The sequence below is a fragment of the Mucilaginibacter pineti genome (genome assembly GCF_900101875.1).
Classification (GTDB): domain Bacteria; phylum Bacteroidota; class Bacteroidia; order Sphingobacteriales; family Sphingobacteriaceae; genus Mucilaginibacter; species Mucilaginibacter pineti.
Genome location: NZ_FNAI01000006.1, coordinates 115,344 through 230,686, shown reverse-complemented (window position 1 = coordinate 230,686; position 115,343 = coordinate 115,344). Strand labels below are relative to the sequence as shown.

General features: G+C 42.1%; 98 protein-coding genes (1 of these 98 only partly in view). 74 read left to right on the top strand and 24 right to left on the bottom strand.

The window, feature by feature from the left end:
• Nucleotides 1-120 precede the first annotated feature (120 nt).
• Both BLS59_RS15095 and BLS59_RS15090 read left to right on the top strand, forming a co-directional pair.
• Nucleotides 121-378, top strand: a complete 258-nt coding sequence (locus BLS59_RS15095; RefSeq protein ID WP_143014134.1) for a hypothetical protein — start codon at nt 121-123, stop codon at nt 376-378.
• Between the two features lie 62 nt (nt 379-440).
• Nucleotides 441-860, top strand: a complete 420-nt coding sequence (locus tag BLS59_RS15090; RefSeq protein WP_143014133.1) for a hypothetical protein — start codon at nt 441-443, stop codon at nt 858-860.
• 101 nt (nt 861-961) lie between these two features.
• Here the strand turns inward: BLS59_RS15090 and BLS59_RS15085 are convergent, their stop codons facing one another.
• Complete coding sequence (locus BLS59_RS15085; RefSeq protein ID WP_091150115.1) at nt 962-1,819, bottom strand: transglutaminase family protein; 858 nt, start codon at nt 1,817-1,819, stop codon at nt 962-964.
• A 47-nt stretch (nt 1,820-1,866) separates the two neighbouring features.
• Here BLS59_RS15085 and BLS59_RS15080 point away from each other — a divergent pair, with 47 nt between their 5' ends.
• A complete protein-coding gene (locus tag BLS59_RS15080; RefSeq protein WP_091150114.1) occupies nt 1,867-2,460 on the top strand; it encodes a hypothetical protein in 594 nt (197 codons plus the stop codon).
• A 315-nt stretch (nt 2,461-2,775) separates the two neighbouring features.
• Here the strand turns inward: BLS59_RS15080 and BLS59_RS15075 are convergent, their stop codons facing one another.
• Complete coding sequence (locus BLS59_RS15075; protein WP_091150113.1) at nt 2,776-3,912, bottom strand: BamA/TamA family outer membrane protein; 1,137 nt, start codon at nt 3,910-3,912, stop codon at nt 2,776-2,778.
• Between the two features lie 271 nt (nt 3,913-4,183).
• Here BLS59_RS15075 and BLS59_RS15070 point away from each other — a divergent pair, with 271 nt between their 5' ends.
• The 23 genes from BLS59_RS15070 to BLS59_RS14960 all read left to right on the top strand — a co-directional run bounded on the left by BLS59_RS15070 (nt 4,184) and on the right by BLS59_RS14960 (nt 26,468).
• Nucleotides 4,184-5,164 (top strand): deoxyhypusine synthase family protein, encoded by a 981-nt coding sequence (locus BLS59_RS15070; RefSeq protein WP_091150112.1) that lies wholly within the window; start codon nt 4,184-4,186, stop codon nt 5,162-5,164.
• Between the two features lie 255 nt (nt 5,165-5,419).
• On the top strand, nt 5,420-6,703 hold the full coding sequence (locus tag BLS59_RS15065; protein WP_091150111.1) for a c-type cytochrome: 1,284 nt from the start codon (nt 5,420-5,422) through the stop codon (nt 6,701-6,703).
• Between the two features lie 37 nt (nt 6,704-6,740).
• Entirely contained in the window at nt 6,741-9,794 is a 3,054-nt protein-coding gene (locus BLS59_RS15060; RefSeq protein WP_091150110.1) for a TAT-variant-translocated molybdopterin oxidoreductase, read from the top strand.
• 27 nt (nt 9,795-9,821) lie between these two features.
• Nucleotides 9,822-11,294, top strand: a complete 1,473-nt coding sequence (gene nrfD / locus BLS59_RS15055; protein WP_091150109.1) for an NrfD/PsrC family molybdoenzyme membrane anchor subunit — start codon at nt 9,822-9,824, stop codon at nt 11,292-11,294.
• A gap of 8 nt (nt 11,295-11,302) precedes the next feature.
• Nucleotides 11,303-11,839: a DUF3341 domain-containing protein gene (locus tag BLS59_RS15050; protein WP_091150108.1), complete on the top strand. Its 537-nt coding sequence runs from the start codon at nt 11,303-11,305 to the stop codon at nt 11,837-11,839.
• Nucleotides 11,823-12,407: a c-type cytochrome gene (locus tag BLS59_RS15045; protein ID WP_091150107.1), complete on the top strand. Its 585-nt coding sequence runs from the start codon at nt 11,823-11,825 to the stop codon at nt 12,405-12,407. The genes BLS59_RS15050 and BLS59_RS15045 overlap by 17 nt, the downstream gene beginning before the upstream one ends.
• 12 nt (nt 12,408-12,419) lie before the next feature.
• The gene (locus tag BLS59_RS15040) at nt 12,420-13,676 is read left to right on the top strand and encodes a quinol:cytochrome C oxidoreductase (protein WP_091150106.1); all 1,257 of its coding nucleotides are present in this window, start codon (nt 12,420-12,422) and stop codon (nt 13,674-13,676) included.
• Between the two features lie 48 nt (nt 13,677-13,724).
• Nucleotides 13,725-14,909, top strand: coding sequence for a cytochrome c oxidase subunit II (locus tag BLS59_RS15035; protein WP_162842647.1), 1,185 nt, complete (start codon nt 13,725-13,727; stop codon nt 14,907-14,909).
• Nucleotides 14,910-14,926: 17 nt separating this feature from the next.
• On the top strand, nt 14,927-16,816 hold the full coding sequence (locus BLS59_RS15030; protein ID WP_205411274.1) for a cytochrome c oxidase subunit I: 1,890 nt from the start codon (nt 14,927-14,929) through the stop codon (nt 16,814-16,816).
• A gap of 148 nt (nt 16,817-16,964) precedes the next feature.
• The gene (locus BLS59_RS15025) at nt 16,965-18,026 is read left to right on the top strand and encodes a COX15/CtaA family protein (RefSeq protein WP_091150103.1); all 1,062 of its coding nucleotides are present in this window, start codon (nt 16,965-16,967) and stop codon (nt 18,024-18,026) included.
• Nucleotides 18,023-18,886 (top strand): heme o synthase, encoded by an 864-nt coding sequence (gene cyoE, locus BLS59_RS15020; RefSeq protein WP_091150102.1) that lies wholly within the window; start codon nt 18,023-18,025, stop codon nt 18,884-18,886. Before BLS59_RS15025 ends, cyoE begins: the two co-directional genes overlap by 4 nt.
• A gap of 5 nt (nt 18,887-18,891) precedes the next feature.
• On the top strand, nt 18,892-19,476 hold the full coding sequence (locus BLS59_RS15015) for a cytochrome c oxidase subunit 3 (protein WP_240315245.1): 585 nt from the start codon (nt 18,892-18,894) through the stop codon (nt 19,474-19,476).
• Nucleotides 19,477-19,497: 21 nt separating this feature from the next.
• The gene (locus BLS59_RS15010) at nt 19,498-20,223 is read left to right on the top strand and encodes a cytochrome c oxidase subunit 3 (protein WP_091150101.1); all 726 of its coding nucleotides are present in this window, start codon (nt 19,498-19,500) and stop codon (nt 20,221-20,223) included.
• A gap of 13 nt (nt 20,224-20,236) precedes the next feature.
• On the top strand, nt 20,237-20,581 hold the full coding sequence (locus BLS59_RS15005; RefSeq protein ID WP_091150100.1) for a cytochrome C oxidase subunit IV family protein: 345 nt from the start codon (nt 20,237-20,239) through the stop codon (nt 20,579-20,581).
• Nucleotides 20,581-21,279, top strand: a complete 699-nt coding sequence (locus BLS59_RS15000) for an SCO family protein (protein WP_091150099.1) — start codon at nt 20,581-20,583, stop codon at nt 21,277-21,279. Before BLS59_RS15005 ends, BLS59_RS15000 begins: the two co-directional genes overlap by 1 nt.
• 84 nt (nt 21,280-21,363) lie before the next feature.
• Nucleotides 21,364-21,939 carry a DUF420 domain-containing protein gene (locus BLS59_RS14995; protein ID WP_091150098.1) on the top strand — a complete coding sequence of 192 codons (576 nt, stop codon included), beginning with the start codon at nt 21,364-21,366 and terminating at the stop codon, nt 21,937-21,939.
• 48 nt (nt 21,940-21,987) lie between these two features.
• Nucleotides 21,988-22,758 (top strand): hypothetical protein, encoded by a 771-nt coding sequence (locus BLS59_RS14990; RefSeq protein WP_091150097.1) that lies wholly within the window; start codon nt 21,988-21,990, stop codon nt 22,756-22,758.
• A gap of 57 nt (nt 22,759-22,815) precedes the next feature.
• A complete protein-coding gene (locus BLS59_RS14985) occupies nt 22,816-23,094 on the top strand; it encodes a hypothetical protein (RefSeq protein ID WP_091150096.1) in 279 nt (92 codons plus the stop codon).
• A gap of 122 nt (nt 23,095-23,216) precedes the next feature.
• Nucleotides 23,217-23,621 (top strand): DUF983 domain-containing protein, encoded by a 405-nt coding sequence (locus BLS59_RS14980; RefSeq protein ID WP_091150095.1) that lies wholly within the window; start codon nt 23,217-23,219, stop codon nt 23,619-23,621.
• The gene (locus BLS59_RS14975) at nt 23,599-24,261 is read left to right on the top strand and encodes a DUF2461 domain-containing protein (protein WP_091150094.1); all 663 of its coding nucleotides are present in this window, start codon (nt 23,599-23,601) and stop codon (nt 24,259-24,261) included. The genes BLS59_RS14980 and BLS59_RS14975 overlap by 23 nt, the downstream gene beginning before the upstream one ends.
• 108 nt (nt 24,262-24,369) lie before the next feature.
• Nucleotides 24,370-25,197, top strand: coding sequence for an OmpA/MotB family protein (locus tag BLS59_RS14970; protein WP_091150093.1), 828 nt, complete (start codon nt 24,370-24,372; stop codon nt 25,195-25,197).
• Nucleotides 25,198-25,372: 175 nt separating this feature from the next.
• Nucleotides 25,373-25,852: an RNA polymerase sigma factor gene (locus BLS59_RS14965; RefSeq protein WP_091150225.1), complete on the top strand. Its 480-nt coding sequence runs from the start codon at nt 25,373-25,375 to the stop codon at nt 25,850-25,852.
• A gap of 1 nt (nt 25,853) precedes the next feature.
• Complete coding sequence (locus tag BLS59_RS14960) at nt 25,854-26,468, top strand: hypothetical protein (protein WP_091150092.1); 615 nt, start codon at nt 25,854-25,856, stop codon at nt 26,466-26,468.
• 5 nt (nt 26,469-26,473) lie between these two features.
• On the opposite strand, the gene BLS59_RS14955 is transcribed toward BLS59_RS14960, so the two are convergent.
• Together BLS59_RS14955 and BLS59_RS14950 are read right to left on the bottom strand one after the other, a co-directional pair.
• Nucleotides 26,474-26,776 (bottom strand): DUF4286 family protein, encoded by a 303-nt coding sequence (locus BLS59_RS14955; protein ID WP_091150091.1) that lies wholly within the window; start codon nt 26,774-26,776, stop codon nt 26,474-26,476.
• Nucleotides 26,777-26,934: 158 nt separating this feature from the next.
• On the bottom strand, nt 26,935-28,740 hold the full coding sequence (locus tag BLS59_RS14950; RefSeq protein ID WP_091150090.1) for a tetratricopeptide repeat protein: 1,806 nt from the start codon (nt 28,738-28,740) through the stop codon (nt 26,935-26,937).
• A gap of 223 nt (nt 28,741-28,963) precedes the next feature.
• Between BLS59_RS14950 and BLS59_RS14945 the strand changes: the two genes are divergently transcribed.
• The 4 genes from BLS59_RS14945 (at nt 28,964) to BLS59_RS14930 (ending at nt 33,691) form a co-directional block, all read left to right on the top strand.
• The gene (locus BLS59_RS14945; RefSeq protein WP_162842646.1) at nt 28,964-30,784 is read left to right on the top strand and encodes a S9 family peptidase; all 1,821 of its coding nucleotides are present in this window, start codon (nt 28,964-28,966) and stop codon (nt 30,782-30,784) included.
• A 6-nt stretch (nt 30,785-30,790) separates the two neighbouring features.
• The gene (locus BLS59_RS14940; RefSeq protein ID WP_091150088.1) at nt 30,791-32,434 is read left to right on the top strand and encodes a sensor histidine kinase; all 1,644 of its coding nucleotides are present in this window, start codon (nt 30,791-30,793) and stop codon (nt 32,432-32,434) included.
• Nucleotides 32,435-32,437: 3 nt separating this feature from the next.
• The gene (locus tag BLS59_RS14935) at nt 32,438-33,130 is read left to right on the top strand and encodes a response regulator transcription factor (protein WP_091150087.1); all 693 of its coding nucleotides are present in this window, start codon (nt 32,438-32,440) and stop codon (nt 33,128-33,130) included.
• A 273-nt stretch (nt 33,131-33,403) separates the two neighbouring features.
• Entirely contained in the window at nt 33,404-33,691 is a 288-nt protein-coding gene (locus tag BLS59_RS14930; protein WP_091150086.1) for a GIY-YIG nuclease family protein, read from the top strand.
• 4 nt (nt 33,692-33,695) lie between these two features.
• Here BLS59_RS14930 and BLS59_RS14925 read toward each other — a convergent pair whose 3' ends face one another.
• The 6 genes from BLS59_RS14925 to BLS59_RS14895 all read right to left on the bottom strand — a co-directional run bounded on the left by BLS59_RS14925 (nt 33,696) and on the right by BLS59_RS14895 (nt 40,720).
• Complete coding sequence (locus BLS59_RS14925; RefSeq protein WP_091150085.1) at nt 33,696-34,313, bottom strand: class I SAM-dependent methyltransferase; 618 nt, start codon at nt 34,311-34,313, stop codon at nt 33,696-33,698.
• Nucleotides 34,314-34,316: 3 nt separating this feature from the next.
• The gene (locus BLS59_RS14920; protein ID WP_162842645.1) at nt 34,317-35,204 is read right to left on the bottom strand and encodes a UbiA prenyltransferase family protein; all 888 of its coding nucleotides are present in this window, start codon (nt 35,202-35,204) and stop codon (nt 34,317-34,319) included.
• A 35-nt stretch (nt 35,205-35,239) separates the two neighbouring features.
• A complete protein-coding gene (locus tag BLS59_RS14915; protein WP_091150084.1) occupies nt 35,240-36,511 on the bottom strand; it encodes a metallophosphoesterase in 1,272 nt (423 codons plus the stop codon).
• Nucleotides 36,512-36,533: 22 nt separating this feature from the next.
• Nucleotides 36,534-38,036 (bottom strand): sigma 54-interacting transcriptional regulator, encoded by a 1,503-nt coding sequence (locus BLS59_RS14910; protein ID WP_091150083.1) that lies wholly within the window; start codon nt 38,034-38,036, stop codon nt 36,534-36,536.
• A gap of 62 nt (nt 38,037-38,098) precedes the next feature.
• Nucleotides 38,099-39,196, bottom strand: a complete 1,098-nt coding sequence (locus tag BLS59_RS14905) for a vWA domain-containing protein (protein ID WP_091150082.1) — start codon at nt 39,194-39,196, stop codon at nt 38,099-38,101.
• A 645-nt stretch (nt 39,197-39,841) separates the two neighbouring features.
• Nucleotides 39,842-40,720 carry a carbohydrate kinase family protein gene (locus tag BLS59_RS14895; protein ID WP_091150080.1) on the bottom strand — a complete coding sequence of 293 codons (879 nt, stop codon included), beginning with the start codon at nt 40,718-40,720 and terminating at the stop codon, nt 39,842-39,844.
• 158 nt (nt 40,721-40,878) lie between these two features.
• Between BLS59_RS14895 and BLS59_RS14890 the strand changes: the two genes are divergently transcribed.
• Together BLS59_RS14890 and BLS59_RS14885 are read left to right on the top strand one after the other, a co-directional pair.
• On the top strand, nt 40,879-41,298 hold the full coding sequence (locus tag BLS59_RS14890) for a YybH family protein (RefSeq protein ID WP_091150079.1): 420 nt from the start codon (nt 40,879-40,881) through the stop codon (nt 41,296-41,298).
• Nucleotides 41,299-41,391: 93 nt separating this feature from the next.
• Entirely contained in the window at nt 41,392-42,384 is a 993-nt protein-coding gene (locus tag BLS59_RS14885) for an AAA family ATPase (protein WP_091150078.1), read from the top strand.
• 112 nt (nt 42,385-42,496) lie between these two features.
• Here the strand turns inward: BLS59_RS14885 and BLS59_RS14880 are convergent, their stop codons facing one another.
• From BLS59_RS14880 to hemW, 3 genes are all read right to left on the bottom strand, one after another.
• A complete protein-coding gene (locus BLS59_RS14880; protein ID WP_091150077.1) occupies nt 42,497-43,378 on the bottom strand; it encodes a cupin-like domain-containing protein in 882 nt (293 codons plus the stop codon).
• Nucleotides 43,379-43,651: 273 nt separating this feature from the next.
• Entirely contained in the window at nt 43,652-44,200 is a 549-nt protein-coding gene (locus BLS59_RS14875; RefSeq protein WP_091150076.1) for a fasciclin domain-containing protein, read from the bottom strand.
• Nucleotides 44,201-44,432: 232 nt separating this feature from the next.
• Nucleotides 44,433-45,554 carry a radical SAM family heme chaperone HemW gene (gene hemW / locus BLS59_RS14870; RefSeq protein ID WP_091150075.1) on the bottom strand — a complete coding sequence of 374 codons (1,122 nt, stop codon included), beginning with the start codon at nt 45,552-45,554 and terminating at the stop codon, nt 44,433-44,435.
• Nucleotides 45,555-45,738: 184 nt separating this feature from the next.
• On the opposite strand from hemW, the gene BLS59_RS14865 reads away from it, so the two are divergent.
• The 16 genes from BLS59_RS14865 to BLS59_RS14790 all read left to right on the top strand — a co-directional run bounded on the left by BLS59_RS14865 (nt 45,739) and on the right by BLS59_RS14790 (nt 65,789).
• Nucleotides 45,739-47,103: a site-specific integrase gene (locus tag BLS59_RS14865; protein WP_091150074.1), complete on the top strand. Its 1,365-nt coding sequence runs from the start codon at nt 45,739-45,741 to the stop codon at nt 47,101-47,103.
• A 114-nt stretch (nt 47,104-47,217) separates the two neighbouring features.
• Nucleotides 47,218-48,168 carry a hypothetical protein gene (locus BLS59_RS14860; RefSeq protein ID WP_091150073.1) on the top strand — a complete coding sequence of 317 codons (951 nt, stop codon included), beginning with the start codon at nt 47,218-47,220 and terminating at the stop codon, nt 48,166-48,168.
• Nucleotides 48,169-48,294: 126 nt separating this feature from the next.
• Entirely contained in the window at nt 48,295-48,642 is a 348-nt protein-coding gene (locus BLS59_RS14855; RefSeq protein WP_091150072.1) for a helix-turn-helix transcriptional regulator, read from the top strand.
• 163 nt (nt 48,643-48,805) lie between these two features.
• Complete coding sequence (locus BLS59_RS14850) at nt 48,806-49,675, top strand: toprim domain-containing protein (RefSeq protein WP_091150071.1); 870 nt, start codon at nt 48,806-48,808, stop codon at nt 49,673-49,675.
• A 160-nt stretch (nt 49,676-49,835) separates the two neighbouring features.
• Nucleotides 49,836-50,216, top strand: a complete 381-nt coding sequence (locus BLS59_RS14845) for a plasmid mobilization protein (protein ID WP_091150070.1) — start codon at nt 49,836-49,838, stop codon at nt 50,214-50,216.
• Nucleotides 50,213-51,067 carry a relaxase/mobilization nuclease domain-containing protein gene (locus BLS59_RS14840; RefSeq protein ID WP_091150069.1) on the top strand — a complete coding sequence of 285 codons (855 nt, stop codon included), beginning with the start codon at nt 50,213-50,215 and terminating at the stop codon, nt 51,065-51,067. Before BLS59_RS14845 ends, BLS59_RS14840 begins: the two co-directional genes overlap by 4 nt.
• A complete protein-coding gene (locus BLS59_RS14835) occupies nt 51,064-51,609 on the top strand; it encodes a hypothetical protein (protein WP_091150068.1) in 546 nt (181 codons plus the stop codon). The genes BLS59_RS14840 and BLS59_RS14835 overlap by 4 nt, the downstream gene beginning before the upstream one ends.
• A gap of 75 nt (nt 51,610-51,684) precedes the next feature.
• Nucleotides 51,685-52,089: a hypothetical protein gene (locus BLS59_RS14830; protein ID WP_091150067.1), complete on the top strand. Its 405-nt coding sequence runs from the start codon at nt 51,685-51,687 to the stop codon at nt 52,087-52,089.
• 50 nt (nt 52,090-52,139) lie between these two features.
• Complete coding sequence (locus BLS59_RS14825) at nt 52,140-53,147, top strand: zeta toxin family protein (RefSeq protein ID WP_091150066.1); 1,008 nt, start codon at nt 52,140-52,142, stop codon at nt 53,145-53,147.
• Nucleotides 53,148-53,664: 517 nt separating this feature from the next.
• Complete coding sequence (locus tag BLS59_RS14820) at nt 53,665-54,231, top strand: RNA polymerase sigma factor (protein ID WP_091150065.1); 567 nt, start codon at nt 53,665-53,667, stop codon at nt 54,229-54,231.
• A 120-nt stretch (nt 54,232-54,351) separates the two neighbouring features.
• Nucleotides 54,352-55,524, top strand: coding sequence for a FecR family protein (locus BLS59_RS14815; protein WP_091150064.1), 1,173 nt, complete (start codon nt 54,352-54,354; stop codon nt 55,522-55,524).
• A 295-nt stretch (nt 55,525-55,819) separates the two neighbouring features.
• Entirely contained in the window at nt 55,820-59,230 is a 3,411-nt protein-coding gene (locus tag BLS59_RS14810) for a SusC/RagA family TonB-linked outer membrane protein (protein ID WP_162842642.1), read from the top strand.
• Between the two features lie 25 nt (nt 59,231-59,255).
• On the top strand, nt 59,256-60,767 hold the full coding sequence (locus BLS59_RS14805) for a RagB/SusD family nutrient uptake outer membrane protein (protein WP_240315244.1): 1,512 nt from the start codon (nt 59,256-59,258) through the stop codon (nt 60,765-60,767).
• 114 nt (nt 60,768-60,881) lie between these two features.
• Nucleotides 60,882-62,423, top strand: a complete 1,542-nt coding sequence (locus BLS59_RS14800) for an FG-GAP repeat domain-containing protein (protein ID WP_091150062.1) — start codon at nt 60,882-60,884, stop codon at nt 62,421-62,423.
• Between the two features lie 63 nt (nt 62,424-62,486).
• Nucleotides 62,487-64,634 (top strand): alpha-N-acetylglucosaminidase, encoded by a 2,148-nt coding sequence (locus BLS59_RS14795; RefSeq protein ID WP_091150061.1) that lies wholly within the window; start codon nt 62,487-62,489, stop codon nt 64,632-64,634.
• Between the two features lie 342 nt (nt 64,635-64,976).
• Nucleotides 64,977-65,789: a 3-keto-disaccharide hydrolase gene (locus BLS59_RS14790; RefSeq protein ID WP_091150060.1), complete on the top strand. Its 813-nt coding sequence runs from the start codon at nt 64,977-64,979 to the stop codon at nt 65,787-65,789.
• A gap of 30 nt (nt 65,790-65,819) precedes the next feature.
• Here BLS59_RS14790 and BLS59_RS14785 read toward each other — a convergent pair whose 3' ends face one another.
• Entirely contained in the window at nt 65,820-68,048 is a 2,229-nt protein-coding gene (locus BLS59_RS14785; RefSeq protein WP_091150059.1) for an ATP-binding protein, read from the bottom strand.
• A gap of 213 nt (nt 68,049-68,261) precedes the next feature.
• Between BLS59_RS14785 and BLS59_RS14780 the strand changes: the two genes are divergently transcribed.
• From BLS59_RS14780 to porN, 9 genes are all read left to right on the top strand, one after another.
• Nucleotides 68,262-68,840: a biliverdin-producing heme oxygenase gene (locus BLS59_RS14780; RefSeq protein ID WP_091150058.1), complete on the top strand. Its 579-nt coding sequence runs from the start codon at nt 68,262-68,264 to the stop codon at nt 68,838-68,840.
• A gap of 273 nt (nt 68,841-69,113) precedes the next feature.
• On the top strand, nt 69,114-71,795 hold the full coding sequence (locus BLS59_RS14775; RefSeq protein ID WP_091150057.1) for a ThuA domain-containing protein: 2,682 nt from the start codon (nt 69,114-69,116) through the stop codon (nt 71,793-71,795).
• A gap of 246 nt (nt 71,796-72,041) precedes the next feature.
• Complete coding sequence (locus BLS59_RS14770; protein WP_091150056.1) at nt 72,042-75,194, top strand: GH92 family glycosyl hydrolase; 3,153 nt, start codon at nt 72,042-72,044, stop codon at nt 75,192-75,194.
• 242 nt (nt 75,195-75,436) lie between these two features.
• On the top strand, nt 75,437-76,417 hold the full coding sequence (locus BLS59_RS14765) for a DUF4271 domain-containing protein (protein WP_091150055.1): 981 nt from the start codon (nt 75,437-75,439) through the stop codon (nt 76,415-76,417).
• A 12-nt stretch (nt 76,418-76,429) separates the two neighbouring features.
• Nucleotides 76,430-77,194 (top strand): uroporphyrinogen-III synthase, encoded by a 765-nt coding sequence (locus BLS59_RS14760; RefSeq protein ID WP_091150054.1) that lies wholly within the window; start codon nt 76,430-76,432, stop codon nt 77,192-77,194.
• Nucleotides 77,195-77,447: 253 nt separating this feature from the next.
• Nucleotides 77,448-78,758, top strand: coding sequence for a T9SS ring complex lipoprotein PorK/GldK (gene porK / locus BLS59_RS14755; RefSeq protein ID WP_091150053.1), 1,311 nt, complete (start codon nt 77,448-77,450; stop codon nt 78,756-78,758).
• Nucleotides 78,759-78,806: 48 nt separating this feature from the next.
• A complete protein-coding gene (porL, locus tag BLS59_RS14750; protein ID WP_091150052.1) occupies nt 78,807-79,610 on the top strand; it encodes a type IX secretion system motor protein PorL/GldL in 804 nt (267 codons plus the stop codon).
• Between the two features lie 40 nt (nt 79,611-79,650).
• Nucleotides 79,651-81,165 (top strand): type IX secretion system motor protein PorM/GldM, encoded by a 1,515-nt coding sequence (gene porM / locus BLS59_RS14745; protein ID WP_091150051.1) that lies wholly within the window; start codon nt 79,651-79,653, stop codon nt 81,163-81,165.
• A 6-nt stretch (nt 81,166-81,171) separates the two neighbouring features.
• On the top strand, nt 81,172-82,146 hold the full coding sequence (gene porN / locus BLS59_RS14740) for a type IX secretion system ring subunit PorN/GldN (protein WP_091150050.1): 975 nt from the start codon (nt 81,172-81,174) through the stop codon (nt 82,144-82,146).
• Between the two features lie 457 nt (nt 82,147-82,603).
• Here porN and uvrC read toward each other — a convergent pair whose 3' ends face one another.
• The 3 genes from uvrC to porW form a co-directional block, all read right to left on the bottom strand.
• The gene (gene uvrC, locus BLS59_RS14735; RefSeq protein ID WP_091150049.1) at nt 82,604-84,421 is read right to left on the bottom strand and encodes an excinuclease ABC subunit UvrC; all 1,818 of its coding nucleotides are present in this window, start codon (nt 84,419-84,421) and stop codon (nt 82,604-82,606) included.
• Nucleotides 84,422-84,571: 150 nt separating this feature from the next.
• A complete protein-coding gene (locus tag BLS59_RS14730; protein ID WP_091150048.1) occupies nt 84,572-86,827 on the bottom strand; it encodes a transglycosylase domain-containing protein in 2,256 nt (751 codons plus the stop codon).
• A 2-nt stretch (nt 86,828-86,829) separates the two neighbouring features.
• The gene (gene porW, locus BLS59_RS14725; RefSeq protein WP_091150047.1) at nt 86,830-89,805 is read right to left on the bottom strand and encodes a type IX secretion system periplasmic lipoprotein PorW/SprE; all 2,976 of its coding nucleotides are present in this window, start codon (nt 89,803-89,805) and stop codon (nt 86,830-86,832) included.
• Between the two features lie 69 nt (nt 89,806-89,874).
• On the opposite strand from porW, the gene BLS59_RS14720 reads away from it, so the two are divergent.
• The 8 genes from BLS59_RS14720 (at nt 89,875) to atpG (ending at nt 95,779) form a co-directional block, all read left to right on the top strand.
• Nucleotides 89,875-90,105 (top strand): AtpZ/AtpI family protein, encoded by a 231-nt coding sequence (locus BLS59_RS14720; RefSeq protein ID WP_091150046.1) that lies wholly within the window; start codon nt 89,875-89,877, stop codon nt 90,103-90,105.
• 42 nt (nt 90,106-90,147) lie between these two features.
• Nucleotides 90,148-90,495, top strand: a complete 348-nt coding sequence (locus tag BLS59_RS14715; protein WP_205411273.1) for a hypothetical protein — start codon at nt 90,148-90,150, stop codon at nt 90,493-90,495.
• A 13-nt stretch (nt 90,496-90,508) separates the two neighbouring features.
• Nucleotides 90,509-91,669 carry a F0F1 ATP synthase subunit A gene (gene atpB, locus BLS59_RS14710; protein WP_091150044.1) on the top strand — a complete coding sequence of 387 codons (1,161 nt, stop codon included), beginning with the start codon at nt 90,509-90,511 and terminating at the stop codon, nt 91,667-91,669.
• Between the two features lie 41 nt (nt 91,670-91,710).
• Complete coding sequence (gene atpE / locus BLS59_RS14705) at nt 91,711-91,920, top strand: F0F1 ATP synthase subunit C (protein WP_091150043.1); 210 nt, start codon at nt 91,711-91,713, stop codon at nt 91,918-91,920.
• Nucleotides 91,921-92,002: 82 nt separating this feature from the next.
• A complete protein-coding gene (gene atpF / locus BLS59_RS14700; protein ID WP_091150219.1) occupies nt 92,003-92,512 on the top strand; it encodes a F0F1 ATP synthase subunit B in 510 nt (169 codons plus the stop codon).
• A gap of 88 nt (nt 92,513-92,600) precedes the next feature.
• Nucleotides 92,601-93,146, top strand: coding sequence for an ATP synthase F1 subunit delta (atpH, locus tag BLS59_RS14695; protein WP_091150042.1), 546 nt, complete (start codon nt 92,601-92,603; stop codon nt 93,144-93,146).
• 37 nt (nt 93,147-93,183) lie between these two features.
• Entirely contained in the window at nt 93,184-94,758 is a 1,575-nt protein-coding gene (gene atpA / locus BLS59_RS14690) for a F0F1 ATP synthase subunit alpha (protein ID WP_091150041.1), read from the top strand.
• A gap of 139 nt (nt 94,759-94,897) precedes the next feature.
• Nucleotides 94,898-95,779, top strand: a complete 882-nt coding sequence (atpG, locus tag BLS59_RS14685; RefSeq protein WP_091150040.1) for an ATP synthase F1 subunit gamma — start codon at nt 94,898-94,900, stop codon at nt 95,777-95,779.
• Nucleotides 95,780-95,975: 196 nt separating this feature from the next.
• On the opposite strand, the gene BLS59_RS14680 is transcribed toward atpG, so the two are convergent.
• Nucleotides 95,976-96,443 carry a DinB family protein gene (locus BLS59_RS14680; protein WP_091150039.1) on the bottom strand — a complete coding sequence of 156 codons (468 nt, stop codon included), beginning with the start codon at nt 96,441-96,443 and terminating at the stop codon, nt 95,976-95,978.
• 149 nt (nt 96,444-96,592) lie between these two features.
• Here BLS59_RS14680 and BLS59_RS14675 point away from each other — a divergent pair, with 149 nt between their 5' ends.
• Nucleotides 96,593-98,317 carry an ArnT family glycosyltransferase gene (locus tag BLS59_RS14675; protein WP_091150038.1) on the top strand — a complete coding sequence of 575 codons (1,725 nt, stop codon included), beginning with the start codon at nt 96,593-96,595 and terminating at the stop codon, nt 98,315-98,317.
• A gap of 10 nt (nt 98,318-98,327) precedes the next feature.
• Complete coding sequence (locus BLS59_RS14670) at nt 98,328-99,356, top strand: hypothetical protein (RefSeq protein ID WP_091150037.1); 1,029 nt, start codon at nt 98,328-98,330, stop codon at nt 99,354-99,356.
• Between the two features lie 164 nt (nt 99,357-99,520).
• Here BLS59_RS14670 and odhB read toward each other — a convergent pair whose 3' ends face one another.
• The 5 genes from odhB to BLS59_RS14645 all read right to left on the bottom strand — a co-directional run bounded on the left by odhB (nt 99,521) and on the right by BLS59_RS14645 (nt 106,844).
• A complete protein-coding gene (gene odhB, locus BLS59_RS14665; protein WP_091150036.1) occupies nt 99,521-101,125 on the bottom strand; it encodes a 2-oxoglutarate dehydrogenase complex dihydrolipoyllysine-residue succinyltransferase in 1,605 nt (534 codons plus the stop codon).
• Between the two features lie 165 nt (nt 101,126-101,290).
• Nucleotides 101,291-104,116: a 2-oxoglutarate dehydrogenase E1 component gene (locus BLS59_RS14660; protein ID WP_091150035.1), complete on the bottom strand. Its 2,826-nt coding sequence runs from the start codon at nt 104,114-104,116 to the stop codon at nt 101,291-101,293.
• Between the two features lie 366 nt (nt 104,117-104,482).
• On the bottom strand, nt 104,483-105,799 hold the full coding sequence (locus BLS59_RS14655) for a DASH family cryptochrome (protein ID WP_091150034.1): 1,317 nt from the start codon (nt 105,797-105,799) through the stop codon (nt 104,483-104,485).
• A 48-nt stretch (nt 105,800-105,847) separates the two neighbouring features.
• Nucleotides 105,848-105,976: a DUF2256 domain-containing protein gene (locus tag BLS59_RS14650; RefSeq protein ID WP_091150033.1), complete on the bottom strand. Its 129-nt coding sequence runs from the start codon at nt 105,974-105,976 to the stop codon at nt 105,848-105,850.
• Between the two features lie 76 nt (nt 105,977-106,052).
• A complete protein-coding gene (locus BLS59_RS14645) occupies nt 106,053-106,844 on the bottom strand; it encodes a 5'-nucleotidase, lipoprotein e(P4) family (RefSeq protein ID WP_091150032.1) in 792 nt (263 codons plus the stop codon).
• A 160-nt stretch (nt 106,845-107,004) separates the two neighbouring features.
• Between BLS59_RS14645 and BLS59_RS14640 the strand changes: the two genes are divergently transcribed.
• The 7 genes from BLS59_RS14640 to BLS59_RS14610 all read left to right on the top strand — a co-directional run bounded on the left by BLS59_RS14640 (nt 107,005) and on the right by BLS59_RS14610 (nt 115,178).
• Nucleotides 107,005-107,859: an alpha/beta hydrolase gene (locus tag BLS59_RS14640; protein WP_091150031.1), complete on the top strand. Its 855-nt coding sequence runs from the start codon at nt 107,005-107,007 to the stop codon at nt 107,857-107,859.
• Between the two features lie 269 nt (nt 107,860-108,128).
• Nucleotides 108,129-108,440 carry a hypothetical protein gene (locus BLS59_RS14635; RefSeq protein WP_091150030.1) on the top strand — a complete coding sequence of 104 codons (312 nt, stop codon included), beginning with the start codon at nt 108,129-108,131 and terminating at the stop codon, nt 108,438-108,440.
• A gap of 141 nt (nt 108,441-108,581) precedes the next feature.
• Nucleotides 108,582-108,956: a hypothetical protein gene (locus BLS59_RS14630; RefSeq protein WP_091150029.1), complete on the top strand. Its 375-nt coding sequence runs from the start codon at nt 108,582-108,584 to the stop codon at nt 108,954-108,956.
• 96 nt (nt 108,957-109,052) lie between these two features.
• The gene (locus tag BLS59_RS14625) at nt 109,053-109,445 is read left to right on the top strand and encodes a DoxX family membrane protein (protein WP_091150028.1); all 393 of its coding nucleotides are present in this window, start codon (nt 109,053-109,055) and stop codon (nt 109,443-109,445) included.
• Nucleotides 109,446-109,697: 252 nt separating this feature from the next.
• A complete protein-coding gene (galB, locus tag BLS59_RS14620) occupies nt 109,698-112,130 on the top strand; it encodes a beta-galactosidase GalB (protein ID WP_091150027.1) in 2,433 nt (810 codons plus the stop codon).
• A 132-nt stretch (nt 112,131-112,262) separates the two neighbouring features.
• A complete protein-coding gene (locus BLS59_RS14615; protein ID WP_091150026.1) occupies nt 112,263-114,707 on the top strand; it encodes a bifunctional YncE family protein/alkaline phosphatase family protein in 2,445 nt (814 codons plus the stop codon).
• A 30-nt stretch (nt 114,708-114,737) separates the two neighbouring features.
• Nucleotides 114,738-115,178 (top strand): sterol desaturase family protein, encoded by a 441-nt coding sequence (locus tag BLS59_RS14610; protein ID WP_091150025.1) that lies wholly within the window; start codon nt 114,738-114,740, stop codon nt 115,176-115,178.
• Between the two features lie 46 nt (nt 115,179-115,224).
• Here BLS59_RS14610 and BLS59_RS14605 read toward each other — a convergent pair whose 3' ends face one another.
• Nucleotides 115,225-115,343: the 3' end of a tetratricopeptide repeat protein gene (locus BLS59_RS14605; protein ID WP_091150024.1), read on the bottom strand. It continues 511 nt past the right edge of the window; 119 of the gene's 630 nt are visible here — the last part of the coding sequence; its start codon lies beyond the right edge, outside the window; the stop codon is at nt 115,225-115,227.

Genomic DNA, 115,343 nt, shown 5'->3' with positions numbered 1-115,343 from the left:
CAGCGGTGGTGGTAACGATAACGAATATATAGGTCCATATATAATGTTCGAGCCTAATGCAAACCAACGGTTGTTCCTACAAAATCAGTAACGAGTAGTTAATAATACTAACATATGAATATGAAGAGATATTGGTTTGAGTTTGAAGTAACTAATGTTCGCTACGACTTGGCTTTAGGTTGTGGAGTAACGGCGTACAATCATGCGGATGCATTACATCTGCTTGAAGATTTAGTCTTTAAAGAGAAAGCCATACCTATTCCCAAAAAAACAATCGAAGATGTCGATATATCAACTTTAGATGCAAGGCATGTGTTGCTAAATATGGGACCTCCCAACATGCGTGGCGTTTGGTATCCATTGGGTTATAGTTGGTAGATATTCCTAATCTAGCCCGTTGCTGGCGCACGCGTGCCGCGTGTGCTATGAGTAAAAATCACATGAAAATAAAACGCCATATTCAAAAAGAAACTCCAATTGAACTTGATGTCGTAGAAGAAAAAATTGAGAAATATTTAAAAAAGAATTTCTACAGAATTACTGAAAGAGGGCCCGGGTTTGTTATTTTTATTGAAGACGAATTAAGTAACCGGAAAAGATCGAGATCTGACTATCATACACGCATTGGAGAAGGTAAATTTGTATTTGACTACTCAGCCGATCAAGATACAATTGTAGAATTGATTTATCTTACAGACATTTCATACAATGTTTTTCTTGCAACGTTAGTTTGTGCATTCGGTATTTACGTTAATCATATAGTTATGCCCATTGTTATGTCACTTGCTTTAACACTGCCTGTTTTTTTTAAGATCATTTACTTAAATGGACATGTGTTTGAGGAAATTTTGGAATGTTAATTTTTATGGGAGTGTTATAGTTAAACGAAATTTGTTTCCCCCAGCTGGCGCACGCGTGCCGTGTGTGCTTTATTAGAATATAAAAAATCCGGCCAAAACACCTACTCCAGTATCCCCAGCAACTCATTCAACTCCGCCACCTTTTCCACAGAACCCAGGTTTTCGTAGGCGCTTATTAAATTGCGGATCACGCGTTTTATGATATCGGTATTGGAGCAGGGCTCATAAAACTGCTTGTCGTATTTAAGGTTAAGCTGTTTCAGGAACATATCTACATCGCGGCGGCCAAATATAAAACCCTTATTGAAGGTGTTGATATAAAATAGTATACCGCTTTCAAAATCGCTTTGCTGACTTTCATCTAAGTAGGCCAGTATAAAATGCCGGGGCAGGTTAACGCCATACACCGGGATATCCAGCTTTTGGGCAATGATAGAATATATAATGGCCAGCGAAATTTGATTGCCCTTCTTGGTTTCCAGCACCTGGCTCAAAAAACTGTTCTGCGGATCAAGGTGATTGGAGGTGTTGCCGCTGAAACCGTAAATGCTGTAGAAAACATGATTAATGAGCTTTACCTGCTCTTTTGGGCTGGCCTCGTTCATCATCTGGATCCATATATCGCGTTTTATGGCCTCTATCTGGTTAATAACCTTTTGCTCGTCAAGATCGGGGTATTGGTAGCGGTTAATAATGAGGATGCCTTGCAGCAAATCAAAAGCCCCGCTTTGGTGCCATAGTTTTAGGTCGTTTTTTAACGTACCGAACTGGATCTCATGTACCAAATCGGCAATGCGCTCCTGTTGTACGGCATCAAAAGCTTGCTCAAAGGCACTTTCCAGGTAAGCTATAACTTCGGTGCCGTATGATAACAGTTTATTGTGCACATGATCGTAGATCTCACTATCCGGATCGTCAAGTAGTTTTATTAAAGAGTTAATTTCGGTGGTATTTATCATATACTAATGCTAAAATACTAAACCTTTTTTATTTTATTTTTGTGCCAATGTCAAATTTTACCTTCGCGAAGGATTACTTACTGCACCGTTTAAAAGCAAACAACAGGCACGGCGTTCACTCTCCGTTTGTTTATAACCTCATTGATAATGTTATTTATGATTACGCTGACAAGGAAGTGTATCGTGAAATGGGTGAAGACTGGGAGCGAAGAGCGGGGAGCGCGGGGATAAAACTCAAAGTTGTCAGGCTATTGTACCGCTTAACAAAACACTTTGATCCTGCTACAATTATTCATCCTGGCAACGCTGACCCAATAATAAAATGCTGCTTACATAAAGCAGCGCCCAATGCCGGGTTATATACCCAGGAAAATCCTCCTGCAAAAGCCGATCTGATTTATATTGAAGCAGATGACTCAAAAGATAATGCGTTGAAACACTCTAACCAAAGCCTGCCCTCAGTTCATGAAGATACGGTGCTGATACTTGCCGGTATTTACAAAAGTGCAGGTATGAAACAGGCTTGGGCGCAAGCAAAAAACCACCCGCAGGTTACTTTAACCATTGATCTGTTTTGGATAGGGTTGGTATTCTTTAAATCGGGCCGGGCCGAAAAAGAGCATTTTAGGGTGAAGTATTAATGTCCGAATCGGAATTTTCAGAATTTGAGAAATTTCAGAATTAGCAGATATGCACTTGCGTTTGTTTGTAACCACAGGTGATGGAAAAAAATGTTGTCATTTCGATACGAGGTACGAGTGAGAAATCTTATACGATATGCATTTAGGTCCTGTATTTCCGTAGAAGATTTCCATCACTTGCGCTCGTTTGTAACGAGTGCTTAAAATGTTCTTGCGTCTGCGACGCTTCTTCGCGATGCAAGCACATAGACGATTTCAGAATTTTATTTTGCAAGCCTTGTATTCTGTAAATTCTTAAATCCGGAAAATTCTGATCTAAAACGCCTGTCCTAATCCTATATAAAAGCCACTTTGGCGAGATTCGCCGGGATTTTTTTGGCCTACGCCGTAGTCCATGCGTACGCTCAGGCCTTTTTCAACGTCGAAAAAGTAACGTAGGCCGCCGCCGTAGTTTGGCTTCAGTTCAGCAAAGCTAAAGCTGTTGTGAAAAACTTCGCCGGTACCAATAAATCCAGCAAGGCCGATGCGGTTGCTCAGGCGATAGCGTAGTTCTGTTTGTCCGGCCAGCATATTGCGGTCGCGATAGCGGCCGTTATAGTACCCCCGCATCATTTCATCGCTGCCCAGGGCCGGCAATAAAAAAAATGGCGACTGGCTACCAGTTAAACTTTGCTCCTGGATATCAATTCCCAGTACAAACTTCTGGCTTAGTTTAAAAAACTGCGCGTATTCTATATTAAAAAAGCCGCCTTTGTAATCGTTACTGCTGAATAATCCATGCGTAAATTCAAAATAAGTATTAACAATGATACCACTGGTGGTATAGGTATTATTGTCGCGGCTATCGTAACTAAGGCTTGGGCCTATATAGGCATTACTGCCGCCGCTGCGTGAGTAAACCTGCGGGTCGGTATAAAAAATGCCGTTAGGCTGACCACTACTAAAGCTATAATGAGAAGCGCCGGCAACAAGGCCGCCATACAGGTTTTCGGTTAGTTTTTTTTCTGCAGCTAAATTTATCTTAACTCGTTTTTGTCCAATGCGGTCAACATCGGCACTTCGTGTGTTATTGCCAATACCGTAAAAGTTAAACGGAAAGTTGATATAGCTGACGCCCGCTGTAAGGTGATATTTGTTCTGCGGCGTCCAGTAACTGGTGTTTAGGCTTACCCGGCTTTGCCCCTTGGTGGTAAAGGTAGCATAACCAAAAATGTTTGATACACGGGTGATTTTGCTTACGGTATCGGTATAAAAAGACAACAAGCCAGCCCCGCCGGCTTCAAGCCCGGTTTCGGGCGCCGAGCTTAATACGGGCAAAATAATAAAGCTGCTTTTTTTGCTGCTATCCCTGTCAAAATACATTTTACGGATAAACTTTGGTATGATGTGCGTTTGGGAAAAGGCAGTTTGCAGGCAAAATAGGAGTATTATAGTAGTAATAAATGTCTTCATAGGTGTTTGCGAATATAAAGAAGATGTGCAGATTATAGATGTGCAGATTTCAGATGATGAAGATAAATAGATGTGCAGATTTCAGATGATGAAAATGGATGGTGAATTTTAATAATTATCTTCATATCAATAATCAATCCACGTTCGTGCTTTCATTTGCACATCTGAAATTTGAAATGCACATCGAGCGTTTATCTGCACATCTGAAATCTATAATCTGCACATCACACTAAAAATATTACTTTTGTGGCTGAATTTTTATTGATACACTATGAGCATCACAAGAGGACCTATTTCGCAGTTTATTGAAAAGAACTATCTGCATTTTAACGCCGCGGCATTAATGGACGCAGCCAAAGGATATGAAACGCATCTTGACGAAGGCGGTAAAATGATGGTTACCTTAGCAGGTGCCATGAGTACAGCCGAGCTGGGTATTTCATTGGCAGAGATGATCCGTCAGGATAAGATCGCTATTATTTCCTGTACAGGAGCCAACCTTGAAGAAGATATTATGAATCTTGTAGCGCACTCGCACTACAAAAGGGTACCAAACTACCGTGATCTTAGTCCGCAGGAAGAGTGGGATCTGCTGGAAAATCACTATAACCGCGTTACCGATACCTGTATCCCCGAAGAAGAGGCCTTCCGTCGCCTGCAAAAGCACATCCACAAAATATGGAAAGATGCTGATGACAGCGGCGAGCGTTACTTTCCGCATGAATACATGTACAAGATATTACTAAGCGGCGAATTGGAGCAATACTATGAGATAGATCCTAAAAACTCATGGATGCTGGCCGCTGCCGAAAAAAACCTGCCTATTGTTGTACCCGGATGGGAAGACAGTACCATGGGCAACATATTTGCATCATACCTTATCAAAGGCGAGTTAAAAGCCTCTACCATGAAAAGTGGTATTGAGTATATGGCCTGGCTTGCCGACTGGTACACCAAAAACTCATCGGGCAAAGGAATTGGTTTCTTCCAGATAGGCGGTGGTATTGCCGGCGATTTCCCTATTTGCGTTGTTCCTATGCTTTACCAGGATATGGAAATGCATGATGTACCTTTCTGGAGCTACTTCTGCCAAATCTCCGATTCAACCACTTCTTACGGTTCATACTCGGGAGCAGTACCAAATGAGAAGATCACATGGGGTAAACTGGACATCCACACCCCCAAGTTTATAGTAGAAAGCGATGCTACCATTGTGGCTCCGCTTATATTTGCCTGGATATTAAAGCAATAATTTAAATTTTTATATTGGTTAGTATAACGCTAACCAATATAAAATTTGGTTTTTGGTTTAAAAAGCCGTCCTATAGCGTTTAAAAGGCTATTTGCGTTTATTTAGAACGATTATAAATTATAGGTTGGTGTCATTTATGTGTCAGCGATACTGTAATAAATTTTACTTTTGTGCCTGTAATATACAGATGGAGCATAACATCTTTACAGCGGAATCAAACATTAATATAAAAACTATTTAGCATAAATACACTTTATGAGAAGTTTCTCATTGATTTTTAAACAATTCTCAAGGTCGGTTTTACTGGTTGTTGGGTTTGCTTTTTGGGGTTTTTCTGCTGCTTACGCGCAAACAGACGCGGCAAAGGGCGAGGCCATTTTCAAATCCAAATGTACAGCCTGTCACAAAATTGACCAGCAATTAATTGGCCCGGCGCTTGGTACACAGCTTACCGAAGAAACTGATGATAAGTATCTGATAAAATGGATACAGAACAATCAGGCTTTAATAGCTGCTAAAAACCCTAAGGCGCTTGCTATTTACAACAAGTTTAACCAGGCTGGCATGACGGTGTTCGCCGAGCTTTCTGACGGCGATGTGGGTAACATTTTAACCTATGTACGTGGCGAATGGAAGACCATGCAAGATGAAAAAGCTAAGGCTCCAGCCGCTGGTACAGGCGCTGCCGCTGCTGATGCTGGCCCAAGCGAACTTGTTATCTGGGGTTTAATTGGCGTTATCGTTATCGCATTCATTGTGATACTGGTACTAAATAAGGTTGTTGGCAGTTTAGAGCGTTTGCTGTTAAGCGGTAAAGGCTTATTAATTGAAGAAGAAGCCGAAACAACTGAAAGTGCTGCGAAAGCCCAGGGAAAAGATCTGCTTAAAAAGATCCTGAAAAATAAAAAACTGGTATTCTTTATACTGTTCTGCGGTACGGTAGCAATGGGAAGCTGGGGTTGGGTTACTTTGTGGAACACTAACGTGCACACAGGTTATCAGCCGGTACAGCCAATCAAATACTCGCACCAGTTACACGCAGGTACCATGAAAATTGATTGTCAGTATTGCCACTCAGGCGCTTACAAATCAAAAAATGCGTCAATACCATCATTAAACGTTTGTATGAACTGCCATAAGGTTGTTAAAACCGAATCGCCGGAAATACACAAAATTTATGATGCTTTGGGTTACGATCCAAAGACACAAAAGTACGACAGTACACAGGCTAAACCTATCCAATGGATCCGCGTTCACAACCTGCCAGATCTGGCTTACTTTAACCACTCCCAGCACGTAAAGGTTGGCGGTATTAAATGTCAGACTTGCCATGGTCCGGTTGAAACCATGCAGGAAGTTAAACAATACTCTCCGCTTACCATGAAATGGTGTATCCAGTGCCACAAACGTACCGAAGTTAACGGTAAAGGAAACGCTTATTACGACAGCATACTTGCAGCTCATGACAAGCTGAAAAAAGGCGAAAAAGTTACTGCTGCAGTTTTAGGCGGTATCGAGTGCGGTAAGTGTCACTATTAATAAATAAGAATTTAGCATTACAGTTTATATAGCTTAAATGGACAGCAATAAAAAATACTGGAAAGGTTTAGAAGAACTAAACAGAACACCAGAATTTGTTGAGAAAAATAAAAACGAATTTGCAGAGCCTATTCCAATTGAGGAAGTGCTTAGCGGATCTGGTTTATCGGCTAAAACTCCCCGCCGCGACTTTTTAAAGGCGCTTGGCTTTGGTGTTGGTGCTGTTACGCTGGCTGCTTGTCAAAAGGTTCCTGTACATAAATCGATCCCTTACCTTATAAAGCCCGAGGAGGTAACCCCGGGTGTGGCCAACTACTATTCTTCAACTTATGAAGGACAGGCCATTTTGGTAAAAACCCGTGAAGGTCGCCCTATTAAGGTAGAAGGTAACCCCAACGATATTTTTGCAAAAGGTGGATTAAGCGCACAAGCCCAGGCTTCGGTTTTGGATTTGTATGATGTAAACCGTTTGAAAGATCCAAAAATTAATGGTACCGATGCCGGTTGGGACGCAGTTGATGCTTTTGTTATCAAAGAACTTGCCGCTGTTGCAGCTTCAGGTAAAGGCATCCGCTTAGTTACTTCAACTATCCACAGCCCATCTACCTTAGCGGTAATTGCAGATTTTACTGCCAAATACCCAACTACCAAACACATCAATTACGACGCAGTATCTTATACAGGTATTATCCAGGCTAATCAAAACAGTTTTGGTAAAGCCGTACTGCCTCACTATAATTTTGATAAGGCTGATATAATTGTAAGCTTCGGCGCCGATTTCCTTGGAACATGGATCTCTGGCGAAGAGTTTACCCGTCAGTACGTATCAAACCGTAACAACGAGTCGCTGGAAAAGAAAAAGATGTCACGTCACATCCAATTTGAAAGCGGCATGAGCTTAACCGGTACCAATGCCGATAACCGCTTCCCGATTAAACCATCTGAAGAAGGTTCGGCAATCATCAGCCTGTACAATGCAATTGCAGGTACAACTTTACCGGGTACAAAAAAAGCACTTAGCAAAACTACCGATACTGCCATCACTTTAGTTGCAAAGGAATTACTTGCAGCAAAAGGTAAAGCATTAGTAGTAGCCGGCTCAAACGACGTAGCTACACAGGTATTGGTAAATGCTATCAACTCCCTGCTGGGCAGCTACGGTACTACTATCGATTTGGATAACCCATCAAAACAATACGCCGGTAACGATGCTGCTTTTGTTGAGTTTGTAAGCGAATTGAACCGTGGTGATGTAGGCGCGGTGTTTTTCCTGAATGCTAACCCTGCTTACGATTACTTTAAAGCTGCCGACGTAACCGCCGGACTTAAAAAAGTGCGTTTATCAGTATCATTCTCAGATCATGCCGAAGAAACAGCTAACCTGGTAACAGTTATAGCTCCAAATCATCATTACTTAGAATCATGGGGCGATGCTAACGCGGTTGAAGGTTACTACACAGTTGTGCAGCCAACCATTAACCCGGTTTACAACACCCGCCAAGCCGAGCATAGCTTATTAGTATGGAGCGATAATGCCGTTAAGGATTATTACGCTTACGTACGTAACAACTGGGATAAAAACTTATTCCCTAAAGTTGGTTTATCAGGTCAAAAGGGCTGGGAATCTCTGTTACAAACAGGAATGATCAAAACTACCCCGGTTGCTGCTGGTACTTACAGCTTCACCCGCGACCTGAATGCCGTTGCTCAAACAATTTTAGATCACAGCAACAGCCTTTCTGGTGGTAAGTTTGAATTACAGGTTTACCAGTCACAAGCAATTGGCGATGGTAAGCGTGCCAACAACCCTTGGTTGCAGGAGTTGCCAGATCCGGTTTCTAAAGTAACATGGGATAACTTTGCAGCCCTTTCTATCAAGGATATAAAAGACCTTAAACTTAACGAAGGTGATGTAATTAAAGTAACTGCAAACGGTTACTCGGTTGAAGTACCTGTATTGGCACAGCCAGGACAAGCTACCGGAACCATTTCAATAGCTGTTGGTTACGGTCGTGTGAATGCTGGTCCGGTAGGTGATAACGTTGGTAAAAACGCTTTTCCTTTCTACAGCTTCCGCAACGGAACTTTCCAGACTACTGCAATTGCCGAGTTTAAAACAACCGGTGTTATATCGCCGCTTGCGCAAACACAAACGCACCACTCTTACGAGGGTCGTAGTGTAATTCGCGAAGCCAGCTTTACCGAATACAAAAAGAACCCTGCAGCCGGAAGCGGTAGCGAGGGCGAACATAAAGATTACGACAAAACTACCAGTTTATGGGATAGCCATGACCGCCCTGTTTATGACTGGGTAATGGCCATCGACTTAAATGCCTGTACCGGTTGCGGTGCCTGTGTGGTAGCTTGTAATGCAGAAAATAACATACCTGTTGTAGGTAAAGACGAAGTACGCCGCCGCCGCGAAATGCACTGGATCCGTATTGACCGTTACTACAGCTACAATGATAATGGTAACTCTGAAGAAGCGGTTACAAAAGAACTGGAAATAGACAAACTGGATAACTTCGATCGCGTATCGGTAGTACATCAGCCAATGCTTTGCCAGCACTGTGATCACGCACCTTGCGAAACTGTTTGTCCGGTACTGGCTACCGTTCACTCATCAGAAGGTTTAAACCAGATGGCTTACAACCGTTGCGTAGGTACACGTTATTGTGCAAACAACTGCCCTTACAAAGTACGTCGCTTTAACTGGTTCAACTACTGGAACGATTCACGTTTTGACAACTACCTTAACAACGAGCATACGCAACTGGTATTAAACCCGGATGTAGTTACACGTTTCCGTGGGGTAATGGAAAAATGTTCAATGTGTGTTCAGCGTATCCAGGCAGGTAAATTGAAAGCTAAGATCGAAAAACGTCCGTTAAAGGATGGTGAGGTTAAAATGGCTTGTCAGCAAACCTGTTCAGCAAACGCAATTGTTTTCGGTAACAGAAATGATCCTAACTCTGAAGTTTCAAAAGCATTGGCAAGTGAAAGAACTTACTACGTGTTGGAAGAACTGAACGTAAAACCAGGTATCGGTTACCAGGTTAAGGTTAGAAATTTATCAGAATTAGAAGCTTAAAATTTTTATATACAGAGATTAAAATATATGGCATCTCATAGTGAATCAATAATTAGGGAACCGTTAATTACGGGTAAAAACATCACATACGGTCAGATCACTGACGATGTATTGCGCCCTGTAGAGAATATGCCCGGTAAAGCCTGGTGGATAGGATTTAGCGTAGCTTCGTTAGGTGCCTTACTTTGGGTAGTATCTATCAGCTACACTTTTTGGTTCGGAATAGGAGCCTGGGGACTTAACAAAACAGTAGGCTGGGCATGGGATATCACCGGTTTCGTATGGTGGGTAGGTATTGGTCACGCCGGTACGCTTATCTCTGCAGTATTGCTGTTGTTCCGTCAAAACTGGCGTAACTCCATCAACCGCTCGGCCGAGGCGATGACCATCTTCGCGGTAATTTGCGCGGCCACTTATATCGGCGCACACATGGGCCGCCCGTGGATGGCTGTTTATTCATTGCCTTTACCAAACCAGTACGGCTCATTATGGGTTAACTTTAACTCACCGCTTATCTGGGACGTATTTGCAATATCAACTTACTTTTCGGTTTCATTGGTATTCTGGTACACAGGTTTATTGCCTGATATCGCTACCATCCGTGACCGTGCTACAGGCTTACGCCGCCGCATCTATTCCGTATTATCATTCGGATGGACGGGTTCGGTTAAAACCTGGCAGCGTTTTGAAACTGTATCATTAATATTAGCCGGTGTATCTACACCACTTGTATTATCGGTACACACCATTGTATCAATGGACTTTGCCACCTCCCTTGAACCGGGATGGCATACAACAATTTTCCCTCCGTACTTCGTTGCGGGAGCTATCTTCTCGGGTTTCGCGATGGTACAAACGCTATTGCTGGTAACACGTAAAGTATTAGGTCTGGAAAATTATATCACCATGTTCCACATCGAATCCATGAACAAAATTATCCTGGTAACAGGTTCTGTTGTGGGTGTGGCATACATTACAGAGTTCTTTATCGCTTACTACTCTGGCGGCGAATACGAGCAGTATACCTTCTTAAACAGGTTTATTGGTCCGTACTGGTGGGCAGCTTGTATGATGTATGGCTGTAACGTACTGATGACCCAAATGATGTGGTCTAAAAAAGTACGTACCAACATTCCAATTTCATGGGTACTTTCCATCATCGTAAACATAGGTATGTGGTTTGAGCGTTTCGTGATCATCGTAACTTCATTACACCGTGATTACATTCCATCAAGCTGGGCTATGTTTTATCCTACCTGGGTAGATGTTGGTGTATTTATCGGTTCAATTGGCTTGTTCTTTACCATGTTCCTGTTGTTCATAAGGGTATTACCATCTGTGGCAATGGCCGAGGTGAAACTGATCCTGAAAAGCGCAAGTGAGCAGGCTAAGAAGAAACTTATTGACGATGGTCATTTAGATCCGGCTCATGTAGATTTCTACAAAGATAACCTGATCAAATTTGATAGTGTTGAACATTCTGATTACGAAAAAGTATAAATAAGCAAATGAGTAGCACCAAATATATATTAGGCGTTTTTGATGATCCCGATGAACTGATGCACGGGATCGATAAACTTCAGAAAAATAGCGTTCCTATTTATGATGTTTATACGCCAATGCCGATACACGGTATCGATGCAAAACTTGGAATTAAAGATTCGCGCTTAGGCTATGCAGCATTCATGTTCGGCTGTGTGGGCGGTTCGCTTATCTTCGGTTTGGTTTATTATTTCCTGGTACATGACTGGCCTATGGATATTGGTGGTAAAAACTATTTTGCCATTCCCGATTTTATCCCGGTAACCTTTGAGTGGACGGTGCTTTTTGCCTCTTACGGTATGGCATTTACCTTCTTTTTCTCAACTCACCTTTTCCCGGGCCGTGCGCCAAGGGTTATGGATTTGAGAGCTACCAATGACAAGTTTGTAATTGCTATAGATGCTAAAGGAAACATACCACACGAGGATATTACCAATATATTAAAAGAAGCAGGAGCAAGTGAAGTTAAGCATAACGACAGAAAATATGTTAGCTATGAATAAATTTAGAATATTAGGAACAATAGTTATCGTTATCGCTGCTTCGATTGTAGTTACATCGTGCAAGGATAAAAGGAGTACCGGATGGGAGTACGCCCCTAATATGTATGAGCACATCGCATACGATCCGGATCAGAAGAACAATAACTTTAAAGATGGTAAAACCGCGCAGGTACCACCAGCCGGTACTATACCGGTAGGTTTTGTAAAGTTTGATTATCCTAACACAAAAGACGGTTACGAACTGGCAAGTGTTGAAGTTAAAACAGTACTTGCACAAACCCAGGCCAACTATAAAGACGGTAAGATCTTGTTTGAGCACTTTTGCTCTCCTTGTCATGGTCTGAGCGGGCAGGGCGATGGTTTGGTAGTTCAGCACGGATATCCGCCGCCGCCATCATATTCAAAAGGACAATCATCACGCGGTGGTGCCATGAAAGATTTAACTGACGGTAAAATATACCATACCATTACTTACGGTGTAAATGCTATGGGATCTTACGCTTCACAGTTGGCTCCTGAAGAACGCTGGAAAGTGATCATGTATGTTCACCATTTACAAACTTTATAAGAATTAGAATTGATGAATACTCATAATAGTTTAGACGGGCAATTTGAATTTACCGGAAAGGTAAAAACATATAGCTTAGCTGCAATAGCCGTTGGTGTTTTAGTTATTTTAATAGGTTTTTTTACAGGACAGGGCGAGCGCACATTTGCAAATTTATTGCTGATGAGCTATTACTTTGCTTGCGTTTGTACCGCAGGTGTATTTTTCTGCGCCCTGCAATATGTTGCTCAGGCGGGTTGGTCTGCTTCATTGCTGCGTATACCACAGGCTTTTGCCAAGGTATTACCGATAGCCGCCGTTATACTGATAGTTATTGTTTTCGCAGGTTTGCACTTTACACACCATACCGAAATTGAAGGCAAGCACGTTGTTGCACCTTATTTATATAAAATATGGGCACTTGATGGTGTTACCACAAAAGGCAATGCCAATTACGATGCTATTTTAGCAGGTAAATCGGGTTACTTAAACCTTGGCTTCTTTCTTGGCCGTATGGTTTTATTTTTAGGAGCTTATTCAATATTTGGCAGGTTATTGGTAAAATACTCAGAAACTGAGGATGAATTGGGCGGCTTATTTTACTACAAGAAAAGCTTTACTATTTCTGCCGCATTCCTGGTAGTATTTGGATTTACACAGCCTTTATTTGCTTTTGATACTATCATGTCATTAGAAGCGCACTTTTTCTCAACCATGTTTGGCTGGTATAACTTTGCCGCTATGTGGGTAAGTACGTTGGCTATCATAACATTAACAGCTATCTGGTTAAGAACCAAGGGTTACATGGAGTGGATCACACAAGATCACTTGCACAACTTAGGTCAGTTAATATTCGGTTTCTCTATATTCTGGACCTACGTATGGTTTGCACAGTTCTTACTGATCTACTACGCCAACATACCTGAGGAAACTGTTTACTTTTTCAGAAGATGGGAGCCTGAATTTAAACCTTGGTTTTGGTTAAATATCGTTATTAACTTTTTAGCGCCGTTGCTTATTATCATGGCCCGCGATTCAAAACGTAAAACCAACGTATTGGCAACAACATGCGTGATCTTAATATTTGGTCACTGGCTTGATTATTACATAATGATCATGCCTGGTACAGTAGGTGCCGAAGGTAGACGATTTGATTACATTGAAATTGGTGTATTCCTGGGTTTTGCAGGTTTATTTACCTTCCTGATGCTGACTGCTTTAAGTAAGTTTAAATCGCTTGTTCCTAAAAAACATCCGTTCTTACAGGAGAGCCTTCATCATCACATATAATATTTGTTAAATTTGCATCAAAATACAGAATACCAAACTGAAATTAAAATGGCATTCAGAAAGTTTATAAATTCTAAAACATTACTATCGTTTTTCGCGGCGTTCATGCTTTTGGGCACAAACGTGCTGATGGCGCAAACTCCGGCAGCAACAGGTGCCGGCGAACCCGAAGCGCCACAGGTTGACTGGGCTGGCGTATCATACTACGTGCTGATATTTTTCCTGATTTGTCTGGGTGTTGCCGTAATAGGTAAAATTTTAAAGATCTATGATCTTACCTTAAAAATTCAGGGTAAAAAAGGCTTAAAATGGAATACTGTTATGGGCGTTATATGCCTGGTATTCCTGATTGCAGGTATATATGGCGCATACTGGTCGTTTACTGTGCAAGGCAGCATGACCTTGCCAGAATCTGCGTCGGCTCACGGTGTTAATATTGATGAAATGTTCACCGTAACTACCGTGTTAACGATGATCGTTTTCTTTATCACCCAAATTTTACTGTTTACATTTTTATTCAGATACAGGCATTCAGACAAACGCCGTGCATACTTCTTACCGCACGACAATACCATCGAAAAGATCTGGACCATAGCACCAGCTATCGTGTTAACCATTTTAGTTGTATTCGGTTTCTTTACCTGGCAAAAAATAATGGATACCAGCGAAAAAGTTGGCGATATTAATATTGACATTACCGGCCATCAGTATAAATGGGAGCTACGTTACCCTGGTAAAGACGGTATTTTAGGCCCGAAGGATTTTAAATTGGTTACCGGTTTTAATAAATTGGGTGTTAACTTCAAAAAACGCAGCAGCTTTGATGATCTTGCAGTTGATACCATGTATTTGCCGGTACACAAAACAATAAGGTTAAACATACAGGCACAGGATGTGATCCACAGTGTTTATATGCCGCACTTCAGGGTTCAGCTAAACGCGGTACCGGGATTGCCTACCTTCTTTAAATTTACCCCAACAATTACAACCGCTGAAATGCGGAGAAAAACAGACGATCCTAAATTTGAATACTTAGTTTACTGTAACAAAGTATGCGGTGGCGGTCACTACAACATGCAAGCAGTTGTGCGTGTGGTTACCGAAGCCGAATATCAGGCATGGTTATCAAGACAAAAACCTTATTTAACAGACCAGTTAAAAAAGGAATTGCATTTCGCAGCTGCGGAATCGTCAAAGTCAGTATCTCAAAACAGGTTAGCGTTAAATAATTAATATAATATAAGAGCGATATGTCAACATTAGCAGTTCACGATCACGGAGTAGCACATCACGACGAACACGGTCACGAACACCATCATAATCAATCGTTCCTGTCTAAATACGTGTTTAGCATGGATCACAAGATGATTGCCAAGCAATTCCTGATAACAGGTATTACTATGGCAGTTATCGCGATGATATTATCAATACTATTCAGGATCCAGTTAGCTTATCCTGATAAAACATTCCCTTTATTGACTACATTGTTGGGTCACTTTGCACCTAACGGCCGTATAAGCACCGAGTTTTATCTTTCGCTGGTTACCATTCACGGTACCATCATGGTGTTCTTTGTGTTAACAGCCGGTTTGAGCGGTACTTTTGCCAACTTATTAATTCCATTGCAAATAGGTGCTCGTGATATGGCTTCGCCGTTCATGAACATGCTGTCGTATTGGTTTTTCTTTTTGGCCAGTGTTATCATGTTGTCATCGTTCCTGGTTCAAAAAGGTCCTGCAAGTGGTGGCTGGACAATTTATCCACCATTATCGGCCCTGCCAAAGGCTATGCCAGGCTCGGGTACCGGTATGACTTTGTGGTTAATAAGTATGGTATGTTTTGTGGCATCATCATTAATGGGTGGTATCAACTACGTAAGTACTGTGTTAAACATGCGTACAAAAGGTATGGATCTTTGGAAAATGCCTTTAACTATCTGGGCATTATTTCTTACTGCGGTATTAGGTGTATTAGCGTTCCCTGTATTAGTTGCAGGTGTTGTATTGCTGATATTCGACCGTAGTTTTGGTACAAGCTTTTATCTTTCTGATATCGTATTAAACGGTGTTCCTCAGCCTTATGAAGGTGGTAGCCCTATCCTGTTCCAGCATTTATTCTGGTTCTTGGGTCACCCGGAGGTTTACATCGTAATTATGCCGGCAATGGGTATCTCATCCGAAGTAATGTCTGTAAACTCACGCAAACCCATTTTTGGTTACCATGCGATGGTTTACTCATTAATAGGTATCACCGTATTATCGTTCATTGTATGGGGTCACCACATGTTTGTTACGGGTATGAATCCGTTCCTGGGCGGTGTGTTCATGATCACTACCTTGATCATCGCGGTACCATCGGCAGTAAAAACATTTAACTGGCTGGCAACGCTTTGGCGCGGTAACATCAGGTTTACGCCTGCAATGTTGTTCGCTATAGGTATGGTGTCATTCTTTATATCAGGAGGTTTAACCGGTATCTTCTTAGGTAATGCCGCGTTAGATATTAACCTGCATGATACTTACTTTGTGGTTGCCCACTTCCACTTGGTAATGGGTTCGGCAGCTATATTTGGTATGCTTGCCGGTGTATATCACTGGTTCCCTAAAATGTTTGGCAGAATGATGGATGAGAAATTAGGCTATCTGCACTTCTGGTTAACATTTATCGGTGCTTACCTGGTATTCTTCCCGATGCACTTTATGGGTCTGGATGGCGTACCTCGTCGTTACTATGCGTTCACCGAGTTTGCAAGCATGCAACGCTGGTTAACCGTAAATACATTTATTACCTGGGCAGCTATTATGGCAGCTTTGGCACAGGTTGCTTTCCTTTACAACTTTATCACATCGATATTTGCAGGTAAAAAAGCAACACAAAATCCCTGGGAGGCAAATACCCTGGAGTGGACTACACCTGTTGAGCACTTACACGGTAACTGGCCTGGCGAAATTCCAACTGTTTACCGTTGGCCATATGATTACAGCAAGCCAGGTGCCGAAGAGGATTATATACCACAAACTACTCCTTTCTCTCAAACCATGAGCTCAAATCTTCCGCATGATTTTGAAGATAACCCTGTTGGTTTAGAGGAGCAAAACAAATTTACAAGTACGCTGAAAGCAAACGAAGAAGTAAAATAATCTTAATACTGATCTGATCTTTTAGGGTACCTCCTTTAATTTGAAGATTTGAAAATGTGCTAATTTGAAGATGCTTTATTTTCAAATCTTCAAATTCTCAAATCTTCAAATTAAGACAAGGGTACCCTAAATTTTTAGAAATACTTAAATGAGTATATCTACATCAAAACATAGGTTTCAAAGCATCAACCTCATAACAATTGTTATTCTTTTTGTTTTGATACTTGCTGGCGGTGTTGTGCGAAGTACCGGTTCAGGAATGGGATGCCCCGACTGGCCTAAGTGTTTTGGAAGGTATGTTCCGCCGGTTAGCAGTGCCGATTTGCCCAGCGATTACAAGCAGAAATACGTAGAGAAACGACTGGCTAAAAATCAGCGCTTCGCAAAAACATTAGATGTATTTGGCTACAGCGATCTGGCTAAACGCATCCGCGAAGACCGGTCTATCCTTACCCCTGAAGAGTTTAACGCCGGCAAAACCTGGACAGAGTATATCAACCGTTTAATTGGCGCCATATCAGGAATATTCCTGTTGTTAATGGCAGTATACTCCTTCAGTTATTGGAACATAGATAAGCGCATCCCGGTATTAAGCGTCCTTAACTGGATCTTTGTAGGGTTTCAGGCATGGCTTGGTTCTATAGTGGTATCAACCAATTTGGTGGCGTGGATAGTTACAGTACACATGTTATTGGCGCTGGTTATTTTGGCCTTATGTATTTACACCTACCATTTGGCAAGAGTAGCTGGCAACAGCAAATTAAGTACAAGTCCGATTATATACGTTATTACGTTGATAGCCCTTGTATTGAGTACGGTGCAGATAACATTTGGTACCGAAGTACGGGAAAAGATAGATTCAGTAGCTAACCATTTTCAGGGAGGTTACCGTGATAGCTGGATAAAAAGCGCTGGCGATATCTTCGCACATCACCGGGATCTGGCAGTTTTGGTATTGGTGATTAACATAATGCTTTATGCGCTTATCCGTAAGCGCTTCAGCAGACATTCGGTGCAGCAGCAGTTAATGAGCTTTAACTTTTTAATGATCATGCTGCAAATTGTTACCGGTATATTATTATCATACTGGGCGCTGCCGCCATTTGCACAGGCAGCACATATAGTTTTGGCCAGTTTAGTATTTGGTGCACAATTTTATTTACTGCTGAATTTACATCAGTCGGTTAACGCAGGAGGAGTAAGAAATTGAAGTGGAGTGATTATTCAAAGTTGATAAAAACCAGGCTCACCTTTTTGGTGGTGTTTTCGGCATCTATATCATTTTTGATAGGCAGCCGGGCAAACGGTCATATCGACTGGTTAAACTGGGTAAAGCTGATCATAGGCGGCTTACTGGTAACATCCGCGGCAAATACATTCAACGAGATCATTGAAAAGGACCTGGATAAGCTCATGAAGCGCACCATGGATCGCCCATTGCCATCCGGGAAGATGAACACAGGGCAGGCCCTCGTGTTAGGTTTGGGAATGGGTATGGCAGGTACATATCTGTTGGGTAGCCTAAACATGTTAACTGGTTTATTATCGGTGTTTTCCATAGTGTTGTATGCTTTTGCTTATACACCTTTAAAACGTAAATCGCCAATTGCTGTATTTGTGGGCGCTATTCCTGGTGCATTACCACCACTTATTGGATATGTAGCCGCACAACAGCATGGAAGGATAGATGCTATAGCGCTCATCTTATTCGGTATTCAGTTTGTATGGCAGTTCCCTCATTTTTGGGCTATTGCCTGGGTGCTGGATGATGACTATAAACTGGCAGGTTTCAGACTGTTGCCAACTGGCGAACGTAATTTAGGAAGTGCGGTAATAACCTTTATATTTACATTGATATTGTTACCAGTGAGTTTATTGCCAACCATTTACGGTTACGGCGGTTACTATGTAGGGGCGGTATCATTGGTATGCAGTATAGTATTTTTATACCAGGCTTATAACCTGCTGCGCACCCAGCAAATTGAGGCGGCCCGCAAACTGATGTTTGGCTCGTTTATGTATTTGCCGGTAGTACAGTTAATGTTTTTGTTTGATTTTATAGCAAAGTGAAAGAAATGATGGCTCAGATGAGTAAAGACGATACCAGGCTTGACCTTGCTCCCAAGATATTTAACATGTGGATCTTCATATTCACATCGGGGATGTTTTTTGCAGCGTTTACAAGCGGTTTTATTGTGTACAGCGGCGGTAGGGGACATGGCCTTAATGTAATAATGCCAAGCGCTTTTTTATACAGTACAATCCTTATTGTATTTAGCAGCGGTACATTATTTTTAGCTTCAAAGGCAGCAAAGGGGTTACAGTTTGCAAAACAGCGTATGTTTTTGTGGCTCACATTTGCCTTAGGGATAGCATTTTTTGCTATGCAGATCTACGCGATGTATGTGTTGACCTACAAAATGAACATCTTCCTGACCGATCCAAATGCGTCAAGGTCGTTTGTTTACATTTTTGCCAGCATGCACTTGATACACATAATTGCAGGCTTATTACTATTATTAAATACTATAACAGCAACATACAGGAAAACGCCACAAGTGATTAATTTGTTTAAAATGCAAATGAGCTCTATTTTTTGGCATTTTCTCGGAATTATATGGATTTATCTGTATGTTTTTTTACTTTTGAACCAAAATTAACACACCCATTATTTAAGTACAATGAGTACAGCAGTATCACAAATTGATGAAGTAAAGACAACGCCGTGGTCTGGAGGGAGATCTCCCTTCAATGTTGAGTACGGAAAACTAATGATGTGGTTTTTTCTCCTTTCGGATGCATTTACCTTTTCATCATTATTGATTTCTTACGGCTCGCTACGTTTCGCCGCAAACGGCGTATGGCCTGCGGCAGATAAAGTATTCCAATCTGTACCCGGTTTACTTGAAAGCGGTGCGCCGTTAGTTTTCGTAGGGTTAATGACCTTTATCCTGATCATGAGCTCGGTAACAATGGTTTTAGCCGTAGAAGCGGGCCATCGTAACGATAAAAAACAGGTTACATATTGGATGATAGCTACCGTTATTGGTGGTTTGATGTTCCTTGGATGCCAGGCTTTAGAGTGGCACCACTTATATAGCGAAGGCTTTTGGTGGGGAAGTACACCGGCGGTTGATGAATTAGGAAAATTCTTTCGTGAAGGTGGTACAGAAGCTGTAAGGCACATGACCGCTCAGGAATTTGCTAACTTATTCTTTACCATAACAGGTTTCCACGGTTTCCACGTATTTACCGGCGTTATTATCAATATCATCATTACCATCAATGTACTGTTAGGCACTTACGAAAAACGCGGCAGCTACCTAATGGTTGAAAAAGTAGGCCTTTACTGGCACTTTGTTGATTTGGTTTGGGTATTTGTGTTCACATTCTTTTACTTAGTTTAAAAAAATTATATATATGTCAGCAGAATCACAAGAAGTTCACCACGAGGAAGGCGAGCACGAAACAATGACCAGGGGAAGAATCTGGAAAGTGTTTTTTATACTATTAGGTATTACCTGTGTTGAGTTTTTTATAGCACTTATTATTGTACCTAAGCATCCCGATCTGTTAGTTTATGCTAACCCTGTATATATCGTTTTAACATTGTTTAAAGCATTTTATATAGTAGCTTATTTCATGCACTTAAAGTTTGAGAAACTGGGTTTATCCTTGTCTATCATTGTCCCAATATTATTTATCATCGGTTTAATCCTGGTACTCACAAACGAAAGCCACCACTGGATTAGCCTGCGGAAGTAATGAAGGCTGCTATCTGGAAAAAAATTATAGTCCTGGTGCTCATATTAGCAGTACCAGGATTTTTATATTATTTACTAACCGTAAAAGGCAAAAACAGGTATAAACCACTGGCAGTTTACGGGCCGAAACAAGTGGCTAAAACAAGTCACCGTGTTCATGGTAAGGATATCCCCGATACCATTTATCACACCGTACAGCCATTTAAACTTACCGATCAGGACGGCAATACATTTACCGATGCCAACCTGAAAGGTAAAATATTTGTAGCCAGTTTTTTTTATACCCACTGTCCAACCGTTTGCAGTACCATCAACAATAACTTAAATTATTTGGTGGGCACCTACTGGAAAAACAAGATGGTTTATTTTACATCCATCACTGTTGATCCGGATAGGGATACGCAGGATGTGCTGAAAAAATACCTGGCCGGCTTTAAGCCCGATTCAAAACGCTGGCTCATGTTAACCGGCGATACTACATCTATATATGGCCTTGCCCGCAAAGGTTTTTTGGTTGATGCATTAAAGGCCGGTAATGACGATTTTATTTACAGCGATAAGCTGGTGTTAATAGATCAGGATAAACACATCAGGGGCTACTATTCGGGTGCCAACACCACCGATGTTAACCGCCTTAACGACGAGATAAAAGTACTAATAGCCGAAGAGCTGCGTAAAGTTGATAAAGCGTTATATTAATTTGAACGTTTGCCGATTTGAAGATTTGAAAAACACGAATCATCTTCAAATTCTCAAATTCTCAAATCCTCAAATTGAAAAATCATGAGCGATAAATTCATACTCCGCTTTGTGGCGGCCATAACCACATTTGTAATATTAGTGGTGATCCTGTTAAACAGGCACCTTATCCCCGGGCCGGCGGTGGCACCTTCGTTTACGCCTTATCTGCCTATGCTTAACGCGGTTTTAAACGCAACTTGTACCGTATTGCTTTTAACATCATTATACTTTATTAAGCAAGGTAATATTACGGTTCACAAACGTTTAAATATCCTGACATTCTGCCTGTCGTCGTTGTTCCTGGTATCCTATATTCTGTTTCATTACCTCATGCGTAACGATACCGTTTATGGCGATATTAATGGCGATGGCAAAGTATTAGGCCAGGAGCTTACCGATTATGGTACCTTACGTAAAGTTTACCTGACCATTTTAGTGCCGCACATTGTATTGGCAGCAGGTGTATTACCGTTAATATTACTGAGCTTTCATCGGGGTTTACAAATGCAGGTTCAAAAACACAAAAAGCTCGTACGCTGGACTTTCCCCATTTGGCTTTTTGTTACAGCAAGCGGTGTAGTGGTATATTTGATGATAAAGCCTTTTTATCATTTTTAATTAATAATCGATCTGTAGATTTTAGTTAACCTGTCAATTCTCATTGGTATGAAATTCAAGGTTCAAAATATTCAACGATTATTATCATTCCTGTTTTTTTTAACTGTCACTAGCAATTGTTTTTCGCAGTGTATCGACATATCAAAAATCGAGTTTGGAGGGGATTATGATTTTTATGAGTATATATTTGGTTGTCCTACCTACAGTTTTGCAGTTCATGGAGATACCTCAAAAAACTGGAATGTATTGAATAATGCAATTGATATTAAACAAGCACCCAAAAAAGCATTAACATATAGAAATTTAGTAGAGAAGAAAATCAAGCAATATTCAGGTTTAAGTTTCTTCACTGATCTTAAATTTATTGATGTTGAGGTCGTTTATCCGGAGAAATATAATTTGTTTAAAGGGAGAACTGACGTGACTCAAAGATATTGTAAAGCAAAATATTTTTATCATTATCAATTTCAACCAGATACGGTTGCGTCTTATCTTATCGGGATTGCAGTTAATGAAAAAGGAAAAATTATAAGTCCTTTTAAATTCCCTTCAAAAAAGGATTATAAACAGATAGATAAAAGCTTTACTTATTGTAAGCTACTGGATATAGCGAGAAACATTCAAAAAGATATAGATCCAATAGGTAAAATTTGTTTTGAATATAATGAGGTTGGAAAAAGGTTTTATTGGCTAATATCTCAGGACCTTGATTCAGAGAAAACACATGAGGGCCTCAATTATTTTAATCAGGTAATTATTGATGCTTCAGATTTTTCAAAAGTAAAGACGGTAAAAGGGGAGGCTCACATTATCTATTAATAAGTATGGGATTTGATATTACCCTTTTTTAATTAATAATTAGTTAAATTTGCAGCTATGAAACGTGGTTTTAAAGTTATCCTTTTCGTAATGGCCCTTGGGCTTATGGTTTGCAGCAAGCAGCCGGTAAAAGCGCAGTGCGCGCAATGTGCCGCTACGGTAGAAACCAATGCAAAAAACGGCGGTAACGCAGCAAGGGGTTTAAACAATGGCATCCTGTTTTTATTAGGTGCGCCGTATATTGCCGTTGCTGCAATAGGCTATATCTGGTACAAAAAGTATCGCCGTAAAAATGTTAACCTTAACATGCGCGAAGAAAAACTGCACCTGAATTAAATCCTGTGGTTCATTAGTTCATTAGTAAATTGGTTCATTAGTCTTGGCATATTGCCTTGCATAATTATCAATCGGTTACCAATGAACAATTGAACTAATAAACGATTGAACCAATCATCATCATGTCTGAAACGCCAAAGTCATGGGCTATGCTTCATTGTAAATGCCCGCGATGCCGCAGGGGAAATATGTTTCAGGGTGAAGCTTACAGCTTTTCAAATAAAATAAACCTTAACTGTCCGCATTGTAATTTACATTTTGAAATTGAGCCTGGCTATTTTTATGCGGCCATGTATGTAAGTTATGCCCTTAATGTTGGTGAAGCCCTTTTTCTTGCCTGGCTCACGCACCTGATCACCCAAAATTCCGATTCGCCGTGGTTGTATCTGAGTGTAATAATATTGGGGTGTTTTGTGTTGGCGCCCATAAATTTCAGATATTCGCGTGTGTTTTTATTGTATTGGCTATCGCCAAAAATCCATTACCAGGCTTATTTAGATACCGATGATATACCAGGAAAGTCTTGATTTTTTAAAGGATCTGGCACAAAACAATAACCGCGAATGGTTTTTGGCCAATAAGGAACGCTACGACAAGGCCCGCGAAAATGTTATTGATTTTGTAGGGCAGTTGCTTGCCATATTGCGTAAGGTTGATCCGGGAATTGAAGAAACACTCGACCCTAAAAAGTGTGTGATGCGCATCTACCGCGATATCCGTTTTAGGAAAGACAAAACGCCGTATAAAAATAACTTCGGTGTAAGCATCCCATCTTCGGGGTCAAAAAGTGGCGGGGTGGAATACTACCTGCAAATTCAGCCCGGCAATTCATTTATAGGCGGTGGGTACTGGATGCCCGAAGCCCCGCATTTAAAAAAGATCCGCCAGGAAATTGATTACAACGCTGCTGACCTCCGTAAAATAATTGATGAAAAAGATTTTATTAAGCTCTTTGGCGATTTTAAGCAGCAGGAGCAACTAAAGTCCGTTCCGCGGGAGTATGATGCCGAAAATGAGAACATTGATCTGTTAAAGCTTAAAAGCTTTGTGGGCTGGCACAAAATAACCGATAAAGAGATCACCGGCAAAAACGCCGTACAGCAAATAGCCGATGCCTGCAGTAAAATATACCCTTTAAACGTGTTTCTGAAAAACGCGCTTGCATAAACGCATAAATCCTTATAATTTAACCGCATGAACCGTCATGAGCTTGCCGCTCACAAAAGCAATAACAATTGCTCCTGATAGTTTTATCACCCTTAAACAATTACATTGATGAAAATTAAATATCTTTTAATAGCCGCTGCTGTTTGTCTTACGTTTTATTCCTGTAAAATCATGTCGCCAAAGGCCTACAAGGCCCTGGTTGCCCAGCGCGATTCGTTAAGCACCCGTACCGAAACGCTTGAAGCGCAGGTTTTTCAGTTACAGGCCGATACTATGCGCCTGCACCGCCAGCTGGCAGATTTAACCGGTACTTATACCGATTTGCAAAAGAGTAACAACAAGCTTAACAGCAACTATAACGAAACATCAAGCAAAGCCAAACAACTGGCTGCCGATCTGCAAAAACGCGAGGCTCGTCTGAAAGAAGTGGAAGATATTTTACGCAAGCGCGATGAGGCTACCAATGCCTTAAAAAATAAATTACAACAGGCACTGCTCGGTTTTCAGCAAAGCGGCTTAACGGTTGATATCCGCAACGGAAAAGTATATGTATCACTGGCCGATAAACTGCTGTTCCCATCGGGCAGTATCGTTATCGACGAAAAAGGTAAAGCTGCCCTTAAACAACTGGCAGAAGTACTTAACAAAGAACCTGATATTAATATGGCTGTTGAAGGCCATACCGATGATAAAAAGGTGATAAACCTTGGTCAGATAAAAGACAACTGGGATTTGAGCGTACTGCGTGCCACATCGGTAACACGCTACCTAACCGAAATTGAAAAGGTAGATCCGAAAAGGTTAACCGCGACAGGCAAAAGTGAGTTTCAACCGATTGATCCGGCCGCTACTACCGAAGCCCGCGCCAAAAACCGACGCATTGAAATTGTGCTCACGCCGAAACTTGATGAGTTGTATAATCTTATTAAGCAATAACAAAAAAGCTCCCGGTTTACCGGGAGCTTTTTTGTTTATAAAGATCGTGTTGTAGAGACACATATTTGTGTCTCCAATAATGTAATAAATATGTGTGTTTCCCTTTATTAAATTTATTTTCATTTCCCGCTAAGTTTTTCAAATACGGTGCGACTAATTGTATAAACAACATTTTTTGAAAGAGCAGTTTCTTATACTAATAGCAGATAACCAAGGCCTCATTTTTAAGGTTTGCAATATGTATTGCAACAATAAGGAGGATAAGGAAGATCTTTTTCAGGATATTGTTTTACAGCTTTGGCGCGCTTACCCCTCGTTTAAAGGCGAATCAAAAGTAACTACCTGGATGTACCGCATTGCCATTAACAATGCCATTACCCGGTTGCGAAAAGAAAGCCGGAAAGAAAAATTTTCTCCGCTGGACGAAGAGGCTTTCCATATTGCCGCCGATGATAATTATATGGATGAGCAGTTGGGGTTGATGTATGAGGCTATAAAAAAGCTATCGGAAGTTGAGCGGGCCATTACCATGCTTTACATGGAAGATTGCAGCTATAAAGAAATGGCCGAGATCCTGGGACTATCGGAATCAAACATTGGCTTTAAACTAAATAAGATAAAGAGCCGGTTAAAAACACTCGTAAACGCTGAATGATATGGAACTGGATGATTTTAAAAAGCACTGGAACAATATCCAGGATAAAGAGATTGAGGAACAAAAATATACAACCGAAAAATTAGATCACATTATTATGAACACAACAAACACATTAAGCGAACTGCTAAACAAAAGCATCTACTGGAATAAATTCGGAAAAGCCGTATGCTCCATGTTGATAGGCGCCCTGTTGTTTAACCTGCTTATATTTTATTTTCTCCCGGGCAAAAGCAACACTTTTTCAGAATCTCTTTTTTATGTTGCTATTTTAATAGCATATGCGCTGATCACTATGTGGGTGGGCAACAAGCAGCAACAAATATTTTCTATTTACAATGGCGAGAACCTGAAAGATAGCCTAACGAAAACCCTATCGGCTTATAAGCGATACTATATTATCTTCTACATTATTTATATCGTAGTTTTTCCAGCATATTTTTACGCTATGATAAAACTGTTTTTTACCTATTGGGCGCTTTCAACAAATACAATACTGATCATCTGCGCAGGCGGAACCGTTTTAGCTTTAATAGGCAGTCACCTTTACTACAGAGTTAAATTTGCCAAAAAGATAAAAAGCTTGGAAACAAATCTGAAGGAATTGGAGGGCTAATGGTCTTAATCTACCTCTTTCATCAGCGTATTAAACATCACAAACCGTTCGGCGTAACGTTCCTGGTGTATTGACTGGAAACTGTGCAGGTGGTTCATATAAAACTGTTGAAACTGTTCAATGGTATCGGCATTATACTGGATGCAATAGGTAACCCCTTCGTTTGGCGAATCAACCACTGTTAAAATGCGATAGGAACTAAAAAGACCTGTAGCCATTATAGCAGGGATATGTACATCCTTGATCCATTTAAGCCATTCTTCATGAATAGCTTCTTCAACTATTATAGTATCGTTATATACAATCATCGTGATGCAAAAATAGGTATTTAGTTTATTAAGTGAGTGGTTGATTAAGTGAATGGTGAGTAGTTGGGAGTGTTCGACCGAGTGAGAGAAACCTATAGACGTAAAGTGTTTTGCGCTAAGAACCATTCACCACTCACTCAATCAACCACTCACCAACCTCAAGAATCCGCCTTATCGCCTCTGAGCAGTCTAAAGCGCTTGCGAGATTCGTTTATCCAGAGGCTGCCGGGGTAATCTGTAATGATCTTCTGGTACCAGGTTTGGGCGGTGGCTTTATCATTTAACCGGTTTTCGTAAATATCGCCCAGCATAAATACCGCGTCATCTGCCCATAGTTCGGTAGGATGATCGTCAAAGATTTTTTTTAATAGCGGTACAGCGTCTGCGTAATTTTTTTGCTGAATAAGGATGCGTGATTTCGCCATTAGAATATCATCACTCAAACTATTATTGGGGAATTTTTTGTCGATACTATCCAGTGTTAACAGCGCTTTCTCCGGCTCCTCCGCAAAAATATGCAGATCGGCACGGGCGTATATTTTAAGCGCACCGCCAACACTATCGGCAATGGTATTATCGGCAATCAGTAGTAACAGGTTCAATGCATCGTTAGCGATCAGCTGCGATGTGGCGGCCTTTAATACATCAAGTTGTCCTTTGGCCCAGGTGAAATCGCCGGTGTAATAGGCCAGTTTGGCGTTCCTGAATTTAGCATCCTGACCAATTGCTGTGTTAGGAAAATCCTTTTCAACCTGGCTGTACAACAAGGTAGCTTCCCAGGGCTGGTTAACCAACAGGTATATATCACCCAAATCCAGCTTGCAGGAAGCCAGTGCATCTGGTCGTATTCCCTGTATGTTCACCGCATCTTCCAGTTGTTTTTGGGCATCCTTAAATTTATGCAGCTTAAAAGCCTGCAACCGCGCCAGCTTTTGCATGGCGAAAACGGTGCTGTTACTGCGGCCAAATTCGGTAAGTAAAGCAAGGTAATCCTGCTCCAGGCCAAGGAGGTCGGCCGGTTGGTATTTGCCCGAGGTGATCTTCAGGTTTTTGGTGTTGATAAGTTCTATTTTAGCGGCTATATACAGCGGCTGTGCTTTGCCTTTGCTAATAATATATTCGTACCCGCGAATGGCCGTATCATAAGCCTCGTTAACATTAAGCGTATTGCACAAATCAAATATGGCAGTACCATCATCATTAGCCCGGCGACTTAAAGCCAGCGCCTGGTTAAGCGCCAGGTCGTATTCCTTTTGCTGCATGTATTGCCAGGTAAGGATCTCGGCATAAATAATTTGCTGCGGGTCCTTTTGTATGCGCTTTAAAAGGGCAGCCTTAAGCATATTATAGTCGGTATCGCCCTCAAATAAAGTGGCGAAGATGCTTTCGGCCTGGTTAACAAAGGTGGGATTGGTGGGTAAAAAATTGAGGTACTCCTCTGTAAGCGCGGCCTTATCCCTTTTCAGGCGATAAAGATTTATCAGCTCATAAGTAAAAGCATCATCAGCGTGGAGTATTTTGCGGCCCTGCAAAAATGCTTTTATGGCGTAATCAATATTATTGGTTTGATAAAAAGAACTGGCGAGGTTTGCAATAGCCATCTGATCGGCAGGCAGGTTCTTTAATACGGTATTGTACACCGCATCTGCTTTATCCTGGTTGCCTTGTTGCGTATAAACTGTGCCAAGCATAATCTGGTATTCGTTGGTTTCGGGATGCTTCCTGATCAGTTTTTTCATAACGCTTTCGGCCTCATCAAAATTTTTGAGCTTCAGCAGCGTGTTTACATAGTACGAATAATAGGTTTCGTTACTTTGCTTAAACAGTTTTTGATAAATTTCAAGGGCTTTTTGAGTGTCGCCGTTGGCATTGTATTGCATGGCCAGCTGTTGTTCGTTGTCCTGCGCAAACAGCGCCGAACCGCTGATAAATACAATAATAATAAAGCTGAATAATGCCCTCATCAATTCAAAAATAGTCAAATAATACTTATGCCGAAACCCGCTTATTGTTTATATTCATATAACGGTAAAACCGGGTAAAATTATAGTGACATTTTAACAACATCAACTTAATTTGTCTAATTTGACCTGATTAATATAACTGGGCATAATAACAATGTTGGGCCGACTGCGACTTTTTTTATTTATAGGTGTTTTCATAACATTAGGTTCCTGCAAGAATCATGTGAAGCAGATACCCATTGCCGATTTTTTTAAAACCCCAGAAAAAAGTTCATACAGAATCTCGCCCGATGGCAAGTACGTTTCTTACTTAAAGCCCTATAAAGAAAGACAAAACCTTTTTATACAATCACTTGCCGACGGTACCGAACAAATGCTGACGTCGTTTACCGATAACCCGGTACGGGGAGATTACTTTTGGACTTACAATAACCAGATAGTTTTTAGTCAGGATTTTATAGCTAATGATAGCTTTAAGATGTATGTTCTTGATTTGGCTACCCATAAAACGCACATCATCATGTCGCAGGAAAAGGTGCGGGTGAATTTGGTTAACCGTAATAAATTGCAGCCCGATATTATTACCATACGGATGAACAAACGCGATCCGGGTAATTTTGATATCTACAGACTTAACCTCCAAACTGGCGAGCTTACCCCGTACCTGATAAACACGGGTAGCATTACAGATTGGTATCCCGATGCTGACGGCAAAATTCGTTTAGTGCGATCATCTGACGGGGTAAACGAAACCATACTTTACCGGCCCGATGATAATACGCCTTTTAAACCCATCATTGAAAATAACTTCAAAAACTCGGTAAGGCCGATAGCTTTTTCAGGTGTAAAGAATTATTTCTACGCGCTATCCAATGTTAATCGCGATAAGATGGCTTTGGTTGAAATTAATGCCGAGGATGGTAAGGAGCAACGAACAATTTATGCCAGCGATAACGCCGATCTGTTGTTTGTTGAATATTCAAAAAATAAGCACCGCGTGGAATTTGCCGGCTGGGAAGAAGCCAAGCCCCAAAAACATTTTTTAGCCGCCGATATTGAACATATGTACAAAAATGTACAGCAGCAGCTTAAAGGTTATGAAATAAAGATAGTTGACCGCGACAGCTCCGAAAATAAGTTTATCCTGAACACTTTTACCGACCGTAACCCCGGCTCCTATTACTTGTACGAAAACAACACCGGTAAGCTCACCAAACTGGGTGATATTAATGCGAACCTGTTGCCAGATGAACTTTGCAGTATGCAGCCAATAGCCTACAAAGCAAGTGATGGCCTGTTGATAAACGGTTATTTAACCCTGCCTCAAGGCGATAAAAAAACCAACTTACCGGTAGTGGTTATGCCGCATGACGGTCCCTGGAACAGGGACTCTTGGGGATATGACGAGCAGGTACAGTTTTTAGCCAACAGAGGCTACGCCGTGTTCCAAATAAATTATCGTGGCTCAACGGGGTATGGTAAGGCCTTTAAAAGTGCCGGATACAAACAAGTGGGTGGCAAAATACAGGATGATATTACAGATGGGGTGCATTGGCTTATTGCAAAAAAAATAGCTAACCCCAAAAAGATAGCCATTTTTGGCGGCAGGTTTGGCGGCTTCTCGGCTTTGTATGGCGTGTCCTTCCATCCCGAATTGTATAACTGCGCGGTGGTGCAGTACGGCCTCATAAACTTTTTTACTTATATAAAAGATGCCCCGCCGTTTTTTAAACCATACCTAAAAATGACCTATGAAATGGTTGGCAATCCCGAAACAGACGCCGACCAGTTAAGGGCTATATCTCCAGTTTTTCATACTGATAAAATAAAAGTACCTTTAATTATATTTCAAGGGGCTAAAGATCAGCGGGCAAACATCAGCGAGTTAAACCAGTTTGTGCGCGAGCTGCGCAAACACAACGTTGATGTGAAATACTTTTTAAAACCAAATGAACGCGCCTTTTTCCGCAGCGAGCATAACCGAATGGAAATGTATACCGAGATAGAAAAATTCCTGGATAATAACATGCGGGTTAAACAGTAGTCCGTTATGGCAGCTCAAAAAAACGTTTATCGTAAAAATTTTTCGCTCATTGTTATATTCCTGGTGTTTACAGCCATTACGTTTGTGGTGGCGCTTTTTATCTCCTATAACCTTACGGCTAAATATGTTGAGAATGAGTTTGCATCCAAAAAAATTGAGGTGCTGGAGCAAACCGTTAAGCCCTACAATGATTTTTTTCAAAACAAAATCCCCGAGATAACATCATACCAGGGTTTTCTTGATTCGGCATCGGCGGCTAAATACGCGCTATCTGTTTTTCATGATTATGTTTTTGTAAAGCGGGTGGTTTTTTATGACGTACAGATAGGAGAGGTTGCCCCAATAACTATCCGAAGAAACGACCTTAGCATATCTGCAAAGGCTATATACCAATACTGGCATATAAACGGTAATATTTTTGGAACAAGACAGATATTCCCCGGCGATGAAACCGATTTTAAGGAAATGGCCCTTAAACTTAACAACTATATTGCCTTTTCAGATACATCGCGCGTATCCAGCCAAAACGAGCTTTATAAAACCTTTTGGGATGTAAAACCCGATAAAATTACCTACACCAACATCCTGCGCCGGGAGGATGTGAAAATATACCGCGAGCTGCAAAGGCGTCATGAAGCCCCGGCATCATACAAGCAAAACATGATGACTTTTCACCTTGATCCCTATATGCTCAAGGTAAAAAATACGCACCAGGAGTTGTATCAAAATGTATCTATACAGCCAATGGTATATGACCCTATTGACAGCGAAGGAGATAAAATGATAACCGAGGTGGCCTTCCCTGGTGCTTTTTCTGACTATAAATTATTTTTTAGCTCGGCAAACGGCTATCTCACGGCCGAAATCAATCGCCGGTTTATGCCGATTGGCGCAGCCATACTACTTGTTACCTTATTTTTGGTATTGATAGGCTGGCTTATCTACCGCAACCTTAACGTTAATATAAAACTGTTTAAGCTGCAGTACGATTTTATAAACAACTTTACCCATGAGTTTAAAACCCCGGTAAGCGTTATAAAAATTGCTGGCTCAAACCTGCGTGGCGACGGTGAACTTACCGAGCGGCAACGCAAACACTACGGTAAAATACTGGATGAAGAGGCCGATAAGCTGAACGATCTGATGAATAAGCTACTATCGTTCACCCAGTTAGAAAATAAATCCATCACCCTAAAAAGGGAAGAAATTGTTGTTGACGAGTTTACCAGCAGATATATTGATACCTTTAAAATTAAATACCCCGATTTTAAGGTGAAGTGTAAAATTAGCGACGTAAAACTTTTTTATACCGACCCGGTGCTGTTGGGCAGCGTGTTTCAAAACCTTATTGAAAATGCCTACAAATATTCGCATCCGCAGAAAAAGGAACTGAACATAAATATTACACATGAAAAGAGGAATATTGTGTTTTCGTTTGTTGATAAAGGGATAGGGATTCCTAAAAACGAACTGAATAATGTTTTTAAGAAGTTTTACAGGATAGAAAACCAATATAACCAAAACGGAAGTGTAGGTTTGGGTTTGGCTTTTTGCAAAGAACTGGTTAATTTTATGAACGGCGAGATAACCGTTCGCAGTAAAATTAATGAGGGCTCGGAATTTATAGTTACGCTTCCATTCGAAAATTAAATTATGAACAAAGAAATTAAAATTGCACTGGTTGAAGATGATGAAAATCTTCGTTTCCTGGTAGCAGAGCGTTTGCAAACCGAAGGTTATAAAGTTTTGGAAGCCGATAACGGCGACGATGCCGAGAAAATTATACTGGAAGAGCAGCCCGATATTGTACTGCTTGACTGGATGCTGCCCGGACAACCCGGTTCGCAGGTGTGCAGCAACATTCGCGATAAAGGTTACGATAAGCTGGTGATCATGATGACCGCCAAGGCCCAGGATGTAGACAAGATTGAGGCCTACAACTTTGGCGTATCCGACTATATTACCAAGCCTTTTAACATGGATGTGCTGGTAGCCATGATTGATAATAAGATCAAATTTTCCCTGAACAGCGAAAAGGCAGAATCATACAAGTTTGCCAATATGGAGCATTTGCCAAATACCCACCTGCTGATAAGGGACAGCCGCAAAATTGAACTCACCATACTGGAAAACAGGATATTACTATACTTTTTGAAAAACAAGAACAAGGTAATTAACCGCGAAGAACTGATGATGGAAGTTTGGGGCTATAATGCCGATGTAAATACCCGTACCCTGGATATGCACATCGTTCGCCTCCGTAAAAAAATAGAAACCAACGCCGATTCGCCGCAGTATTTACAAACTGTAAGAGGGATAGGATATAAGTTTGTGTATAATCAGTAGATAATAACGTTACCCATGTCATTGCGAGGCACGAAGCAATCCCACAGGACAGGGTAGCACACTTAGCATGGTGAAATAGCATAATGAGATTGCCACGCTACGCTCGCAATGACAAAGTTTGGTTGGTTGCATTGCGTTATTATCCCTTTGTCATTGCGAGGCACGAAGCAATCCCACTTGCTAAGCCGTCTTGCACGACGGATCTGTTTGATGCGATTGCCACGCTACGCTCGCAATGACAAAAGTTGCAATAACAAACTATTTATTTAGAGAATGAAAGTTCATGAGTATTACGTTTACATTATTACCAATAAATATAATAACGTTTTATATGTGGGTGTAACCAGTGATCTTCAAAGCAGGATAAATGAACATAAGCTGAAGATATACAAAGGTTTTTCTTCGAAGTATGAACTTAATAAGTTGGTTTATTATGAAGAGTTCCAATGGATACAGGATGCTATTGCACGGGAAAAACAATTGAAGGCCGGGTCACGGCAAAAGAAGGACGAGCTTATAATTGCAAACAACCCTTTATGGAATGGCTGGTATGATGATTAACTAATCACCTCCCATACACCCTCGCCACAATGAAATCATTATAAAAAGTCTTTTCACCAATAATACCGTACCCATTTAAATTAAAGTGCGATTCAATTCCCGGGAGCTTGCTGGCTTCAATGCCACATATGAGCCTGAAAAATACAAACATGCTTTTTAGTAAAAATTGCTGCCACCATTTGCCGGTAAGCTGAAAATCGGCATTAAGCCATTGACCGCCGGGTTTTAGTGAACGATGAAGATGGGTAAATACCGTTTTTAAGGTTTGCTCGGTAAAATTGTCGAATAAAAAAGGAGTGATGACGGCGTCAAAATCAGGCTGTAGATTTACATTTTCCACGGCATCCTGTATAAAGGTTATATGGTTATCGCTGGTGTTTCTTTTACGGGAAATGGCCATCATATCGGCGGCTACTTCTACATAAACAATATTTAGCCCCGATGGATGAAGCTTGGTAAGCTCTTCCAATATCCAGCCGGTACCGCCGCCAACTATCAGTATTTTGCTATTGGGTTTAATAAAGCCAATTAAATACAACTGCGCATTTACCAGCGCTTTGCCATAAACCAGCCTCGAAAGTCGATCGTAAAACCAGGCCGAATTATTGAAATTGGCTGCCATATATTAATGACCGCTGAAAACGAGGTTGAAAGCGATGATGATAATATACTGAAGTATCAGCACGCCATCCATATAAAAAAAGTAGTAGTATTCGTCCTTTTTCCAGGCCGATTTAAAGATAAGCCAGCCTGTTAATATGGTGGTAGTAGTAAGTGCCCAAAAATCGGTATTGAAGCCGTTATGTTTAAAAAGGAAGAGCAGCGCAACGTAACCGGCCAGTAAAACCTGGCAAAACAGGTAGGCATTTTTTTCGCCCCAAACTACGGGTATGGTTTTCAAGCCCATTTTACGGTCGTCAAATAAATCGCGGATATCAAAGGGGATAGTAAGCGCGCCAATAAAAAGGAAGCGTTTGGCTATAAGGATGGTGGTATCGCGCATAGAAATATAGTCGGTATTGCGATGCAGCACTTCCAATACAGGGAATAGTACGCAGCTCATCGTCCACACCAGGGTAATAAGGAAGGGTTTTAAACCGGGGATATTACGGAGGCCGAACTTATGATCGCCGACACTAAAAAGCGGCAGGCTGTAGCTGAACGAAAGGCAACCCAAAAAAATGAGCAGTATTTTTGATTCAGTAGTGATCAGAAAAAACAGGGGGATTAACGACAACAGCGAAACTATGGTAAACGTAACCATAAGCCGGTAATGCCCAAAAAACCAACGAACCCGCGTATACGGCGATGTTTGCGGACTTCTGGGTTTGGTGATAAGAATGCAAAAGTTGTAAATGCCCAGCGTAGATGTAAACAGTAAACCCAACACTGCAGGTACGGGCTTTACGCCAATTAAATGAAAGGTAACCAAGGCCTGCGCAACCGCGCAAAGCGACATGAAAATATTACTGAAAAGCAGAAAATCAAAGGCTTGTTTTATTGTTTTCTTCATCGGTAATAAATAGCCACCTGCCTTTTAGCTTATGGTCAGGAGCGTGCAGGATCTTGTCCGGATTTTAATGTAAATATCGTAATCTCCGGTAATATTCCAACCCTCCCGGCAAAACCCACAAAGCCGTAACCTACGTTTACATAAAGCTGCTGTTTACCTTCGTAATAAAAGCCTGCCCACTCTTTATAAACATATTCAATAGGGCTCCACTGAAAATATTTGGTTTGAACGCCAAACTGCATACCATGCGTATGACCCGAGAACATAGCATCGATTTGAGGGTATTCTGGCAATACCTGCGCCCGCCAATGCGAAGGATCATGTGATAACAGCAGCTTAACCGGCAAGTCGTCGGTATCTTTAACGGCAAGGTCCATGCGGCCATATTTTGGGAAACGGCTAAGCTCGCCCCAGTTTTCAATGCCTAAGATGCCTATTTCCTCGCCATCAACTTTTAGGCGGCGATGGGTGTTTTGCAGCAGGTCCCAGCCCATGTTTTTATGGGTAAGGATCAACTGTTCGTGATTTTTCTTTTTATCGGCGGGATTGTCCCAGGTACCATAATCGCCATAATCATGATTTCCCAGGCAAGAGTATACGCCCAAAGGAGCTTTCACCTTTGAGAAAATATCCTGGTAATCATTCATCTCTTCGGCTTGGCCGTTAACCAGGTCGCCGGTGAAAAATATAAGATCGGGTTTTTCTTTCAGCAGCATTTCAACGCCACCGCGCACTGCCTTTTTGTTGTAAAAACTACCCGAGTGGATATCAGAGATCTGCCCAAGTTTAATGCCGTCAAAAGCCTTTGGCAAATTGGGCAGGTACATGGTTTGGTACTTTACGTGGTAATCATACAAGCCCTTGGGCATCTGAACTTTTATGGCGGCCAATGGTACGGCACCCGCCAATAAGCCGGCTTTCATCAAAAACTCCGACCGGGGGATACTATTGGGCACACTCATAACCGCCGGACTAACCGCCGGCTGTTTTTTTCGGGCACGGTTCCAGATCAGCAGGCGGCGTACATCGTCAATAAACAGAAAAGGCAAGAAGGAGATCTTGCCTAAAAATACCAGGAAAAAAGCCATTAAACCTGCCGCGCGCAAGCCTACGCCTACATTTACATAAACGCCTAACAGCAGCCCTGTAATTATAATGATAGCAAACGCCCAGTAAAAAACGGTGAAGCCCTGCTTATGCGGGAGCTTCCATTTTTTGAAGGCACCGCGTATGCCTTGCAGCACATAAAGATCTATAAGCAGCAGTACGGTAACTACCAGTATAATATTAAGCCCCTGTTCGGTCATTCAAAAATTTTGGGCAAATATATTAATAACGATCGTCATCTATGTCCAAATCGTCATCATCTGGCTGCAGATTAAACAAGCTGTTAAACATATCCGAAAACGCGAAACCATTATCAAGGAAACCTTTATTCAGTTGCGAGAACTCGGATAGGCCGTGCAATACAAATTCCATTAGCAGCAGCTGTTGGTTTTCGCTCAGGCGCGGGTGCAGTTTTTTAACCAGATCTTTTAACCCGGCAACGTCATTAAGGGCCTTTTTATAATCCTGCAGGGTGGTATCATCTAATAAAGCAAGTGTATTGCCATCACCAAACCAGTTAATGATGCTGGCGTAAGGATTGGGTGCTTTTACCTTTTTAGCTTTCTCCGGATCTGGGAAGAACTCCAGCAGCAGGGTTTTAATGGCTTTGCCTATCAGGATATTAGCAACTTTGCCAGGGCCTTCCAGTTCGCCCTCATACACCAGTTCAATTTTTCCGGTGATGGCGGGGATGACGCCTAAAAAGTCGGTGATGCGTACAAAGGTATTTGCCTCGTGGTTGATGATCATCCGGCGTTCGGCATTGCTAATGAGGTTTTCATAGGCCGAGATAGTTAAACGTGCCGATACACCCGATTTTTTGTCGATATACTCCGAGTTACGGGCTTCAAACGCAATTTGCTCAACGAGGTTTTTCACCAAACTATCGGCCTCAATGTTGGCGCGTTGCTCATCTGTTAATGATGCTTCCTGCTGGGTTATCTTACGTGAAATTTCAACCGTACGTGGATAATGGGTCAATATCTGACTTTCGATACGATCTTTAAGCGGTGTAACTATCGAACCACGGTTGGTATAATCTTCGGGGTTGGCGGTAAACACAAACTGGATATCCAAAGGTAAGCGCAGTTTAAAACCACGGATCTGGATATCTCGCTCCTGTAAAATGTTAAACAGCGAAACCTGGATACGGGCCTGCAAATCGGGCAGTTCGTTTATCACAAAGATACCACGGTGCGCACGGGGGATCAATCCAAAGTGGATAACCCTTTCATCAGAATAGGTTAGCTTTAAAGTGGCAGCCTTTATAGGGTCAACATCGCCAATTAAGTCGGCAACGGTAACATCAGGGGTAGCCAGTTTTTCGGTATAACGTTCTGAACGATGGATCCAGCCGATAGGGGTATCATCGCCTTTTTCGGTTACTGTTGAATGGCCGTACCATGATATGGGGTTGTAAGGATCATCAAATAAGTCTGATCCTTCTATATAAGGCACATACTCATCAAGCAGGTTGATAAGCAGGCGGGCAATACGGGTTTTTGCCTGGCCGCGTAAGCCTAACAATAATATATTATGACGCGATAATATGGCAGTTTGCAGGTCGGGGATAACCGTATCCTCAAAGCCAATAATTCCTTCAAAACCACCTTCGTGTTTTTTTAACTGGGTAATAAGGTTGGCACGTAATTCATCTTTAACCGAGCGGCTTTTATAATCAGTTTTTTTTAACTGGCCTAAGGTTTTTATATCTGTTTTGTTCATTAGTTCAATTGTTCATTAGTTCATTAGGAATCTGCACATCTGCATATTTGCACATCCGCACATTACCTCACTGTTTTTCTTCTGTTTCTGGCGTAATCTTCAAAAATGTATTCGCCTAAGTTATTAAGCGAACTGTAAAAAGCTTTGCCACCGTTTGTTTCGGTAAACTGGCGTACAAACTGCTGCAGGTATGGGTCTTTGGCTATCATAAATGTGGTGATAGGTATTTTAAGGCGCTTGCACTGTGCAGCCATGTTAAGGGTTTTGTTCACCACTTTTCTATCCAGTCCGATGCTGTTTTTATAATACTTGGTGCCTTCCTTTAAGCAGGTGGGCTTACCATCGGTGATCATAAAAATTTGCTTGTTGTGCGTTTTACGCCTGCGCAGCAAATCGGTAGCGAGTTCTAAACCTGCATAGGTGTTGGTATGGTAAGGGCCAACTTGTAAATAAGGCAAATCCTGCAGGGTTATAGGCCAGGCATCGTTACCAAAAACAACAATGTCCAAAGTATCTTTGGGGTATTTGGTGCGGATGAGTTCGGCAAGGGCCATGGCTACTTTTTTTGCCGGGGTTATCCTGTCCTCGCCATATAATATCATAGAGTGGGAGATATCTATCATCAACACGGTTGAGGTAAGGGTTTTGTAGTCCATTTCCTCTACCTCGAGGTCACGTTCGGTCATCATAAAATCGCCGATGCCGTGGTTAACCTGCGCATTGTGGATGGATTGGGTCATATCTATCTGATCCAGACTATCGCCAAATTCAAATTCGCGGCGCTCGGCATTTTTTTCATCGCCCTGCCCCGATTGCGGCGTACGGTGATTGCCTTTACCCGATTTTTTTAGCTTACCAAAAATCTCCTCCAATGCCGACTGACGGATACTTTGCTCGGTTTTAGCAGTAATGTTAAAACCGCCGTTTTGCTGATCATCGCTCAGGTATCCTTTTTGTTTCAGCTCGTCTATGAAATCGCCCATACCATACTCATCATTGGTAAGGTTGTATTGTTTATCCAGCTCGTTTAGCCAGGCTAAAGCTTCGCCGGCATCACCCGCCGTATAGTTGAGTAATTCCAGGAATAATTTCAGTAATTCTTCAAATCCGCCTTTAGGGATTTGGTTGGGTTTAAACTTGGAAAATCCAAAACCGCGCATATTTTGTCCTTTCTGTATATAAAGAAACGGATAATTATCTTTAAAAGTTTGGGCTTACAGGTATTAAAATAAATTGTTAGGTACGTATGACAATTTAGGGGATGTGCAGATTTTAGATTATAGATGTGCAGATGATGATTTGAAAATTTGAAAATGTAGCACTGGCGCGGGTTTCACCCCGTGACATAGCATGGTTGCGGCTTTCAGCCGCCCGGTGGGAAGAAGTTGAATCGCGTTGTAGACAAGCCGGGTGGTAAGGCATATCGCAGACCCGCTCTTGGCCGCGGGAGGGCCAGTTACTTTGTAGCCACAAAGTAACCAAAAGGCTTTCGGCAGAGAGGCTTCTTTGCCGCACAGGCCTTTGCCCTGCAAAGCCGACAGAACCACGGGCTGCAATTATTTGCCCCAACCCGCACATTTCCGGCCCTTCTGCAAAACTTGCTATGCCCCTGCAGCTGCACAAGCCCACCATCGTTCTGCCTGCTTTCGCCCGAAGCTTATCTGCCGACAAAAAAACTAAAGACAGGGGATAAGTGCTTGTTTTTTTAGGATTTAACTATTAGAATTTGAGTTTGTCAATTAGGATTTAGCTTTTTTCCTTTTTAGAATTTAGAGATTAGGATTTAGAGTTTTTCCTTCATTGCCTTAAATATAAACCAGGCTATTCAATAACTCCGTAGGGTAAATTGGGTTTGCACCACGCTGACTGGCTACGTAGGCACCTACCGAGCAGGCTTTGTCAACAATGGTTTGCATGGGGCGTTTGGCTAATATACCTGCTACAAACGTAGCCAGGAAGGCATCGCCGGCACCTACCGAGTCACCTACTTTTACGGGGCAGCCGGGGCTTTCGTAAAATTCATGGTCGTGCCAAACTATGGCGCCGTTTTCGCCGCGGGTTACGCAAATGGTTTGGTTATGGTATTTGGATTGAAACTCCTGAATCTGGTCGCGCATGGAACTACTGCTGCCGCCGATAAGGAGGTTGGCTTCTTCCTCGTTCATCTTAACAACATTGGCACGGGCCACAAGAGTTTCTATGGTTGATAGCGTATAATGAGGCGGTCTTAGGTTTACATCAAAAACTTTAAGGGCCGGGGTTTCATCAAGCAGGTTTAACAATGTTTCGCGGGTTTTGGTTGTGCGGCAGGCCAGGCTGCCGTAAACTATGGCTGTTGCACTAATAGCAGCCTGCGAAAGTGCTGGGGTTGTTTCAATACTGTCCCAGGAAACCGGCTGCGGTATTATATAAGTGGCCTGGTTGTTTTTATCAAGTTGTACGGTAACCTCGCAGGTAGGAAATTCATCTTCCTGCTGAATAAGGTTGGAATATAAGCCGTTAGCTTTCAGGAACTCTATCAGCATATCGCCGCTGTTATCCATACCTACCGAACTGGCAAAGGCTACGGTAACGCCCTGTTGCACCAGGTGCCTTGCCACGTTCATGGGCGCGCCGCCGGCTTTTTTACCATCGCCAAAGGCATCCCATAAAACTTCGCCGAAACTTAATACCTTATTTTCCATAGTTATTGTTTTGTAGACCTAAAACTCAAATATAGTTGGAATTTTTTATCGAACCTGAATTTTGAGCACTAAAGAATTGTTGATTTTTGGCTGTTTAAATCCGGTTATTTCTTAAATTCAACAAACCCGGGTAAAACTAAATTACTTATCTTCAAATTATGAAAAAACTCATCCTTTCTTTTATCCTTATCCTAAGCGCCTGCTTCAGCTACGCGCAGGACAGGCAAGCCATAATAAAGGTTATGCATACGCAGCAACTGGCCTGGAACCGCGGCGATATTGATGGTTTTATGCAGGGCTATTGGAAATCAGATTCGCTGGTGTTTGTGGGGAAAGACGCACCCACCTATGGCTGGCAAACCACGCTTAACAATTATAAGAAACATTATCCCGATACGGCAGCAATGGGGCAGCTTACCTTTACTATACTTCAGGTAAAAGTCCTGAGCTCAACAAACGCTTTTGTTTTAGGTGGCTGGCAGCTTAAACGTGTCAAGGATGCCCCCGGCGGTTATTATACCCTATGGTTCAGGAAGATAAAAGGCGAGTGGAAAATAGTGTGTGACCATACGTCCTGAAAATTATGAGCTAATAACCGAAAGATTTGATTTTTTTTGCTTTGCAAAGATGGATTTGGGTAATTTGGCAGCGACTTAGGAGGGACTTTATACATGAAAAGAGGTTTGGTACTGGGTAAATTTATGCCTTTGCATAAGGGGCATATCGCCTTAATTGAATTTGCATTGAAGCAGTGCGATGAGTTAATTGTTTTAGTAAGCGCCAGTGAGGATGAACCCATACCAGGCGAAGCAAGATATAAATGGCTTGAGCAAACTTTTAAGGACGATAGCCGGGTGAAACCCATGTTACTAACGTATGATGAGGCGGTTTTACCAAACACATCGCAATCAAGCGAAGGCGTTTCAAAGCTGTGGGCTAATTATCTTAAGGAAAAACTGCCGCCAATTGATGTGATCTTCGCTTCGGAGGCCTACGGTGCTTATATGGGGCGGTTCCTGGATTGCGAAAGCATGATCTTTGACGAGCCCCGGCAGATAGTACCCGTTTCTGCGACACAAATCAGGAATGATCCTTTTAGCTACTGGGATTTTTTGTCCGATGCTGTTAGGCCTTACTTCATCAAAAAAGTGTGTGTTTACGGTTCCGAGTCTACCGGGAAAACTACGCTTACACAACTATTGGCTAATCATTTTAATACCATCGGCATACCCGAAATGGCCCGGGAGATAATTGAGCATACCAACAATTGCACGCCAGATGACCTTTTAAAAATAGCCGAACTTCATGCCCTTGGTATCAATAAAGAAATAGCCGGTGCCAATAAGTTATTGTTTGTTGATACCGACATAAATACCACCCGTTCATATAGCAGGTTTCTTTTTAATAAAGAGTTGATAGTACCGGAATGGATTGAAGCCGCCAATAAATTCGACCTCTATTTATATCTTGATATAGATGCGCCCTACGTACAGGACGGGACAAGGCTTAATGAGGAAGAAAGAAATAAACTAAATCAAAGTCACCGTCAGGAGCTGGAAAACCATGGTATAAATTACGTATTGATACAGGGCAGCGATTGGGATGAGCGATTTAAAAAAGCAGTAGCTGCTGTAAACCAGTTTATAAAGCCAGTTGCAAAATAATTTTTTACTGAAGAAAAAACCCGGCGCACTCAACAAAAATAGCGACAGGCAAACCCATCGCTATTAAAAATCTTAAATCACACTATACACCTTAGTCTTCAGTACTCAGAACCTACAAAGGTTTCCCTGCGGCAAGTTCTTTGTTGGCCCATTTTACAGCGAGTTCTTCGCGGAATTTGGCGTATTTTTCTTTGAAGGCCATTTTTAGCACACTATCAACACCGCCTTTTATAGCCAGATTATATAAGCTGGCGGCCTTGCGGCCAAGAGATGCATCCCAGGCACGCAGGCTCAGGGAGTATGATCCGTCGATGTATTTCATCCAGTGCCAGTAGCCGGTTGGCATAAATAAGGTATCGCCGTGTTCTAAAAATACCTCGGTGCCTTCCACGCCATCAAGGGCCGGAAATTTTTTAATATCGGGGTTTAGTACATCATAATCCTCCAGGGCATAGGTAGCGTTGGGGATGCAGTACAAACGGCGTTTCCATTTATTCTCAAACAGTATTACATGTTTTCTACCCCCAAAATGGGTGTGGAATATATGCGGAAGATCAATATCGTAATGTAAAAAAGTAACCGAGTTTGAACCGCCGAAGAACATGGCCGGCATGCTTTCTAAAAAGCCGCCCATTAAATCTTTTGGTAAAACAACATCATCCAAAAGCTGCGGTGCTTGTTTAAAAATGTTAAAAAAGAAAATGCGCAGCTCGGTAGGTTTATTGCGGATCAGATCAATATAGTCATCAAAAGGCATTTCGGTTGCCGACGAGTTGATGGGTTTTGAAGGATCGGCTTTTGAATTATCATACAAAGGCACCACTTTTTTACCTACAACTTCTTTAAGGTATTCCGGCGTCCATTTTTCGCGGGCGGGCCAGCTTTTGGTTAGTCCTTTTATAACTAAAGGGCGACGAGGGTCTAAATAGTTTTTCTTGAAATCTTCAGGAGAAATATTTTCAACTGTATCAATCGGGCTAAGGATAAAACTCATAGTCTATTAACTTTCTGGTTCTGTTTTATTATCTAATAATTACCAAAAGGTAATGCAAAGGAACGAAATAAAACATCAACAGGTATAAATTGATATTAAAAATACAGTTGGCAAACAAAATGCAGATAACCTCAAATAAAAAGAGAGCCGGAATGTTCTGGCTCTCTTTTTATTGTTGTAATATTTATAAGGAGTTATGAGTAATACGTTTGCCAACCCATCAGGTTCTTTACACACTCAAAACGCACCACTTATTACCCTTATCATAAAAACTTAGTTGGGCATTAATACCGTGTTTACTACGTGAATTACACCGTTACTTTGGTTAACATCTGCAATTGTTATCCATGATTTGCCGCCTTTTTCGTCAACCAGGTATAGTTTTTTGCCTTGTGCCATTACGGTTAAGGTGCCACCGCTTACAGTGCTTAATTCGGCTTTGCCGTTACCTTCTTTTACCTTGGCCCATAAATCTGCCGAGCTTAGTTTTCCGGCAACAACGTGGTAAGTTAAAATTTTAGTAAGGGCAGCTTTGTTGGCTGGTTTTACCAGGTTATCAACCGTGCCGGCCGGCAATTTATTAAAAGCTTCGTTTGTTGGCGCAAATACGGTGAACGGACCGGCTGACGACAACGTTGGCACCAGGCCGGCAGCTTTAACAGCCGCTACCAATGTGGTATGGTCTTTTGAGTTTACCGCGTTTTCAACAATGTTTTTGGTTGGATACATGGCCGCGCCACCTACCATTTTGGTTTGTGCGTTTACTTTGGGTGCTACTGCAAAAGCTGCTAATGCAAACGCAGCAATGATTAATTTTTTCATGTTGGTGATATTTTTTCGTGTTTATAATTTAGTTATTTTAATTAAGCACTAAAAAGTGCTTTTGTTATTTTTTAATTTAATGAACCCGTCACGAGCTCTTGATGTTTTCACTAAATTAATAATGTATTGGTATTTGTTGAAGATACGGCTGGTTTGACGAAACGGTTTTAGTTTAGTTTAATGTTTCGTACAACCAGCTGATTTATAATGTAATTTTACGGGTTAGTAGGAGTTAGAAGAATAAGCCTGAGGCAATATTATCGGCATATAATTTACCGGTGGGGGTAAGCAATATGGTATCGTCTTTTTGAATGATCCATTCTTTATCAAAATAACTGCGGGCTGCTTTCTGCAGTTCATCGGCCGAGCCTTTGGCTATGGTATTAAGCCGGTTTAGGTTGAGCCCCCATATGGTGCGTATGGAGGTCATGATGTATTCGTTAAGCCGGTTTTCTTCGGTAAGTTCCTCGGTTTCGGCGGGGAGTTTGCCGCTTTCAATTTCCTGCATGTATTTGGCATTGTTGGCAATGTTCCACTGCCGTGCCTCGCTATTGTAGGAATGTGCTGACGGACCTATCCCCAGGTATTTTACACCCTGCCAGTAATTGGAGTTATGCCTGGAGTAATTGCCGGGCGTGCAAAAGTTTGAAATTTCGTAATGCTCAAAACCATGATCGGTCATGGCCTGCATGAGTACCATAAATTGCGCCGCGCTTTGCTGATCGTTCATGGGCGGCTGCTTTTTTTTGTTGATGAAAGCTGCCAGCGCGGTTTGTGGCTCTACCGTCATAGAGTAGGCCGATACATGCGGAATAGAAAGCTCGAACAGTTTATCAAGGTTTTGTTTCCATTTGGTGTCGCTGAGCAGGGGATAACCATAGATCAGATCGGCGGTGATATTCTGGAAACCGGCATCCTGCACACGCTTTACAGATGCTTCGGCCTGGTTGCTGCGGTGTGCGCGGTTCATCCAGATAAGGTCGTCGTCAAAAAAAGATTGTATGCCGATGCTGAAACGGTTAACATCTGTTTTACGCAAGGCTTTTACCTTGGCTTCGTTTAAATCGTCGGGATTGGCCTCCAGCGTAATTTCGGCGTTGGATGCTACGGTATGCAGCTCCGTAATAGTATTTATGATCCGGCTTATCTCCCCGGCTTCCAAAACAGATGGGGTACCGCCGCCAAAGTAAATGGTTTCGATGGTTTCGCCGTTAAGGTAATTTTTTTGCAGCTGAATTTCCTTTATAAGGGCATGCAGCATTTCGTCCTTGTATTTTACCGAGGTGCTGAAATGGAAATCGCAATAATGGCAAGCCTGTTTACAAAAAGGAATATGAATATAGAAGCCTGCCATGTTTTTAAGGGTAAATAATCGAGAGTAAAGTAAAATAAGATAAAGTAGTTATATAGATCATTTTCAATATTTTATGTCAATTTATTCTCTTTCACTTTTTTGAAATTGATCTTATTTTATGTTATTTTTGTTACTGATATGTTACTTTTCGGCTATCGTGGGTAACAAAAGTAACAAATAAATTATGGTAACGGTCAGATATAAAAAGTTAAGCAGCGGCAAATTTAGTGCTTATCTCGATATTTATTCAAATGCCGTAGAGGGCAAAGGTAAGCGCAATTATGAGTTCCTTAAGATTTATGTCGGTAAGGACTATTCTGTTCCGGGCACTCGGATCACTGAGTCAGACAAAGATAATCTTAAGATTATAAATGCACTTCGCAATAAAAGAGAGAACGAATTAAATTTTTCAGACCACGGTTATAAGCAGCCTATCAAAGTAAATTATAACCTGTTAGACTACTTTGATCAATGTTTGGCCAAGAAATTTAATTATAAATTGGAGTGCCTTATTATTCACCTTAAGAGGTATTTCCCCAAAAGTGATGTTTTAGTTCAGGACGTAGATGAAGATTTGTTAGACAACTTTCAAAGTTACCTGCTTAACCAGGTCAGTAGAAATACCACTAATGCGTATTTATCCGTTTTTCGGCAACATTTTAATAAACTGGTAGTTAAAGGCGTGATTACAGCATCGCCGTTCAGTACATTTAAGATCATTGAAGAAGGTGATACCGAACGCACTACCTTGACCATCGAAGAGGTCAGGACTTTAGCCAATTTTATTCCGAAAAGGGGAAATAGCCAAATTCGGCAGGCGTTTTTATTTTCATGCTTCACCGGTCTGCGGTTCTCAGACGTAAAAAAATTAGTTTTTAGTGAAATTGAAAATGACCGGATCACTTTCCGGCCAGCTAAAACCACAAAAAAAATTGTTATGGTCCCACTTACCGATGATGCCAAGTCAATCTTAGAAAATCTCTCAAAGCACCCGATCAATAAAAAGGTTTTCTGGGACTTGCCATCAAGCCAGGTAGTTAATGTCTACCTAAAGTTTTGGGCACTCGAAGCGGGGCTAAAGAAAAATCTGCACTTCCACGCTGCACGACATACATTCGCCACCATTGGACTAACGTTTGGCATGGACATCTACACGGTCAAAGAAATACTTGGACACAGCAAAATTGAAATGACACAGATTTATGCCAAAATAGTCGATCAGAAGAAAAAGTTTGAAATGTTAAAATTTCCACCCCTCATACAAACAGATAATATTATAAACTATATTCTGTCAATAGGTTACCAAAAAAAACAACATCCCAATTTTCCCGATTCTTTTAAATTTGTAAAGGCAATTTCTGATGTATTAATAGCTGTAGTTGAGCTGTTCAATGATGGGAGTTTGCAGTTAATTGGACTGCCTATTGACGTTGAGGATAATGAAGTAACATACTGGAATGAAAGTAAGTCCGTTTTTGATACTGATGTAATTAACCCAACTTTGGATGAATTTAAGATCATAGAAAACACGTTTACTAAAAACAGATAATTCAAATTTGCTTAGTTAGATTTCCGGCTTTAAAAACCGAGATGATATACGTTTATGCTAAAGTTGTTGATCAAAATAAAAAAGTAGAAATGTCAAAGTTTCCGAGTTTGTCAGATGAAAAGGATATTCATTGAAATTATAACCGTCATCATATTTTGCATATTTTACAGTTTATTACCAACGTTTCGCACGACAATAATAATCTGTAGTATTTTACTGGCACTATGGATTGTGCCTGTACAATTGATTTTATCTGTTAGTTACAGAAATTGGCTCGATGAACTGGGTGACCGTTATGGAGGTCTTAGTTTTGAAGATAGGCTGGCGCAAATAAGAAATAGCTTTAAAGGCTTGACCGAGGCTGAATGCCAAAAGTTGCGATGGTTCTATATACAGGCCCTGGTGTTTCACTATATTCTATTAGTAGTATATTCTTTATCAATAATAGTCTGTATCTCTTATTTACTGTACTATGGGAATAATAAATCCGGTCCAATAATGGTTACAGAATCAGTTTTAGCAGCGCTGGTTGTTGCCATAGGAGGATATTTTTTCGGGAGTAATATGTTTTCCTTGAAACGAAAAAAGGTACGTGACGAGATTTATTTTCTTCTGATCAGCAAAGACTGGAAAAGGAAATTAAAAATGACAGATCAATCCGAATTTACGAGTTCATTTGATGAAATTAATGGTACTTCTTTTTACAGTTTCTGGTTGCACGGTAGGACTTTAGAAGAAAGGAAGGAAGCCTTTAATCAGTTCCTGATCAGCCTGAACCAGGGTAGCAAAAATGGTGAACTTTTCCAATTTGTTGACGGCAAAGTTAAGATCGTTTCAGCAGTCTATGCCAATGCGGCTAATAAGTCCATTGCAGGTTTTCTTCGGTTTTGTATTGAAGAACATAAGGTGCTTTCCCCAAATATCTTGCATCATAAAAATCGTGAACTTCTACGTGATATTTTTATACTTAATCCCGAAAAGGATTTAGTGTTTCTGGAAGGTCAGCGCTATATCACCACCCCGGCAGAATACACGGATGTGTATAAACAAGCGCTCAAAAATTAGGTTAAAACACGAACCTTGATAATACTTAAAGACTTAATATAAATACGGTCATTCGATACCGACCAACCGTTCGTATAGGTTTATTTTATGCTATTTATTTGCTTCCGAAATCAATACGGAATGTAAATGAACATAAATGAAAACACCCGTGTAATAGATCTGAAGGTTTCCGATCTGATTACCATTCTAAAAGAATCCACTCCAATTCCCGCCGCACCAGTACAGGCGTCCGAAGATGACGACGAAATTGGCGGCTACGAAGTGGCAGAAAAAACTACCGGATACGCCCGGCAAACTATCTACCAACTAAAGTCGAAAGGCAAAATTCCCTATATCGCCATGCCCACTGGCGGTGTCCGTTTTTCCAAAAAGGAAATTCTCAAGTGGCTGATGTCCCATAAAAAACTAACCTCTGAGGAAATAACAGCAAAGGCGGAGAATTTTGTGTTTAAACGCAGGGCGCGACGTAAATGACAGGGGCTCCATTAGTGGACCACATCTCCCGTGCGAATTGTGTCCGGCCCGAATGGTGGCAGTAACCGGCCAGGTCTCCGACACAGAATCGCTCGCGGTGCACCCGTCCTATTGCCAATGAAAAAAAGCAAATCAACAAATTTTTGAACAAATCTTTAATCCTATGCGCAAAATGAATTGCGACGAAGCCAGGCAAATCTCGATAATCGACTATCTGGCACAATGCGGGTTCCGCCCGCAATATATTAAAGGGGTTAACCATTGGTATCTCTCTCCGATCCGGGAGGAAAACACGGCCTCTTTTAAAGTTAATACCCAACTCAATGCATGGTTTGACCATGGCATGGGGGTAGGTGGGAATTTTATAGACTTGGGTATTCGGCTACATCAATGTACTGTAGAACAATTATTAAGCCGGTTAAGCACCGGAGATCGTTCTCTTTCTTTTCACCAGCGGGTAAAAGAAACGGCGGCTGAACCAGAGCATAAAATAAAGATCATCCAGGCTGGGGAATTGCAAAACTTGACATTGGTAAAATATCTACATGAGCGTGCAATAGATTATTACACGGCTAAAGCCTGGTGCAAGGAGGTATTGTTTACATTGAACGAGCAGCGTTACCTGGCTATCGGCTTTAAAAACAACTCTGGTGGCTACGAACTGCGTAATGCGCAGCTTAAATTATCATCGTCCCCCAAAGATCTGACCTACATCGATCAAGGAGCAGACACGGTTCACGTATTTGAAGGCTTTACAGATTTCCTGTCTTTGCTAACACTAAATGGCCGCGATATGCCTGGCGATTTCCTGGTGTTGAATTCACTCAGCTTTGTGGGCAAAAGTTTGGAGATTTTGCGACAACGTCCTGCTGCCAAGTTGTACCTGGATCACGATAAGGCGGCAGCAAAAGAGATGGCTTTCATTAAGCAAACAATTCCGACTGTAGAGGATGCCAGCCACTTTTATAACGACTATAAAGACCTTAACGCTTATCTCAAAATTCAGCAACAGAGCAGGGGGATGGGCCTATGAAAGGGATCGGCATGACAGCATCGGCAATTTCGTTTTTTGCAGAGCCAGCTATGTTTCGGCCCTGCCGAAACTCGCTGGCCCCCCTCATGCTATCGCATTCGGGGGGATTTTTTGAAGACTTTATTAAGACAGATTTAGGCCTATTCGGATATACATCTATATGGAATCATCAGTAAATAAAAAACGGACGGGGAGCAAGGGCGGCCGCCCAAAAGCACCGATCAAAAGAGATTGGCACCTGACGGTGATGTGCAACATCGTTGAAAAAAAGACGATCCAGGGCAATGCCAAACGTGCAAGGACAAATGTATCCGTTTATCTACGGCAATTAGGTTTAAATGGCAGGGTGAAGGTAAAAACCTTACCGAAAGAAGTGTTGCAGTTCACAGGTAAATTAAACCACATGGCGGCCAATCTGAACCAGATCGCTAAGAAACGGAACAAGGGGGAAGACCTGAATACATTGGACAGGGCCCTTTTGAACCAGGAGGTCCGGGGACTGCAAACATTGGTTAAAGAAGTAAAAACCTATTTAGAATGATCGGAAAAATCACAACAGGTAAAAGTTTCCGGGGCTGTATGAAATATCTGCACGAGGGCCGGTTACAGGAAAATGAGGAACTACAAAAGTTGGAAATGGAGAAGAAACAGGCCGAGGTGATTTATTACAATCAATGTTTCGGTAACAAAAAAGAATTAATCCGACAATTTGTCGAGGTCGCCGCGCTGAACCCAAAAGTCAGTAGGCCGGTCTTTCACATTTCCATCAGCCTGGCGCACCAGGATGCTCATATGCTAGACAGGCAGGACAAAGCGGACATCGCGGCGGCGCTGGCTCAAAAGTTTGACTTTGCGGATAAACAATATGTAGTCATTACACATGCGGACACTGCACACGAACACTTACATATTGTGGTCAACAGAATCGGTTATGATGGTCCGACTGCCAGCGACAGCAACAGTTATAAACGCATGGCTGAATTTTGCCGAGAAATGGAAAGAGCTTATAAGCTTACTCAGGTATTAAGCCCTAATAGATTCCTGAAACCTGAACAGCGGCTTCAACAGAGCCAACGGATCGATCAGCGCAAGGAAACACTAAAGAATTATTTATCACATGCAATAAAACAATCCAGCAATGTTAGGCAGGTTAAAAACTATATGGAGAAGCAAGGCTACGCTGTAGAATTGGGCAGGGGTATTGCCTTTACCGATCAACAGCAGGTTCGCTTCAAAGGCAGTCAGGTAGGTTATGCACTGATGGAGATTGAAAAGAAACTCAAACAGGAACAAATATTAAAACAACAACAAATCCAGCAGCAAAAGCAGCAGGAAGAATTAATGAGGAAGCAAAAACAAGAACGTAAACATTCACATGGAGTATCATTATGAAACCAAAAGAAATAGAAATGGATGAGCAATCTTTAATCTCGGTATTAAAAGACATGCTGGAACAAGATATTAAGACACAACAGTTCATGGAAACTCAAAAAGACGAACTGCAAAAAAGGGATTTGAAAATTGAGCAGTTAGTCCTTCAGATAGAAAATATAAGGGTGGAAGCGCCCAAGCCAGACCTGTCAGAGATGGTAGCAGCTATTGATAGTGGTTATCAAAATATTGTTAGTGCTATTGAAAAGCGGCCAAAGCCCATTCAAAGGTCATGGAGAATTCTATTATTTCCGGAAACAAATGCCAGGGAGTATTATCGGATTGTATTTAGCAGGTTTTTTTTCTGGGGATTGATATTTACTATAGTCATCTACGTAGCGTCGTTTATTAATAAATCAATTGATGCCTACCAAGCACATCAATATAACAAAGATGGCAATATTTGTATTTCGGCATGGTATGATTTATATCGGCAATCAGGCAAAGCCCAAAGAAAGGAGATGGATAAGGCTTTGAAAAGGGCCGCAAAAGAAAACGAATAAAGGGTGACTGCAAATGCAACCCTTGTATACAAACAATAATTAATTACTTAATATTTAGTAAATTTGAATAACGTTATGGAAAAGGTTATGGAAACACAATTTGTGACAGATGCAACGGGGACGCCGGTGAGGGTGATCATGGATTACCAGGATTACGTTAAAATTGCGGAGCAGTTACATCTGCCTTTAACAGCAACTACTACTGTAAAAGAACGCAACCCGCTGGACTGGTATTCCCTGACTGAAAGTGCTAATTCTATCCTGAATGGATTAGTTGCTTTAGCATCAAGGGAAACACGAAAAGAGCAAAATAAACCCAACCCTGATCAGAAGCGAATTGAAGGATTGGGTAAGCTGCGTAAAGAGGTAATCGAGGCATTAAATGACAACGAGAATTTCTCCAGCCAGGAACGAATGGAGCATGTTATTGAAAAATATAGCCCCATTTTATTGGCTGAGAAAAAAAAACTCCAGTTCTAAGCAGCCCAACTGCGGTAGATTATACCGAATCATTAAAGAAGCTTTACACGATTTCTGATCAGGAATTTCGTGAAATCCAACAAGACATTATAACTGATTTAACGAGTGGGAAAAAGCCATCTGATAACCCAAAGGTCATAATTTTGGGTGGCCAACCGGGAGCAGGAAAGACTGAGTTGGAAAGAATGGCAAGAACAGAATTAGGTGGTGATGTCATCATCTGCAACGCAGATTTGTTCCGGGACTATCATCCTGATTCGGAAGAGATCAGGTTTAGTTACGAAAACTATTTCCCCGAAGTTACCTCCAAATACGCACAAGACTGGAACAATGGTTTAAGAGACTATTGTGAGGCAAACAGACTTAACTATATCCTTGAAACTACCTTTTCATCTGGGGCAGGCATGAATAAAACGATTTATGCATTACAGCAAAAGGGCTATCAGGTAGTGATCAAATTATTAGCTGTGCATCCCAAATTGAGTTTATTAGGCACACATATCCGATTCGAGGAAATGAAATCCAAAGAGAACAGTGGAAGGCTGGTCGGAAAAGAAGCACATGATTCCCGTTACAACATGATCGCGCCTACTCTTTTTGTGGTACAATCAGAGAATATTTATAACAAATTGCAGATTTATGGTCGAAGTATCGAGGCGGGTGATCAGTCATATATTGAAGGTGTCCATTTAATTGGTACTAACCCACCAAATGCAGTCCAATTATTTCAGACAGAAATTGACCGGAGATGGACAACTAACCTGAAATTGTATTTCGATGAACAGGTGCAAAAGGTTATTGATCTTAAGACAGCCAGGAATGCCACTGAAAAAGAAATAAAAGCTTTCGAAGAAGAAATGCAGGTAGATTATCCTACACAAAAGCAACTACAAACCCAGATGAGGCAACAAATTCAGGAACAAGATATAGCCCAAAACCCAATGGCAGCCCCGGAACAAAAAAATACTAAGGAATCCAAGCCAGATATTGAAATAACAAAAGGCAGAGAATCCGGTGAGGATTTAGACTATGATCGGGGTCAGAGAATAGGTAGATAGCCCAAGCATAAAAAAGAGAATAGGTTGTCATACATATAATAGGACCCGCCTATTCTCTTAAAGTAAAAGCTATTCAAAGCCAACAGTTGCTATTACAGATTTATTGATGTGCTTTTTTGTAAGAAGCACTACTTGATTTGTTTATTTAGTTAGAAGAAAAGATATTTATAATTTTAGGCAAACGTTTGCGCTAATTCATTTAAAAAATGGATCTATTGTCCCTCTTTTTTCAGAAATGTTTTGAAGCTCACTTTATAAGCTCAATAAATCAGCAAGTTATGTAATGCCATATTGTAATTTAAGGCGTTGATACGAAATAAATCTCTAAGCAAACCATAAATTATAGTTAATGCGTAAACAAACGTTTGCGTTAATTTATTATAAGAAAAATGTTAAAAATAAAAGCATAACTGTTTATCTTCCAGTAATATTTGATATTTAAAAGAAAGATGGGAGACTTGTTCCCTTAAATTAAAGGACCTTATAATTACCTGAATAATAGTTAGTAACCCATATAATGCCTAAAAGCGCTTCTTTCACAGATCAGGATTTGCTTCTTCATATTAGAAGAGGGGATAGACGGGCATTTAATGACTTATATGACAGGCATTGGGATAGAGTCTATTCGCAAGCTTTTAAAAAACTAAAAGATCCGGATGCAGCCAAAGACATTACCCAGGAAGTATTTATCCACCTTTGGGCACACAGGGAAACAAACTATATAGATAATTTGGATGCCTACCTTTTTTCCTCTGTTAGAAATAATGTGTTCAAAATCCTCAAAAAAGAAAATAACTTTATCCCGATTGCTGACCTTGTTTTCGAGGCACAATCCTTTTGCTCTCAAGCAGATGCCGAAATACTGTATAAGGAATTAGAAGATGCTTACATGTTGCTTGTAAACTCCATGCCTCCGGCGCAGCAAAAAATCTATAAAATGCGTTTTGAGGATGACCTGCCCACCAATGAAATCGCAGATCAACTAAATATCTCCCGTAAAACAGTACAAAATCAGTTGACAAGAGCCGTAGTCCTCCTTCGTGCATCTTTAGTTTCTATTCTCTTTTTTATTCTCTTTTATTAAGCATTAATTGGTTAAGGCTACTTTAACTTAGCGATCACGCTCAGTCCCGAAAAATATTTTATTTTTTTATGGGATTTTTTTCTGTTCAGGGCTCATGTCTTTAAATGCCTCCCAAAATCTATGAACAAGGAACAGTTTTTACAAATTCTTACACATTATCTGGATAATGAAGCAACAAAAGAGGAAGAGGAATTTCTTCATGCTTATTATAACCTGTTTATTGCTGATGCCGATGTGATTGCCTTACTAAAATATAAAGAAACGGAAAAGTTAAAATTGTCGATGAAGTCAGCCATTGATCATCGCATAGACCAACCTATAAAGCCCGCTAGGCGGTTACAATTATGGCCAATGATCAGGGCTGCTGCGGCTATATTACTTTTGGCGGGCGGAGGCCTATTTTTTTATGAACAAAGGACTGATAAAAGTCAATTAATAACTAATACTTCGCCGGTTAGTATTCTTTCGGGCAGTAATAAAGCGATCCTTACGCTATCAAACGGAAAGAAGATATCGCTGACCGATGCGGCAAACGGTGTTATTGCACAACAACCAGATATCAAGATCACTAAATCAAATAACGGACAATTAGTATATACAGTTAAAAACGATATGGCCTTTTTGACAAATAACCCCAACGCAAAAGCCATTTTGTGGAACACCATAACAACACCAAAGGGCGGGCAATGGCAGATCGTATTGCCCGATGGTTCAAAAGTTTGGCTGAATGCCGCCTCTTCTTTAACGTTTCCTGAGCATTTTACGGGAAACGTACGCAAGGTACAGCTTCAGGGCGAGGCCTATTTTGAAGTTGCGCATAATAAATCGATGCCGTTTCATGTAAGCAGTTTAAAACAGGACGTGGAAGTTTTAGGCACGCACTTTAATGTTAACGCATATGATGATAACCCAACTATCAAAACCACTTTGCTGGAAGGGGCTGTTAAAATTACCCGGCCTGAAAAAAACGGGTCGCAAATATTGAAACCAGATCAAGAAGCTATCCTGTCTGTAAATGATATCAAGATCAATAACGTGGATGCACAGGATGCTGTTGCCTGGAAAGAAGGAGTGTTTCTTTTTAATGATGATCAATTGGACGATATTATGAAAAGAATTAGCCGATGGTATGATGTAGAAGTGGAATTTAAAGATCGGGAAATCAAAAAGGATAGATTTAGCGGTACAGTTTCGCGTTTTGCCCAGATTTCCCAGGTGTTAAGAAAGCTGGAAGTATTAGGTGGGGTAGCATTTAAGATAGAGGGCCGGAAAATTTTGGTCCAGAAAAAATGATATCAATTCGGAGCCGGGCGGCTATAGCTGATATAAAAGAAATTACCAATAATTTATAACAATTAACCTAAAAATTCATGAAAAGTAAGCTGCAATCAGGACCCTAATCTAAGTCTATTGCATCTGAAAATAAATAACCGGAAGTGATGCGAACACTCCCGGAAATATTGTTCAGGTGTCATTAAAATGTTGTGAACAAATTAAATACGGATTAAACCCAAACAATCAAATGTATAAAAATTCTACAAATTTTATATGCAGGTATTCATCCTGCATCAAGAAAATTCTGAATGTTATGAAGCTAGCCACCCTAATGCTGATAACTACCATGCTTCATGTAAGTGCTGCTACTTTGGCACAAAAAATTTCCCTGAAAGCATCCGGCGTATCAATTAAACAGGTTTTCAAAGAGATACGTAAACAGACGGGTTACAACGTATTATGGAAGTCAAGTATGCTTGATGCCTCAGCCCGCATAGATGCCAATTTTAATAATGCATCTTTAGATGAGGTGATGCAGGCGTGTTTAAAAGAAAAGCCCTTATTATATACTATAGATGAGAAGACGATTCTTATCGCAACAAAAGCCGAGAAGCCAATTCTTAACAAGGTGGCAGGGGTATTAAAAACCATAAATATACACGGCCAGGTAGTTGACGAAACCGGAAAATATATACCTGGTGCTACGGTTGGCATTAAGGGAACAGCAATACAAACGGTAACCGACAATAGCGGGGCATTTTTTCTAAAAGATGTGGATGAAAGCGCTTTTTTAATTGTTTCTTTTGTTGGTTATACATCGCAGGAAATTAAGGCTAATTCGAATTTGACAGTCAAACTGATCCCCCAATTAGCTAATCTGAACGAGGTGGTTGTTATTGGTTACGGCGCACAAAAACGGAGGGACGTTACCGGGGCTGTAGCTTCCATAAAATCCTCTGATCTGGATGTGTCTACAACTTCCAACTTTCAACAGGCGCTGCAAGGAAAGGCAACCGGTTTGCAAATCATTCAGCCTACCGGGCAACCTGGTGCAGGTGTTAGTGTGAAAATAAGAAGTAACCCCTCCAATGCCAACCCTGGAGTTTTGTATGTAATTGATGGTATTGTTGTTAACAATAATCCGGGGATTCCCAGCGGCGCATTTTACGGTGGCGGTGGCGTTGATCAGTCACCTATGAACTTTATAAACCCTAATGATATTGAAAGTATCGAGGTTTTAAAAGATGCCAGCGCTAGAGCTATCTATGGGGCTCAGGCTGGAGGTGGGGTTATCCTGATAACTACTAAACGTGGTAAAACAGGCAAACCCGTTATACAATACAGTGGTACTTATGGCTTGCAACAAGTGGATAAGATGTACCAGGTGCTGGGAACCAAAGATTATATGGAGCAACGTAATTTAATCAACCAGGAATTGTATATGTACCGGAAAAAAATAGCCCCTTATTATGGTACAGTTGATGCCAATAGTATGACTCCGTTTGTACCGCTATATACGCAGCAACAGATAGATAATACACCGGTTTATCCTAATGCTATGAATGCCATAACCCAGCGAGGATACACGGATCAACAAAATATATCACTATCGTCCAGCGATGGCAAAACCACTTATTTTATATCTGGCAATTATTTTGACCAAAAAGGTGTAATTAAGGGCACGGATTATAAAAGGTGGAACGGCAAGGTAAATCTTGATCAGAATGTATCTGATAAAATTAAATTGGGTATCAATCTAATCGGGTCTAATTCTGCCTCAAGTAATTCGGTAACAGGAGGCGCTAATGGCTCCGGAGGGATTGTTACAGCTGCTTTGTATTATCCGGCAAATATGCCTTTACAGTTGCCAGATGGCAGTTATCCCGTTAATCCGAGTTATCCCGGCATACCAAATCCTTTATCATTTGCAACAATAACTGATCAAATACAAAACCAACGATTGTTAACATCTGCTTACGGCACATGGGAGATTATTCATGGATTAATTGCTAAGGCCAATTTTAGCTATGATCAGGGAACCGCTAAGAGAAACAATTACCTCCCCACCACATTTTCTTATGGCGCCCAGGTTAATGGCAATGCAGGTATAGCAAATAATTATTCCAATACTAAGCAGATAGATTATACGCTGAATTATAAACACACAATTGGTAATAAACAGACAATCGATGGCTTGATAGGTTATACCTATCAGCAGCAAAATAGCGGTTATTCAACGGCAGGAAATACTAATTTTACATCAGATGCTATTTCTTATTATAATCTCGGGGCTGGTCAGGCAGATAAACCATCGGTGAGCTCTGGGCAAAATCAAAGTACCACTGCATCCTATTTTGCAAGGGCTATTTACCAGTTAGATAGCAAATACACCCTTCAGGCCAGTATTAGGCGGGATGGATCAAGCAATTTTGCTACCAATCATAAATGGGGTTATTTCCCTGCGGTTTCTGCCGGCTGGATAATTTCTGATGAGAAATTTCTGGAAAATAATAAACAGGTTAATTTCTTAAAACTGCGTTTAAGTTATGGTGAAATAGGTAACGCTAATTTTGGGGCCAGCGCTTTTGAAGTTTACGGTTTAGGAGGCAGCCCTAATTTTGGTACCAATTCTACATCAACTGGTATTTTCCTCACGCAGGCGGCTAACCCCGACTTGAAATGGGAAACCGCGGCAGAGATAAATGTAGGATTGGATTTTACACTTTTCACCAATAGACTTACGGGTTCGGTTGACTATTTTAATAAAACCATCAGAAATCTGATCTCATATGTGCCATTTCCGGCCGACTTCACTGTTGGCGGCGTTTGGAGCAACTCTGGAACTACCAAATCTACAGGTTATGAAATTGGGCTACAGTCTAAAAATATTATTGCCGGCAGCAAGGGCGGCTTTACCTGGTCAACTAATATCAATTTTTCGCATTACTTGAGCTATTGGGCTAAGCGTTCGCCGGCGGCATTGGCTACTTTAGCTAAATACGTAGACCCATCCGGCAAAAACGCGTTGTTTAATGGTGTATATGGCTATGTATCATCAGGTGGATTATTTACGGGAACGTATGTCCAGGCACCTACTACTATGCCAGGCATGTTACCAGGTGGGTTAATTATTAAGGATATTCATGGTTATGATGCCAATGGTAAACTCACCGGCCCTGACGGAGCTATAACTACTGCAGACCAAATGTTGTTAGGCAACGCCGACCCGAAATTTAATATTGGATTTGGTAACACCTTCTCATATAAAGGTTTTGATTTGAATGTCTATTTTTCTGGTGCTGTTCAAAAAGCATGGAGCCCTTATGCAGGAAACGGAATATACAGAATATCTAAACTGGATGCGAATTTAGGATCGTTTGGATGGAACACCCTGCCGATAAGCCTTCAAAGATGGACGTTTAAAAATCCGGGGGGGAGCTTCCCTTCTGGTGTATCCGACCCATCTTATTCAGCTTATCAAAATTCATCAAGCTACTACTATATCAATGCGTCCTATTTGCGTTGCCAGAACCTAACACTGGGTTATAATTTCCCGGCTGCTATTTTCGCCAAGCAAAATGTGATTAAAGGTTTAAAGATGTCGTTTGATGTGCAAAATGCGTTTGTTATAACCAAATATCCTGCGATAGATCCAACCTTGAGTCAAGGTAATTATTATCCGCTTAGTCATGGGTACGTTTTGGGTTTGAACGCTACGTTTTAATTTATTTTATATAAAATATTAAAAGATGAACACTAAAAAAATCTCATATACTGGGTATTTATTTCTTGCTATGATTGTCATCTCCTGTTTAGCATCCTGTGAAAAGGATCTGGCGAATAAGACATACGGCACTTTCTCCGGCGATAACTTTTTCAAAACTGCGGCTGATGCCAAAGCGGCTGTCAGCGCTATGTATACCGGTACCATGGAAGGAGGCAACGGCGGATGGGCCTCTGCAGACCCTTCGTTCCGTGCACAGGCAAGTCAAACTACCGATGAAATGATATGTAACTGGGCAGATCCATTATGGGCCAGATTAAACACACTCAATTTTACGCCCGACTTTTATGATAACACCCATCATTACACTCAGTTGATGCCCATGATATCAGAGATCACAGTGTATATTTCTAAAGTTAACACTATTGCTATGGAAGCCTCTTTAAAGAACAGATACATTGCAGAATTAAAAGCACTGCGAGCGTATTATTCACAGGTTCTTTACCTTTACTATGGCCCGGTTCCTATAAGACTTGACGCAGCCCAAGTGAACAACCTGAGTTCTCCTGTTCTTCCACGCCCAACGAAAGACGAAATGGTTAATAACATTATCAATGATTTTACTGATGCTATTAGCGTTTTGCCTAATGCCTTTACCGGAGCTGATTACGGCAGGTTTTCCAAAGCCGCATGTTACACTTCTTTACTAAAGCTGTACATGCAGGAAAAACGCTGGGCCGATGCTGTAGCCACCGGAGAAAAGATCAAAACGCTGGGATTTAGCTTAACACCTAAATATGCCGACAATTTTAATATCAGTAATAAAGGAGGAAATTCAGAATTGATATTAGCTATTGTTTGTTCCCCTACCAGCAACGTTAATTATAATGACTGGCTTAACCATGCTCTGCCTCCAGATTACGTAGACACAACGGGTATACCTACTGACAGCTGGGGCGGATACCGGATGCCATGGAAAACTTATGATAAATTTGACCAGCATGATAAAAGGCTTGGTGTTTTGTTGCAGAAATATCCGGTAGGCTTTAATGCAAATGGTACTGTAAAATTCCGGGATGCCAGAGCGGGAGGGGATATTGGCGCTGTGCCTGTAAAGTTCGGCCTCGATCCTTCCAAAACAAACTCAGATGCAAGTAGCGTGGATTATCCGGTGTTTCGATACGCTGATGTGGAATTGCTGCTGGCTGAAGCGCTTAATGAGCAAAACGGAGGACCCAATCAGGAAGCGTATGATTTGATTAATGATGTACGCACAACTCACGGCGGACTGCCCGCATACGTTTCCGGTACGTTAAATCACGATCAGTTTTTAGCTAAAATACAAAATGAACGCTTATTTGAACTATGGGGCGAAGGGGTAAGGCGGGATGATTTGATCAGGTGGGGCCTATATATTAAGCGGGCCAAAGACGATGGATCTACTTTTGCCGACGATAATAAAATTCTATATCCGTTGCCAAGAAATGTGGTTAATCAAAGTAATGGCATTATTAAGCAAAATCCAGGTTATAATTAATCAATCAGCGGCAACAGATAATTCACTCGTCTGTTGCCGTATTTTTAGCTATGAGGTTAATGTGGTATGCTACAGTAGTATTTAAATATCCATCTATAAGTTTTGAATGATCCAATGCACAGGACAATAATCATTGTAATATTTTTTTTAGGTATAGTTATGATTTATTGGAACTGTACAAATACCAAAGGGCATTATTCATCTGAGGGTGAAGTATTGTCAAAAAAATACTGTACGTCCTGTCATGCCTACCCATCCCCATCATTACTCAATAAACAAACATGGGCTAATCATGTGCTGCCTGCTATGGGCGCATTTGCTGATTTGTTTAAAGATAAAGACGGCACTTACCGGAAACTGACACCCGAAATGGCGGCGCAGTATAGAAATCCATTATTTGCCCATGTACGGGCATCCATTCCTACAGCAGACTGGGAAAAAGTTGTGGATTTTTACCTGGAAAATGCTCCCGATTCCCTGATTTCGCCTGCTGTACCAATAACTGCTGACAGTAAGCAGTTTGATACATCGTTACCCATAAAAAAGTCAAAAGCTTATACGGGGCTTGTTTATTACGATGAAAAAAGTAAGCTCTTGTTTCAGTCCAATTTTAAAGACAGTACACTTCGTATTTATGATAGCTCCCTGCAAGTTAAGGACAGTTTGATCCACTGCAAAGGAGTAGTAGATGTGGAACCCCTGAATGCTGTCAATACGAAAGGGAGGACCTCGTTCTTGGTCACTCATATCGGCAGCTTTCAGCCTACCGTGCAAAAAAATGGCTTTGTAGAGCAGGTAGATATCCAAGGTGGTAAAATAATCCATCGGAAAACGTTATGCGATAGTGTATACAGGCCTGTTCAATCAGCTATGGTAGATATGGATAGCGACGAGAAAAAGGACATCGTGGTTTGTGAATTTGGTTATATGAGCGGGCAATTATCATTGTTTAAAAACACGGGTAATGGGCACTATCAAAAACAAACTATTTCTACCACCGCCGGGGCCGAAAAAATGTATATCGAAGACATCAATGGAGATGGTCTGCCAGATATATGGGTTTTATTTGCACATGACATTGAGGGTGTTTTTCAGTTTATTAATAAAGGCGGCGGCAAATTTGAACAAAAACAAGTGCTGTCTTTTCCTCCTTGTTATGGATCTACCTATTTTGAATTGAAGGATATTGATCACGATGGGCAAAAAGAGATTATTTATACCTGTGGTGACAATGCAGATTACTCACAGATTTTGAAGCCTTATCATGGCGTATATATATTCAAAAAAAACGCACAAGGGCAGTTTAAACAGGTTTATTTCTTTCATGTAAACGGCTGTTATAAGGCCGTATCTGCGGATTTTAATCAGGATGGCAAACCAGATCTCGCTGTAATTAGTTTTTTTGCGGATTATGAGCATCAACCACAGGAAGGGTTTTTATGGCTCATCAATCAGGGTGGCTATAAATATAAAGCATTTACTGATCCTGCTGTTACCAATAAAGGAAGGTGGATATGTATGGATGTAAAAGACATGAATGGCGATCATAAGCCTGACATTATACTCGGAAACATGGCCGCTAAACCCGGAAAAAATCGAACGCTGATGCTGCAATGGATGAACGGGCCGGAAATCCTGGTTTTGAAATCAAAATAAAATACAACCGAATAACCTAAATATTAAAAAAATCAGGCTTGTACGCTGACTAAAAAAAGAACGATGAAATTTTTTTTAAGAATAATAACCCTCATAACTTTTTGTGTAATCATGATAAGTTTTTCTGTTCAGGGGCAGGATTTTACTCCCGTTAGGCAGTTGGCGCAAAGGCGAGTGCCTTGGCTTGCACCAAAGCTCGTTTTTTTTATGCTTGCCACTGATAACGGAAAGGACGTGTTTGAAATTTCGACAAAAGACAATAAAGTAAGAATTGCCGCCTCAAACGCCAATACAGCAGCTACCGCCTTAAACTGGTATTTAAAATACTATTGCCACAGAAGTATGTCACACATGGGCGATAATCTTTCGCCGGTTGCTGTATTGCCGCTTCTGAAAAATAAGGTAAGAATAGTGGCTGAGTTTCCGGTCAGGTATGCATTGAACTATTGTACCATAAGTTATACTATGGCTTTTTACAAATGGAACGACTGGGAGCGTGAGCTTGATTGGATGGCGTTAAATGGTGTAAATTTAATGCTGGCCCCTGTAGGTACAGAAGCAGTTTGGGAAAATACTTTAAAACGAATTGGTTATTCGGATAAAGAAGCACTCGGTTTTATTCCTGGTCCGGGTTTTACAGCATGGTGGTTAATGGGTAATCTGGAAGGGTGGGGTGGTCCGGTTACGCAGATCATGATTGATAGGCAGACTGCATTACAAAGGCAAATTTTAAGCCGCATGAAGCAGTTAGGTATTTCACCAATTTTACAGGCCTTTTATGGCGTTGTTCCAACATCTCTGAAAAATAAGATGAATGTTCAGGTAGTTGACCAGGGAAACTGGGTTGGCGGTTTTAAGCGCCCTGATTTTCTGTTGCCTACTGACACCAGTTTCAAGAAAATTGCTGGCATTTATTATGAAGAAATGCAAAAACTGTATGGCAAAGATATTCATTATTTTGGGGGTGAGCCTTTCCACGAAGGAGGTAAATCTGCCGGTATAGACATAACTGCATCAGCCAAAGAAATTCAGCATGTTATGCAGCAGTATTATCCTGCAAGTACCTGGGTGCTGCAAGGCTGGCAAGAAAACCCCTCAAAAAGTTTATTACAGGGATTAGACAGATCAAAGGCGCTTGTTATAGAATTGTTCGGGGAAAACACTAATAATTGGGAACAAAGGAATGGGTATGACAGTACTTCTTTTGTATGGAGCAACGTGAGCAACTTTGGAGAAAAAAATGGACTTTATGGAAAATTGCAGCGTTTTGCAAGTGAGGTTTATCGGGCAAAGAATAGTAAATACGGTAATTTGTTGAAGGGCGTAGGTGTCATTCCGGAGGGTATACGCAATAATCCGGTGGCATACGATCTGATGCTTGAATTGGGTTGGCATAAAGATAGTGTAGACGTAAGTAAATGGATAAAAGGTTACGTTAAATATCGCTATGGAACCAATAATGATACAATACAAAATGCCTGGCAGCAATTATTGCAAACAGTTTACAGCAGCCCGGAGCAATACCAGGAGGGGCCGTCCGAATCGATCTTTTGCGCGAGGCCGGCAGTCCGTATTAATAGTGTTTCTTCCTGGGGAACAAGGGTAAGGAATTATGACCTTAAACAATTTGAAGCAGCAGTTAAATTATTTGTGTCGGTATCACCAGGGTTTGAAAATAGCGAAACCTATAAAACGGACAGAGTCGACTTTTTAAGACAACTTATGGCTAATAGGGCTGATACCGTGTATGCTACGATGATTAAAGCACTGAAGAGTAATAACAAAGTTTTATTTAACACCACATCTGATCAGTTTTGTCATATGCTCATGATGCAGGACTCATTACTGTCGTCAAATAAATATTTTTCATTATCCACTTGGCTAAATGCAGCAGAGCGTTTTGGCATTACGCCGCAAGAAAAAATCATTGCTTTGCAAAATGCAAAAGCTCAAATTACATATTGGGGTGGGAATAATCCTAAAACCGACCTGCGCGACTATGCTCATAAAGAATGGGGTGGGCTTTTATCATCACTTTATGTTGAAAGATGGAAAAGATTTATAAAGGATACAAACGCTGACCAGTTAAAACCCAAAGGAAATGTCTATTTTGATATGGAAAAAAAGTGGGCAGATTCACCTGGGGTTTATCAACAGGGTCAATTGCCGGAAGATAAGCTGAATGATTTGATCAATAGAATTATCAAATAGTTAATGTGATGACTTAGATTATGATGGGAAATAATTGATCTACATCAATTATTTCCCATCATATTGTTACTTATTTGTTACTTGTGTTGTGTAAGTGTCTGTAATTTAGATATTTATTATATTCCTGCCATAGAAGCAAAGGTAAACGCAATTATGGGTTTCTTAAGATTTATGTTAATAAAGACTACTCTGCTCTGGCATCTTAAAAATACAGCATAATAGAATTTATACCTGGCATCTGGTAAATATCATTTTATCGTTAAAAGCGAATAACCCATCTCTGAATTTAATTATACTATTTTTGGTTATTGAATAAATGCATAGCACAACACTTTATCACCTATGAAAAAAGCGCACTATCTTTTTATGTTTTCCTGTTTCTTCCTATTAAACTGTACCGGTGCAAAAAAACTGGTCGAAACCGGTAGTGCCGGCAAGGGCTGGAAAAAGCTTTTTAACGGCCATGACATTAACGATTGGTTTGTCAAAATTAATCATCACGAAGTTGGCGAAAATTATGGGAATACGTTTCGGGTAGAAGATGGCATGATCAGGATCAGCTATGATCAATATGGCGATTTCAACGATCAGTTTGGTCACCTGTATTACAAAACGCCGTTTTCTTACTATCACCTGCGGTTTGAGTATCGCTTTGTTGGTAAGCAGCAAAAAGGCGCTCCGGATTACACCCTCCTTAACAGTGGTATGATGTTTCATTCGCAGGATCCCCGAACCATGCTGAAAGACCAGGATTGGCCAATATCGATAGAAATGCAATTATTAGGCGGTCTTGGCGATGGACAATCAAGGCCAACAGGAAATATGTGCTCACCCGGCACCGACGTTGTTTACAAAGGCAGGGTATCGCCAGACCATTGTATCAATTCTACTTCAAAAACCTATGATGGTGATCAGTGGGTAAAAGGCGAGCTGATTGTTCTGGGCAACAAATTAATTACTCATATCATCAACGGCGATACTGTGCTGCAATATTCCAGACCCACCATTGGCGGCGGAGTGGCACATGGCTACGATCCAAAGTATAAGCAGGACGGGAAATTATTAAGCAGCGGCTTTATAGCTTTGCAAAGTGAAGGCCAGCCTGTCGATTTCCGGAACATAGAGATCAAACAATTGCCGGATACTGACCGTTAAATAATAAACAAACTATTTTGGAACTTGAATTTACGCCTTCTTTAGTTCCCTCACCTGGAATGCAACATGGAACGTTGAGCCTATTCCTAATTCACTTTCTACCCAAATGCGGCCTTTGTGTTTTTCCATTATTTTTTTAACAATGGCGAGGCCAACGCCGGTACCTTCATATTCGTCAACATCGTCAGATCGTGTAAACAGATCAAAAATCTTTTCAATGTCGTGCAGCTTAATGCCTATCCCGTTATCGGTTACCCGATAGCGCACCTGGTTTTCGAGATGCTCACCGCTGATGTCCACAACAGGTGTCTGGGTTTTTGCTGAGTATTTGATGGCATTTCCAACTAAGTTGGAGAATACCTGCTGAATCATGGTTTCGTCGCCGTAAATGGAAGGTGTAGATCCAATGTTAATGTTTAACGGCGTATGTTCATTGGCAACCATCAATTGCTCTTTTAAATCGTCAAGTAACATGGTCATATCTACCAAACGCGGCTTGGCTTTTATTTGCCCGGCTTTAGAGTAATGCAGTACCTCTTCAATCATAGACTGCATCCTGCCTGCGCCAATTACGATTCCATCCAGCATTTTGCGCTCTTTAGGTGCCAATTGCGAACTGCGCTGCAGCAGCTGCGAATAACTTTTGATGGCCGTGAGCGGGTTTTTAAGATCATGCGAAATGGTGTAACTGAATGCATCCAGTTCGTCATACGCTTCCTTTAATTTATCGTTCAGGATCCTTATCTCGGTAGCTTTACGGGTAATGGCAAATGCCACTTCATCCTTAAGCTGCAAGGCCGACCGGAAGTCTTCATTTTTCCAGGGAGCGGAGGTTTGTCGTATCATCTGTTTCCATGTTTCAAATGACGTTCGCGGCGAAATTTGGGAGAGCCCGTTTTCGCCAATCTCAACAGGCTTATCCGGATTACCAGCCCAGGTGACGGAAGAAACAACCTCGGGCCGGAACCAAATGATATATTCTTTTAATTCCCTGGAAAGCCGGCATGCCAAAATACCGCTGGCCGTTTTTTGATGCGCTATCGCTGCCGGGCATTCTTCGGCAAGGCAATTTGTTGCATAAATGCCTTCCTGCATGTTTTCATGTAACCAGTTAACAATAGCATTAATAAAGATATTGTCGGGGGTTTTTCCGGTATGATGAAACTGACCGTCGTAAGCGAGTACGGCACCCTCGGCTTCAACCGCGTGCAGCACCGTTACCTCATGATTAAACAAGGCATCCTCAATGTTATTGTAGCGCAGCAAATGCCTGCTTAGGTCATCTACCGCTGTTTTTAGCCTGTTGTTTTTATGCTGGTTTTCTTCCTGCTGCCTAAAGCTAAGGGATGAAGAAAGCACCTGCCCTATAAGTTTAGCAGCCTCGCGCTGTTTGTAATGGATAAATCTTGGTGTATAGTTATGGCAGGCAATCAATCCCCATAGCTCACCATGGTGGATCAGCGAAACACTAAAGCTGGAAGCCACGCCCATATTTTTCAGATACTGGATATGTATCGGCGATACCGCCCGCAGCGAGGATTGGGTAAGATCAAGCGGTTTATCGTTGAGTTCGGGATAGGTGAGAATGGTAGATGGAACCGTTGACACATCTGCAATTTGCCGTACCAGATTCAATTTATATAGCTCACGGGCTTGCTGCGGAATATCAGACGCAGGATAATGCAACCCAAGCCAGGTTGATAATTGTGGTGTTTTAGCTTCTGCAACCACTTCGCCATGTCCGTCCTGATGAAACTTATAAACCATAACCCGGTCGTATCCAATAATGGTTTGGATTTGCAAAGCTGCGTTATTCAATAAATGGGATAGATCTGCAGCAGACATAATTTCAGATAGCATACTGCCAATAACCAGCTGAATATCTAATTTCAAATCTGAGTTACTTGGCTCAAACTCCAGCAGGTACTGATCGGCCGAGTCACAAATGATCAGGTTGTAATCCTTGCCGTTAATATGAATAGGATATGGATTAAGAGGACGGAAACCTTCTTTGGTTTTAGCAATATTAAGCAGCTTGGTAATAAACCCGTCCATTTTGTTTAAAATAACTGTTTCCAGAAAATAAACGGGTGTACCAAGAAGGCTTGCAGCACTCACTGGAGCAAAGGCCGAAATGTTCTCGCTGCAATAGGTGATTTTTAGTTCCTGGTTAATGCTTATCAAAAAGCCATGCGATTGTATTTTTCCGGGGATGTGAATAGGTTCCCTGTCGCAGTTAGAAAGGTCGGTAGTGGTCATAAAGATGCCGTTTAGGTACTCGTTAATTTGAAAACTGAAACTCAGGATATTGGAAAAGTATGCTTAGAGAAATAATAAAAGCTGTTTAATAAGTCACAACTCTTATCCATTTTAAAGATGTTCCCGGGATAGGGAACAGGATCGTGTTTTTTTTGAAAGGTATACATAACATTCGGCATAAACCGGATAAACTTTCGATATCTTTAGCCCCTCTTGCAAAACGAAAATCTATCCGACCAGCTTAAAATAGAAACTTCAGGACCTCACCAGGAATTGGAAAAGGTACTGGTACAGCGTATGCGTAAAATGCAGAACGTGGATGACTATGTAGATTTGTTAAAGTGTTTCTACAGCTATTTCGGCGCGCTGGAAGATCACATTAACCTTTACATAGGAATAGCTGAACTGCCTGATCATTTACAGCGCCGCAAATCCGAAAGCCTGGCCACAGATATTCACTCCCTGGGTGGTTCATTACCTGAGAAAACTAAACCGGCAGACCTTCCGCTGATAGCAAACCATTTACAGGCGTTTGGTGCAATGTATGTAATGGAAGGATCTACTTTAGGCGGGTTAATTATCAGCCGGATGATCGGCAAACAGCTAAACCTTCATGATGCAGGGTTGTCCTTCTTCCAAAGCTATGGAGAACAACTGCATACAATGTGGGATAGCTTTAAACTCGCCCTAAACCGGCAGGCCGAAGATCAATCGGAGAGCAGCATTGTAATAACCTCTGCTAAAGCTACTTTCCGGCAATTTAAGGTTGTTTTGGATCGGACTGAACCTTAATACATCTGCTTATATCATTCTATACTGCTTGCAGGCCAATCTATGGTGTTAAGAGTTTGTGTAAAAGTTTTGGAGAGATGTTATAGGCTTTGTTGTAAATAGGCCCAGCGAAACAATATTATAAAATGTTAAATTAATACACAGATAAATTAACCAAACTGTAATTGGCCTTTACATAACAAAATCTTTACTAAAAATAATTCACGCAATCGATTGAGTGTATTGGAAATTAATTAAATTGCTGCCCTCAATATTAAACTTAAAAAAAATCCAATGCGACTTAAATTTTACTTGTCACTATTGTTAGTCCCGCTTTTGTTTTTTGGTTTTAGCAGGCCGCCGGTAACGCCGCGCATACTTGTTTTTACAAAAACAGCAGGATTTCACCATTCCTCTATCCCGGCAGGCGTTGCTGCCATTTTTAAGCTGGGTAAAGCGAATAATTTCTTGGTAGATACTACATCAAATGCCGGTTTAATAAACGAGGGCAACCTAAGCAAATACGCTGCGGTTGTTTTCCTAAGTACTACCGGTCCTTTACTTTCAGCGGGCGGTCGTAATGATTTTGAACGTTATATACAGGCCGGTGGCGGTTACGTGGGTATTCACGCTGCTGCCGATGCCGAGTACGACTGGCACTGGTATGGCCGTTTAGTGGGCGCTTATTTTGAAAGCCACCCGCAAATTCAGGAAGCTACGCTGCGCGTGGTTGATAAAAGCCATCCGTCAACAAGTCACTTACCCAGCGAATGGAAGCGGACCGACGAGTGGTATAACTTTAAGAGCCTTAACCCCGATGTGCATGTGCTTATCAATATTGATGAAAGCAGTTACAAGGGTGGTAAAAACGGCGCCAGCCATCCAATGGCTTGGTATCATAATTTTGAGGGCGGTCGTGCTTTTTATACCGAGCTTGGCCATACCGACGAATCATACAGCGATCCGGCTTATTTAAAACACATTCTTGGTGGTATTAAATGGGCTATTGGAGGTAATCAAAAATTAAACTACGCCAAAGCCACTACCGAGCGCGTGCCCGAAACCAATCGTTTCGTAAAAACCAATTTAGTACAGGGAACGTTTTTTGAGCCTACCGAAATGGCTATTTTGCCTAACCTGGATATTTTGGTTACCCAGCGTCGTGGCGAGGTAATGTTGTATAAAAACGACACCAAAAAGGTAAAACAAGTTGGCTTTTTAGATGCCTACTGGAAAACAAAACATAATAAAGATGCCAATGCCGAAGAAGGCGTATTAGGCTTACAGGTTGACCCTGACTTTAAAACCAACCATTTCGTTTACATTTATTACAGCCCTGCGGATACATCTGTAAACCGTTTATCGCGCTTTACTTTTGTGAACGATACGCTTGATGTTAAAACCGAAAAGGTGGTCCTGCAATTGTATTCGCAAAGGGAAATTTGCTGCCACACGGGCGGTTCCATCGCCTTTGGGCCAGATCGTATGCTGTATGTATCAACCGGCGATAACTCAACCCCGTTTGATGAATCAAAAAATAATGGTTACGATACCCACTCGTTTGCACCACTGGATGATCGCCCCGGTTATTTAAACCATGATTCCAGGCGGTCGGCAGGTAATACCAATGACTTGAGGGGTAAAATCCTGCGCATTAGGGTTAAGGAAGATGGCTCTTACGAAATTCCGGCGGGTAACCTTTTTGCACCGGGTACGCCTAACACCAAACCCGAAATTTTTGTAATGGGTAACAGGAACCCTTACCGTATTTCGGTTGATAAGAAAAACAGCTATTTATATTGGGGCGAGGTTGGCCCGGATGCTAATAACGATAGTTTAGCTACCCGTGGTCCGCGCGGATACGATGAGGTTAACCAGGCAAAAGTTGCCGGTAACTTTGGCTGGCCGCTGTTTGTAGGGCCAAACATTCCGTATCACGAATATAACTATGCCACCGGCGAATCGGGTATAGCGTTTGATCCGCTGCGGCCTGTAAATAACTCTAAGAACAATACCGGTTTAAAGGTATTGCCACCGGCACAACCGGCGTTTATCTGGTATCCTTACGGCGAGTCGAAAGATTTTCCGCAGGTTGGCGAGGGCGGCAGGACGGCTATGGCTGGTCCGGCTTATTATACAGATATGTTCCCGAAAGCAACCCGTTTGCCTGATTACTATAACAAAAAAGTATTTATTTACGAGTGGATAAGGGGCTGGATAAAAGTGGTAACACTTGATGCCAATGGCGATTTCGACAAAATGGAACCCTTTATGCCCGGCACCAAATTCAATGCCCCAATTGATATGGAAACAGGTCCCGATGGTAAGATCTATATATTGGAATATGGCTCGGGCTGGTTCTCTAAAAATGCCGATGCGGGTTTAGCCAGGTTAGATTATAACCGTGGTAACCGCGCACCAGATGTTAAATCGCTGGCTGCTAACAAAGCATTCGGCAGCCTGCCGTTAACGGTTACTTTTACCGCATCGGCAAAAGATCCTGAAGGTGATAAAATGACCTATACCTGGAATCTGGGCAATGGGGTAAAAAAGACAACCGCTTTGCCAAAGCTTGTTTACACTTACACCAAAAAAGGCAACTACACCGCAACGGTTGAAGTTAAAGACGATCAAAATGCGGCCAACATAAGTAAACCAGTAAGCATACTGGCGGGCAACAATGCGCCCGGTCTGAAATTTACCCTGGCCGATCAGAAAGCCAATCTTGCAGGCAAAGCGCTCATGCTATCTCTTGATTGTAAAGCATGCCATAAGGTGAGTGAAAAATCAATTGGCCCTGCGTTTACCGAGGTAGCTAAAAAATATCCAAAAGGCGCGACCTCTACAGATCACCTCACCAAAAAAATACAACAGGGCGGTAACGGTGTTTGGGGCGATGTATCTATGCCTGCACATCCGGCCTTAAAAGCTGCTGAAGCCAAACAGATCATCAACTGGATCTATTCGCTTAAATAGCATCTCATTATTGTAAATAAAAAGGCAGGATAATCACTATCCTGCCTTTTTTATTGCCCCTAAAATTCCGGCCTTAAAAATATTTTGTCAATATGCTTTTGTTTTGATTTTTTTAATATGTTTGTACAATACAACAAATAAAATATTGAACCGTTTAATCATCTGTTATTTATTATATTGAGCAATTAATAGCGTCACATTTATTTGGTAACCATTAACAGCAACCAATCCATCGTTAATTAAAACATGAAAAAAGGAATATACATTTTAGCGGTATTAATATGCCTGGGCCTACTGCCGGCATCGGCCCAGCAAAAGGTAATATGGCAAATAGGAAAAGCCGATAACAGCATTGCCGATATGGCTTTGGCCCCCGCCGATTTTGAGCATTTCCTTAATCACGATTTTGGATGGGAAGACCGTTATTACCTGGTAGGCTTCTCTAACCCTAAAACCGACTGGCCGTATGCCTTGCCCGGCCCTAAAGATGCCTGGGGAGGCTCAGGATCAACAGCGGGTACACGCTCAAGTGTGCTGAATATTCTTTTCGGCTTAAAGCAACTGCCACAAAATGCCCAATGTAATTTAGTTATAACCATTGCTGGTTACCAGGAAAAAATGCCTCCCTTATTTAAGGTAAGCATAAACGGGAAATCCTATAAATACCAATTGCCCCAAAAAGCGGTTGCAGATAACACCATCTATGGTAATTTAGAAAACAATAAACCCTACAATATCAGTATCCCGCTTACGCCAGGTATGCTGCGTAAAAGTGGTAATGAAATAGCGCTTACATCTATTGATGGCTCATGGCTGGTTTTTGATCAGGTGCGGTTGGATGGCCCGGCTGGTTTGGAACTGGTAACCCCGAAAGATATTTTTGTGCGCGAAGTAAAAGCAGCCGCTTACGAAATTGACAACAATGGCAAGCATTTTCAGCCTTTACTGGTAGATGTAGAACACCTTACCGGTACCCCAAAAATTAGTGTTAAGGTAGATGGGAAAACTTTATTGGAGCAGGATATCGATTCGGCACGTTACCAGTTGGAAGTACCCATGCCTGCAGTATCGGAAGCAAAAACAAGCGAGTATGAAGTGTTTAGCAATGGCCGATTGTTGGAAAGCGGCAGCATACAGCGCCACACACAAAAACTTAATACCCCGGCCGAATATGGCGATACCCGAATAGGTACCGGCCACTCACGCTGGATGATTGCTCCCGGCCCGTGGATGCCGTTTAGCATGGTTAAGTTAAGTCCTGATAATCAGAATGGCGGCTGGTCTGCCGGGTATGATCCTATTTACGAGAGCATAGGCACCTTTAGCCACATTCACGAGTGGACAATGGCCGGCTTGGGTCTATTCCCCACAAGCGGACCATTAAAAACTAAGGTAGGTGATGAAAGCAAAACCGGCGACGGCTACCGCTCAAAAATAGACAAGGCCAGTGAAGAAGCGCCCATAGGTTATTATAAAGTACAGCTTACCGATTACAATATCAAAGCCGAACTTACCGCCACTACCCGTTGCAGCTTTATGCGTTACACATATCCAAAAGCTACCAATGCCCGGGTAATGATAGATCTGAAAATCCCGGCCGAATACGGTTATAACCTGAAGGATGTTACCCTGAAAAGAGTTAGCGATACGCGCATTGAAGGCTATAGCAAACAGTTTACAAAAGATGTATGGTCGGGTGGGGTAGACCAGGATTATACCATTCATTTTGTAATAGAGTTTGACAGGCCTTTCAAAAAATTTGGCACCTGGGTTAACAATTCAGTGACAGATAAAGATGTTGTTGCCGCCATCGACCCTAAAAAAGCAGGTGCATTTGTTGAATTTGATACCAACACCAACCAGGTGATACAGGTGCGTACCGGTATTTCGCTGGTAAGCATGGAAAACGCCGCCGAAAATTTATCCACAGAAATTGTTAAGCCATTTGGCTGGAGCTTTGATAAAGTGCGCGATAATCAGCGTGAAACCTGGAATAAACTATTCGGCAGGTTGGAGATCACCACTAATGACTCGCGCGAAAAAATGCGCTTTTATACCAATATGTACCGTGGCTTAGCCAGCCGCAATACCTGGAGCGATGTAAACGGGCAATGGATAGATGCATCTAAACGGGTACAGCAATTTACCGACGGCAAATCTGTAGCCCTGGGTTGCGACGCGTTCTGGAACACGTTTTGGAACCTTAACCAGTACTGGAATTTGGTTACGCCCGAGTGGTCGTCTAAATGGGTACACTCGCAACTGGCCATGTATGATGCCGATGGCTGGCTGGCCAAAGGGCCTGCCGGTATGAACTACGTGCCCGTAATGGTTGCCGAGCACGAGATCCCGCTTATAGTAAGTACTTACCAGATGGGCATCCGTGATTATGATGTACAAAAGGCATTTGAAGCGGTTAATAAAATGCAAACCACGCCTGCCCAAGTGGTAGGCAAAGCAGGGCATGCCGGTAATGAGGATCTGGAAGCTTACCTGAAATACAAATATGTGCCTTATGACCTGGGGCGTTTCTCCAACACGCTGGAATATGCCTTTGACGACTGGACGGTATCGCAATTAGCCAAATCCTTGGGTAAGGATAAGGAATACACGCAGTTTCATGATCGATCAACGTACTGGAAAAACATCATCGACCCGGAGAGTGGTTACGCTCGTTTAAAAAAATCTGACGGAACGTGGTTCCCGAATTTCGATCCGTTTAAATCTGGCGCAAACGAACATTATGTAGAAGGCAATGCCTGGCAGCTAACCTATTTCGTGCCGCAGGACGTACCCGGATTGGCAAATACTATTGGTGTAGATAAATTTATAAAACGCCTGGAGTGGGGTTTTGGCGAAAGCTACAAGCTGCGTTTTAATGCCCCCGGCGATCAATATTGGGATTACCCCGTGATACAGGGCAACCAGCAATCCATGCACTTCGCGTTTTTGTTTAACTGGGTTAAAAGACCATGGCTTACCCAGCGCTGGAGCCGCTCCATCGTTGATAGGTTTTACGGCTTCGGTGCATCAAACGCTTACCTTGGCGATGAAGACCAGGGGCAAATGAGTTCGTGGTTTATCATGAACGCGCTGGGCCTGTTCCAAACCGATGGGGGAGCAAGCTCCAAACCTATATATGAAATAGGCAGCCCTATATTTTCAAAAGTGGTTATTCACCTCAACGGACAATATGGTCGCGGACAAAGCTTTACTATTGAGGCCGTCAACACATCGCGTAACAATAAATACGTGCAAAGTGCTACACTTAACGGCAAAGAACTAACATCGTTCAGTTTCCCCGCATCCGAACTGTTAAAGGGGGGTAGCCTGGTACTTAAAATGGGCGACAAGGCAAACACCAACTGGGGTATTTCGGATATCCCGGTATCGCAATAGGTAATTGCCGTAGTTAATCGGGCATGTATATTTTGTTTATATTCGTTTGAATAAGCAGATAATATACATGCCTGATCTATATAGCGAATACAAATAATATTCGCTTTTTTTATCTCATCTGCAATGTACTGACTATAGCGTTACCTGAAAATATCCGCCGGTATTAAATACCAATGTTGTTAAAAAACAATCAATTATTACCGTAATTTTGCAGCAAATTTAACAGGGTTCATTTTATTTAGATGCGTTTAATTACCTGGTGTTTTCTGCTGATATTGTTAAGTAGCGCTGCTGCCTTCGCGCAGCAGGATACTTCAGTGGTGCCACCTAAAATTAAAACGTATCACAGGCCGCCAACAGCCGGCCAGTCCCTGCTTGATTCTGTTGCGGCATCCATGGAGGCACACAAAGCTTTCATTGCCGATTCTGCTGCTATGCACTTCCTTCGCATGCCCGATGCCAATACCAGAAGCGATTATACCGATAGTCTGTTTGCCCAGGCGGTATATAAGGGTTATGGCTTTTTAGATCTGCATCTAAAATCAAAAAGTATAGTAAAAGACGGCCATATCCGCACTACGCGCGATCCCTGGATAATTATAATAATAGTGGCCCTTTTGCTATATACCGCCTTGCTAAACTTCGCCTTAAATAAGGATGTAAGTTTTGTGTTACAATCTTTTTATAGCAAGCGTGTGGTATCGCAGGCCGGTAAGGAAGAGGGACTTGTAAGCACCTGGGCATTCCTGGGCTTGTTCCTGCTGTTTTGCCTGGCGTTTGGCTTATTCCTGTACCAGCTGGCGGCCTACAAGGGTGTTTATTATTCGGTTAGCGGCAGCAGGTTATTTGTTTCGCTTACGGTGGCGATTGTTATATTGTTTGCGCTTAAGTTTATGGTACTTAAGGTTTTAGGATTTGTATTTGATATTAATAAATTGGTTACCGACTACCTTAATATATTGCACCTTACCTACTTCAACATAGCTTTTGTGTTTTTACCGGTGGTAATATGTTTTAGTTTAATGGCAGCGCAGTATATCCCTGTTTTACTGGATGTAACGCTCATTGTTATTGTTGTAATTTTTGTATGGCAATACCTACGGAGCAGTGTAAATATTATTTCTACGTTTCGATTTCACAAGTTTTATTTATTTACGTATCTTTGTGCCCTCGAAATTTGCCCTGTTTTAATTTTAATAAAGGCATTGAATATCAGAATTTAGGTAGTTAAAAAAATTGATTTGGAAGACAGAAAGAAAAAGGTTAAAAGTATATTAGTTACTTTGTCAAAACCCGAAAATGATAAGAATCCGTATGCAGAACTGGCTAAAAAGCTAAACCTGAAAATTGATTTCAGATCATTTATTCATGTGGAAGGCGTGCCTGCCAAAGATTTCAGGAAAGAGAAAATAAACCTTGCTGATTTTACTGCCGTTATTTTTACCAGCCGTAACTCGGCCGATCATTTCTTCCGCATTTGCGAAGAGATGCGTTTTGAAGTACCGGTAGAAATGAAATATTTTTGCCTTTCAGAAACCATTGCCCTTTATCTTCAAAAATATATTCAATACCGTAAACGTAAAATTTTCTTCGGTAAACAAACCGCTGCAGATTTGGCCGAAGTATTGAAAAAACACGCTGCCGAGAAATTCCTTTACCCATGCTCTGATGTTGCTGCAGAAGAAACGCAGCGCTTTTTGCTGGAGAACGGTTATAACTTTACCCCGGCGGTACTTTTCCGCACCGTTTGCAGCGATCTTTCTGATCTGGCTGAGGTGTTTTATGATGTAATCGCTTTCTTTAGTCCGTCAAGCATTCAGTCTTTATACAAGAACTTTCCCGATTTTAAACAAAATAATACCCGCATAGCCGCCTTTGGTGCAACAACGCATAAAGCCGTGCTTGAGGCTGGTTTAATTCTTGATATCCCGGCTCCAACTCCGGCTGCCCCTTCCATGACAATGGCCATTGAGCAGTATTGCAAGGTGGTAAATAAATAATATTTAGAAATTTATTTAACCCAGTTGCAACTTTTATTCAGTTATTAGCGTACTAATGACAACTAATTTACATGTTTGTGGTTAGTTAACCTGATGTGCTGTTTGTGTTATTTTATCTGTAAAACAACGTTCAATAAACTTAATTTGGCCTTTCGGCCCGTTAAATGAATGTTTTTTGTTTTAGATGACGCAAATTTGATATATTCGGGGGTCTTATAATGTTATAGTTATATAACTGAATTTTGATTTTACAATGAAGCAGATATACCTTTTATTAGTTGTTTTAGGGGTTGGCATATTAAGCGGTTGCGGCGGTGGCGGCGACAGAGGCGAACTAACCGGTGTGCCACAACGTTCGTTTAAAGCCGAAGTACCTTATGGTATGGTATATGTTCCAGGAGGTACCTTCCTTATGGGGCAAACAGATCAGGACGTAACCTTTGCGCAGATCTCCCAAACAAAACAGGTTACTGTACCTCCGTTTTTTATGGATCAAACAGAGATCACCAACAGCCAGTACAAACAATTTGTGTACTGGGTGCGCGATTCAATTGCTATAACCAACTACGCCAACGATAACAAATATTACCTGCAGCCAAAAGGCACGGCAGCCAATGCCGGCGGTAAAAAATATATCAACTGGGATTATGTAAAGAAAAACCCGGTTTGGAGCAATAAAAAGGGACAGGCAGGCAATTCCCAAAAATTACAGGGCATGTATTATCAGGATGAAGACCGCGTGTTTGACCGCAACGAAATTGATGTACGCCTGTTAAAATACAACTACGCTTTATTTGAACTGCGCGATGCCGCTAACCACAGGAACGATCCAAAATCAAAACGATCTGACTTTATATTGCGTGATACTGTTGCCGTTTATCCGGATACACTGGTATGGTTGAGCGATTTTTCATACGCTGCCAACGAGCCAATGGTTGAAGGTTATTTTTCGCACCCGGCTTTCCGTAACTATCCGGTAGTTGGTGTAACCTGGAGGCAGTCAAGAGCTTTTACAGTATGGCGTACACGCTATAATGAGGCCTATAAAGATAAACGCCATTTACCGCACCGCGCACGTGTTGAACTGCCTACCGAGGCCGAGTTTGAGTACGCTGCACGCGGTGGCAGAATAGGCAATGATTACCCTTGGGGTGGTCCGTATATTAAAAATGCAAAAGGATGTTTGCTGGCCAACTTTAAACCAGGCCGTGGTAACTATACAGATGACGGCGGTGCTTATACCGTAAACGTACGCTCATACTTCCCTAATGATTTTGGTTTGTATAATATGGCCGGCAATGTAGCCGAGTGGACAGCATCGGCATTTGATCCTTCGGCATCAACATTTGTACATGATTTAGCACCTACCTTTAATTACGAAGCCAAAGCCAGCGACCCTGAAGTGCTTAAACGCAAGGTTGTACGCGGTGGCTCATGGAAAGATGTAGGCTACTTTCTTCAAAATGCAACCCGTACTTACGAGTACCAGGATACTGCAAAATCTTACATTGGTTTCCGCTGCGTAACACATTTCCAGGGCAGGGATATCACAGACAAACACTAACACACACTAACTAACAAAACATTTATACTAAGTTATTTCTGAATTATTATGGCAGGAAAGAAAAAACCATTCGGAATAGGAAACATAATATCAATCGGTGCAACAGTTGTAATCATCGGTTTGTTATTTAAAATTCAGCACTGGAAATACGCAACTGAATTTATCACAGTAGGCTTAAGTACAGAGGCTTTTTTGTTTTTTCTATTAGGTTTACAGAGGGAAGATAAAGATATCGACTGGGTGCGTGTATATCCCGAGTTGAATGAGGATTTTGCCGGCGAATTACCAAAAACATCATCACATGCAGTAATCAGCGGCGGTTCATCAAGCACTGCAGCGTTAGATAAAATGCTTGACGATGCCAAAATTGGTCCGGACCTGGTACGTAGTCTTGGCGATGGCCTGCGCACATTTGGCGATAAGGTTGCTGCCATATCACGCGTTACCGATGCTGGCGAAGCTACTATTGCTTTTACACAAAAAGTAAAAACTGCAACAGCAAGCTATGATAATTTGAGCACCGCTTTTGAAAAAGCATCTGCCAATTTATCTGAAATGGCAAATTCAAATGTTGATTCAAAGGCTTACCACGATCAGGTAAATAAACTGGCTAAAAACTTAGGTTCATTAAATGCAGTGTACGAACTGGAATTGCAGGATTCAAGCGCGCATTTAAAATCAATGAACAAATTTTATCAAAACCTTGCTTTAACCATGAACAACTTTAACGAATCGTTAGATGATTCAAAACAGTTCAAGGACGAAGTTGGGCGTTTAGCTAAAAACCTGTCGTCGTTAAATGCTATATATGGTAACATGCTTACAGCCATGAACCAGCCGCGTGTTAATTAATATAACTAATAGATTTTTTACAAGCTAAGATTTATAATACATGGCCGGAGGTAAGGAAACCCCAAGACAGCGGATGATAGGTATCTTATACCTGGTGCTTTTAGGCTTAATTGCCCTAAATGTGCCGGAAAACCTATTAGATGCTTTTAAAAATATTACCAGGAGTTTGGATGCATCAACACAAAATGTAAATACAAGCTTGCAAGCAACTTACAGCGCCTTTGATGCCAAAATTAAAGCCCAGCCAGAAAAGGCTAAATATTTAAATGCGGCTAAGGAAGCAACTAAGATGACGGATGATTTGAATAGTTATATCAATCAATTAAAGGCTGAATTAACTGAACGAGGCGGCGGTGTAAACCCCGAAATTGATGACATTACTGCGCGGGATAACCTGGATATATCTTCAGATGTGATGATTAACGGAAAAAAAGCTGATGTATTAAAGGAGAAGATTCAGACTACAAGAGCAAAACTGCTGGAGTTGTTGGGTAAAGATAGCGTAGGTGTTAACTTTTCTTTAAATGCCGACGCACCACCCATACGCCCGGGTATGCAAAATAAAACCTGGCAGGAAGCTTATTTTGGTGAAGGTATTCCATTAGGAGCTACAATAACTACCCTTGCTAAAATACAGGCTGATACAAAAAATGCCGAGAATGAAGTTGTTAAAAAATTATATAGTAAGGTAGATCAGGCGGAGGTTACGTTAAATGCGTTTAACGCAATTGTTGCGGCCCCAAGCAACTATGTTTTAGCCGGACAGCAGTACACCGCGCAGATTTATTTAACTGCCTATGATTCCCATTCAAATCCTACAATTACTATCGGCGGCTCATCTGTACCTACCAGAGATGGTATTGGTACTTATACAACCACAGCAAGCGGCGAAGGAAAGCATACTTTAACTGGTGAATTAGTGGTTAAATCTGTTGATGGCGGACCAGACAAAAGATATCCAATATCACAGGATTACATGGTTGCAAGGCCATCGGCAGTTGTATCGCCAGATAAAATGAACGTGTTGTATATAGGTGTGCCTAACCCGGTATCTGTATCAGCGCCAGGGGTACCTACTTCAAGCTTAAACGTGCATATGGATAATGGCTCACTAAGTGGTTCCGCTGGGCATTACACAGCCACTGTTAGTGCCATTGGCCATACCAAAATTACCGTTACCGGCGAAAAGGGGATGGTTTTAGGTGCAACCGATTTCCGTATTAAACGTATCCCCGATCCTAAACCGCAGTTTGCAGGCAAAAGTGGTGGTAACACCAGTGCTGCCAACATCAGGGCGCAGGACAGGGTATTTGCCCAGTTAGATGGGTTTGATTTTGATGCTAAATTTAACGTTACCCATTTTACCCTTATTATTGTTAAACCACGCCAGGATGCTATCATTATCCCGGGCAACGGTGCCGATATTTCAGGTGCGATGCGTACTGCACTAAATACTGTTACACCAGGAACTACTGTTATATTTAAAGATATTATTGCAGTGGGTCCCGACAGATCACCGAGATCACTTGACCCTATTGTATTATCCGCAAATTAAAAGCGTATGAAAAAGAGAATTTTGGTAGTTGTACTTTGTTTGGCCTGCGCTGCTTCATATGCGCAAGTTAAAAAAGGTAAAAAAACTACCCGTAAAAAGCCTGCTACCACTCAACAAAAGGTAGCAAGTCAGCAAAATACAGTGCAAAGCCAGGTACCACCGCCGGTTGATACTACACGCAAAACGCCAATGAAGCCTTTTGAGCGCCCGCTTGATGGTTACTATAAAAAGAACAACCTGCTAAATGCTAAGGCTGTACCTTATGCCAACCTACGCGAAAATGATGTTGCTTTTGCCAAACGCATCTGGCGCGAGATTGACGTACGCGAAAAAATGAACCAATACCTGGCATCGCCAAAACGCAGGCTTATTGATGTTTTGCTGGAAGCTATTGATAACGGCGAACTTACAGCCTATGACCCAACACCGGGTAAAAAAGATGATCCGGATGGCGATGGTTTTTTAACCCCGCTAACAAAGGATAAAGCGCACGGTCGTTTGGCTGGCGATAGTAGTGTGGTTGAAAAACGCGATAAAGATAATAACGTAGTGTCATCATCATTGGTAGCTGCCGAGTTTAACCCGGATAGCGTTGTGAAATTCCGCATTAAAGAAGATTGGGTTTTTGACAGACAGCGTTCGGTTTTTGAACCACGCATTATTGGCATAGCCCCGCTTATTAAACCAAAAGGCATAGGTAACCTTGCCGATGTTGATTATGTGCCTGCATTCTGGATCTATTTTCCAGAGGCGCGCCCTATATTAGCCACTAAAGAAGTGGTAAGCCGTAACAGCGATGCAACAGGTTTGAGCTTTGACGACGCATTTCTGAAACGCATTTTTACCAGCTACATTGTTAAACAAAGCAACGATAAAAACGACCGTATAAAAGATCTGGCCCAAGGGATCGACAGACTGTACGAAGCCGAAAAGGTTAAAAAGTCACTTATGGATTGGGAACTTAACCTTTGGCAATATTAGTTAAGTAAAAATTCAAAAGTAAAAAGTCAAAACGGTAACAGTTTTGACTTTTTGCTTTTAGGACTATTCATTATTTAATAAACTTTGTCAATTGCGAGGCACGAAGCAATCCCAAAGGACAGGTAAAGTACTTTACGTGATGAAATAATGTGATGGGATTGCCACGCTATCACTCACAATGACAAAGTTTTTCTTGCTCTTGTTTGTAACCACAAGTGTTGGAAAGACTGAATTTTATAAAAAGTTTGTCATTTCGATTGAGCGGGCGGGTAAAAGTGTGGCGCGAAAGAGAAACTATCTCTTGAGCGATAGCGAAAAATCTTCTGCAGAATGCAGAGCTTCAATGCATATCGTATAAGATTTCTCCTCGTTCCTCGTTCGAAATGACAAACTTTTTATAAAGTTTTCTTGCACTCGTTACAAACGAGTGCAGGTTCATTACAGTAAAGAACTAAACTTATTGAACCACGTCTTTACTAAAATAAGCCATTATCGCTTTCGCCTGTTTTAAATTCACTACTTCAAGCAGTAATTCTTCATTGGCTTCGCGGATCTTTTTGACAGATTTAAAGTACTTCAGGAGTTTTTCGGCAGTGGTTTTGCCAATGCCTTCTATTAGTTCAAGTTCGGTAGCAAGGGTGCCCTTATCGCGGATTTTGCGGTGAAAAGTGATTCCGAAGCGGTGGGCTTCATCGCGCAGGTGTTGGATAACCTTAAGGGTTTCGGATTTTTTATCTAAGTACATCGGGTATTGGTCGTTAGGATAATACAGTTCCTCCAGGCGTTTGGCAATGCCAATAACCGTTACTTGCTTATCTATCCCCAATAACTTTAAACTGTGCATGGCCGACGATAGCTGGCCCTTACCGCCATCAATAATGATCAGTTGGGGAAGTTCCGTCCCTTCATCCAACATGCGCCTGTAGCGGCGGTGTACAGCCTCTTCCATGGTGGCAAAATCATTAGGACCTTCTACCGTTTTCACGTGAAAGTGCCGGTAGTCTTTTTTAAATGGCTTGCCGTCCCTGAAAACCACAATGGCCGAAACCGGGTACTTACCCTGGAAGTTAGAATTATCGAAACACTCAATATGCCGCGGCAGTTGGTTCATGCGCAGGTCCTTCATCATCTGCGTAAGCAAACGTTCGGTACGGATCTCGGGGTTCAGCTTTTCGTATTGATCTATCTTTTCCTTTTTAAAGAATTGTACATTCTTTTGGGAAAGGTCAAGCAGTTTCTTTTTCTCGCCAAGTTTTGGTACGGTGAATTTTATGCCGGCGGTATCATCATCCAAATCTATCTTAAATGGCACAATAACTTCTTTGGAGGTGCTGTTATAGCGACTCCTGAACTCGATAATGGCCAGCGTAAGCAGTTCCTCATCACTTTCATCCAATCGTTTTTTTAGTTCGATGGTTTGCGTTTGGATGATGGTACCGTTCATCACCTTAAGGAAGTTTACAAAGGCGATCTTTTCTTCGGATGCGATATTGAAAACATCTACATCGGTTATGGATGAGTTTACGATGGTAGATTTGCTTTGGTAATTCTCCAGCAGATCAAACTTGCGTTTCAGGCGATGTGCCAGCTCGTAGTTGTAATCAGCCACTGCTGCATCCATTTCGCTTTTAAGGCGGCGTAAAATGGCTCCTATCTTACCGTTCAGGATATCGGTGATCTCGCTTATGCTGTTATCGTAATCATCTTCGGTTTGGTAGTTTTGGCAGGGGCCCTTGCAGTTACCCAGCTGGTATTCCAAACAAACCTTGAACTTTCCCTTGTCGATATTTTCGCGGGTGAGGGCCAGGTTACAGGTACGCAGCGGATAGGTTTCCTTTATCAGCCCCAAAATATTGTGCATCATGCTGATGGACGCGTATGGCCCCAGGTATTTTGAGCCGTCCTTTACGATGCGTCTTGTCCAGAAAATGCGGGGGTAATTCTCGCTTTTAATAATGATCCAAGGGTATGTTTTATCATCCTTGAGCATTACGTTATAACGGGGCTGATGCTTCTTGATCATGCTGTTTTCCAGCAGCCAGGCATCCACCTCGGTATCAACAATGGTAAAAGTTATCTTGCGAATCTTGGATACCAAAACTCGTGTTTTGGCATTTATATGCACATCCTGGTTAAAGTACGACCCAACCCTGTTGCGCAGATCTTTAGCCTTACCAATATATATCAGTTCATTTTCACTATCCCAGTACTGGTAAACCCCGGGTTTGTGCGGTATATTTTTTAATTCAGCCTTGTAATCGAATTTTTCACTCATGCTCAGTTTCCTTACCTACGCATCATACATTAATGTTTGTCATTTCGAACGAGGAACGAGGAGAAATCTTAGGCGATATACGTATCGTATACAGGCATGTCGTATAAGATTTCTCCCTCCGGTCGAAATGACAATAGTTTTGCAAATTCCCTAAAAATCCAACTTCTTCTCCACCTCGGTAGTCCCCTGCTGTTGCTGGGTATACTGCCCACAATCAAGCTGAATGGCTACACCGGTTTTTGGGGCGTCGAAATCTACGGTTTTCTTGATGCCGAGGGCTGGATTGGCGTACACCTTTTTCATATACAGGGCAAATATTGGCAGGGCGCTGTTGGCACCTTCGCCAAGCCGGGTAGATTGAAAGGCGATATCGCGGTCTTCGCACCCTGTCCAAACACCGGTAACCAATTGCGGGGTTATCCCCATAAACCAGCCATCGGAGTTATTTTGGGTGGTACCTGTTTTGCCGCCGATAGGGTTGCGCAAGCCATATTTATAAGCCAGTCTTGAGCCGGTGCCTTCTTCAATAACACCTTTAAGCATATATGTCATAACATAAGCGGTCTGCGGGTTCATGGCCTGCACTACCTTTGGTGTGTGGTTATACAGCACGTTGCCGTTTTTATCTTCAATACGGAGTATATACGTAGGTTCCGTCCATAAACCGTGGTTGGCGAATACCGAGTAAGCGGCCGTCATTTCAAATACCGAAGCATCAAACGTACCCAGGCAAATAGAAGGGTAGGGAGGTACCGCGCTGGTGATGCCCATTTTCTTTATCAACTCTACAACGGGTTCGGGCTTAACTTCGCCCATAACGTGAGCGGTAATCCAGTTTTGCGAATGTGCTAATGCCTGACGAAGCGTAATAAGACCCTTTAACGTTTCTGATGGCGACGAGCGTGGGCACCAGGGCGGGCCATAGCCACGGATGGTATCTGGCACGTTATTGATTTTCATGCAGGGCGAAAAGCCATTATCAATAGCAACAGCATAAGTAAACGGCTTAGCGGTTGAACCTACCTGCCTTGTGCCATTCTTAACCTGGTCATACTTAAAGTGCTCAAAGTTGGTGCCGCCAACCCAGGCTTTTACATAGCCGGTGGTAGGGTCCATACTCATAAGCGCGTTACGCAGCAGCATTTTGCAATATAGTATAGAATCAATAGGCCTCATCAGCGTATCTATATTGCCATGCCAGGTAAACAGGTTAAGTGTATCTTTGGTGTTAAAGTTGGTTTTAATATCCTCATCGCTCATGCCCTCCATTTTCAGCTGTTTGTACCTGTCGCTTTTTAGCATTCCCTGGTTCATAAGGAATTTAAAGTTGTGGATGCTTTTGGCCAGGTTTTGCCCGCGCCAGTGGTCATTAAACTGTACCTGCAAATTGCGCATATACTCCTGCTGTGCTTCCTCGGCATATTGCTGCATGGTAGCATCAATGGTGGTGTATATTTTAAGTCCATCGCGATCAAGATCATAAGGGGTGCCATCGGCGCGGAAAATATTTTGATCCCTGAATATTTTTTGAACCTCTTTTTTTAATACCGACCTGAAATATGGTGCCGGACCATCAAAGTGATTGTTCTGGTGAAAATCCAAACCCAGTGGTTTTTGTTTAAATTCCTCTACTTGGCCGCCGCTCAGGTAACCTTGCTCATCCATGCGGTTAAGCACCAGGTTGCGGCGTTTGATGGCGTTGGCTGGATGGCGTATTGGCGAATATATGCCGGGGCCATTAACCATACCTATTAATAAGGCAGCCTGATCTGGTGTAAGCTTATCTGGTGTGGTATTAAAATAGGTGCGTGCTGCTGATTTGATGCCGAAAGTATTGTAAGCGCCGAAATCAACCGTATTTAAGTACATGGTAAGGATTTCCTGCTTGGTATAATGACGTTCCAGCTTAACGGCGGTTACCCATTCCTGCATTTTTTGGATAACGCGTTTAAACGGATTGGCTGCCCTTTCACTGAAAAGGTTTAGCGCCAACTGTTGGGTTATGGTACTGCCCCCTTGTTTTTGGCCTACCAGTAAGTGCAGAAAAATGGTGAAGCTACGCCCAAAATCGATACCCGAGTGGTCGTAAAAGCGTTTATCCTCAGTAGCTACCAGCGCGTTTATTATGTTTGGTGATAGCTCCTTAAAAGTTACGTTTGATCTGTTTTGGATATAATAGGTACCCAGGATCTTTTTATCTGACGATATTACCTCCGATGCCTGGTTGCTTTTAGGGTTTTCCAGGTCGCGGAAAGCAGGCAGCTGACCAAATACGTCAAAAACGGTAAGCGCTATCATGAGCGCAACAAAAACAAAACCTGCTATAACGGTGCGCCATATATACCAGTTGTATCGTCTTATATCCTGTGGGGTAAGTTTATTTTTATTTATATGTAGGGTCCTCATTGTCAATAAAATTTCTGGTAGTAATCAATATAACTATCCAATGCTTTTTGGTCGGCTAATTTATCCAGATTTTCTTGGGTAATGATAAAAAAACTGTATTTATCCTTCGGTACCTTCATAATATCCGGTAACAGCGGGATAATTTCGCGTGCATATTTCTTAGCATCCTCCAAATTGTAAAAGCGGCCCACAAAAATCAACTGATCATCGCGGCCAATTGCTTTTAAACCATGCTTAATGCCACTGTTTGCAAAATGGGTACGGTTAAACTGTCCAATACCAAAACGCGAAGACGACAGGTTAGTTGTACCCGTAGTTACATTTATACCGAAATAGTAATTGGTACTATCGCGCGTACTAAATATATAGGTGATGGTTGGAGCCACAATTGCGGCCTGCGCCGGTTTTATTACGCTATCCTGTTTGGTGGTTTCCACGGCTGCGGCTAAATCCTGTACCGGGGTTTTAACAGAGTCGGTAACGGGTGGGGTTATTGTTGCCTGGGTAACCGGTTGTTTTAAACCCGATGGTGTTGTAATTTCAGGCTTGGTAACCGGCGCTTTAAGCAGGGCCACCTCTGCTGGTTTTACTTTTTCCGGTAATCTTACCTGTGCTACGGGGGCTTCCATTGATGGTTTGTAAACAGGCCTGTACTCGGTTTGTTTTTGATAAGCTACCGGCGGGGTAAACGGGATCTCGTTAATATCATCGCCATATAATACTACCGGCCTTGCGGCTACTTCGGCTTTGTTAGCATCTATATAGGCAAGGTGCTGTACGGCCAGCGGAGTAATTAATTTATCATTAGGGTATTTGGCCACTATCTGCTGCAAGTCGGTCATAAATGGCGGCAGCTTTTCCTGGTGACCGGCAGCTATGGTTTTTAAATAATAAAGCTGTGCCGCAAACCTGCTATCGGGATATTGAGCAAGCAACTCGTTGGCTTTGGTAATAACCTGGGCAAATTTCTTTTGCGTGTATAGTTCATAAACCTGGTTATAGTAACCGTTAAATTCGGCGTTTACATCATCCAGCTTTTTGGCATAATCTGGGTCGAGGATTACTTTGGCATATACACTTTCTGGAAACTCCTTCAGGATGCGGTTTTTATAATCGGTCGATTTTTTAATGTCGATATCCGCATAAAGCCTGTACAGGTTATAATATACAGCAGCTTTATCCACACCGTTGGGGAAACGGGTCAATAAAAGTTCATAGGTGGCTATGGCTTCCTTTTTATCGCCCAGCAAATCGCGGTAAAAATTACCAAGGTCCATATAGGCATTGTATAGCCTGTCGTTTGATTGTTTAAGCAGCTCGGGGGTAAGGGGCAGGTCCTTCATCAGATCCTGGCGAAAGCTCCCGGCGTTAACAGGTATTAAACTTTTGTCGTTTTGTGCCACACCGCCATCCGGGTCGGTACCTCCCTGCGCTATCATGGGTGTGTTATTGGCTGGCGCGATATTTCCGTTCGATCGTTTGCTGCGGCGCCAGTTATCTTCCAGGCGGCGGTTACCCCACTGGCGTTTAAAATCATTAACACCCTGGCTTAAGGCGGCGGGGTTATAAAAGTAAAATATGTTGCCGGTTGCCTGGCTGTTTTTATTTTGGCGGTTTTGCAGCTGCATAGTCCTGTTAGCCACTGCATCAATATTGCCAGTACCCGCTGATGCTTCGTTTGCGGCTTTTTCCTGCAGAATTTGGTGGGTAACCATAGCATCTATCCTTGCCATGCGGGTTTTCTCATCCAGCGAGGCCAGCATTTGCAGGGTATCCTCGCGAGATATGGTTTGCAGCAAGCCGGTAAGTATTTGCAGGTTATTACTCTTTTTTCTGATGATTTGGTAATTGGGGTAATTGGTTGAGAGGTAAGTTAACGTGCTATCGTAATATAACTTGGCGGCGCTGTAATTGGCCTTATTCTTAAACTCAATATCGGCAATGCGCAGGTAGGAGAGGCCTTTTTGATTTTGATTTTTTAAACTTTTACGTACCGATAGTTTATAGTTCTTTAGTGCGTTATCAATATCGCCTGCGGCAAAAAGCTGTTCGGCTATCTGGTAATAGATCTGATCCTGAAACTCGTCGTTATTTTGGTTTTTGAGCAAACTGCGCAGGCGGTCTATCTTGCTTGTTTTTGCCCCGTTTTGATTATCCTGTATGCGGATGCGGTTTAAATTGGCATTAAAGGCCATTTCAAAAACGGCGTTGCTTTTAACTATGCGGCTGTAATTTTCAAAGGCATCGGCAGGTTTAAGGTTAAGCTCCTGCAGTTGGGCCAAAATAAACGTCCACCTTAGCTTCAGATCACCGTCATGGCAGTATTGGATAGCCAGCTTGGCATCCTCCTCGGCATTGGCATAATTTTGTGTGTTGATATCGTACTGCAGCTTGGTGGCATAAATACCTGCGTTAACTTTCTTTTTAGGGTTAATGTTGAGGATGGCGGTATCAATGGCAACTTTTGCCTGCTGTAAATTATTAAGATAAAGCAGCGCCCGGCCCTTCCATATCAAAGCCTCCTGTTTTAACTGCACGTTGTTGCTGCCATACGAGCGGATCACATAATCAAGGTATTCCACCGCATCAAAATAATTACCTTCCAGGTAGCGGGCCTTGCCCATCACTAAATAAGCATCGCCTAAGTATTTACTTTGCTCCTTAATATTAATAATAGTATTGGCTTTGGTAATAGCCAGTTCCAGGTCCTTATCGGGCGGGGTGGTTTGGGCGGCGGTATCAGGGTAAACGCTCAGTAGTTCGTTGTACGAATCAATAAAACCGGCGGCGTAAGTTTCCTGCTTTATGCGTAATATCTCGTTGGCGTTAAACAGAATGTTATAATGCGCCGTGAGGTTTTGCATCCTGCGGTTAAAGCCGCTTTGCTTTTCGAGCGAGCATCCTGCAACAAAAATAATAAGCGCAGGCAGTAATAATTTACCGGGTATGCGTGCCAAAAATATACTTAGTTGCCTCAAAATAAGATTATGGTTATAAAGCCTTGCTAAAATACTAAAGATTATACAATAGGTTTAATAAATTTGCGCATGTCAAAAAATGAACAAAGTGACGAACCCGAAAACGGGGCACAGGAGGCAAGGAGCTACGCTAAGTACACCGGAATAATATTCCAGATGATAGCTACCATAGCCGTATTTGCCTTTATTGGGTATGAGCTTGATAAAAAGCTAAAAACCCAAACGCCGTGGATAACCGCGCTTTGCTGCCTGGTTGGCGTTTGCCTGTCTATTTTTCAAACCGTAAGGCAACTCAAATAGATGAAACTCGCAGGTTATTTACGGGCATTTGTTATTTTTAACATGCTTATTGCCATAGTACCGCTGGTGCTGCAGGTGTTTTTTAGCAGTCAGCAACTGCTTATCCCTTACTTTTGGCTTATTTACGGGCTCTCGGCCTTGCTCAATTTATCGGTGTACCTGGTAAGTTACTGGGGCATGCTTACCAGCGATAAGGCAACGGTTAAAACCTTCCTCGGGGGCACCAGTATCAAGTTCCTTTTGTGGATGATTATCGTGTTTATTTACCTCTTTAATATCACCGTCGACGGCACTAAATTCATCACCAACTTTTTTTATCTTTATTTATTGCATTCGGTGTTTGAAATTTTGTGTTTGTTGCGTAACTTGCGCAACCAAAATTTAAAGTAGATTTCTTGCAATAATGGATAACAAACGCCTTTTTACTACAAAGTTTTTCAACGTAACTACCGTTTTCGCGCTTTTTTTATTATTCATTAGTGTTAATGTTAAAGCAACTGTGATGCAGGATACGCTTGAAAAAGCCGAAACTGACACCGCAAAGGCTGCTGCGCATGGTGAAAAAGAGCTGGATATTTCTGACGTAATACTGCACCACATTGCCGACTCGCACGAGTGGCACTTCTGGGGTGAAGGAGCGCACAAAGTTGCCATTCCGTTGCCGGTAATTTTGATTACCAAGGGTGGTGTAGCTACCTTTTTAGCAAGTAAGCACGAAGCCGACGAGGAGGGAAAAGAGATTTTTACCGAAAAAGGCACCGAGTTAATCAACTATGAAGGCAAGTACTATTACCCAGGCCCCAAAAATGCCGATGGTACTTATTTTACGCTCGACGAAAATAAAATACCGGTAAACGACAAGCCGCTTGATATGTCAATCACCAAAAACGTTTTGGCATTGTTTATATCAGTAGCCCTGTTGCTTATCATATTTGGTACAGTTGCAAAAGGATACCGCAAAAGGGTTGGTAAAGCCCCTAAAGGTTTACAAGCCGTACTTGAGCCATTCATTGTTTTTGTAAGGGATGATATTGCCAGGCCGCAATTGGGTCACAAATACAAAAAGTTTTTACCGTACCTGTTAACGTTGTTCTTCTTTGTGTGGATCAACAACCTGCTGGGCTTAATTCCAATTTTCCCCGGAGGTGCAAACTTAACAGGTAATATAGCTGTAACGCTTATGCTGGCCCTGGGTACGTTTATACTTACCACGGTAAATGCCAACACCAGCTACTGGAAGCACGTATTTAACACACCTGGCGTACCATGGTGGTTAAAATTGCCAATTCCGTTGATGCCGGTTGTTGAGTTTATTGGTGTACTTGCAAGGCCAATAGCGTTAATGATCCGTTTATTCGCTAACATTACAGCAGGTCACATTTTAATACTGGCCTTGTTATCACTTATCGTGATATTAAAGGCAGTTACTGTATCGCTGTTTTCAATACCGTTTGTAATTTTCATCAGCTTAATTGAGTTGCTGGTTGGTTTTTTACAGGCATTTATATTTACAATATTATCGGCCCTGTTCATTGGCTTAGCCGTACAGGACGATCATCATTAATTTGCATTTTTTTTATTTAACATATATTAATTTTTTTTAAAATGGTATCAGGAAGTATTGCTGGAATTGGTGCCGGATTAGCTGCAATCGGAGCTGGTATCGGTATCGGACAAATTGGTGGTAAAGCAATGGAGGGTATTGCCCGCCAGCCGGAAGCTGCAAACAAAATTCAGACAGCGATGTTGATCGCTGCTGCGTTCGTTGATGCGGTTGCATTATTCGGTGTGGTTGTTGCTTTCTTAACCAAGTAACTTGCATAATGCCGCAGCGATTGGCTGCGGTATTATCTTTTTTTTGATTCAAATTAGCTTTAATAAAGCATATATATATACAATGGTAGTATTATCAATAAATCCTTTAGTAAACCCCGATCCGGGGTTGTTCATCTGGTCGGCAATTGCCTTTATCATTTTACTTATCGTATTACGTAAAATGGCTTGGGCCCCTATTACAGAAGCCCTTGCCGAGCGTGAGAACTTCATAGAAGATTCGCTTTCAAAAGCCGAAGCTGCTAAACAAGAAATGGCAAGCTTAATAAGCGAAAACGATGCTTTGCTTAAACAAACCCGTGCCGAGCGCGACCAGATACTGGCCGAAGCCCGCAAGGTAAAAGAGCAAATGATAATCGACGCCAAAGAAATTGCACAAAAAGAAGGTGCACGTATGATTGAGTTGGCCCGCGTTGAAATTAACAATCAAAAAGCTATTGCAATGGCTGATGTTAAAAACCAGGTAGCCACCCTATCATTACAAATTGCCGAAAAAGTATTGCGCAAGCAATTCGAAGATCAGCAAAAACAGGATGAACTGGTAAGCCAGCTATTAAAAGAAGTGAAGTTATAGTAGTATAGATTTGAGATATGAGATATGAGATATGAGATTTTTTCTCTGTCTCACATCTCATATCTAACATCTCACATCTAAAGAAAATATGTCAGAATTAACGGTAGGATCCAGGTACGCGAAATCTCTTATTGACCTTGCACAGGAACAGGATAATGTTGATGTGATAAAGGCCGATATGGATCTTTTTATACATACTTTAAAGGCCAACCCGGAGCTTAAAGCTGTTTTGAGCAATCCGATCATCGCTCATTCAAAGAAAACTAAAATACTTGATGCCGTATTTTTAGGCAAGGTTAATAAAGTAACCATCTCGTTTTTTAAGCTGATGGTTGATAAAGGCCGTGGCGAGGTGTTGTACACCACCGCTTACGAGTATGTTAATCTTTATAATATTAAAAGGCATATTACAAAGGCAAGGGTTACATCGGCAACTGCTTTATCGGCAGCCAACAAACAAACCCTTATTGCTGAACTGCAAACCTCCATTGGTGGTACTGTTGTGCTTGAAGATAAGATAGACCCATCATTAATTGGTGGTTTTGTACTTACCGTGGGCGACAGGCAGGTGGATACCAGCATTTCGGCAAGTCTTAAAAAATTGAAAAAGGAATTTGCCGAAAAGGTGAATTAATAACATTAAAATAAAAACTCTAAATAAAATTTAAACAATGGTAGAGGTAAGACCAGACGAAGTATCGGCAATTTTGCGTCAGCAATTGGCCGGCTTCAAGTCAGAATCTGAATTAGAAGAAGTGGGTACCGTACTCCAGGTGGGTGATGGTATTGCACGCGTTTATGGATTAACTAAAGTACAATCAGGTGAGCTGGTTGAGTTTGGTACCGGTTTACAAGGTATCGTACTTAACTTGGAAGAAGATAACGTGGGTGTTGTATTGTTAGGAAGATCTGACGATATTAAAGAAGGTGATACCGTTAAACGTACTAACAGGATCGCATCTATCAACGTAGGTGAAGGCATGCTTGGCCGTGTTGTGGATACCCTGGGTACCCCTATTGACGGTAAAGGCCCTATTCAAGGTCAAACCTATGAAATGCCTTTAGAGCGTAAAGCGCCGGGTGTAATTTACCGTCAGCCGGTAACCGAGCCTTTGCAAACAGGTATTAAAGCTATCGATGCCATGATCCCTATCGGTCGCGGTCAGCGTGAGTTGATCATCGGCGACAGGCAAACTGGTAAAACAGCTGTTTGTATCGATACCATACTTAACCAGAAAGAATTTTACGATGCCGGTAAACCGGTTATATGTATATATGTTGCCTGCGGTCAAAAAGCATCAACAGTAGCAAACATCGTACGCACACTTGAAGAAAACGGTGCTATGCCATTTTCTATCGTAGTTGCTGCAAACGCATCAGATTCTGCTACCATGCAGTTCTTTGCTCCATTTGCCGGTGCTGCCATTGGCGAGTACTTCCGCGATACAGGTCGCCCTGCATTGATCATCTATGATGATTTGTCTAAGCAAGCAGTTGCTTACCGCGAGGTATCATTGTTACTACGTCGTCCACCGGGCCGTGAGGCTTATCCTGGTGACGTTTTTTACCTGCACAGCCGTTTATTAGAGCGTGCCGCCAAGATTAACTCAAATGATTCAATAGCCCAGGCTATGAATGATTTGCCAGAGTCTATCAAAGGTATCGTAAAAGGTGGTGGTTCATTAACCGCATTGCCTATCATCGAAACTCAGGCTGGTGACGTATCTGCATACATCCCAACCAACGTAATTTCAATTACCGATGGTCAGATCTTCTTAGAGTCTAACTTGTTTAACGCGGGTGTTCGTCCGGCTATTAACGTAGGTATCTCGGTATCACGTGTGGGTGGTAACGCGCAAATTAAATCAATGAAGAAAGTAGCAGGTACTTTGAAACTTGACCAGGCTCAATACCGCGAACTTGAGGCTTTCTCAAAATTCGGATCAGATCTTGATGCTTCAACCAAAACCGTACTTGATAAAGGTGTGCGTAACGTGGAGATTTTGAAACAAGGCCAGTATTCACCGGTATCTGTTGAAAAACAAGTTGCCATTATTTACTTAGGTACTAAAAACCTGATGCGTAATGTACCGGTAAACAAGATCAGAGAATTTGAAACAGAATTTACCAGCCAGTTAGAGGCCCGTCATCCAGAAGTTTTAGCTGCCCTTAAAGCAGGTAAATTTGACGATCAGCTAACCGGCGTACTGGAAACAGTAGCCAAAGAACTGGCAGGAAGATATTAATTAGATATGAGATGTTAGATATGAGATTTGAGACTTTTTCAAATCTTATATCTAACAGATTAAATTAGATATAGAGACGAAATAGGAGTGTCGGGATTTTATCTCACATCTCATATCTCAAATCTCACATCAACGAAGAATGGCTAATTTAAAAGAAGTAAGAAACCGGATAAAGTCTGTATCGTCTACCCAGCAGATCACCAAGGCCATGAAAATGGTTTCGGCTGCAAAGTTAAAACGCGCTACAAATGCTATCGTTCAATTGCGCCCTTATGCCAATAAGCTGAAAGAGCTGCTGGCAAACCTTTCTCAAAGTTTAGAGGATGGCTCATCACCTTATTTGCAGGAGCGCGAGCCCGTGCGCATATTGGTGGTAGTGGTATCATCAAACCGTGGCTTGGCAGGTGCTTTCAATGCTAACGTTATTAAAACTGCCAACAACCTTATTGCCGAGAAATATCCAAAGCAACTGGCTGCCGGTAATGTATCCATAGTGGCCATTGGTAAAAAAAGCCAGGAATATTACGAAAGACGCAAGTACAACGTAATTGGCAACAATAACGACCTGTACCTCGACCTTAATTTCGAAAATGCATCGAAAATTACCGAGAGCATTATGGATGGTTTTGTAAAAGGTAAATACGATCGTGTGGAGCTGGTGTACAACCATTTCAAAAACGCGGCTATGCAATTCCTTATTGCCGAGCAATTGTTACCAGTACCAAAGCCAGATACTAAAGAGCAGGTTAAAACAGCCCAGGTTGATTATATCCTTGAACCATCACAAGAAGAGATTGTTGAGCAATTGATCCCCAAGAATATCAAGATCCAGTTATACCGTGCCGTATTAGATTCAAATGCATCTGAACATGGCGCACGTATGACAGCGATGGATAAAGCAACTGAAAACGCCGGCGAACTGTTGAAGGCCCTTAAACTTTCATACAACCAGGCCCGCCAGGCAGCTATCACTACCGAGCTTACCGAAATTGTGAGCGGTGCGGCAGCATTAGCAGGCTAATAACATCAAACTTATTATATGAGGCTTCCTTGCAAAAGGAGGCCTTTTTTGTTGGAAGATTACCCTATTAAGGGCCTGTCATCCTGAGCCCGTCGAAGGATAGCGGGTAAAGGCCTCTCCACACGAGTCTTCGACAAGCTCAGACTGACAAGCCTCTCCGCTTTAAAATAGAGCGGCGGATTTCAGTTGGAAGGGGCTACACCTCCTGCAGTACCACCCTTTTCAATGCCATCATATATCCACAGTGCAGACCTTCATGAAATGGCAGAAAAGCTACGGCATCGTCAATAGAAGTTAAATCTAAACCGTAACGGGTGGTCCAGGTGGGGTAGGTGGTGAAAATACCCTTCTCCAGATCGGCTTCCAGTTTATCAAGAGTGCTCAGGAATAATTCTTTAATAGCAGCAATATCTGCGGTATCTACAAAGGCCTGGGGTTTGGTATCGGGGCGGTAGGGGCTATAAAACTTATCAGCCACATTAACAGGCAAGCCTGCACGGGCGTAACAGATCCCTTCCGCAGCGGATATGATGTGCGCCAGGTTCCAGATAATATTGTTGTTAAAGCCCTTGGGTACGTAGTTTAGCTGTTCGGTGCTCAGGTCCTTAACATTGTTAAGCATCATCATACGTGGTTTGCGAATAATATCTATAGCTGTTGGCATGGTTAAGGTTGTTAGCAATGGTAATTGGGCGGCTAATTTATAAAGATAAATGATATAATTTAGTCAATTTACTTAATGATGATGGCTACCCCTTTATGCCTTATATCTTTTATTATACCTTTACCGATTAAATTTGAGCAACATCATTAATGCCGAACACCGCCTTAAATAATACGCAGGCCACCGCAAAATACAGCAAGCCCGTTATTTATTTTTTATTGTTATGGACAGCCCTTAACGCCCTGCAGGCCTACACGCTTGAAGTACATGCTGATGAGGCTTACTACTGGGTGTTTTCGCGCATGATGGATTGGGGTTTTTACTACCACCCGCCAATGGTGGCCGTTTTTATCCGTATTGGTGATACGCTGATGCATAACGAGCTTGGGACGCGACTGGTAACCCTGCTCTCGAGTACTGCGGCTATTTACCTGATATGGCTCATGCTGCAGCGGTACGCAGTAAGCGCCAAATGGTTTGTGGTACTTACGGCAGGTATATTGGTTTTTCATGTATATGGCTTTACAGCCACACCCGATGCGCCGTTGCTGTTTTTCGCGGTACTGTTTTACTTTTTTTATCAGAAATACCTGGATAACGATAGCTGGAAACTGGCGCTGGTGCTTGGCTTTGTGGTAGCCTGTTTAATGTACAGCAAGTACCACGGCATTTTGCTGGTTGGCTTTACCCTGCTGGCAAATCTGAAATTATTAAAGCGAGGTTCGTTTTATTTCATTGTAATATTGGCCCTGGCTTTATATGTGCCGCATTTGCTTTGGCAATATCACCATAACTTCCCGGCGGTTAATTTCAATTTATTTGAACGATCAGAGGGGGGCTTTGATATTACGTACGGCTTTAACTTCCTGGGGGCGCAACTCCTCATCGGCGGACCGCTCATTAGCTGGTTTCTGTTTTATTCGGCCTTTACCACAAAAATAAAGGATGCGTTTATCCGCTGCCTTATGGTTAATGCTATAGGTGTGTTTGCGTTTTTTTATCTCAATACATTAAAGGTTGATGTGCAGCCGCATTATACCCTTATAGCTTTTGTGCCGCTTATAATGCTTACCCTTATACGCATAAAACAAAAGGAAATTAACCCCGCATGGCTTTATCGTTTGGCGGTAGCGAATATAGTGCTCATAGTGGCTTTCAGGTTATGCCTGGTAGCCGGGTTCGACTTTTTGAAGCAGAACGGACAATTGGCCAGCTATTACGGTTTTCATGACTGGGCACGGGCGGTGCAGGCAAAAGCCGGCGATAGCTACGTGATCATGAAAGATGAGTACCAAAACCCATCCAAGTATTGTTATTACACCAACTCATTAAAAGGTTTTGCTTATGATTCGCGGTTTTACCGTACCACGCAGTTTGATATGTGGCCGCTGGAGGATAGCCTGCAGCATAAAAAGGTGTATTACCTCACCTTAGATAAAATTCCCGGTGTAAGTACCGATAGCGTAACCACCAGCGGCAAATGGTATGGCGGCTGGGTTAACGATGCCCGTACTTACCAAAAAGTGATTTGCGAACCGTCGTCATTAAACATAGCCTCGGCGCCTGGTAAAAAAATAGCCATTAAGGTTGCCGTTACTAACCCGTACCCATTCGCCATAAATTTTGGTAATGTGGGTGCCACCCATTCGCTTTTTGTGGAAGCCTGCCTGTACCTGGGGCCCGATCTGGTAGATGTGCAGCCGGTAATCAGCAATATCAGCACCGTTTCCCTTAAACCGGGCGAAGAAACAAATCAAATATTCACCATTATAACACCTCGTAAAAAAGGCCATTATCAGTTGTTCTTCTCCTGGCGTACCGAGCCATTTGTAGGAAGCCGGAACAGCAGCATTATTCAGTTTACCGTTAAATAATACAACAATCATGTTTAAAAAACTATACCTATTTGTAATCCTCAGTATAATCAGCAGCGGTGCTGCCATGGCGCAGGCCAGCATTGATATTCATTTCAACGGCATGGGCTTTATGGATAACCGCGAATACAAACCCTATGTGCTGCGGTCGCGTACATATTCGGGCGTACGTACCCAGCTTGATCTGGGTTTGAATATCGATAGTCTGAACCATTTTATTGTAGGAGCTAACGGCATCCATGAGTTTGGGGCGCAACCCTATTTTTTAAAGGTAGATCCTGTTGCTTACTACAGTTATACCGGTAAAAACTGGTTGTTTAATGCCGGTGCTTTCCCCCGCGAAGGTTTACTGGACAATTATCCGCGCGCCTTACTTAATGATACCTTGCGTTATTACCGTCCCAATGTACAGGGTTTGCTGGCGCGATATACCAACGAGCACTTTACCGAAACTGGCTGGATTGACTGGGTAAGCCGCCAGACAGATGTAGAACGCGAGCAGTTTTTATTCGGCTTCGCGGGTAAGTATCGTCCGTCGTTAAACGGCCCTTTTTATGTGTCGCATTACTTTTTCCTGGAGCATGACGCAGGTCCGGGAATAGCTATCCCTAATGATCATATTCAGGACAATGGTGCCGCGCAGGTAAGGCTTGGATTAGATTTTAGCCACAAAACCATCCTCGATTCCTTAAGCATTGAAGCAGGGGGAATGCTTTCTTTAGAGCGTACACGTGGCGTTGATGGTTTCCAGAAACCTACGGGCTTTGTTGCCAGCGCTTACCTGAGCTGGAAACGTTTTGCTTTGTTTGATGAGTTTTACAAAGGTCAGGGCCACCACATACTTTATGGCGATTCGTTTTACGAAAAGAAAACCTATAACCGCCTGGATATCATTTATACCCCCTTCCTGTACAAACGCGTAAAAGGACAATTTATCCTGAGTTTGCACCAAACCCCCGGCTTCGCGGGCAGCAATCAGGAAGCTTTCCGCGTGACTGTAGACCTGGGCAGGCAAACGTTGTTAAGGTTTAAGGATTAATGGCTTAGATTTCAGATGTGCAAATTTCAGATGTGCAGATGGGAAATCATCAAACTCGTCACTTAGCTCGTGAGATTGCTTCGTTCCTCACAATGACAGGGAGGATAATAAAACAAAAAAGCCCGATGCAAATCGGGCTTTTTTGTTTATGATTTCGGGTTTTATTAAACCCCTAATAATAATCTTGCGGGATCTTCCAGCAGTTGTTTAACACGTACCAGGAAGCTAACAGACTCGCGACCGTCAACAATACGGTGATCGTATGACAGGGCCAGGTACATCATTGGGCGGATAACCACTTGTCCGTTTACGGCAACCGGGCGCTCAATAATATTATGCATACCTAATATAGCCGACTGCGGCGAATTTAATATCGGCGTAGAAAGCATCGACCCGAACACGCCACCATTGGTGATGGTGAATGTACCGCCGGTCATTTCAGGAATGGTTAATTTGTTTTCGCGGGCTTTACCGGCCAATACCACAATGGCTTTCTCTATTTCGGCAAGGCTCATGCCATCGGCATTGCGAATAACCGGAACAACTAAACCTTTTGGTGCCGATACAGCTATGGAGATATCAGCAAAATCGCTGTATACCACTTCTTCGCCTTCAATACGGGCGCCAACAGCTGGCCAGTCTTTAAGGGCTTCGGTAACCGCCTTGGTAAAGAACGACATAAAGCCTAAGCCAACGCCATGTTTCTCTTTAAATTTATCTTTGTATTTACCGCGCAATTCCATGATAGGCTGCATATCTACCTCGTTAAAGGTGGTTAGCATGGCTGTTTCATTTTTAACGGCCACCAAACGCTTAGCAACAGTTTTACGCAATGAGGTCATTTTTTCACGACGCTCGCCTCTTTCTAAGGTCTGAGGTGTGGTTTGTGAGGTCTGAGCCTGGGCAGGAGCAGCAGGCTTTTGACTTTCTACTTTTGACTTTTGACTTTCTACCTGCGCTCCTAATGCATCGCCTTTGGTAATGCGACCATCAACGCCGGTTCCATTAACACCTTTGGGGTCAACACCTTTTTCGGCCAATATTTTTGCAGCAGCAGGTGATGGCGTACCAGATGCATAAGTAACGCCGCCGCTGTTTGATACAGGAGCACCACCTCGCGGTGATTCATCTGCAGCGCTAACAACAGCAGGTGTAACAGGTGCCGGGACAGCAGCAGCGCCTGCACCTTCAATAGTGCAAACAACGGCGCCAATTGGCAATACATCGCCTTCTTTGGCTATGGTTTTAAGCGTTCCCGCTTTTTCGGCAGTAAGTTCAAATGTTGCTTTGTCGGATTCCAGTTCGGCAATGGCTTCATCCATTTCAACGGCATCGCCATCTTTTTTGATCCAGCGCGATAAAGTAACTTCGGTAATAGATTCGCCAACGGTAGGTACCTTAATTTCTAATGAACCTCCGGTTGCCTGGGCAGCAGGAGTTGCAACAGGTGCCGCCGCTGCTACGGGAGCAGGAGCAGGCGCGTTGGCAACAACTTCGGGCTGAGGCTGGGCGGCAGGTGCCGGTGCAGCAGTGCCACCATCTTCAATATTGGCAACAACGGCGCCAATAGCAAGGGTATCACCTTCTTTGGCAACTAATTGTAAAGTACCTGCTTTTTCGGCAGTAAGCTCAAATGTGGCTTTGTCCGATTCTAATTCGGCAATAACCTCATCCATTTCCACGTGATCGCCATCCTTTTTCTTCCAGCTTGCCAGGGTTACTTCTGTTATCGATTCGCCTACAGGCGGAACTTTGATCGCTAAACTCATATTTTAGTATTTATTATTATTCTGTTGTCTGGTTCCTGAGGTCTGTGGTCTGATTTCTCTGGTGTGAAGTGTGTGGTCTGAGATCTGGTTACTGGGGTCTGAATAATCATTATTTAAAATGACACAGACCACACACCACAGTTCTCAGGCCACAGGCCTCAGAAATCAATCCGCTCCGGCATCAGCCATTTTCTTTGTTGTCTTTTTTATAGCTTCCTTAACCACTTTACCTGCAGGTGCTTCAAACGCTTTTGACACAATGTATGCCTGCTGTGCGGCATGTTGTTTGGCAAAGCCTGTAGCTGTACTGCTGCCTTCATTACGTGATATCACGTTAAGGTTAATCAATTTATCGTTATGGAATTTACGGCAGATGTATGGCCATGCACCCATGTTCTCCGGCTCTTCCTGTACCCATACAAATTCGGTAGCCTTATCGTATTTAGCCTTAACTTTCAGGATCTGGGTAACCGGGGTTGGGTACAATTGTTCAATACGAACAATAGCCACATCCTTGCGTTTATCAACCTGTTGTTTATCCAACAGATCATAATAAACCTTACCGGTACATAGTAACACGCGTTTTACCTTTTTAGGATCGGCATAAGTATCATCAATTAGTTCGTGGAATTTACCATTGGTAAAATCTTCAATCGGCGATACGCATTTAGGACTGCGCAGCAGGCTCTTAGGTGTAAATATAATAAGCGGCTTGCGGAAATCGCGGTGCATTTGCCTCCTTAATATATGGAAGAAGTTTGCAGGCGTAGTACAATTTGCCACCTGGATATTATCATCGGCACAAAGCTCCATAAAGCGCTCCACACGTGCAGATGAATGCTCCGGACCCTGACCTTCGTAACCATGCGGCAATAACATAACCAGACCATTACCACGCTGCCATTTAGTTTCGGCACTGGCAATATACTGGTCAACAATAATTTGGGCACCGTTAAAGAAATCGCCAAACTGGGCTTCCCAAATAGTTAAGGCATTGGGGTTAGCCAGGGCATAACCATATTCAAAACCCAGCACACCATATTCTGATAGCAGGGAGTTATATATACTTAGCTTGGCTTCTGTTTCGATAGTAGCAAGCGGGGTGTATTCGTCTTCAGAATCGGCCAGCGTTAATACCGCATGGCGATGTGAGAAAGTTCCGCGTTTTACGTCCTCGCCGCTTAGCCTGATAGGGTAACCGTCTTTTAACAGGGTACCGTAAGCCAGCAGTTCGCCCATAGCCCAGTCATATACCTGGGTTTGGTTAACCATTGCTTTACGATCTTCAAATAGTTTCTCAATTTTTTTGAAGAAAACCTTATCGGTAGGTAAGGTGGTTATTGTATTGCCGATGGCCAATAACTCGTCTTGCGGTACTGATGTATCAACCGCGCCAACAAATTCCTTATGGCTGGCCAAATGTAAACCGCTCCAGGCACCTTCAAACATGGCAATGGTATCGGTAAACCTGTCTTCAGCTTTTGATTCATCCAGCTTTTGCTGTAACTCATCTTTAAAGGTTTTTTCGATGCCTTTCAGGAATTTATCATCAATGCTGCCTTCGGCAACCAGCTTCTGACTATAAATTTTCAGCGGATTTGGATGCGCCTCGATAGCCTTATATAATAAAGGCTGGGTAAATTTAGGCTCATCGGCCTCGTTATGGCCATAGCGGCGGTAACAAAGGATATCAATAAACACATCCTCATTAAATACCTGCCTGTATTCCATAGCCAGGTTAACCACATAAACCAATGCCTCAACATCATCGCCATTTACGTGAAATACCGGCGAAAGCACTGTTTTAGCCACATCAGTACAATAGGTACTTGAACGGGCGTCTTTATAGTTGGTGGTAAAACCTATCTGGTTGTTGATAACCAGGTGAATGGTGCCCCCTGTGCGGTAGCCATCCAGTTTTTCCATTTGTAAAACTTCGTAAACAATTCCCTGGCCTGCAACTGATGCATCGCCGTGAATTAATATAGGGGCAATTTTTGAATGATCGCCGCCATATTTAAAGTCGATTTTTGAACGAGTGATACCTTCAACAACGGGGTCAACAGCCTCTAAGTGTGATGGGTTAGGGCAAAGACTAAGGTGTACTTTTTTTCCGTTTGATGTGATAACGTCGGTAGAAAAACCAAGGTGGTATTTAACGTCGCCGCCAAAGGGTGATTCGGAATCGAAGTTTTTACCTTCAAATTCAGAGAATACCTCTTTATAGGTTTTCTCCATAATGTTGGTAAGCACATTAAGCCTGCCGCGGTGGGCCATACCTATAATAAACTCTTCGATACCCAGGTCGGCACCTTTTTTAATAACCGAATCAAGCGATGGGATCAATGCCTCGGCACCTTCAAGCGAAAAGCGTTTCTGGCCCAGGAATTTGGTACCCAAAAAGTTTTCGAAAGTAACCGCTTCATTAAGCTTGTTCAGCATCAGCTTCTTTTCGTCAATAGTGAACGAAGGCGTGTTGCGGTGCTTCTCCATCCTATCTTCAAACCATTTAATTTTGATAGGATTGCGGATGTAACGGTACTCGGCACCAATAGCCTGGCAGTAGGTATCTTCCAGCAACTGGCGAATATCGCGCAGCGTGGCCGAACCTAAACCTACCTCAACACCCGAACTAAATACAGTATCCAGATCGGCATCGCTTAAACCAAACGTATCCAGATCTTTACCCGGATAGTAGTGACGGCGCTCGCGCACCGGATTGGTTTTGGCAAACAGGTGCCCGCGTGAGCGGTACCCATCTATCATATTAAGCACCTTGATCTCCTTTAAAAAGTGATCCTGCGTTTTATCGTCAACAGCGGGCGAACCGGTTGATGCTTGTGCAGATGCGTTTGTGTTGATGTTAAATTCAAAGCCTTCGAAAAACTTTTGCCAGCCGTAATCAACCGATTCGGGGTCTTGTTTATAAGCTTCGTATAAGGAATTAATGTAGTCTGCGTTGCCGCTGTTTATATAATTGAGACGATCCATGTGAAACTGATCTTTAAAACGGTACAAAAGTAAGCATATAGCCTTATATACTTCATAATTAATTGTAAAGAAATTGACTTGATTTTTGAGATTTGGTTTATTTCGGGATGAAAATCTTTAAAAAGGGGTAATTATGCTGTATTGACTGTGTAATTTCCTCTTGAAAAACTGGACGGTATAAAATGTAAAATACCGATTGGTATTAAATGGGTGATTTGGGATGAAAAATTAAAAATCAGAAGTATTGTCAATTGCGAGGAGGGGCGACGAAGCAATCCCATAATAACAGTACCGGCGATTTGTATGATGGGATTGCCACGCTATCGCTCGCAATGACAAGGTTTGCTTGTTTATCTATCGGATATTTTACCTCACCACAACCAGATCACCGGCCTCATCTTTGGGTGATGATTGCCAGGTGTTAACAAAATCTGTTTTGGTTTCCAGCTCTTTTTGCTGCATGGCGGCTATGGTGTATTTGCTTTCTTTGGCATCGTTTACCCCGGCTATAAAAGCCCAGTTGCCCCAGTTGCTGGCCGGCGAATAGTCTATCAGTTTTTCTTCAAAATAGGTGGCACCCTTTGTCCAGTCGGCTTTAATATCGTTTACCAGGTAGCTCGCTACTATTTGGCGGCACTGACTGCAAATGTATCCGGTGGCATTAAGCTCATGCATACAGGCATCAATAAACGGAACGCCCGTTTTACCGGCTTTCCACTTCTCAAACCCGGCATCGTCGGCGGCTGAAGCAGGCGCTTCGGTATCTGCTTTTGTTGCCTTAATAAATTTTTGACCATGCTTTTTAAACATGAACCTGAAATAATCTCGCCATAGCAACTCCAGTTTAAGCATCCCGGCGGGTACGCTTCCATCCTGGTTTTGCTTAAATATTTCCCAATAAACCTGACGCGGCGAAATACAGCCTACCGATAACCAGGCAGATAATTTGGATGAGGTATTAATGCTGCCGTTTCGTCCTTTTCCTTTCACCAGCTGATCGGCTTTTGAAAAATAGTTATGCAGCTGTACCAAAGCAGCGGTTTCGCCGCCCTGGAAATAATTTGTAGCCCGGGGATCATCAACCGGTTCGTTTAAACCGAGTTGCTGAAGCGTTGGCAATTCGCCGGCAACGGTAATTTCGGGTGTATAAATATGTTCGGGAGTGGGTACGCAGGGGCGTACGTTGCTATCCCTATCAACCTTTTTCTTAAATACGGCAAAGCTATCCGGAATATCCTTTATCGGGAACGGAAGATCCTCCTTGTGGTACATGGTGTGCCCAATAAAATGCTTAAGGTTGAGCCTCATTTTCCAGAGGGCGGTTTCTACCTTTTCAGAAATTTCCGTTTCTTCATAGGCTACTTCGCGGTGATGATATACCTCGTTAACCTGGTATTGTTCGGCAAGCTGAGGCAATACTTCGGCCGGATCGCCTACCCTGATGATCAGATCGGCACCGTAGGTTTGCAGGTTTTTACGCAAATCGGCAACCGCCTCTAATAAAAATCTCGCCCTGAAACTGCCCGTTTTTGGATTGCCCGATACGTTATGCTGAAAATAATAAGGATCAAAACAATATACCGGCAGTACTTTATCAGCCTTGCGAACGGCTTCTAACAAAATTTCGTTATCATGTATACGCAAGTCATTCCTAAACCAAACCAGTATCGTTCTATCGCTCATAGTTAAACAGGGAGTTAACTGTATTTATGCAGAATGCAAATTTGCAATTTATTTACTTCTCCTGCACCTTTCGCTGCAATATTTGACATCGACCCAACATTTTTCCCATTTTTTACGCCAACTAAATGGCTTTTGGCAAACCGGACAAATTTTATGGGGCAAATTTTTTGCAGGCATAAATGCTAAATATAGGCTATCCGTATTAAAAACCAAATACCGTCATCGTAAAATGCCAAATAAACTGAGTGGAAATTTACTTATCCGTTTTTATTTTGGCACGGATAACCGAATCTTTTTGGGCGTTGGTGAGCTTATAATTAAATTCAAATAAGGCACCTTCAAAATCGCCATATGAAGGGTTTGGGAGTACGATAAATCTGTTTCCAAACTCATTTTTAAGTCGTTGTGTAACTGCAGCGCGATTTTCTTCGGATGGATGGTTATCATACAGCAGATCAAAATCGGGCAGGTTATCGCCGCAAAGCAGCAGTATCTGGTGCGTTTTAAGCACTTCCAGGCGGCGGGTTTCCTTACTTGATGCGGTAGTTTTTAACTGCAGATGCGCATTATCTGCATTGGGTAAACCATACAGCTGCAGGTTTTTAATCGTCGAGGCCCGCTCGTTTTCATTACGGTTGGTAATGTAAAAAATGGTTACCCCTTTTGACGCCGCGTATTTGAAAAAAGCAGGTGCGCCGGGTACGGTATCGGCTATGGCCTTGTCGGTCCATTCTTTCCACGTTTCATCTGTGTAATCAAGGTTCTGCATGGCGCGTTTGGCATCGTACGGACTATTATCCAGCAGGGTTTCGTCAATATCTGTCACTATTGCCCATGGCTTTTTTGGATGCTTTTTTACGGCTTCGTCAACCCGTAACTTAGCTATATTATAGGCCTGGAAACAAAGTGCCTTGTACTCGGCTGCCCTTTGCTGCCATAAAGATGCCCATGCCTTACCGCTATTGGTAACAGATGGGTCCTGGGCCATTGCGCGGGTGCTTATGAGCATTAAAACAGGTAACAGGTATACAAAACTCTTTTTCATAACAATTTATTTAGCCGTAAAACTCTTTGGCAAATTTATTCAGTTTTGGCTGGATAACAAATGTGCAGCGGAGATGGATGGGGATTATGATTATTTTCTCCAATTTTACCATACTTTAGGTTGTTGGCAGATTTTTCCATGATACGATGAATTAATTACTATGAAAAGGAGCATCACCATTTTATTGTTATTTATAAATGCATTTACGTTTGCGCAAACTGCGAATCCAATTGTAATTGGGCAAAGTGTGGAGATCCTGTCGAAAGTTTTAAATGAGCAGCGGAGAATAAATATTTACCTGCCAGATGAGTACAGTAAAAACGATACTACGCAGTACCCCGTTATTTATATTATTGACGGCGGTATGCAGGAAGATTTTCTTCACATAACGGGTATAGTTCAATTTAATACGCAGCCCTGGATAAACCGTTTCCCTAAATCAATTGTTGTAGGCATCGAAAATGTAGACCGCAAAAGAGATTGTTCATTTGCCGTTGATAACCTCGACTTTTTGAAAAGAGTGGGATTCAAGAAAGAATATTATACAACCTACGGCGGATCGGCAGCTTACATCAAATTTATCGCCACGGAATTACAGCCTTACATCAGCAAAAACTACAAAGCCAATAATTATAAAACCGTTATCGGCGAATCGTTTGCCGGGTTACTGACTACAGAGATCTTGCTTAAGCACCGCGAGCTTTTTGATACCTATATTATTATGAGCCCCAGTTTATGGTGGGGAAATGAGTTGCTTTTAAAAGATGCCCCCGCATTGCTGGGCGTAAAAAACAAAACCAAAGTAAACGTATACATTGGTGCCTGTAATAAAAAGGAAGATAAAATAATGTACGACGACGCGACAGCATTGCGCGATGTACTAAAAAAATATGGCGGACCAGAAACGACCGTGTTTTATGATTATTTACCGGCCGAGATCCATTCTACCATGCTTCATCAATCGGTTTATAATGCCTTTAAGCTGATCTATCCTAAAACAGCCTATCAGAAGTAACAACCTTTTTATTTTTCCGAACACTGGTGCACCTTCCCCGGCTTTAGCTTCCGGATAACTATAAATATTACTTCAATATAATTATTGAGGCGGGTTTTACCATGTCTGAAATTGCTTATAAGTGCCTGATTGTTAAGCAATAATTAATAATATATGAAAATGTATATTTATTTTATGTATTGAAAAACTTTATATGCCGTTGCTGCGTATCATATTTAATAACACCTGATTACCTAAATTTTCAATCACTAAAATAAGGAGGTATACCTATGCACCTACTCAATGAAACAGCATCAGCAATAAATCAAAAAAAAGAGAGCGCTATTTTAGAATTAACCGCCGCCCCTTTTTTATTGGGCAATTACACGGTTATATTTTATTTCACCAACGATGAGCATTATATAGGTACCGTTGAATTCAACCGCAAAAACGGCAAAATGGTAAAAGGAACGTTCCAGGTTTATATAGATAATGAAGAAGTATATGCAGCATTGTATTCAACCAATATGGTTAAGCTGATAGATAAACCTTACCCCGAGTTTTTGAATATGTTAAAGATTTTAACGTTGGCAAAAAAGTAACCTAAATAAGCTGTTTACACACCAATTATTGAAACAAATACTAAAAACACTTGTTAAAGTATTGAAAACGAGTAGATTATTATCTAATAGTTAAAATTAAATTAAAAGTTAAGTCCCCCCATTCCTTTAATTTCCCCGCCGATGCCCAACTTTTTTAAAGCCTTAACCACTGAGGCAAACCCCGAATTATCAGACGCGAAGAATACTGCCTTAGAAGAGTTAGTAAGTAAAGTTTACACTTTTGATACCTACCAGGCCATTTTTATAAAACCCGAAAACGAATATCAAACCGGTATAGTTGAATTTGAAGGTAAGAACAGCATTTCGATAAAAGCCGTGTTCAGCGTATATATTGATAACCACACCGTGTACGCCACCCTGTTTACCCTCGATATGAAAAAACTGATAGATGTACCTTTCAGCAGCTATATAACCGCGCTTGCAGCTTATCTGGCAGGCAACTTACCAACTACAGCCGACAATACCGATCCTGAGCGCAGATCGGCCAGTTTATAATCGCTTTGTACAAAGTAATTTAGTACTGCTGTTGCTCTTTGATTATACAAATCAAATAGTTAATTTAGTGTTTAAACTTACATTAATCGTTAAATTATGAAAATCGCAGTATTAATTGCCCGGGTACTACTGGGTCTTATTTTCGTGGTGTTTGGTTTTAATTTCTTTTTCCATTTTATTCCTATGGCGCAGCCAGCCATGAGTCCCCAGGCTACAGCTTTTAGTGGTGGTCTTTACGGATCTGGTTACTTTTTCCAGTACATGAAAGTTATTGAAATTGTAAGCGGCTTGTTTTTGCTTATAAACCGTTATACTGCGTTGTTTATATTGGCACTGTTCCCTATATCGCTTAATATTTTCCTGTTCCATACTATGCTGGCGCCAGCAGGGATACCGGTAGGTGCGGCGGTGATTATTTTAAACCTGTTTTTAGGGATAGCTTACTTTAAATATTACAAGAGCATTTTTACGGCGCAGCCAACGGTGTAGTGTTTTTGTTTGTCTGAACCGGGATTAAAGGGATTGGTTGGATTTTTTTACACGAATCAAATCTTAAAAATCTAACTAATCTATCTAATTCTTGTTCAGACAATTTACTTGCAAATCAAATCCTAAAAATCCAACTAATCCCAAAATCCCGGTTCAGACAGTCCGCTCTTCAAAAATTAAATAACATTCCACTTCTCACATTTTTTTATAATTTAGTGTCGTAATAACACTTAATATTAAAACGACAATTTTATGCCATTAAAATTAATTGCAAAGGCGGGTAAATTATCCGGCTTGCTGCTGGTTGCCTTATTTTTTTATTCAACAAGCTTTGCTCAGCAGGGAAGGCAGGTAATTAATTTTGATAATGGCTGGCGTTTTAATTTAGGTGCTGTTGATAACGGCGAAAAAAGCGACCTTAATGATACCCAATGGCGTACGCTAAACCTGCCGCACGACTGGAGCATAGAAGGCGAGTTTAAGAAAGAAAATCCCGCCACACCAGAAGGCGGCGCATTGCCGGGCGGCATAGGCTGGTACCGCAAAACCTTCACCGTACCCGCAGCATCAAAGGGCAAAGCTGTTTATATTGATTTCGATGGCGTTTATCAAAAAAGCGACGTTTGGGTTAACGGGCACCATTTAGGTTTCCGCCCTAACGGCTACATATCTTTCAGGTATGAACTTACACCTTACCTAAACTTTGGCGGTAAAAACGTGATAGCTGTTAAGGTTGATAACTCGGTACAGCCAAACTCGCGCTGGTACTCGGGCTCGGGTATTTACCGCAATGTGTGGCTGGTTACCACAAATAAAGTAGCTATTGACCATTGGGGTACTTTTGTAACTACACCAAAGGTAAGCACGGCTTCGGCCACGGTAGCGTTAAAAGTTAAAGTGAAGAACAATGGTGCGCATACCTCACCGTTTACTATAAAATCAATGATATATGATGCTGCCGGTAAGGTAGTATCAACCAGCGGATATGCGGTATTAAAAACAAACATGGCCGATACCGCCTTTGAAACCGCCATTAACTTCACAGTTAAAACACCAAAACTATGGTCGGTGGAAAGCCCTTATCTATATAAGGTAGTAACGCAGATTGTAACTGGTAAAACTATTATTGACGAGTACACCACCCCCTTAGGCATCCGTTATTTTAATTTCGATGCAGATAAAGGTTTTACCCTGAATGGTAAACAGATGAAGATATTGGGCGTTTGTAACCACCATGATCTGGGCTCATTGGGTTCGGCAATAAATGTTCGTGCGCTGGAGCGTCAGCTGCAAATTTTAAAGGCGATGGGTTGCAATGGTATCCGTACCTCGCACAATCCACCCGCTCCCGAACTGCTTGACCTTTGCGACAAAATGGGCTTTATTGTAATGGACGAAGCCTTTGACTGCTGGGAATGGCAAAAGGTTCAGTATGATTATCACCTGTACTTTAAGGAATGGCATAAACGCGACCTGCAAGACCAAATACTGCGCGACCGTAATCACCCCAGCATCATGATCTGGAGCATCGGTAACGAGATACCGCAACAGGCTGATAGCAGCGCCTTACGCATAGCGCCCGAACTGGCCGCTATTGTACACAGCCTGGATACTACCCGCCCGCTTACTACCGCTAACGACCGTCCCGATAAAAGCAACAAGATCATCCAATCCGGCGCTATCGACTTAATAGGTTATAACTATCACCAGTTTGATTACGCCAAGTTCCATGACCGTTACCCGGGCAAAAAATTCATCGCTACGGAAACTACATCGGGCCTGGAAACACGCGGGTATTACGAAATGCCATCAGACAGTATAAGGATATGGCCAGAGAATTACGATAAACCTTTTACAAGGGAAGGCAACAATGTATCGGCTTTTGATAACGTAAGACCACCTTGGGGATCTACCCACGAAATGACATGGAAGGTGATGAAAAAATACGATTTCCTGTCGGGTATGTTCATCTGGACGGGCTTTGATTACCTGGGCGAGCCAACACCATACAGCTGGCCGTCGCGCAGTTCATACTTTGGTATTGTTGATCTGGCGGGTTTTCCCAAAGATGTTTACTACATGTACCAAAGCGAGTGGACCACCAAAACGGTACTGCACATCTTTCCGCACTGGAACTGGGAGCCAGGCAAAATGGTTGACATTTGGGCCTACTATAGTAATGCCGATGAGGTTGAACTTTTCCTGAACGGTAAATCGATAGGCATTAAAAAGAAAACCGGCGACGACCTGCATGTAATGTGGCGCTTGAAATTTGAGCCGGGTACACTTAAAGCCGTATCGCGCAAAAACGGAAAAGTGGTTTTAACCCGCGAGATCCATACAGCCGGCGCACCTGCAAAAATTGAACTCATAGCCGATCGTAAACAGCTAAAGGCCGATGGCAAGGACCTGTCTTTTATCACCGTAAAAATTTTGGATAAAGATGGCAATGTAGTACCCGATGCCGATAACCTGGTAAACTTTAAAATTAATGGCCAGGCCGTCCTTACCTCGGTAGATAACGGTGACCCGGTTAGCCATGATTCATTTAAGGTGCCATACCGTAAGGCTTTCCACGGTTTGGCAATGGCCATTGTGCAAACTAAAGAAAAAGCCGGCAGCATTAACTTTACCGCTACCGCCGATGGCTTGCAAAGCGCAGCTATTGTTTTAACAAGTAAATAAACACTGCTTATTAGTCAAAAAAAGAGTCGCCTGGCAAACCAGGCGGCTCTTTTTTTGTACTGTATATTAAGTTTCTGTTAACTGCCAATTGTGCACAGAATCATTCTGTAAATTTGATTTTTATCATTCGCCATGAAAAAACTCATTACTTGTATAATTGCATTAGCATTTACGTTTCAGGCATTTGCACAAACACCGGGCAAAATTGCCCAAACCGGCCAGGTATTACTGCCCAACGGCTGGAAACTTAGTCCGGCGGGGAGGTCATTACCACTTGGCGATCTGCCGCTGAATATCCAGCTTTCGGCATCGGGCAGGTTGCTGGCAGTTACCAATAACGGCCAAAGCACGCAATCTATTCAACTGATAGATCCAAAGAATGAGAAACTGCTGGATGAAAAAGTGATCCCAAAATCATGGTACGGACTGGCATTTAGCCGCGACGAAAAAAAACTATACGTATCTGGCGGTAACGATAACCTGATAATGGTTTATGGCATTAACGATCATAAATTAGGCACTCCCGATACCATAAAACTGGCACCCAAGTCATGGCCACAAAATAAGGTTTGCGCAACAGGCATCGTATTAAACAAAAGAAATACCCGCCTGTACACCGTTACCAAAGAAGACAGCACACTATACATCATTGACCCCGCCAAAGCCGAAATATTAAAGAAGGTTAAACTCCCTGCCGAGGCATATAGCTGCGCACTATCGCCCGATGAAAATACCCTTTACATCTCTCTTTGGGGAGGCGATAAGCTGGGCATTTACAATATTGCCGCGCAAAGCCTCGCTACCATTAAAACCAGCAGCCACCCCAACGAATTGCTGCTGAATAAAAAGGGTACCTACCTGTTTATAGCCAACGCCAATGACAATTCGGTTTCGGTAATAAAAACTGCTACCCATAAAATCGTCGAAAATATATCTACTGTACTTTATCCAACCCATCTTACGGGTTCCACCACCAACGGGCTGGCTTTATCTGCCGATGAAAAAACGCTGTACATTGCCAACGCCGATAACAATTGCCTTGCTGTTTTTGATGTATCAAAACCCGGCAACAGTCGCAGTAAGGGGTTTATACCCGTGGGCTGGTATCCAACCAACATAAAAATACTGGGCAACAAAATACTGGTGGCCAATGGCAAAGGCTTTACATCTATGGCAAACCCCAGGGGGCCGCAGCCGGTAAAAAAAACTGACAACAGCGGGTATAAACAGGGGGCAACCAACAGCCGCGAGCAATATATTGGCGGCTTGTTTAAGGGCACGCTATCATTTATTGATGTACCTACGGATATCGAACTTAAAGGTTATACCAAACAGGTTTATGCCAACACGCCTTTTAGCAGCAAAACAGAAAAAACCGCCGCCGGCGAAACGGGTAACCCCATACCGCGCCGCATGGGCGAAAAATCGCCCATTAAATATGTGTTTTATATTATTAAGGAGAACCGCACTTATGACCAGGTGCTGGGTGATATGCCACAGGGCAATGGCGATACGTCGTTATGTATCTTCGGTAATACGGTTACGCCAAACCACCATGCCATTGCCAGCGAGTTTGTGCTGCTTGATGATTTTTATGTAGATGCCGAGGTAAGTGCCGATGGCCATAACTGGAGCACCGCCGCCTACGCTACCGATTTTGTGGAGAAAACATGGCCAACAAGCTATGGCGGTCGTGGTGGTAATTATGATTTTGAGGGAACCCGCAAGGCCGCTTATCCGCGCGATGGCTTTATATGGGATTACTGCAAACGCGCGGGTGTAAGCTACCGCACCTATGGCGAGTTTGTTACCGATGGCTCGCCGGGCAAGCCAAGTCTTAAATCGCTGCAGGGGCATTATTGTGTGCAATCGCCGGGGTTTGATCTTAATGTTAAAGATCTTAAGCGCGAAGAAGTTTGGGCGCATGATTTTGATTCACTGCTGGCTATAAATGCCGTGCCGAAGTTTAATAGCGTACGTATTTCAAACGACCATACCAGCGGGCAAAAAAAAGGTGCGATATCGCCCATTGCAGCCGTTGGCGATAACGACCTGGCCATAGGTCGCTTTATTGAGCACCTGTCGCAAAGCCCTATCTGGAAAGAATCCGTAGTGTTTATACTGGAAGATGATGCCCAAAATGGCCCCGACCATATCGACGCGCACCGTTCCCCGGTTTTTGTTGCCGGGCCATATGTAAAACGTAACGCCGTTGTCCACGGTATGTATTCCACGTCGGGCGTGTTGCGCACCATCGAGCTTATATTGGGTTTACCGCCCATGAGCCAGTATGATGCGGCAGCCATGCCTTTATACGAGTGCTTCACCAGCACACCAGATACCCGGCCATATGTAGCCAAGGCACCCACCGTCGACCTGGAAAAACGAAACGTAGCTGTAAACGAAAGCAGCAAAAGATCGGCCCTGTTTAATTTTGCCAAGGAGGATGCAGCCCCCGACATTGACCTTAACGAGGTGATTTGGAAATACGTTAAAGGCGAAAACTCTGTTATGCCCGCTCCAAAACGCAGCGCCTTTGTAATTTTAGAAGAGAAAAAAGAACAAGACGACGATTGATGCGTTAAATTTGGACATACGCCATCAAAATTGAATAGCATTATAAATATAGCCCTTGTATTGCTTACCATCGCGGTAATGGAGGCCCTGTCATGGGCCATGCATAAATACCTGTTTCACGGGCCGCTTTGGTTTATCCACAAAACCCATCACCAGCAAAAACATGGCTTGCTGGAACTTAATGACATTTTTAGCATAGGCTTCGCCGCCCTGGCCTTATGGCTCATGTGGGTAGGGCATATCAGTCTCGATTATCATTTTTGGATAGGTACCGGGATCAGTATTTACGGTACTATCTATTTTATATTTCATGATTGGTTTATCCACAACCGTTTCAAGGCATTTAAGAGCAGCAACCGCTACCTAATGGGTATCCGCCGGGCGCACAAAATTCACCACAAATCAATGGAGAAAAATCCATCGGAAGAGTTTGGGTTACTGGTAGTGGGGAAGAAGTGGTTTAGGAGGTAAGGGATTATGTTGTTCGATTCTCCGACTTCAGATAGCGAAGGATAGCTTACTTACTATTAAATTTCGTTAAAGTCTGTGAAATATCCTTTCGGGTAGAATCAATTTCAAGGCATAGCTTTAATACTTCAATTGAAAATTTTTTATAATTGGAAGCATCTGTTAGCT

What these genes read in the sequence shown, in the direction of transcription:
- BLS59_RS15095 (WP_143014134.1), top strand. Translation starts at nt 121, where the DNA reads ATGAAGAGATATTGGTTTGAGTTTGAAGTAACTAATGTTCGCTACGAC.
- BLS59_RS15090 (WP_143014133.1), top strand. Translation starts at nt 441, where the DNA reads ATGAAAATAAAACGCCATATTCAAAAAGAAACTCCAATTGAACTTGAT.
- BLS59_RS15085 (WP_091150115.1), bottom strand. Translation starts at nt 1,819, where the DNA reads ATGATAAATACCACCGAAATTAACTCTTTAATAAAACTACTTGACGAT.
- BLS59_RS15080 (WP_091150114.1), top strand. Translation starts at nt 1,867, where the DNA reads ATGTCAAATTTTACCTTCGCGAAGGATTACTTACTGCACCGTTTAAAA.
- BLS59_RS15075 (WP_091150113.1), bottom strand. Translation starts at nt 3,912, where the DNA reads ATGAAGACATTTATTACTACTATAATACTCCTATTTTGCCTGCAAACT.
- BLS59_RS15070 (WP_091150112.1), top strand. Translation starts at nt 4,184, where the DNA reads ATGAGCATCACAAGAGGACCTATTTCGCAGTTTATTGAAAAGAACTAT.
- BLS59_RS15065 (WP_091150111.1), top strand. Translation starts at nt 5,420, where the DNA reads ATGAGAAGTTTCTCATTGATTTTTAAACAATTCTCAAGGTCGGTTTTA.
- BLS59_RS15060 (WP_091150110.1), top strand. Translation starts at nt 6,741, where the DNA reads ATGGACAGCAATAAAAAATACTGGAAAGGTTTAGAAGAACTAAACAGA.
- nrfD (WP_091150109.1), top strand. Translation starts at nt 9,822, where the DNA reads ATGGCATCTCATAGTGAATCAATAATTAGGGAACCGTTAATTACGGGT.
- BLS59_RS15050 (WP_091150108.1), top strand. Translation starts at nt 11,303, where the DNA reads ATGAGTAGCACCAAATATATATTAGGCGTTTTTGATGATCCCGATGAA.
- BLS59_RS15045 (WP_091150107.1), top strand. Translation starts at nt 11,823, where the DNA reads ATGTTAGCTATGAATAAATTTAGAATATTAGGAACAATAGTTATCGTT.
- BLS59_RS15040 (WP_091150106.1), top strand. Translation starts at nt 12,420, where the DNA reads ATGAATACTCATAATAGTTTAGACGGGCAATTTGAATTTACCGGAAAG.
- BLS59_RS15035 (WP_162842647.1), top strand. Translation starts at nt 13,725, where the DNA reads ATGGCATTCAGAAAGTTTATAAATTCTAAAACATTACTATCGTTTTTC.
- BLS59_RS15030 (WP_205411274.1), top strand. Translation starts at nt 14,927, where the DNA reads ATGTCAACATTAGCAGTTCACGATCACGGAGTAGCACATCACGACGAA.
- BLS59_RS15025 (WP_091150103.1), top strand. Translation starts at nt 16,965, where the DNA reads ATGAGTATATCTACATCAAAACATAGGTTTCAAAGCATCAACCTCATA.
- BLS59_RS15015 (WP_240315245.1), top strand. Translation starts at nt 18,892, where the DNA reads ATGATGGCTCAGATGAGTAAAGACGATACCAGGCTTGACCTTGCTCCC.
- BLS59_RS15010 (WP_091150101.1), top strand. Translation starts at nt 19,498, where the DNA reads ATGAGTACAGCAGTATCACAAATTGATGAAGTAAAGACAACGCCGTGG.
- BLS59_RS15005 (WP_091150100.1), top strand. Translation starts at nt 20,237, where the DNA reads ATGTCAGCAGAATCACAAGAAGTTCACCACGAGGAAGGCGAGCACGAA.
- BLS59_RS15000 (WP_091150099.1), top strand. Translation starts at nt 20,581, where the DNA reads ATGAAGGCTGCTATCTGGAAAAAAATTATAGTCCTGGTGCTCATATTA.
- BLS59_RS14995 (WP_091150098.1), top strand. Translation starts at nt 21,364, where the DNA reads ATGAGCGATAAATTCATACTCCGCTTTGTGGCGGCCATAACCACATTT.
- BLS59_RS14990 (WP_091150097.1), top strand. Translation starts at nt 21,988, where the DNA reads ATGAAATTCAAGGTTCAAAATATTCAACGATTATTATCATTCCTGTTT.
- BLS59_RS14985 (WP_091150096.1), top strand. Translation starts at nt 22,816, where the DNA reads ATGAAACGTGGTTTTAAAGTTATCCTTTTCGTAATGGCCCTTGGGCTT.
- BLS59_RS14980 (WP_091150095.1), top strand. Translation starts at nt 23,217, where the DNA reads ATGTCTGAAACGCCAAAGTCATGGGCTATGCTTCATTGTAAATGCCCG.
- BLS59_RS14975 (WP_091150094.1), top strand. Translation starts at nt 23,599, where the DNA reads ATGATATACCAGGAAAGTCTTGATTTTTTAAAGGATCTGGCACAAAAC.
- BLS59_RS14970 (WP_091150093.1), top strand. Translation starts at nt 24,370, where the DNA reads ATGAAAATTAAATATCTTTTAATAGCCGCTGCTGTTTGTCTTACGTTT.
- BLS59_RS14960 (WP_091150092.1), top strand. Translation starts at nt 25,854, where the DNA reads ATGGAACTGGATGATTTTAAAAAGCACTGGAACAATATCCAGGATAAA.
- BLS59_RS14955 (WP_091150091.1), bottom strand. Translation starts at nt 26,776, where the DNA reads ATGATTGTATATAACGATACTATAATAGTTGAAGAAGCTATTCATGAA.
- BLS59_RS14950 (WP_091150090.1), bottom strand. Translation starts at nt 28,740, where the DNA reads ATGAGGGCATTATTCAGCTTTATTATTATTGTATTTATCAGCGGTTCG.
- BLS59_RS14940 (WP_091150088.1), top strand. Translation starts at nt 30,791, where the DNA reads ATGGCAGCTCAAAAAAACGTTTATCGTAAAAATTTTTCGCTCATTGTT.
- BLS59_RS14935 (WP_091150087.1), top strand. Translation starts at nt 32,438, where the DNA reads ATGAACAAAGAAATTAAAATTGCACTGGTTGAAGATGATGAAAATCTT.
- BLS59_RS14930 (WP_091150086.1), top strand. Translation starts at nt 33,404, where the DNA reads ATGAAAGTTCATGAGTATTACGTTTACATTATTACCAATAAATATAAT.
- BLS59_RS14925 (WP_091150085.1), bottom strand. Translation starts at nt 34,313, where the DNA reads ATGGCAGCCAATTTCAATAATTCGGCCTGGTTTTACGATCGACTTTCG.
- BLS59_RS14920 (WP_162842645.1), bottom strand. Translation starts at nt 35,204, where the DNA reads ATGAAGAAAACAATAAAACAAGCCTTTGATTTTCTGCTTTTCAGTAAT.
- BLS59_RS14915 (WP_091150084.1), bottom strand. Translation starts at nt 36,511, where the DNA reads ATGACCGAACAGGGGCTTAATATTATACTGGTAGTTACCGTACTGCTG.
- BLS59_RS14910 (WP_091150083.1), bottom strand. Translation starts at nt 38,036, where the DNA reads ATGAACAAAACAGATATAAAAACCTTAGGCCAGTTAAAAAAAACTGAT.
- BLS59_RS14905 (WP_091150082.1), bottom strand. Translation starts at nt 39,196, where the DNA reads ATGCGCGGTTTTGGATTTTCCAAGTTTAAACCCAACCAAATCCCTAAA.
- BLS59_RS14895 (WP_091150080.1), bottom strand. Translation starts at nt 40,720, where the DNA reads ATGGAAAATAAGGTATTAAGTTTCGGCGAAGTTTTATGGGATGCCTTT.
- BLS59_RS14890 (WP_091150079.1), top strand. Translation starts at nt 40,879, where the DNA reads ATGAAAAAACTCATCCTTTCTTTTATCCTTATCCTAAGCGCCTGCTTC.
- BLS59_RS14885 (WP_091150078.1), top strand. Translation starts at nt 41,392, where the DNA reads ATGAAAAGAGGTTTGGTACTGGGTAAATTTATGCCTTTGCATAAGGGG.
- BLS59_RS14880 (WP_091150077.1), bottom strand. Translation starts at nt 43,378, where the DNA reads ATGAGTTTTATCCTTAGCCCGATTGATACAGTTGAAAATATTTCTCCT.
- BLS59_RS14875 (WP_091150076.1), bottom strand. Translation starts at nt 44,200, where the DNA reads ATGAAAAAATTAATCATTGCTGCGTTTGCATTAGCAGCTTTTGCAGTA.
- hemW (WP_091150075.1), bottom strand. Translation starts at nt 45,554, where the DNA reads ATGGCAGGCTTCTATATTCATATTCCTTTTTGTAAACAGGCTTGCCAT.
- BLS59_RS14865 (WP_091150074.1), top strand. Translation starts at nt 45,739, where the DNA reads ATGGTAACGGTCAGATATAAAAAGTTAAGCAGCGGCAAATTTAGTGCT.
- BLS59_RS14860 (WP_091150073.1), top strand. Translation starts at nt 47,218, where the DNA reads ATGAAAAGGATATTCATTGAAATTATAACCGTCATCATATTTTGCATA.
- BLS59_RS14855 (WP_091150072.1), top strand. Translation starts at nt 48,295, where the DNA reads ATGAACATAAATGAAAACACCCGTGTAATAGATCTGAAGGTTTCCGAT.
- BLS59_RS14850 (WP_091150071.1), top strand. Translation starts at nt 48,806, where the DNA reads ATGCGCAAAATGAATTGCGACGAAGCCAGGCAAATCTCGATAATCGAC.
- BLS59_RS14845 (WP_091150070.1), top strand. Translation starts at nt 49,836, where the DNA reads ATGGAATCATCAGTAAATAAAAAACGGACGGGGAGCAAGGGCGGCCGC.
- BLS59_RS14840 (WP_091150069.1), top strand. Translation starts at nt 50,213, where the DNA reads ATGATCGGAAAAATCACAACAGGTAAAAGTTTCCGGGGCTGTATGAAA.
- BLS59_RS14835 (WP_091150068.1), top strand. Translation starts at nt 51,064, where the DNA reads ATGAAACCAAAAGAAATAGAAATGGATGAGCAATCTTTAATCTCGGTA.
- BLS59_RS14830 (WP_091150067.1), top strand. Translation starts at nt 51,685, where the DNA reads ATGGAAAAGGTTATGGAAACACAATTTGTGACAGATGCAACGGGGACG.
- BLS59_RS14820 (WP_091150065.1), top strand. Translation starts at nt 53,665, where the DNA reads ATGCCTAAAAGCGCTTCTTTCACAGATCAGGATTTGCTTCTTCATATT.
- BLS59_RS14815 (WP_091150064.1), top strand. Translation starts at nt 54,352, where the DNA reads ATGAACAAGGAACAGTTTTTACAAATTCTTACACATTATCTGGATAAT.
- BLS59_RS14810 (WP_162842642.1), top strand. Translation starts at nt 55,820, where the DNA reads ATGAAGCTAGCCACCCTAATGCTGATAACTACCATGCTTCATGTAAGT.
- BLS59_RS14805 (WP_240315244.1), top strand. Translation starts at nt 59,256, where the DNA reads ATGAACACTAAAAAAATCTCATATACTGGGTATTTATTTCTTGCTATG.
- BLS59_RS14800 (WP_091150062.1), top strand. Translation starts at nt 60,882, where the DNA reads ATGCACAGGACAATAATCATTGTAATATTTTTTTTAGGTATAGTTATG.
- BLS59_RS14795 (WP_091150061.1), top strand. Translation starts at nt 62,487, where the DNA reads ATGAAATTTTTTTTAAGAATAATAACCCTCATAACTTTTTGTGTAATC.
- BLS59_RS14790 (WP_091150060.1), top strand. Translation starts at nt 64,977, where the DNA reads ATGAAAAAAGCGCACTATCTTTTTATGTTTTCCTGTTTCTTCCTATTA.
- BLS59_RS14785 (WP_091150059.1), bottom strand. Translation starts at nt 68,048, where the DNA reads ATGACCACTACCGACCTTTCTAACTGCGACAGGGAACCTATTCACATC.
- BLS59_RS14775 (WP_091150057.1), top strand. Translation starts at nt 69,114, where the DNA reads ATGCGACTTAAATTTTACTTGTCACTATTGTTAGTCCCGCTTTTGTTT.
- BLS59_RS14770 (WP_091150056.1), top strand. Translation starts at nt 72,042, where the DNA reads ATGAAAAAAGGAATATACATTTTAGCGGTATTAATATGCCTGGGCCTA.
- BLS59_RS14765 (WP_091150055.1), top strand. Translation starts at nt 75,437, where the DNA reads ATGCGTTTAATTACCTGGTGTTTTCTGCTGATATTGTTAAGTAGCGCT.
- porK (WP_091150053.1), top strand. Translation starts at nt 77,448, where the DNA reads ATGAAGCAGATATACCTTTTATTAGTTGTTTTAGGGGTTGGCATATTA.
- porL (WP_091150052.1), top strand. Translation starts at nt 78,807, where the DNA reads ATGGCAGGAAAGAAAAAACCATTCGGAATAGGAAACATAATATCAATC.
- porM (WP_091150051.1), top strand. Translation starts at nt 79,651, where the DNA reads ATGGCCGGAGGTAAGGAAACCCCAAGACAGCGGATGATAGGTATCTTA.
- porN (WP_091150050.1), top strand. Translation starts at nt 81,172, where the DNA reads ATGAAAAAGAGAATTTTGGTAGTTGTACTTTGTTTGGCCTGCGCTGCT.
- uvrC (WP_091150049.1), bottom strand. Translation starts at nt 84,421, where the DNA reads ATGAGTGAAAAATTCGATTACAAGGCTGAATTAAAAAATATACCGCAC.
- BLS59_RS14730 (WP_091150048.1), bottom strand. Translation starts at nt 86,827, where the DNA reads ATGAGGACCCTACATATAAATAAAAATAAACTTACCCCACAGGATATA.
- BLS59_RS14720 (WP_091150046.1), top strand. Translation starts at nt 89,875, where the DNA reads ATGTCAAAAAATGAACAAAGTGACGAACCCGAAAACGGGGCACAGGAG.
- BLS59_RS14715 (WP_205411273.1), top strand. Translation starts at nt 90,148, where the DNA reads ATGCTTATTGCCATAGTACCGCTGGTGCTGCAGGTGTTTTTTAGCAGT.
- atpB (WP_091150044.1), top strand. Translation starts at nt 90,509, where the DNA reads ATGGATAACAAACGCCTTTTTACTACAAAGTTTTTCAACGTAACTACC.
- atpE (WP_091150043.1), top strand. Translation starts at nt 91,711, where the DNA reads ATGGTATCAGGAAGTATTGCTGGAATTGGTGCCGGATTAGCTGCAATC.
- atpF (WP_091150219.1), top strand. Translation starts at nt 92,003, where the DNA reads ATGGTAGTATTATCAATAAATCCTTTAGTAAACCCCGATCCGGGGTTG.
- atpH (WP_091150042.1), top strand. Translation starts at nt 92,601, where the DNA reads ATGTCAGAATTAACGGTAGGATCCAGGTACGCGAAATCTCTTATTGAC.
- atpA (WP_091150041.1), top strand. Translation starts at nt 93,184, where the DNA reads ATGGTAGAGGTAAGACCAGACGAAGTATCGGCAATTTTGCGTCAGCAA.
- atpG (WP_091150040.1), top strand. Translation starts at nt 94,898, where the DNA reads ATGGCTAATTTAAAAGAAGTAAGAAACCGGATAAAGTCTGTATCGTCT.
- BLS59_RS14680 (WP_091150039.1), bottom strand. Translation starts at nt 96,443, where the DNA reads ATGCCAACAGCTATAGATATTATTCGCAAACCACGTATGATGATGCTT.
- BLS59_RS14675 (WP_091150038.1), top strand. Translation starts at nt 96,593, where the DNA reads ATGCCGAACACCGCCTTAAATAATACGCAGGCCACCGCAAAATACAGC.
- BLS59_RS14670 (WP_091150037.1), top strand. Translation starts at nt 98,328, where the DNA reads ATGTTTAAAAAACTATACCTATTTGTAATCCTCAGTATAATCAGCAGC.
- odhB (WP_091150036.1), bottom strand. Translation starts at nt 101,125, where the DNA reads ATGAGTTTAGCGATCAAAGTTCCGCCTGTAGGCGAATCGATAACAGAA.
- BLS59_RS14660 (WP_091150035.1), bottom strand. Translation starts at nt 104,116, where the DNA reads ATGGATCGTCTCAATTATATAAACAGCGGCAACGCAGACTACATTAAT.
- BLS59_RS14655 (WP_091150034.1), bottom strand. Translation starts at nt 105,799, where the DNA reads ATGAGCGATAGAACGATACTGGTTTGGTTTAGGAATGACTTGCGTATA.
- BLS59_RS14650 (WP_091150033.1), bottom strand. Translation starts at nt 105,976, where the DNA reads ATGCCTGCAAAAAATTTGCCCCATAAAATTTGTCCGGTTTGCCAAAAG.
- BLS59_RS14645 (WP_091150032.1), bottom strand. Translation starts at nt 106,844, where the DNA reads ATGAAAAAGAGTTTTGTATACCTGTTACCTGTTTTAATGCTCATAAGC.
- BLS59_RS14640 (WP_091150031.1), top strand. Translation starts at nt 107,005, where the DNA reads ATGAAAAGGAGCATCACCATTTTATTGTTATTTATAAATGCATTTACG.
- BLS59_RS14635 (WP_091150030.1), top strand. Translation starts at nt 108,129, where the DNA reads ATGCACCTACTCAATGAAACAGCATCAGCAATAAATCAAAAAAAAGAG.
- BLS59_RS14630 (WP_091150029.1), top strand. Translation starts at nt 108,582, where the DNA reads ATGCCCAACTTTTTTAAAGCCTTAACCACTGAGGCAAACCCCGAATTA.
- BLS59_RS14625 (WP_091150028.1), top strand. Translation starts at nt 109,053, where the DNA reads ATGAAAATCGCAGTATTAATTGCCCGGGTACTACTGGGTCTTATTTTC.
- galB (WP_091150027.1), top strand. Translation starts at nt 109,698, where the DNA reads ATGCCATTAAAATTAATTGCAAAGGCGGGTAAATTATCCGGCTTGCTG.
- BLS59_RS14615 (WP_091150026.1), top strand. Translation starts at nt 112,263, where the DNA reads ATGAAAAAACTCATTACTTGTATAATTGCATTAGCATTTACGTTTCAG.